The organism is Vibrio sp. T9, assembly GCF_003123985.1.
Classification (GTDB): Bacteria; Pseudomonadota; Gammaproteobacteria; order Enterobacterales; family Vibrionaceae; genus Vibrio; species Vibrio diabolicus.
The window spans coordinates 229495-344837 of the sequence record NZ_NIGY01000006.1 but is presented as its reverse complement, the minus strand read 5'-3'; the positions used below and the strand labels follow the sequence as shown (position 1 = coordinate 344837).

Here is a 115343-nt window from a genome sequence, read left to right as displayed (position 1 = left end):
ATTGCACCCAAAGCGTGCTCTTACTCCCATTTGTTTTGTTCTGTTTATTTTTCATCTCGCTCGCCATAGCTTCAATATGCAACGTGGTTTATTTTGAACGACGTTTTTAATAAATGTATAGAGAATAATGGGCTTTAACATCGTTTCCAGTGGAAGCTACCTGCCAACGAATCAATGGTCAGATCGAGAGATGGATCGCTTCCTAAAATTGGCGCCTGGGACCTGCCGAAATAAATTCGACGTTGAATATCGTCATGTAGCCAATACAAAAGAGACCGCTATTTACATGGCGGTGCAGGCGATAGAGCAGTGTTTAGGAAACATATATACCTTGGGCTCCATTGATCTCCTTATCTACGCCAGCGGCACTCACCACCAGTCTCTGCCCTACGACGCCTCAGCGGTTCTCGCCGCGTTAGACGCTCCAACATGGCTAGAAAGTTTTGATTTGAACAGCACCTGTTTATCATTTCTTTCTGCGCTTGATCTTGCTCAGAGTCTATTCTTCGCAAAACGATACCGTCGGATTCTCATTGTCACCAGCGAACTCGCTACTGGCATCACACTGAATCGAAATTTTACACTCAAACCAGAAGTTGCAACTCTATTCGCAGACGGTGCCGCCGCATTTTTGCTCGAAGAACACAACGATGATGGATTGCTCACCAGTCACTTTGAAACGCATCATACCGGGTATTCATTTTGTCAAATTAAGGGCGGAGGTAGTCATATCAATCCGCATACCTCCGAGCATCAAGCCTATTTAAAAAGTTGCCAGTTTGAGATGGAGGGCAAAGCACTCTTTAAACATGTGCGTAAAGCCTTACCAGCGTTTCTAAAAAAAGGGGTTGACGCCTCTCCGGTAACACTCGGCGATATTGATTATTTTCTTCCTCATCAAGCCAGCGCGCATGGATTAAAAAAACTGCCTTCACTCACCGGGCTACCAACAGAGAAAACCGTTAATCACTTTTCGACTTTGGGAAACCAAGTCGCCGCCTCACTCCCAATTAACTTACACTGGCTGCGTAATCAGCCAGAAGCCGCAGGAAAACATGTGTTATTAGCAGGCACCGCCGCAGGGTTGTCACTAGGGATGGGAGTGCTAAAACTATGAAGATATTGGTCACTGGTGGCAGCGGGATGTTGGGTAGCGCAATTCTAAGAATGTTTCACCAGCAGCATGAACTGCATTTTACAGCACGAAATACAGTCATCGCTAAACAACTCGCCGAGCAATTCGATGTTATCCCACATATAGTCGATTTAAGAGACCACTCAGCAGTTCATGCGGTATGCCAAGGTATGGATGCAATCATCCATTGTGCTGCTCTCTCAAGCCCATGGGGAAAGTGGCAGGCGTTTTATCAAGCCAATGTAGATGCCACCAAAAACCTCGTCAATGCGGCTAATACGCATCAAATCTCGCGTTTTATCCATATTTCCTCCACCAGCGTCTACTTTGACCATCAAGACCGTTGGAATATTCGAGAAACCGACGCCATTGCTTCACACTGGTGTAATGATTACGCACACACCAAATACCTATCTGAACTTGAAGCCATAAAAGGCCAAAGCAAAGCGATCATTTTAAGACCGCGTGGCATTTTTGGTCCCAACGATCGCGCGATTATCCCAAGAGTGCTTAAGGCGATAAAAAACAACACTCTGCTTCTGCCATCGGGTAGAAACCCAGTGGTTGATCTAACTTATGTCGACAACGTTGCCCATGCGGCGATGCTCGCTTGCACTCAGGCAGACCGGCTTCAGCATGGTGATGTCTTCAATATTTCCAACAACGAACCAATGCCAATTGAGACTGTTCTACAAGCTTTATGTGTGGGGTTGAACCTAAAAGTAACGTTACAATCATTACCATACGGTGTGGTATCACCATTATTAAAGCTCAGTGAGCAAATACGAAGGCGCTTACCACATCAGCCAGAGCCAAGGCTCACTTCATACAGCGCAGGATTGTTTAACTATCATCAAACTCTGGATATCAGCAAGGCGATAAAAAACCTGAATTACCAACCGCTTTTTTCAATTCAAGAAGGAATACAGCAGTATGCAAACTGGTCTAAAAATAAAAATCTTTGAGGCTGGACACTGCGTACACCCAGGCTTTGTTGTCAAACCAGGCTCTGGTATCAAGCCTAGAGCATTTCCTGCAGCCGTTGCGTTAATTCAGCACCCGACACAAGGCAACATCCTGTTTGATACGGGATATCACGAGCACTTTTTTAGCGCGACTCGTCCCTTCCCTGAACGCTTTTATGCTTGGACAACACCTTGCCGCTATCAACAAGAACATGGGATTGTTGCGCAGTTAGCAAAAGAAAATCTCAAACCTCATGATATTGAGCATTTAGTGCTCTCCCACTTCCATGCCGATCACATTGCTGCCGTGTCTGAGTTTTCCCACTCTCAATTGCATTGCCAACAAAAAGGGGTGGATGCAATTACTAAAAGTGGTCGAATTGGAGGCGTAAGAAAAGGCTACCTAAAAGCTCTACTCCCTCCACAGCTTGAATCTAACTTCATCATTCATGGTGATTTTTCTGTGCCAATCAGCCAAATTCTTCCTCAGTGCCAAGGGGTTAACTTGCTCTGTAAAGACATGTTCGACGATGGACTTATTTATATGGTTAGCTTGCCAGGCCATGCAGCTGGCCAAGTGGGCTTGCTGGTTAAAAGAGACCAAAGTTGGCTGTTCTTACTCGCCGATGCATGCTGGTTAATCGAGAGCTTGAGTGAAAATATCGATCAGCATTGGCTGGCGAACATGCTTTGCGATGATACAAAAGCCTATAAAAACACCCTCTCCGAGTTGAGAAGTTGCTACCAACAAACCCACCACGTTGTTCGCTTCGTACCTTCACATTGTCAGGAAACTATCCAGCAGCTAATCAAAGAAGGATGGATGAAGTGAGAACGCTTATCTCAGAATTCTGGCGAACCCGCTACCGCCCTTTCGGCTCAAGGGAACAAGTCGAAACGTGGCAGCAACATCATTTAACGCAACATCTGGATTGGGTATGCCGTCATTCACCGTATTACCGCTCTTTTAAAGGTGCACCACTCAGTGATTTCCCTATCATGAATAAGCAAACTATGATGGAGAACCTCTCAGAGTTAAATACGAAGGGCTTAGATGCTGAACAGTTAATGCAGCAGGCACTCAAAGCAGAGCAGTCACGCAACTTTGCCGCTTCGAAAGTTGGTGATGTTACGGTTGGGCTTTCTTCGGGCACATCAGGCATGCGCGGGCTGTTTCTTGCTGACAAGCAGGAAACACAACTGTGGGCCTGCAATATATTGGCTCGCCTTTTGCCCAACCTATGGCAAAAGCACCGAATTGCACTAGCCTTGCGAGCCAACAGCCCACTGTATAAATCCGTCGCGAAAGGGCCTGTCACATTCTTTTATGCCGATTTAACCAAACCTTACCAAGAATGGATAAAAGAGCTAGATGAGTTCCAACCCACGCTTTTGGTTGGTAGTGCGCAAGCTCTTCAGCTCTGCGCCCAGTTCAGCGGTCAATTGGGTCAACCCGCAATTCAACCACAGCGGATCATTTCTGGGGCAGAGGTTCTAACCGAGAGTGACCGTCACTATATTTCTCAACGGTTCGACAGCGAACTCCATGAAGTCTATCAATGTACTGAAGGTTTTCTTGCATGTACTGATCAGCATGGACAAATGCGCTGGAATCAAGATGTTGTTTACATCGAAAAACATTGGCTGAATACCGAACGTACTCATTACAGCCCAATCATTACCGATTTTCGTCGTAAAACTCAGCCAATTATTCGTTATCAGCTCGACGATATTATTGAGAATAAACAGGATAATGGCGTATTTGAACCTCTTGGCGCAATTGCCGGACGATGTGGTGATAGCCTCACGCTAAACTCAAACCACGTCCCAGTGACGGTGTTACCAGATCTCATCTACCGCGCTATAACACTATCTGCCCAAGGTCGCGTGGATTACCGAATCACCCAAACAGGGTCACAAACCATTCAAATTGAAGCGGATGTTCACCACCATAGGGTTATACATCAAGCCTTGATAAAGTTGTTTGACCAATTACGGCTTGATCCTGTCAGATTTAGTTACCGCCCTGCGCCTATTTGGACGCCAATGAATAAACAACGACGTGTGGTGAACATATGCGGGTCTTAATCACCGGAGCCCGAGCACCAGTTGCACTAGAGTGGGCAACCATGTGTATGCATCATGGCCATGAAGTAATTCTCACCGATTCGCTAAAAAAGCCTCTGGGATCATTTTTGCGAGGCATCGAGTCTTATATACCCACCGCTTCACCTCGATTTGCGTTTCCCACCTATCAACAGCAGATCCTAAAAATCATTACTCAGATGCGTATTGATATGATGATACCCACTTGTGAAGAAGTGTATTACTTGGCTCATGTTGCTAAACAATGTCCAGAAGTAGATTTTTTTCTTCCCGATGTGGCGCTGCTCAATGCCCTACACAACAAGTTGACCGTCTTTGAACAACTTAAAGGCTTGCCAGAAATTACACTTCCAAAAACTCGTTTGGTCGCTGATAAAAGTGAGATTGAAATTAATAAGAGAACCGTTCTAAAGCCAGTTTACTCTCGGTTTGGCGGGCAAGTAATAAGAGATGTGACAACTCAGTCTATTTCTGCCGCCACGATATCACCCCTTTTTCCTTGGGTTCAGCAACAAAAAATCCATGGGACTCCGGTGTGTAACTATGCGATTTTTGAACATGGTGACCTTAAAGCACACCAATCTTATGTGCCGAAATACTGTGTAAACGGCTCGGCCGCCAGTGCTTTTCAGCCGCTCTCATGCGAACGACTAGATACATTTATCGCCGCTTTTGGTAAACGTCATACTTATCATGGGCAAGTGTCGTTTGACTTCATCAAATCACAAGATGAACTCTACGTGATTGAATGTAACCCAAGAGCCACCAGTGGTTTGCACCTACTCTCGTCTCGATGCAATCAACTGCTTCCTTATATGGAGTTTACCAGTCCTTCCAAGCAGCGATTGCATCATTTAGGGCCAATAACACTCATCGCTGAAGGTGGATTATCCCTGTTTAAGGCTCGAACTTGGCAAGATTGGTGGTCTGGAGTGAATGTAATGCAACAGCATAACTTGCCGGTCGGGAGCCAAATCCGGAGTGTGTTTGAATTACTCCGGTTAGCTAGGCAAAACAAGGCAAAATGGAGCGCCGCTTCTACCGTTGATATTGAGTGGAATGGAGAGGCGTTGAGATCATGACGCTTTCCTCTCAAGAATGGCATAAAACCTTTATCACTCTTATGCAGTCGAATCCTATTAATGAATGCACAGCAAGCTTTGGTTGCTACTATATCGATGATGTTGCTATTCCCTACTCCGTAACACCAAAAATACCAAACAACTGTTATGCCGTGTCCCCTATGACACTGCTTAGTGGCTACGCCGAAGAAGAGCTTCACAAAGTCAAAAATGTGGCTGTTCGATGGGTATGTAAGCTACTTATTAATATGACTAAACCAATCTTATCATTGGCTGGATTGGATCAAGTCCAAACGCTCAACAATCAGTGCTTGTCCACCAATATGTATAGCGAACAATGGGAATCCTTAAATCTAGATGAGCTGCGCCGCGTGGCACTCGATCAATACCCCACCTTTCCCTTGGTGCTTCGCTCCCTCAACCAACTTCAGCACTCACACTTAATTCAGCGATTAGAACAGCAACAATGGCAAAGCTTGGTAACACGACAAGTGTATTTACTTGAGGATTGGCAAGCATTCAGCTTCAACCGAGATTTAACGAAAGACTTCAAGCTGTTTAATGATAAAGATTGGCAGTTTAAGCCACTGGCTACTGATGAAGAGTTTCAGCGCGCCAAAGTGTTATATGACATGCTTTACCTTGATAAATACAGCCGGAATAACATCCAGTTTTCAACCCAATATTTAAAGCAGGCTAGCCAGAATAACTTAGTGCATTTAGTGGGACTATTTTATCAAGACGAGATGCTGGCTACGTTAGGCATAGTAGAAATTGATAATGACATGACTTGCCCAATTTTTGGCTACGATACCAATAAGCCACAGAGTTTTGCGCTGTATAGAAGAATATCTGCTTATACCATCCGCCACGCAATGATATGCCAGCGTCGCTTTAATATGAGCTCAGGGGCTCCAGCTTTTAAACGCAACCGAAAAGCCCAGCCAGAAATTGAATTTAGCTATGTTTATATTGCGCACTTACCTTGGTACAAACGCGTAATTTGGCAAAGCTTGTGCTGGCTCACTCAGCACTTTTATCGCCCTTTGTTGATGCGTTTTCAGCTATAAAACGACATCGATAACCAAGCAAACCTGCTTGCACACAATCTGGATCGATAAAAAAGCCTGCGACGTTCGCAGGCTTTTGTAATGGAGCTGTGTGAGGTAACCGTTTTTTACGGTGTGTAGTATGTTGCTGCGCCAGGGCCTACTGGTAAACCAAATACGAATACCCATAGGTAGAACAGCACACTCCAACCTACAATGAAGCAGATTGAGTAAGGTAGCATGGTCGCGATCAGCGTACCGATACCTAAGTTCTTCATGTAACGAGTTGCTACGGCAAGAATCAAACCAAAGTAGCTCATCATTGGAGTAATAATGTTTGTCGTCGAGTCACCAATTCGGTAAGCAGCCTGAATCGTTTCCGGTGCATAACCAACAAGCATCAACATAGGAACAAAAATCGGTGCCGTCACTGCCCACTGTGCCGATGCCGAACCAATCATTAGGTTGATAAAGCCACACATGAGGATGAAGGCAAAGAACAACATTGGGCCAGTTAAGCCAATTTCTTGCAAGAAGCTAGCGCCAGCAACTGCGAATACCTGACCGAAGTTAGTCCATTTAAAGAAAGCAACGAACTGAGCAGCAAAGAAAACTAATACAATGTACATGCCCATAGAAGACATCGATTTCGCCATTGCATCAATTACATCGCGATCCGTCTTCATCGTGCCAACAACTTTACCAAACACAAAGCCTGGGATAGCAAAGAACACAAAGATGAATGCCACGATACTTTTCAGGAATGGAGAACCTGCAATTGTACCTGCATCAGAACGTAAGATGCCGTCAGCTGGAACAACCGTCCAAGCAAGCAACGCGGAAACAACCAGTACAGCAACACCTGCTAGTTTTAGACCTTTCTTCTCAATGTCTGTTAAGCCGCCCATTTTGTCGTTCGACAAATCTTCTGAGGCTTCTTCTTCACTGTATTTGCCAAGCTTTGGCTCAACAATTTTTTCAGTAACAAACGCACCAGTGATTGCAATGAAGAACGTCGAAACAAACATGAAGTACCAGTTAACTTCTGGACCAACAGTGTAAGTTGGGTCAATCATTTGCGCTGCTGTTTCAGTAATACCTGACAGTAGCGGGTCAACCGTACCGATAAGTAGGTTTGCTGAATAACCACCAGATACACCAGCGAATGCCGCAGCAAGGCCTGCAAGTGGGTGACGACCTAGAGAATGGAACAGCATTGCTGCCAGTGGAATAAGTACCACATACCCCAGCTCTGATGCCGTATTTGAAATGATACCAGCGAAAACAACAGTCACTGTTACCATGCGTTGAGATGCGCCCATGACCAAGCCACGCATAGCTGCAGATAGCAAACCAGAGTACTCGGCAATAGCAACACCCAACATCGCAACCAAAACCGTGCCTAAAGGCGCAAAGCCAACAAAGTTTTTCACTAAATTGGTAACGATAAGTTCGAGTCCATCAGCGTTAAGTAAGCTGACGACATGAATCATGCCATCTGCGGCACGACCTTTTGCGCCCTCAGGACGAGGGTCTACAACGGAAACTTCGAAGTATCCTGCAATGCCCGACATCACCAGAATGGCTAAACAGAAAATGGCAAATAGTGTGATCGGGTGAGGTAATAAGTTCCCCAAATATTCGACAGTATCCAAAAAGCGCGTAAACAGCGGCTTCTTAGGCGAGTTTTGTTTAATTGAATCAGATGAACTCATCTGTTCCCTCCTTGTTTTTATTCCTGTGCAAATGTGACAAAAATGTCAAAAAAGCGAGCGAAGGGTACTTGAGTAGAAGGTTAAAGAAAAGCCCTAAATGTTACAAACTGTGACCATTAGAGAGTTTTATAACCAATAATAAACAAAAATGTAGATATTTCATCCATATAAAACAGTTAAGTCAAAATTATCAATTAAACAAAACCATAAGCCAGAAATATGCAGAACGATTACTTCTGCACTGCTTTAAACCTCGGATTCGCCTTACAAATGACATATAGACGCCCTCTTCGTTTTACGACCTGGCAATCCGGATGACGACTTTTTGCACTTTTTAATGATTTTACTACCTTCATGATTTATTCCTTTTCGCTCTTAAATTGACCAAAACGACGGTTGAAGTTCGCAATACGACCTTCTGTTTGAACCACTCGCTGTTTACCGGTGTAGTACGGATGGGATGCTGACGACACATCTAACGTAAAGTAAGGGTAGGTTTTGCCATCTTTCCATTCGATGGTTCTCTCTGTTTTCAACGTAGAACCAACAACGAAGTATTCATCTACGCTGGTGTCGTGGAACACCACTGGACGATATTCAGGGTGGATTCCTGGTTTCATAATACTTTTCCTCTTAATTAAAATGTTATGTTATAACATTTTAATTAATAATCATTATCAACAAGAAAAGCAAGAGAAATTTGTGATACTTTTCATCTCAATGAATTCTTAAAGATGTCCACCATGTATTCCATTGAACCCATCGGCGTCATTGAGACACCGTACAAAGAAAAGTTTGCAGTACCGCGCCAGCCTCGCTTAGTACCAACAGCGAAAGCACGCGTAAAACTGTTAGGCGCAGCGAATAGCCCTGAAGCAGTGCGTGGGCTAGAACAGTTCTCTCACGTTTGGCTGTTATTTTTGTTTGATCAAAATCTGGAAGCAGGTTGGAAGCCAACCGTCCGTCCACCACGACTGGGCGGCAATGAACGAATAGGTGTCTTTGCCTCACGCTCGACTTTCCGCCCAAACGGAATCGGAATGTCAGCCGTTGAAGTGAAAGGAGTCACTAAGCAAGGCGATCAAATCTATCTTGATCTAGGCAGTGTTGATCTCGTGGATGGCACACCGATTGTGGACATTAAGCCCTATATCCCCTATTCGGACTCTATTCCAGAAGCACAAGGCGGATACGCAGACCAAGAACCAGAAAAGTCACAAGTCAACTTTTCTGCTCAAGCATTAGCAACGATAGAAAATCGATCCGATACTGACTATGTAAGATCAGTCATTGAACAAGTTCTGGCCCAAGATCCTCGTCCTGCATACAAGAAAAACAAGCCGGACGACAAAGAATATGCGGTAAATTTGTTCGACTTGAACGTAAAGTTCACAGCAACAAGCAACTTAATAACGGTTACCGCTATTGAAAGCTTTTGACAAACGCAATTGGCTGATATTATAGGCGGCTAATAAATTTCCCTTTCGGGAACTCCTATACTCCAGCTTATTCAAGCTTGAGTATCTAACTTAAATAAACGGATAAATTTAATGCGTACCAGTAATTATCTTCTTTCTACTCTGAAGGAGACTCCAAACGACGCAGAAGTAGTGAGCCACCAGCTCATGCTACGTGCAGGTATGATCCGTAAGCTGGCTTCAGGTCTATACACCTGGCTACCTACTGGTCTACGTGTACTGCGTAAAGTCGAAAACATCGTTCGTCAAGAAATCGACAATGCAGGTGCAGTCGAAACTTTGATGCCCGTTGTTCAGCCGTTTGAACTATGGGAAGAGACAGGCCGCAGCGAAAAGATGGGTCCTGAGCTACTTCGCTTTACTGACCGTCATGTTCGTCCGTTTGTACTTAGCCCAACCGCTGAAGAAGTGATCACTAGCCTTGTTCGCAATGAAGTGAGCTCTTACAAACAGCTTCCGCTAAACCTGTACCAAATCCAAACCAAATTCCGTGACGAACGTCGTCCACGCTTCGGTGTAATGCGTTCACGTGAATTCTCAATGATGGATGCGTACAGCTTTGACATTGATAAAGACGGCCTACAAAAGTCATACGACGCAATGCACGATGCTTACTGCAAAGCATTCGATCGCATGGGCCTGGATTACCGTCCTGTACTAGCAGATAGCGGTGCTATCGGTGGTAGCGGCTCTCAAGAGTTCCACGTACTGGCTGAAAGTGGCGAAGACATCATCGCATTCTCTAGCGAGTCAGATTACGCGGCAAATATTGAAAAAGCAGAAGCACTAGCTCCAGCCTCTGAAGCAGCGGCACCAACGCAAGAAATGACGTTGGTAGATACGCCAAACGCAAAAACAATCGCTGAATTGGTTGAACAGTTCGAGCTGCCAATTGAAAAAACAGTGAAAACTTTGTTTGTGAAAGCGTCTGACGAAGTTGATGCACCAATCATCGCGCTTATCATTCGTGGCGATCATGAGCTGAACGAAGTGAAAGCAGAGAACCTTCCTCAAGTTGCAGCTCCACTAGAGATGGCATCTGAAGAAGAAATTCGTGAGCTTATCGGTGCTGGTCCTGGTTCACTAGGCCCTGTTGGTCTTAAACTGCCGTTCATCGTTGACCGCAGCGTAGCAGTAATGAGTGATTTCGGTGCGGGTGCGAACATCGATGGCAAACACTACTTCGGCATTAACTGGGGTCGTGACGCAGAGCTTGGTCAAGTTGAAGACCTACGCAACGTGGTTGAAGGCGATCCAAGCCCATGTGGTAAAGGCATTATCCAGCTTAAGCGTGGTATCGAAGTTGGCCATATCTTCCAACTAGGTAACGCTTACTCCGCAGCGATGAACTGTGGTGTACTGGGTCCTGATGGTAAGAACGTCATCCTAGAAATGGGTTGTTACGGTATCGGTATCACTCGCGTCGTAGCGGCTGCTATTGAACAAAACCACGACAAATACGGCATCATCTGGCCAGATGCAATCGCACCATTCCAGGTAGCGATCGTTCCAATGAACATGCACAAGTCAGAAGAAGTGAAAGAAGCCGCTGAGAAATTGTACGCTGAGCTAACGGCAATGGGCATCGAAGTGCTATTTGACGACCGTAAAGAACGCCCAGGCGTAATGTTCTCTGACATGGAGCTTATTGGTGTACCGCATACAATTATTATCGGTGATCGCTCAATGAAAGAAGGCAACTTCGAATACAAGAACCGTGCTACTGGTGAGAAAACGCCAGTCGCAATGACTGATATTATCGAGCACGTAAAGGCTCAACTAAATTAAGCGCTCGACGGTTCTCATTTGAAGTAATTTCAAAATAATTAGAAAGGGTTGGCTTCGGTCAGCCCTTTTTTATTACTGGGCAACCTTACTACTCCCCTTTAGATCTATTCACTTTGTTAATCTTTGGTTCAGCTTCTTGCTATTAAACTGATTTCATCATCTAAAGGAGGTCAGTTATGGATTTAAAAAGTCTTCTAAACCAAGCACTCAAATCAGACTTACTCAAGCAAGGGGCTGATGCGTTAGGTAAACAAACTAACAACATCAAATCCTCATCAAACTCAAGTAGCCTGAAAACGCTAGGAGCAGGTGCCGTTGGCGGAGGCCTTATCGGTATGCTGATGGGCTCGAAGAAAAGTAAAAAAATGACCAAGAAAATAGGCTCGGGCGCATTAAAAGTCGGTGGCGCTGCTGCGCTTGGAGCATTAGCCTACAAAGTTTATAACGACTGGCAAGCCAAACAGTCCGGTCAAGGTGTTCATGAGACCTTTGACCCCGATGACAGCAAACACAGTGTACTAATTTTAAAAGCAATGATTGGAGCCGCAAAAGCCGATGGCCATGTCGATGAAGAGGAAATGGCCCGCATCGAGCAAGCCCTCGCGGATATGGGCGCAGATGAGCACGTACGTCAACTCGTTCAGCAAGAACTAAACAAACCGCTCGATCCTGCTGAAATTGCTAATCAGGCGACCTCTCCTCAACAAGCGTCAGAAATTTATCTCGCGTCTTTGATTGTTGCTGATGAGCAAAATTTCATGGAAAAAGCGTATTTGCAAGAACTGGCAAAACAGCTTCAGCTTTCACCAGAAGTTACTCAGCAGTTAGAAGTACAAATGCAGTGATTAAATCTCGCTCAAGCAACTCCTCAACTTGAGCCAAAACAACTCTGCACTTTGAGTTTCAAATCTGCTGTGTGTATATTGAGATAAGTTATCATTTAGTGGAAAGAAAACATGCAAGTATACGGCTGTTGTGAACTGGTTCGTGAGCTTTATGCTCAAATTGGTAGTGGCGATCAAGCTTACATTCCTCAGGCAATTTCATGTGCTGTTAAAGCGCTGAACGATGTTGCGGCGGATGAGTCTCTGCCTAAAGAAGTGCGTGAAAAAGCGGCATTTGCTGCGGCAAACCTACTGATTTCAGATTTTGAGGATAAGTAATGAATCTAGCGAACTTTGAATCCATGGATCCTGTCATGCTGATGAGCATTGTAAATATGAAGCTACGCGACGACTTCGGTGGTGACTTAGATAAACTGGCGGCTTTCTTCGATATCGATCGCGCGGCACTAGAAGCAAAACTGGCTTCTGCTGGTTTTGACTTTCTTCCAGAAGCAGGACAATTCCGTTAACCCGCAGCAATCCCCGCGGGTAACTGAAACGGGGAATAACCAACATTAAAAAGGGCTTGATGATCACTCATCAAGCCCTTCTCTTTTGTCCAATAGACGTTTCGATTAGCCGAATGAAGCCCAGATGACCGTAGCCACAAGAATTGGACATACAAACTTCACATACGCTGGCCATAACTTACCAAACCAACCTTGCGTAAACTCCGGGCAACCTTGCTCAAGCTCTTTGATTTTTGAGTTGCGATTCCATACCCAACCACCAAATAAGCAGAATAAGAGCGCAGCGGTTGGTTGTAGATACTGAGTAGCAACCGTCGCGACCATACCAAACAGAGCGCCAAAGTTATAAACAATCACCACACTGAACAAGGCGATGAGACCACCTAAAACCCAGCTCGTTGCGCTACGCTTGGTGTTGAAACGCTCACTCACTAACGCCACTGGACACTCTAACATTGAAATGGAAGACGTTAGCGCCGCAATCGTCAGCAATAAGAAGAACACAATAGAGAACAATTGACCAAGCAAACCTAAGCTATCAAACATCAATGGCAATACGGTAAATACCAACGTATCAGAGCTTAATAGAGAGCCATCTTCAGCATAGATTTGAACGCCTTTTTGCATCGCAACAAACATCGCTGGCATCACCACTAACCCTGCAATGAAAGCAACGGCAGTATCTACCATGGTCACGTTCATCGCCATCTTTGGTAGGTTCTCTTTCTTACTCAAGTAAGAGCCATAAATCAGCATTGAACAGCCACCGATCGTAAGCGAGAAGAAGCCCTGCCCCATTGCAGCAAGAATCAACTTGCGGTCCCATACCTTTTCGAAATCCGGTACCAAGTAATGCTTTAGCCCTTCCATTGCACCGTTTTGCGTCATGATGTAAGCAAACAGCAGGGCAAACAGAACAAACAATGCTGGCATCAAGCGTGTTGACCACTTCTCAATACCTTGTTTTACTCCACCTTGTACGATAAGAATTGTTAGCACATAAAAAGTAATAGTTCCGAACAAGTTACGTTCAACGCTAAAGCCCTTTAGCCATTGAGTTGCAGCTTCTAACCCCATTAGATCTGTGATTGCACCCAGTAAAAAGCAGATCAACCAACCACCGACAATAGAGTAAAACGCTAAAACAGCGCTTGGTACGCTTAAACCAATCCAGCCCACAATACCGCCGAGCTTTTTACCTACCGGATGATTGGTAAGCGAGCGCATACTATCCACCGGGTTGGCTTGACCATGACGACCAATCGCCATTTCAACCACCAGCATAGGAAATGCGACGATAAGAATCATCACCAAATAAACCAACAGGAAAGCACCGCCGCCATTACTGGCAGCTTGGGTTGGAAAGCCCCAAATATTGCCAAGGCCAACTGCGGCACCTGCGGCTGCTAAGATGAATCCGAGACGAGAGCCAAAATGCTCACGAGGCTGAGAAGAGGTTTGCTGTGTCATACTACTCACACAAAATATCATTGAACTAGCTAACTAGTACACTATAGCAATATTCACTATTCAACAAGATCACTCCGGTTAAATACTCGGCAGTTGAAACAATTCACAGTCATTCAGCTTGTAAATTTTAACGTACATCTCACATTCATCATTCTAAGACCTGGCGACTTTTGTCTTTTTCACACGCCTAGAATTTGTGATTCTCCCATCGTGAAGTGAGCCGAAAAATAATGAGCTTTGGTGTAAGGAACGAATAGTTCCTCGTGATACTGTGTCGAAAAGCAGAATATTGTGCTTCGCTTTTTCCCCCTTATGTCTATTTATCAGCTAGTTATTACTCTGTTCTCATTTATATCCATGACTCAAGGAGAGGAAAATGAAGGTCACTCTACTTCACGGAGCGATGGTTGCAGCACTCAGCGTCAGCTACCAAGCTCAAGCCTATAACTGCCAAAGCTTACCCGACTGGGACAGCACTGCGACTTATACATCGGGCACTTTAGTAAAAACGCAAGGAGCCGCTTACGAGGCCGCGTATTGGACGCAAGGCAATGACCCTGTTACCAATTCAGGGGCTTGGGAGGCATGGAAAGCGTTAGGGCAATGTGATGGTGGAAGCAACAATCTAGAGCCAACAGTGTCATTCTCCTCTCCAACAAACAACGCACAAATTCCCGAAGGCAGTGCGATCACCTTGCTAGCCAACGCAGCCGACGAAGATGGCCAAATCGCACAAGTTGAGTTTGTTGCAGGCAACCAAACGGTTGCTGTGGTAACTCAAGCACCATTCGAAGCATCTTGGACCGCTATTGAAGGTGTCTCGCAATTGACCGCGATTGCGACCGATAATGAGGGAGCCGTTACCACCACGACGATTTCTATCCAAGTTCAACCACAAGTCGAGTTGCCACCACCTAGTATTTCACTGACAAGCCCATCGGGAACGGAAGCGCTTAACGTGGGTGGGAACCTCACGGTGGCCGCTCAAGTTGATGATATTGATGGTGTGGTCACACAAGTTGAGTTCTTCGTGAACAATCAATCCGTCGCAATTGATACCAGCGTACCTTACGAATATCAATGGACCGCGAGTGCTGGTACACATTCGTTTAAAGCACAAGCGACTGATGACACAAACCTCGCAACCATGAGCCAAGAAGTAACGCTTGTTGTTAGTAATTCAGAAACAGGGACGGGCGGATGTGCAGATGCAGCGCCTTACGCGGCGGGCACGATTTATCAAGTTGGCGACCTAGTTTCTCACCTCAACCAAAAATATCGTTGTGACGTTGCGGGTTGGTGTTCCTCGGATGCGACATGGGCTTACGAACCAGGTGAAGGGCTATACTGGCAAGATGCTTGGAGTGGCCTAGGTGCTTGTTCGACGCCACCGCAAGTTACCATTACGGCACCAACGGATGGACAAGTCGTGCTCGCTGGCAGCAATAACGAAATCACGGCTAACGCAAGCGATGCTGATGGCACAGTCACGCAAGTTGAGTTTTTTGCGAACAACACCAGCTTAGGGGTCACCACTCAAGCACCATATTCCGTTACTTGGAACGCCACACTTATTGGCGCTAACCAGCTTAAAGCCGTCGCAACCGATAATGATAACAACACGTCAGAGTCCTTGGTTGGTGTGGAAGTCAGCGATAAAGATTTGGTCGTCTCACTGACTTCACCAAGTAGCGGTCAAACCGTCGGCTTAGGCAAAAACCTCGCATTAAGTGCCGATGCAACGTCTTTAACCTCAGGCATTAAACACGTTGATTTCATGATCAACGGCTCTATTGTTGCAACCGATACCACGGCACCTTACACAGCCAACTGGACACCAACTGCACTTGGTAACTTTACAGTTAGCGCCCAAGCTGTGGATTTGTCAGGAAGCAATGCATTGTCTGACGCAGCAGCAATAACGGTGGTTGAGCAAGCAGAGAAACGTCATAAACTCATCGGTTACTGGCACAATTTTGTAAATGGGGCTGGCTGTCCAATTCGTCTAGCGGATATGGCTGATGCGTGGGATGTGATTGATATTGCCTTTGCCGAAAATGACCGCAACAGTGATGGTACCGTGCACTTTAATCTATATTCAGGCGATATTTACAGCGATTGTCCAGCGCTCGACCCAGCACAGTTCAAACAAGACATGGCAGCGCTTCAAGCTAAAGGTAAAAAGTTTGTTCTCTCTCTTGGTGGCGCAGAAGGCACGATTACGCTGAATACCGATCAAGACGAAGCCAACTTTGTCTCTAGCCTAACAGGTCTTATCGCTGAGTGGGGCTTTGATGGTCTTGATGTGGATTTAGAGAGTGGATCTAACTTGGTTCATGGCTCGCAAATTCAAGCTCGCCTTGGTCGTGCTTTGCTTCAAATAGAGCAAAACATGGGTGGCGATATGTACCTAACCATGGCACCTGAGCATCCTTATGTTCAAGGCGGCTATGTGGCTTACAGCGGTATTTGGGGAGCTTACATTCCTGTGATTAATGAGACACGCAGCACGCTCGACCTGCTTCACGTCCAGCTATATAACAACGGTGGTTTGCCAAACCCATATATGCCAGGCAGTGCACCAGAAGGCTCTGTGGATATGATGGTAGCGCAATCTAAAATGCTTATCGAAGGCTTTGAATTGGCCGACGGCACTCAGTTTGCACCACTACGTGATGTTCAAGTCGCAATCGGCTTACCTTCAGGTCCTAGCTCAGCAAATTCAGGGCAGGCTCCGACACAGAATATTATCAGCGCACTAGATTGTTTAACCAAAGGCACTTCATGTGGCACCGTTAAACCAGCGTTCATTTACCCGAATTATGCAGGGGTAATGACGTGGTCTATCAACTGGGATCAGCATGATGGTTTTAACTTCTCAAAACCTGTCGGCGATAAACTCACTCAGATGAACGCGCAGTAAGTTGTTAATGAGCAAACGAATAACATCGTCTTGCTTTCATTACTTGTTCAAGTATGTAAAAACGAAAAGAGAGCACAATAGTGCTCTCTTTCTTTATCGCATCAAGTTTTTTACTTTTAAAGGGTAATTAAATCGTAAATACTCGGTAATCTTTTAGCTCAGGGATTTTCTTCAACAAATCGTCTTCTTGCCCTGCCATGTCATCCAACGAGTCGCACAAGTCTTCTGCTTGTTGCTCTACCTCTTTCGAATGCTCAGCTAAACGCTCTTCTACTTTCGCGCTGAGTTCAGCCATACTCTCCGATAATGCAGTGAGGTTTATTCCCCCCTCTTCCTTCATTTTTTTCGATAAAGCATCCAACGAACTCGCTAAAAACTCTTTATTGAAGATCTCTTGTGCTTTTGCAAAGTCTTCAGTCCACCCTTGTGTCATGGACTCAAAGCTTTCCGCTGGTAGAATGAAATCACCATCTTTGTAGTAACGTGATTCAACATCAGCGAAAAAGTCCTGTACTGCGACTTTGACGTTATCAAACGCGCCAGGTGCGTCTAGGCTTTCCGCGACATCATCGATGATGTCATTTGCAAGCGCTAAACCATCACTCGCCAACTGCTTTGCTTGTGGAATATACGCGTTCATTTTTTCGCGATAGTCTTCAATTGCCGCTTTTTGGTCGGCATTGAGTTCAATTAGCTCACCTTTGATGAATAGGTTGTTATCCTCATCCACGACAGCTTTATCACCTGTCGTTTGGCGAATTTCCAAGCTTTGCCCATCCATACGGACTTCATTATTGATGTCCACACGACACTGCGCTGCATAACCAGTAGCACTGACCATCAGCAATGAGAGTGTAAAAAGCTTTTTCATGTCATTCTCTTTTATTTAACATTACTCGTGTTAAACATAACACTGAGTGATACATGAGATGTCAGCAAACCGTCACGACTTCGTAACAAGTTGTTTTTTCTCCTATTTTTACATCAATCTCATCGCCTTCTTCTTTCCCGAATAACGCTCGACCAAGAGGAGATTTTGCTGTTAAGACAAAGACTTCCTGAGCCTGATATTTAACAGTCAGACCACCAGAACAAGGGCCTACAAAGAAGTGCTTTTCAAGCAAATTCTCATCTGCGAGAACGACGTAAGCACCTACACCAACAGGTGCGCCTTTAAAGTCGCGAGTCACTAGAGCGCGATATTGACGCAGCTCGTCTTCACTCTCTTGGATTCGCATGGCTTGTCCATGAGCAAGATACGCGGCTTCAAGTGCTAACGTATCGTACTTATGCTCGGGAACAGTTTCTTCATCTGTCGCGGCATCAATGGCTCGCTGAGCAGATGCATGGGCCACTTGAAGTTTTTCTTCCAGATGTTGGATGATAATTTGGACTAAGTCAGCTTTGTTCATACTTTTAGGACGCGCGTTTGGCACTCAGGGTGTGTTAATGTACCTAAGTTTACCATCAAAGAAAGGTTTCCCTATTATGCAAAGCGACTCGCTGCATCAAACACTTCAATCCGTATTTGGTTTTGACTCATTACGCCAAGGTCAACAACCTGTTATTGAAGCGGTTATGAATGGTTACTCTGCTGCGGCCATCTTTCCTACAGGTTCGGGTAAGTCTCTCTGTTACCAATTGCCAGCAACCGTATTGCCCAATCTTACGTTGGTGATCTCGCCGTTGTTGGCGCTAATGAAAGATCAGCTGAACTTTTTGCAAAGTAAAGGGATCCCGGCCGCTTCTATCGATAGCAGTCAAAGCAGAGAAGAGTCACAACGCGTCATTGCAGGGGTAAAAAATGGACAGATCAAAATATTGATGATTTCTGTTGAGCGCCTAAAGAACGAGCGTTTTCGTGAGTTCATTCGCCAAGTACCGATCTCTTTGATGGTGGTTGATGAAGCGCACTGTATTTCAGAATGGGGACATAACTTTCGCCCTGATTATCTCAAGCTACCGCAATATCAACGTGAACTGAACATCCCACAATCTTTGCTTCTCACCGCAACGGCAACGCCCGCAGTTATTGAAGACATGCAACAAAAGTTCGATATTGCCAGTGAACATATCACCGTTACAGGCTTCTACCGATCCAATCTGGATATCTCGGTGCTCCCGTGCGAGGAAGCAACGAAACAAGAAAAGCTAAGTGAGATCATCGCCTCTTCACCTAAGCTTCCAACTATCGTATACGTGACACAACAGCAGACAGCAGAGCAAGTAGCAAAATCACTAATCCATATTGGCATTAATGCTCACGCGTACCATGCTGGTATGAAAAGCGACATCCGTGAACAAATCCAACAGCAGTTCATGGATAGCCAAATTGACTGTATTGTTGCAACGATTGCATTTGGTATGGGGGTCGATAAATCTGATATCCGCCGCGTCATTCACTTCGACTTACCCAAATCGATCGAGAACTACGCACAAGAGATTGGACGTGCAGGCAGGGACGGGCAACGTTCTGAGTGCATTCTGCTGGGCAATACGTCCGGCTTAACGGTGTTGGAGAACTTTGTCTATGGTGACACACCTGAACTAACCTCGATTAACTATGTAGTCGAGCAAGCGAAAGAACATGCTCCACAATGGGAGGTAGTGCCACTGCGTTTATCGCGTGAAAGTAATATCCGCCAATTGCCACTCAAAACCTTGTTGGTTTATTTGGAGCTACATCAACTCATTGAAGCAAAATACAGTTACTTTGCGGAATATCGCTTTAAGTTTTTGCACGATCAGCAATTTATTGTGAATCAATTTCAAGGCGAGCGACGTCAATTCGTGGAGGCTATTTTCTCCTGTTCGCAAAAAGCAAAAGTGTGGTGCCAAGTTGACCTAGAAGCGTTATGGATGAACTATCAATCGGAACGCAACCGAGTTGTCGCAGCCCTCGACTATTTTCACCAGAATGGTTGGATAGAGCTAGAGAGCAAACAACTGACCGACGTGTACTCTGTTTTGCCAACCACACAGAGTTCTGATGTTTTAATCCAACAACTGTATGAACTGTTCCAATCCAAAGAAAGCAAAGATATCGAAAGAATTCACACCATGCTGCGCTTGTTCCAGTCAGAGCACTGTTTGAGCTCACAATTGGCGAACTACTTTGCTGATCACAATGCACCAGAGCAATGTGGTCACTGCTCCGTGTGTCGTGGTCAAGTCGCTTCGTTCCCAACACCACAAAATGAGGATATTGAGCCACCTCAAGTAGCAATGTGGGTGCAGGAATTTATTCAGCTCTCCCCTTCAACTATCAGCAATGATGCTGTCGCCCGCTTCTTGTGTGGCATTAGTACCCCTTTAATTAGCCAGCTAAAAGCTTCAAAACTGGCGGGTTATGGTGCGATGGCCAGCACAAGCTTTGAGCAAGTATTAGATCAGGTAGAAGCAGTAAGAGCCTAGAAAAAGCTCAATTGACGCGCTTGGTTCTCGGGCTTGAGCATCACGTTCAAGCCTAAAAGGCGTATTTCTCGTCCGTTTTGGCGCTTAAGAATATCTCTTAACAAGATCTTGAAGTCCTCAAGCTCTAATTGCGGATGGATATGCTCAATTGTTGTCAGTTGAAAGTCGGCAAATTTAACTTTAATACCTTGTTTAATAATCGATTTATCTGGGCTTGCACGCTCTAAGCGTTTCTCGAGTTCAGGATAAAGTTTATCCTCGATCACTTGCCAACATTCATCATAGCTCGAGATATTCTGGCTAAATGTCCGTTCCACACCGACGGATTTCCTCTCTCGCTCAACGACGACCTCTCGATTATCAATTCCATGGCTACGCTGCCATAAAGAGGCTCCCTGACGACCAAACTGTCTCAGCAATTCACGATAGTCGCTGTTTTTAATATCCTCACATCGATAAAAGCCCGCTTGGTGTAGCTTCTCAAGACTCACCTTCCCAACACCAGGAATGTTTTCCAGCGGAAGTGTATCGATAACATCCTGAACCTTATCTGGCGGGATAACAAACTGACCGTTGGGTTTATTCATATCAGAGGCGACTTTGGCAAGAAACTTAATCGGTGCAATGCCCGCCGATGCCGTCAGTCCAAGCTCATTCCAAATGTCGCGTCGAATAGACTCTGCGATCAACGTTGCGGAGCCACGACAAGCTGTCGAGTCCGTGACATCGAGGTATGCTTCATCTAATGATAGAGGTTCAATGATAGGCGTATAACGCTCAAAAATAGCACGAATCTGCTGAGAGACTTGTTTGTACACGTGCATTCGACCGGGAACGACTAGTAAATGGGGGCAGAGTTGTAATGCACGCGCCGTTGACATTGCACTACGAACGCCATATTTGCGCGCCTCATAATTACAGGTGCTAATCACGCCACGCTGTTTTTCATGACCGCCAACGGCGAGTGCAATGCCACGGTAACTAGGATTATCTCTCATCTCAACGGCAGCATAAAAACAATCCATATCGACGTGAATGATTTTTCTGATTCGGTCTGACATAGCCATTAAACACTGTTCAAAAACACAGTATAAATTAAATCTGCCTTGATAGAAATGAGAGTTTGTAAACGTGCTTTAATCTCGTAACATCACATCAAGCTGATCGACCAACTCTGCCCAGTCTGCGTCTTCTTCAATGGCTTGTTTGAGAAATGTGGCTTGCGAACTTGTCCAAAAGCTGGCTTCATGCAGAGGGGCTGAAGCTCTTTTGTGCCGATGTTCGTTAATAAAGTCCTTTATCTCTTGAGGAGAGCTGCCGAGGCCTAGTTGTTGAAACAATTCAGCCATACCGTGTTGATGCATTTCCATATTTCCTCCTAAGTTGACGCGCTTTAGTTTGAGTATATAACCAAATAACAGTTAAGTACGGTGATTAAAGGGAAATGACTTGGCTGTGAAGTCTGCACCGACTTAAGCTTCCGGTCATCCTAGATTAAACGTAGCAAGCAAAGTATAAACTCTCAGAGAAGTAGAGCGAGAAATATAAAAAAACCCAGCTTTGGCTGGGTTATTTTGTATTACTATTTGGATGATCGATACTTAAGCAATTCGATCTTTTTCCCATGCAGCCAATTTCTCAGCTCGCGCCGCTTCACGTGCTTCACGTTTCTTACGCGCGTCACATGGTTCTGGACAGTTACATACTTTCTCAATACCTACTGCACCAAGACCGCCACAGCTACCCTTCACCACTTTCTTCTGGAAGATGTAGCCAACAGCCATCGCTGCGATTACCGCAACAAAAACCGCAAACGTAATTAGAAATGTACTCATAAGAACATGCTCACTTCTGTTGTTATTTCTTCATGAACGGCTTGTATGCTTCCGAAGCCAGCTCTTTAAAACCATTTTCCGTCTTCACAATCATGAAAACAGGAATATTATTTTCGTTCGCAATTGCCATGCCTTTGTCTTCACCTAGCACCATAAGACCAGTTGCAAGACCATCAGCAGTCATCGACGATTTATCTAATACCGTTACAGACACCACTTTATGATGAATAGGTTTGCCTGTTCTTGGATTAATAATATGAGAGTATCTCACACCATTACTCTCAAAGTAATTACGATAGTCACCACTTGTTGCAATTGCCATGTCCCCTGGCTCAATAATTTCTTGAATTGAGCGCTCATCAATAGTCGGCTTTTCAATCGCAATGCGCCAAGGCACGCCTTCACGATTCACGCCTTTGAGGCGCATTTCGCCGCCCACTTCTACCATGAAGTTATGAACCCCTTCAGATTGAAGGTAGTCAGCAACCACGTCAACCCCCCAACCTTTAGCAATAGTTGATAAATCGACATACAAGTTAGGAATATCTTTGGACAATTTATTGCCATCAATAGATAGATGATGAATGCCAGTATTGGCTTTGCGTGCCGCTAGCTCTTCATCTGTAGGAACGACATCAGGGCGAGCTTCTGGGCCAAAGCCCCACAGGTTAACTAAAGGACCGACTGTCACATCCAATGCGCCTAAAGTAAGACCGTTGAGACGAATCGCTTCTTTGACTACGGTTGCTGTTTGTGTCGATACAGTAAATGGCTCACTCGTTTGATGCTGGTTAAAGCGACTTAATTCTGAATCATCACGGTAAGTCGACATTTGATCATTAACCTCTTCCAGTAAGCGATCAATTTCCGTCTGCATCGCTTTTGGCGTAGGAATACCATCTTGCTCGATATACTTGATGTTATAAGAAGTCCCCATGGTAGGGCCACTTAGATGAATTTGATCTGCTGGCTGCTCACAGCCAGCCAAAATCAATAGAGAAGCGAATGCAACAAGCCACGTTTTCACTTGTTAACTCCCAATGTTGTTGAATTGATATGGGGAATGGGACCGATTACTTAAATCCAATTACCTATATCAACTGTTGAATATTATTTTTACTTCTACAAAAAATAATGGCTAGCTCTTAGAGAGCTAGCCATAGATTCAATCACTTGGAGGGATTAACCACCGAAGTCATCTAGTAGGATGTTTTCATCCTCTACACCTAGATCTTTTAGCATGCCGATAACAGCCGCATTCATCATAGGTGGACCACACATGTAGTATTCACAGTCTTCTGGCGCTTCGTGATCACGTAGATAGTTCTCGTAAAGAACGTTGTGAATAAAGCCAGTGTAACCATCCCAGTTATCTTCTGGAAGTGGATCAGACAGTGCACAGTGCCATACGAAGTTATCATTCTCAGCTTGTAGCATATCGAAGTCTTCTACGTAGAACATTTCACGCTTAGAACGTGCGCCGTACCAGAAAGACATCTTACGCTTAGAGTGCAGACGCTTAAGTTGGTCGAAGATGTGTGAGCGCATTGGAGCCATACCAGCACCACCACCAACGAATACCATTTCTGCATCTGTATCTTTCGCAAAGAACTCACCAAATGGACCAGAAATAGTACACTTGTCGCCTTCTTTTAGAGACCAAATGTACGAAGACATGATGCCTGGTGGTACGTCTGGGTTGTTCGGCGGCGGAGTCGCGATACGAACGTTAAGCATGATGATACCGTGCTCTTCTGGGTAGTTAGCCATTGAGTATGCACGGATTGTCTCTTCGTTAACTTTAGACTCGTAACGGAAAAGGTTGAACTTCTCCCAGTCTTCACGGTATTCCTCAGGAATATCGTAGTCTGCGTATTTCACGTGGTGAGCAGGTGCTTCAATCTGGATGTAACCACCAGCACGGAAAGGTACTGATTCGCCATCTGGAATTTGTAGCTTAAGCTCTTTGATGAATGTCGCTTTGTTATCGTTAGAGATAACGGTACATTCCCACTTCTTAACGCCGAAGATTTCTTCAGGAAGCTCGATGTCCATGTCAGTTTTCATAGCAACCTGACACGCTAGACGCTCACCTTCACGCGCTTCACCTTTAGTAATATGGTCAAGCTCGGTTGGTAGGATGTCGCCGCCACCTGATTTAACTTTTACGCGACACTGACCACATGAGCCACCGCCACCACAAGCAGAAGATACGAATACGCCAGCACCGGCTAGAGCACTCAGTAGCTTACCACCTGGTTGTGTAACGATCGCCAGAGAAGGGTCATCGTTCACAGAAATTGTAATGTCACCTGTTGGTACAAGCTTAGACTTAGCGAAAAGAATCACTAGTACTAGTGCAAGTACGATCAGAGTAAACATCACTACACCAAGAATAATGTCCATTGACTATTCCTTAATTGTTGCGGTTTACCCGACTTACAGTTGAACACCAGAGAAAGACATAAAGCCTAACGCCATAAGACCTACAGTGATAAATGTGATACCAAGACCACGTAGACCTGGAGGTACGTCAGAGTACTTCATCTTCTCACGGATACCTGCAAGAGCAACGATTGCTAGCATCCAGCCCACACCAGAGCCGAAACCGTAAACGATAGATTCAGCAAAGTTGTAGTCACGTTGTACCATGAAAGATACACCACCGAAGATTGCACAGTTTACTGTGATCAGCGGTAGGAAGATGCCTAGCGCGTTGTACAAAGGTGGGAAGAAACGGTCTAGAACCATCTCTAGAATCTGTACAAGTGCTGCAATTACACCGATAAAGGTGATGAAGTTTAGGAAGCTAAGGTCCACGCCCTCAACTAACGCGTTCTCTCTCAGAACTAGGTTGTATACTAGGTTGTTCACAGGAACAGCGATAGTCAGTACTACCACAACTGCAACACCTAGGCCGAAAGAGGTCTTAACCTTCTTAGATACGGCAAGGAAAGTACACATACCTAGGAAGAAAGACAGAGCCATGTTTTCGATGAAAATCGATTTAACTAACAGACTAATGTAATGTTCCATGACGTCCTTACTCCTTCGCTTCTACTTGTTCTGGTTTCAGAATACGGATTACCCAGATAAGGAAGCCGATTAGGAAGAATGCTGATGGTGCTAGTAGCATTAGGCCGTTAGGCTGGTACCAACCACCGTTGCTCACTAGAGGTAGAACTTCTAGGCCAAATAGTTTGCCTGAGCCAAATAGCTCACGGAAGAAACCTACAGTGATAAGAACGAAGCCGTAACCTAGACCGTTACCAATACCGTCAATAAGAGATGGTACTGGTGCAGACTTCATTGCGAATGCTTCAGCACGACCCATTACGATACAGTTAGTGATAATCAGACCAACGAATACAGAGAGCTGTTTAGAGATATCGTATAGGTAAGCTTTTAGCACCTGGTCTACCACGATTACTAGCGATGCGATAATTGCCATCTGAACGATGATACGCACACTGTTAGGAATGTGGTTACGGATCAATGAAACAGAGAAGTTAGACAACGCAGTTACAAATGTTACCGCTAGCGTCATTACAAAAGCTGTTTCTAGTTTAGTTGTTACTGCAAGAGCAGAACATACACCAAGAACTTGTAGCGCGATTGGGTTGTTATCCAATACTGGCGCTAGAATGCTCTTTTTAACGTTTTGTGCACTAGACATTAGTTAAGTTCTCCGTCACGAACTTTTGCTAGGAAAGGACCAAAGCCCTTGTCACCTAACCAGAAGTCAAATGTGTGTTGAACACCATTACTAGTGAGCGTTGCTCCTGATAGGCCATCAACACCGTGCTCAGAACCTTGCGGTGCGCCGCCTTTCACGACCTTAATCGCTGGCTGATGATCTTCATTGTACAATTTCTTGCCAATGAATTGATCACGCCATGAAGGGTTCTCTACTTCACCACCAAGTCCAGGAGTTTCACCTTGCTCGTAGTAAGTAATAGCAGACACAGTGTTACCATCAGTTTCAACGGCTACAAAGGCATACATCATCGACCATAGTCCTTTACCGTGCATAGGCAAGATAACTTTTTGGACTTCATCTTGGTCTTTTACTAAGTACACCACTGCTGTATTCGCACGACGACGGATATCAGCGACGTCTTCTTCTGGTGTCAATGCGATTGAACGTTCTGCATCTTTTGATGCTTCACGCTGATCGTACGTAGATGCATTACCCTCAGTAAAGTTACCTGTTTCAAGGTCTACCAGACGAGGTTCGATGTACTCAGCAAATAGCTCTGGTACTTTCTTACCGTTCGCGTCAATGCCTGCAACTTCAACGATCTTTGATTGCTTATCTAGGACAGCGTTAGCTTTTTGCTTATCACGCAGACCTACTGCTGCTGTTGATACGATGATTGAACAAACAAGGCTCAACCCGATAACAACACCCAGCGTCTTTTTAATGCTGTCGTTATTACTTGCCATAGCGTGCTAGTCTCCGCTTGATGTTCTTCTCAATCACTACATGGTCGAACAGAGGTGCGAATAGGTTCGCGAATAGAATCGCCAGCATCATACCTTCTGGGTACGCCGGGTTAACTACACGGATCATCACACACATTGCACCAATCAGGATGCCGTACCACCATTTACCTTTGTTAGTAAATGACGCTGATACTGGGTCCGTTGCCATGAAGAACATACCGAATGCAAAACCACCTAGAACTAGGTGCCAGTGCCATGGCATGTTGAACATTGGGTTAGTGTCAGAACCGATCACGTTAAACAGAGTCGATACTGCAATCATACCGATCATTACGCCCGCAATGATGCGCCATGAAGCGATTCGCATGTAAACGATCATCGCTGCACCGATCATTAGAGCTAGAGTCGATACTTCACCAATAGAGCCAGGGATGTTACCGATGAAAGCGTCCATCCAAGTGATAGGAGAACCAGTTACTGTGTTAACTAGAGCACCGTTACCACCTTGAGCCCATTGGCTAAGAGCAGTTGCACCAGAGAAGCCGTCAGCTGCAGTCCATACTACGTCACCCGAGATTTGCGCTGGGTAAGCGAAGAATAGGAATGCACGACCTGCAAGTGCAGGGTTAAGGAAGTTACGACCTGTACCACCGAAGATCTCTTTCGCAACAACAACACCAAATGTGATACCTAGTGCCGCTTGCCATAGAGGTAGCGTTGGTGGAACGATAAGTGCGAACAAGATAGAAGTAACAAAGAAGCCTTCGTTTACTTCGTGCTTACGCACCATACAGAAAAGCACTTCCCAGAAACCACCAACAAGGAATACTGTTGCGTAGATAGGTAGGAAGTAGGTCGCACCTAGTAGCATCTTACTGCCAACCCCTGCATCAGCGGCAATCGTTCCGCCCAGCATTTCAGTTAGCCAGTAGTGCCAGTTACCAGAGATAACTGTCGCTAGTTGATCACCAGCGTACATGTGGTTAAGCGCTGCAATAGCTTGGCCACCCGCGTTGTACATACCCCAGAACATTGCTGGGAATACCGCAAACCAAACCATGATCATGATACGTTTTAGGTCAACGCTATCACGAACGTGCGAGCTTTTATTTGTTACGATACCTGGAGTGTAAAAAACTGTTGCTACAGCTTCGTACAGGGCAAACCATTTTTCGTGTTTACCACCAGGCTCAAAATGATGCTCGATGTCTTCAAGAAACTTTTTAAGAGCCATGAAAATTACCCTTCCTTCTCGATAGTATCTAGGCATTCACGAAGTAACGTACCGTACTCGTACTTACCTGGACATACAAAGGTACACAATGCTAGATCTTCTTCATCCAGTTCAAGCGCACCCAGTGCTTGAGCACTGTCTGTATCACCTGCACATAGATCACGAAGCAGCAGAGTAGGCTCCATATCTAGAGGCATTACGCGTTCGTAGTTGCCAATTGGAACCATTGAACGATCACTACCATTGGTCGTCGTTGTCATATTGAACAACTGACCTTTGAATACGTGACCAAGGAAAGAGCGAGTTACCGAGAACTTATTCTTACCAGGCATTGCCCAGCCAAATAGTTCTTTCTCACGGCCTTCACGTAATACAGAAACCTGTTGATGGTAACGGCCAAGGTATGCGTGTGGACCAGTTGCATGTGTACCTGTCAGTACAGAACCAGAAATCACACGAACTTCGCCAGGCATCAGCTCGTTATCTGTTAGGTCATCTAAGCTTGCACCGATTACGGTACGAACTAGACGAGGGTTATTCACAACTGGACCAGCTAGAGACACAACACGATCTGTGTATAGCTCACCAGTTAGGAACAGCTTACCGAACGCGATAACGTCTTGGTAGTTGATGCTCCATGCCACATTTTCTGCATTCACTGGGTATAGGAAATGCATGTGGGTGCCAGCAAGACCTGCTGGGTGAGGGCCATCGAAGACGTGTTCTTCTACGTTAGACTGTGAAGAGCGTGGCAAACTAGTGCCAGATTTACATACGTAAACCTTGCCTTCTGTCAGGGCTGAAAGAATGTCTAGACCAGCAATGAATGCTTCTTGTTGCTCATTAATGATCAACTCAGGCTTAGCTGCTAATGGATTAGTATCCATTGCAGTTACGAAAATAGCCTTAGTAGAAGACTCGATTGCAGGAACCTTGCTAAACGGACGAGTACGTAAAGCGGTCCATAGGCCAGAGTCAACCAACTGAGTCTTGATCACTTCACGATCTAGACCTGAAAGTTGAGCGGCTTCGAACTTATCAAATGTCACCTGCTCTTCACCTGCCACTTCAATCACTACAGATTGAAGGACACGTTTAGCGCCACGGTTAACTTCGATCACTTTACCGGCTGCTGGTGCAGTAAATTTCACGCCAGGGTTCTTTTTATCTTCAAAAAGAACTTGCGCTTTTTTCACTTCATCACCAACGCGGACATGCATTGTAGGACGCATGCCAACGTACTCTTCGCCAAGCAAGGCGACTTTTTTGATGGTCTTACCATCATTAATCACCTGGGATGGAGTTCCTGCGATAGGAAGATCCAAGCCCTTCTTTATTGTAATCATACGCACTTGCACTACTTTTATCGGGAAAAAGATTCTTTTGATTGCGTAACTTTTAGACACGACATCAGTGTCCGGTTTTGATGTTGTTTTAAACATCAAAATCGCAACATCCTATTAAAAATCTCGTCACAAGGAATACGCGAGATTTATCAGGTGCCGTAGTCTAGCATTTTTTAGGAACTTGATGCCATGACCAATCATTAGAATAGAGGGGTTATTTCGGTAGAATCAGGTCTAAAAGGTCAAAGAATAGTCATAACTTTGACCGATCGCACAAATGCCATATTCCATACATATCTTATGGAAAAGTCATATTCATCGCCTGAAATATCCTGCAATTTCCATTCATTTGTTGAAACACTGTTAACACATTTTTTAACCAGAATTTGTGCCACATCAATGCCCCTAAAGAATGTAAAACGAAAAAAGATGGCCTTAGCCACCTTTTCTCTGCACCTTTATATTTTGCGTCTTTAGTGACCGCCACCCATACACATAGGGCTATCAGGAGCGCCATCTTGTTCACGCTTCCACTCTTCATCAGTGTATGTATGAATAGCTAGTGCATGAATGTGGTTATCTAACTCATCTGCCAAAATTTGATGAACTTGGCGATGGCGTCCAATCAAACGCTGTCCCGCGAACGAATCACTCACAACAATCACTTTGAAGTGACTCTCCGAGCCTGGTGGCACATTATGCATGTAGCTCTCATTAATCACTTTGAGATAGCTTGGTTGCAGCTCACTGTGTAGTTTCTTCTCTATGATTTCTTGGATCATATTCGTTCCTCATTGATGCGAATTCCATAAGTATATACCTAAGTAAAGCAGACGTGTATCACTCAAACATCACTCTCATTATTGATGCATTTTACGTTCAACTGATTTCAAAGCGCTTGACGCCATGAACATGCCTAGAGAGCGACCACCACTGAACACGTAAAATTTGACAGCTTTTTGTATCTCGACACGTCATCATTTGCGACAATAACACTTAATTTCTAAATCAACTTACATTTAGCTATGAAAACCGAACTGAATCTTCACGAGCGAAGCTTAACACTTCATCGTTTCCCAAAACGCAGCAATGAAACTCTACAAGCGTGGGATGCCGGTGATGAGTATCTTATTAATCATGTTGAAGAACTTGCTTTGCCAAACAATCAAAACATCCTCGTGATTAATGACAGCTTTGGTGCCCTCTCCTGCTGGTTTTCAGAAAAGCACCATGTAACGCTAATGAGTGATTCATTCATTTCTCATAAAGGTGTGCAGCAGAACCTTGAGCAAAACCAGTGCAATAAGGTAGCGTTTGCAACCACGATGGACCCCGTACCTTCCAATACTGAACTCGTATTGCTGCAACTGCCAAAAAGTAACCGTCACCTCGTTTGGATACTCAGTCAGTTAAGAAAAGCACTGCCTGCATCCTGCCCCGTCATTGCAGTTAATAAAGCGAAAGACATTCATACTTCAACGCTAAAACTGTTTGAAAAATATTTGGGTGAGACAAAAACATCTCTGGCCTGGAAAAAGCACCGATTGGTATTTGCTCAAGCAACGGTTGAACCAACAATTGAAGTAAGTCCTTTCACGACTTGGCGCGTTGATGGCGAAGATATCGAACTCAAGAACATGCCAAATGTCTATTCAGGAGAAAGCTTAGATTTAGGTGCGCGTTTTATGCTGCAGCACCTACCTCAAGACCCATTGATAGATAATGTTATCGATCTCGGTTGCGGTAATGGCGTTCTGTCTGTGAAGTTTGGTCAGCTGAATCCGAATGCTCGATTAACATGTGTTGATGAAAGCTTTATGGCGCTTGAGTCCGCGAAGCAGAACCTGCTAGATAACCTTGGTGAAAATAGAGACATACAGTGTGTTGCAAACAATTGTTTGGACGGTTTTAAACACAACAGCTGCTCTATGATTATGTGTAACCCACCCTTTCATCAACAGCAGGCCATCACCGATCATATTGCTTGGCAAATGTTCTGTGATGCAAAGCAAGTATTAAGTGAAGGTGGTAAGTTACTGGTGATTGGAAATCGTCATCTTGGTTACGACGCAAAACTAAAACGGCTGTTTGGCGATAAGAATGTGAAACTTATCGCTTCCAACAATAAGTTTGTGATTTTACAGGCCACAAAAAATCCTGCTAAATTAAGCGCAAAATAAGCTTTAGCAAAATAGTTAAAAGGAATAATAAAATGAGAAAATTGGTACTTGCGGCTTCGGTTGCGTTGCTTGCTGCGTGTTCAGCGCCTCAACAGCCTCAGCTGAATTTGATGCCAGAAAGCACACTGAGCACCAATCCAATTGTTCAAGGCAAGACTTACAGTTTGACCAGCAAAGATGTACGTGCAGCGCAGTACGTGGCGTTGGTGGATAACGGCCGTTCGAACATTCTTCCTCTTCATGCTAAACAGAATTTACGTATTGCGTTAGAAGAAGCATTAGAGAAGCAGTTTTCATCTCAAGGCTTCCATGCCGATCTAAACAGCAACAATGCAATTGAATTAAACGTTCAAGAAGCATTAGTTAACGTAAAACATTCGGTGATGGAAAATGAGATGGATGCGAAAGTCGTGCTTGAAATCACCGCAGAAACACCAGAAGGTAAACTGGTCAAAACTTACACAGGCACTGCGAAGCGTTCTGGCACATTGAGTGCGTCTGATGCCGACATTGAGCAAACACTGAATGATGTAGTGACATTAACACTTAAAGAAATTGCCAATGATCCTGAGCTTCGTCAATACATGCAGGAGCGTTTCTAATGTTACGCAAGGCAATTCTTTCTCTCGCGCTACTCAGCTGCAGCGTTTGGGCTGGACCAAAAGTGGCGTTTGAAACAACGTTAGGTTCATTTACTGTCGAACTGAATGAAGATAAAGCGCCGATTACGGTAGCGAACTTCCTGAAATATGTAGAAGACGGTAGCTATGAAGGCACTATTTTTCACCGCGTTATTCCAGGCTTTATGGCGCAAGGTGGTGGCTTTAACCAAGATATGCAAATGGTGAAGACTTACGCTCCAATCAAAAACGAGGGTAATAACGGTTTAAATAACGACCGTGCGACGATTGCAATGGCACGCACCAACGCGCCTGACTCTGCTACTCGTCAGTTTTTTATCAATTTAGTCGACAATGATTTTCTAAACTACGGCGCTCGTCCACCGGGTTATGCGGTATTTGGCGAGGTCACGGAAGGATTCGACATTATCCAAAAAATGGCAAAACAGCCAACTACGACGACTCGCGGTATGCGTGATGTTCCCGAGACTCAAATCGTCATCACTAAAGCAACACTACTTAAATAGCCAAAACGATAAGCCCTTTGAATAATCGAAGGGCTTTCTCTTTCAACGGCTTCATTTTATTGGATTGATTTATGTCTTCATTACCTTCCATCACTTGGTTGGAAACGGTAAAAAGTTACCTCGATAAACGACTCATGTGGGTTTTCATGTTGGGCTGCTCTAGCGGCTTTCCGTGGGTACTTATCGGTTCAAATATGTCTGGCTGGCTAAAAGACGCTGGTTTGACCCTATCCGCAATAGGCTACTTTGGTAGTGTCTTTGCGGTTTATGCAATTAACTTTCTCTGGGCGCCACTCGTAGACCGGGTGAAGCTACCAGTGCTCTATCGACTACTTGGACAAAGGCGTAGCTGGATTTTCTTCTGTCAAAGTATAGTACTCGTCGCGACGGTATTTATTGCGGGCGTGAATCCAGCAGAGAACTTGGTGTTTGCGTCTCTACTCGCCTTGTGTATTGCAACAGCATCAGCCACACAAGACATCGCGATAGATGCTTTTCGTATTGATACTTTCCCAAAATCAGAAGAATCTAAGCTGCCACAAGCTTCTGCAATGGCGGTCATTGGCTGGTGGACAGGTTATTCACTACCGGGTTATTTAGCGTTTGTTAATGCTGATAGCGTCGGTTGGAATGGCGTGTATTACGGGATGGCGGTGATAGTCGGCATTCTAATGGTCTTTACGATTTTAGTCGGTGAACCGAAGACTCAACGCGAACAACTTCAGTCTGCCGCTGAACAACGCCACAAAGAAGTGGTTGGTTCAAAAGTCGTGGCTTGGTTTACTGTGACTGTTGTAGAACCTTTCCTTGACTTCTTTAATCGCAATGGCGTCCGTGTCGCGATTACTCTTTTGCTGTTCGTTTTCCTATTCAAAATTGGCGAAGCGTTTTTGGGCAGGATGTCGATCGCGTTCTATAAAGATATTGGTTTTAGTAACGAACAAATTGGTTATTACTCCAAACTGATCGGATGGGGAGCCACTATCTTCTTTACCTTTGTCGGAAGCATGTTCAACGTCAGGTTTGGTATTGTACGTGGATTAATGATCGGCGGTATTGCTATGTCTGCCAGCAACTTGATGTTTGCTTGGATTGCGTCGGTAGGCCCAAACGAGCACTTGTACTTAGCCACGATTATTGTCGATAACTTTACGACTGCTTTCTCAACTGTCGCTTTTGTTTCATTTTTGACGATTCTAACCGGACAAGCATTCTCGGCAACTCAGTATGCGTTGCTTGCCTCTTTGGGGAACTTCGGACGAACGACTCTTGCTTCTTTCAGTGGAGAACTGGTGGACTACCTCAATGACTGGAGCACGTTCTTTGTGCTTACCGCTGTTATGGTCGTGCCAAGCTTGATTATGTTGTACTCGCTACGACATTACTTTGATGCTTTATTAGAAAAAGCACGTCACAAGCACTAAGAAGCGCATCAAAAAACCACCGAATTCGGTGGTTTTTGTTTTGCGAGATATGAGATAAGAGGTCTATGGGTATAGCCCTTTACCAAACATATTAAATATACGTGCCACACCTTGAGTAAAGATCATCGGCTCGGTCAATACGGTTAAACACAAGCAGTCTTCTCCGACCTTAGTGTAAGGGCTGTGCTTCACTGATGCGTCTCTAATCATCAAATCGCCCTCTTCATATTGGCCATCCTCGTCACTAAACCCACCATGTAGGATCAATGTAGATTCTAAGCCTTTGTGCGTATGTTGAGGAATTTGCACATCTTCCCCGATGTACATTAAGCTAACACGAGCATCTTCCCCTAGATCAATCTGAGCACTGAAAACCTTGCCTCCGTAACTTCTCCATGACCCTACAAGGTCAGAGAAACGCGCTAAGGTTTTGGGAAGCTCAAAGCTCTTTCCTGCAACATTCACTGCGGCAGGATCTCGTATAACGATGTTATCTGTCGCTGGCTCCGCATTGATAATATCATTGAACATATCGTCGAATTCAGGGACATATTCAGAGGGGATGTCGCTCACGATATTCGCTTGGCTGGCTTCGACATGGTTCACATAAGCTCGGCACTTGGTGCATGTTTCTAAATGGGTTGCGACCACAAGACCAGAAACTGCATCAATGCTTCCCGAAGCGTATGCTTCTAACAAGCTGTTATCTGGGTGTTTGTTCATAGTTGCTCCGTATGCATTGAATGCCTTAGCTTTTCTACTGCAAGCCTCAGCCTGGATTTTACGGTACCGAGGGGTATATCAAATAATTCAGCGACCTGCTGATGAGGTAGCTCTTCAAGATACACCGCTTGTAAAACGTCTCTCTGATTTTTCGGTAAAATATCTAAAAATTTAACCACCTGTTCTTTCAACATGTCTTGCTCTGGTGAATAGTGATCAACAAGATCTGGTGGATAATATTCTGACGGCCAAATGTCATCAGAATGAATGTGCAACTCCTTACCTTTCTGCTTTCTTAACAGATCAAAGCATAGGTTTCGGATTATGGTGTATATCCAAGTCGATAACGCGCTCTTTTCCCCATCATAGAGGTGCGCTTTCTGCCAAACTGTCGCCATGGTCTCTTGCACCATCTCCATAGCAACTTGCTCATTACCAACATGTTTGTAAGCGAATTGCTTCAGCTTGGGTGCGTAAAAACGGAATACAAAAGCGAACGCGTCTTTATCTCGAGCCTTCACTTTGTCCATGTAATCGTTCCAATCACTGCGCCCCAGTTTTTTTGGGCTATCACTCATCATAATCGGCCTTAATTTTAGGGAGGAGTCATCTCCTCCCATTCGTCCTAATCGGTCACGTCATCAACCAACAAGTTGAAGCCACCGTTGTTCCCATCGTCAATGGCAACCACCTGATACACAACACCATTCATCACATTGACAGGTGCTGAATCAATAGCAACCGTACTTGGATCGCCTGCCACTGTCACGGTTACATAATAGGTACCTTCAGCGACATATAATCCCTGAACACTATCTTTGTACGCAAAATTAGCAATAGTTGGATCACTTCCATCTATTCCAGCGCTTGTAGTGAGATAAATATCCACCATTTCCGCTACGGGATTCGCCGCCGCATGTGTCACATTCAGCGTCGCGCTAGTTGCCACTGCACGTCTCATGTCTTCAACAACTAGAGGTTCGATATCAATCGCTGGGCTAACAACACCGACCGCGTAAACACTGTAATCCATTCCGCCCGCAACCATTAATCCGTCAACATCGATAATAGGATTGGTTGTTGTGCCATCCACGTAAACGTCAATATCGTAAGCGCCAGCATCTAGATCCAAATAACCACGAATCTCTTTGAACGCTAAGTCGGCAAAAGGACCGAAGGCCGCCCCGTTAACGTTGACATCGACGATTGGCGCTCCATCGACAAGATGTCCAACTCTTACTTCTGCTTGGCTGCCCATATCCTCGATTATAGAAGATCCTGAACCATCCAATACCAACAGCTTAACCGGTGACGTGCTATTTGAATCTCCGGTACTGATAGCGGCAATCGTCAAGTTTGAATTAGCAGCAAGAGATACTGTGCCCGAGTCAAAAGCAACGCTATCCCCAAAAGCAAGTCGAACTTGGTACTCACCAGCGGGGATGTTCAATACGTCTGTAGATGCTTTGTATGCAAGATTCATAAGCGGTGTCGCGCTAGCAAGATCAGCCCCGGGCTCGGTGACGTAGAGATCAACGGCAGGAACGCCAGACGCTGCATGAACAACTTGAACATCTAAACTATTGGCATCAGCCATTGAATCGGCGCTGCGAGTCACAACTAAAGGTTCTACTGGGTTTGGCGAACCATCGGCATCACCAACAACGAACACGTTGTAATTGAGGTCTGAATCAAGGTCTAGTTCTGTTTTAGGTATTACGGTCGCGGTTTCATCGCCTGGAAGTTGAACATCAACTTGAATGGAGTTCATGCCCTCACGTAACTTCATGTAACCAGAACCCATACCATAATCAACACCTGTCAATGATGATTTATCGTTTATCCACACATTTGCAAGCGGCGCATCAGAAGACGCATGTACTGCTTGCAAATTGGAATACTCGATGGTGTCGCTGTCGGAGCCACACGCCGCCAGTCCTAATGCCGCCACCATAGTTAGCGCAGCTCTGCTAAATCCTTTCATATCCTTGCCTCTTTGTTAGTCGGGGCTTCTATGGCTTCTGTCAGAAATTGCAACGCAGGAATGCAGTTCTCTGCGCCAACGAGCTGTTCGAACAGATTGCAGTCTAAGGGAAGTAATTCAAGCCAGCGCTGGGTCACCCAAGCTGAGTCATCGTAAAAACGATGCTGGTAGAGGTTTCCAAGTTGAGGAAACTCTTCATAAACATGGGATAACTGCTGGCTTAAATAGAAGAAATCTGGTGAGTTGTCTGGATGTTGCCAATTGTCTAACCATTCGACCTCTGCATGGCGTAAGCCGTCCGCATCTGCACGAACTCGTTTGACAACAAAGCGTTTCTCACCAGCGACTGTAATACCAAGAAGACCATCACTGAGTGTTTCAAAATCAACGATCCTGACCAAAGTTCCGATAGATGAAACATTTCCCACGTCTTTAGGGTCACCTTCACTACCTACTAGGCAAACTCCAAAACCCACATTTTGTAGGCTGCATTCCTTTACCATTCGCTTATATCGTGGCTCAAAAATGCGCAGATTCATTTTACCTTCAGGGAGTACAACTGAAGTGAGTGGGAATAACATGACTTCTTTCATTCAAACGTCCTCTTTGATTCACCGATACATACGAATCCCTTATCACTCCGATCACTAACGATTTATGTTGGTTAATCGACTGGCTTAAAAAGTCATAAAACCGCTTACGCAAACGATCCAAATCACATATTTATTGCAATTAAATGCAACAAATAAAAAGTTCCGTAAATAAAGATAATTTCGTGACGCAACTCACCAAAAACGTTCAATTTTGCACCCTTTATCACTTTCATTTGGGATTTTTATCGCTATTATTCCCGCCAATTGGAAAGCGCAGCACAGATTGCGTGTTCTGAATCATTACAAACATAGAGAGTCCCCTTATGCGTAAATCACTTTTAGCTCTTAGCCTTCTAGCGGCTACTTCAGCTCCAGTTATGGCGGCAGATTACTCTGACGGCGATATCCACAAAAACGATTACAAGTGGATGCAATTTAACCTAATGGGTGCATTTGACGAACTTCCAGGTGAGTCTTCGCACGACTACCTAGAAATGGAATTCGGCGGCCGCTCTGGTATCTTCGATCTATACGGCTACGTTGATATCTTCAACCTAACTTCAGATAAAGGCAGCGATAAAGCAGGAGATCCTAAGATCTTCATGAAATTTGCACCACGTATGTCTCTAGATGCAGTAACTGGTAAAGATCTATCTTTCGGTCCAGTACAAGAGCTATATGTAGCAACGCTTATTGAGTGGGATGGCACAGATTACAAAACTAATGCATTCTCAGTAAACAACCAAAAAATTGGTATTGGTTCTGACGTAATGGTTCCTTGGTTTGGTAAAGTTGGTGTTAACCTATACGGTACTTACAACGGCAACAAAAAGGATTGGAACGGTTTCCAAATCTCGACTAACTGGTTCAAACCATTCTACTTCTTCGAGAACGGTTCATTCATTTCTTACCAAGGCTACATCGATTACCAATTCGGTATGGATGATGATGCAGGTAACAAGTTTGGTTCAACCGCGTCAAACGGTGGTGCAATGTTCAACGGTATCTACTGGCACTCAGACCGCTTCGCAGTGGGTTACGGTCTAAAAGGCTACAAAGACGTGTACGGTATCAAAGATACTGATGGGTTTAAGTCAACTGGCTTTGGCCACTACCTAGCTGTAACTTACAAGTTCTAATTGAACCACTAAGTTTGCTCAAAAATGGCGCCTTTCGGCGCCATTTTTATTTGCTTTCCTTTTTTCCCTCATTATCCTTGCAGCAAACCTTTTTAATGAGAGCGTTTGGTGAATATCCTTATCCTCGGTCCAGGTGCGGTGGGCTCACTCTGGGCAACAAAATTTCAGCTTGCCGGACACAATGTTTCATTGTGGGGAAGAAGTTCAGAGAGACAACAATCACTTCAGTTGGATGACACACCTGCAACCGTATTCAGTAATCAAGATATTTCCTCCGTAAATAAAGCGGATCTCATTTTGATCACGGTAAAAGTTTGGCAAGTGGAAGACGCCATTCAGCCTTTACTGCCTCATATCAACGCTGACACGATTATCATGCTGATGCACAATGGTATGGGTACCGCCTCTGGCGTGGAGAAGGCTCTGCCAAACAATCCGATAGTGCTCGCCACAACGACGCACGGCGCATACAAACCAGATAACCAACACGTACTGCATACCGGTCACGGAACAACGCAAGTGGGTGGTTATAATGACAAAGGAATGCAGTGCGCTTTTCTGCAAGATGTTATGCATCATGCTCTTCCAGAGGCCATTTGGAATCAACACATCCAATCTGCGTTATGGACTAAGTTAGCGATCAACTGCGCGATTAACCCACTGACTGCGATTCTCCAGTGTAAGAATGGTGAGCTTGCGAAGCCCGAGTTTAAGATACAACTCGAAAGCATCACTCAAGAACTGGTTGAAGTAATGAGTAAAGAAGGTATTGCTATCGAGTTTCGCTCTCTTTTCGATACGGTAATGCAAGTGGTGAACGCCACAGCTGAGAACTATTCTTCAATGAGACAAGACGTATTCCATCAGCGTCGAACGGAAATTGATTTTATAACCGGATACTTGTTAAAGGCTGCCGAGAAACATCACATCAATACGCCTGAGAATTTAAAACTTTACCAACGCATCAAACAAATAGAACAAAGCTGGACAGAACAATGAGTAAGAAAATCTTAGTGCCAATCGCTCCGGGCACCGAAGAAATGGAAGCCGTCACCGTTATCGACATGATGGTTCGCGCGGGTTATGACGTTACGGTAGCGAGTGCTGCTTTTGATGGCTCATTGACGATGAAAGCTTCTCGCGGAGTCACATTAACAGCCGATTGTAAGCTGGTCGATATCGCTGATGATGAGTTTGACGCCATAGCGCTTTCTGGTGGTGTTGGTGGTGCAGAAATTTTTCGTGATAGCACGGTGATGATAGAAATCCTTAAGCAGCACATCTACGAGGGAAAGTTGGTCGCTGCTATCTGCGCAGCACCGGCGTTGGTATTGCAACACCATGATCTTTTCCCACAATCACTGATGACCTGTCACCCGAGCTTTCAGTCACATATCCCGGAAGAGAAGTGGCGCAGCAAACGCGTGACCTTTGATATCAACCACAACCTGATCACCAGTCAAGGTCCGGGCACTGCTTTAGAGTTCGCAATGGAAGTAATCATTCAACTCTCAGGTAAAAAACACGCATGGTCAGTTGCTGAACCAATGATCCCTCTGCCTACTCTGCATTACCATAAGCTTGGTGAAGAATAATGTTTGACGTAAATGCTGTACGTGAGCAATTTCCCGCTCTAAATCAATCCGTCAACGATACGCCCTTAGTGTATCTAGATAGCGCAGCGACAACGCAAAAACCGCAATGTGTAATTGATGTCATCAGTCATTACTACAGTGCGCAAAATGCCAATGTTCACCGTGGCAGTCATAGTTTAACGGCTAATGCCACCAGCCAATTTGAAGCGGCACGAGAACGAGTGGCAAACTTTATTGGTGCAAACAGCTCTAAAGAAATCATTTGGACGCGAGGCGCGACCGAAGCACTTAACTTAATTGCACAAACTTACGCCCGCAGCACGTTACAACCGGGTGATGAGATCTTGATTAGCGAGATGGAGCACCACGCTAACATCGTGCCTTGGCAAATCGTGGCAGAGCAAACGGGCGCCAAAGTCATAAAAGTTCCAATGACATCAGATTGCCAGTTCGACATCAGCGCATTTAAGGTGCTTCTGTCTGACCGCTGTAAAATTGTTGCTTGTGCGCAAATCACCAACGTCACGGGCACACGACAACCTATCGAAAAAATCACTGAACTAGCGCACAGCGTTGGCGCGGTTGTTGTGATTGATGGCGCTCAAGGCATCGTCCATGAGCAGCTTGATTTATCGGTATCAGATATCGATTTTTACGTTTTCTCAGGTCACAAACTTTATGCGCCAGCAGGTATTGGCGTTTTATACGGCAAGCTTGAACTTTTGGAAGCCATGCCACCATGGCACGGCGGTGGTAAAATGGTTGAACGCGTTTCGTTCGAGAAAACGACGTTTTCTGCACTTCCTGGTAAATTTGAAGCGGGCACACCAAACGTTGCGGGCGCGATTGCTCTAGCGAAAGCCATTGAGTGGTACCAAGGTTTTGACCATCACGAAGTAGAGGATCATCTCCATGTGCTTCAGGATAAGGCCTACCAAGCACTAAGCGCGTTGGATGACATTCATATTCTAGGCTACCAACCGAACGCCTCTGTACTGACGTTCGTCATGGACGGCGTTCATCACCAAGACATGGCGACGCTGCTCGATCAACAAGGCATTGCGGTACGAGCAGGACACCACTGCGCTCACCCATTGATGGATGCGCTAAACGTTAAAGGCACGGTACGCGTTTCTTTTGGTATTTATAACACGGCTGAAGATGTGGATAGACTCATCGCCGCCGTAGAAAAAGCCGTCGACATGCTATAACGCCAACGGTTTGATTTGGAGTAACCAACAAGGTTACTCCATCTGCCTATCCAGAGTCGCCACGCAATTTCTGCCATTTCTTTTCGCAGCATAAAGCGCTTTATCTGCATGCGCATACAAACGTTTGGTGGTTTCATTTCTGCCTATTTCCACCACGCCTACACTCACCGTGACCGGAATTTCAATCTTTTCAAATTCGAACTGACAATTTTGAATGTGGGAACGTACTTCCTCTCCTACCTCTTTCGCCGCCGACAGAGAAGTTTCTGGCAAAATAATCGCAAACTCCTCCCCTCCGACTCTTGCAAAAATTTCGTCTTTGACGAGTAAGTGAGAAACCAAATCAGCTAACGTCTCTAAGACATAATCCCCCGCATCATGACCACGTTTATCATTGATGACTTTAAAAAAATCTAAATCAAATAATAACAACGCGGAGTGATAATCCGGAGCTTGGGATTTAATAACTTCTTCTGTGAGCTTTTCGAAAAAGACACGTCGATTGTAGATGTTGGTAAGAGCATCAATTTGGCTTTGATGGCGAAGAAGGGTTTCAACTCGGTGGCGATTGGAGATGTTACGTGTAAGAATAAGGACAACGCGACGACCTCGGTATTTTATAGCGAGTGGGCAGATCTTGCCTTCGTAGTATAGGTCGCCTCTTGGCCCACTGTTAGCATCTATTCCCTGAATGCTGTCGGCGCACATCTTGTACTCGATCGTCACAATACTGTCTTGTTTCAGTGACCGATTTATCTGTTCGATAAACCAGTCAGCTTTATCTTTCTCAAGTACGCTGTGCAGCGTCTCACCTATCAAATTACTTCCATCGTGATAGGCTTTTTTATCTGTTCCTCCAAAAACATCAATATAGATACCATCTTCACTCAGAATAAAAGTGGGGTCTGGCATTCCGGATAACACGTCTTGCGCATGTTCCAAGGTGAATTGCATATAGGGAGGTTCCTAGCATTTGTATCTAAGTAACCCAATCGCTTCCAAGTGTGTTTCCACATTGGGGAATAGGAGCGAATGGGGCATATGTCTATTATCTAATATAGACAAATTTTAAATACAATTGAGTTTATAAAAACCAAGTGGGCAATATAATGAACCAGGATCAATAGAATGGTTAATTAGCGCTAAAATAGTCGACCATTTGCATATTTTTTACCCATATGCAAAAGATGTCTCAACTCAGATACAAAAAACGCCAAACAGCTAGGCTATTCGGCGTTTTTTAAGAATTGGGAAAATGACTCGTTACACGGCGGTTTGCTTAATCTGCTCTACAATAGCTTTCAAACCATTACCACGTGACGGGCTTAAATGGGAGACAAGCCCCAGTTGTTCAAAATAAGCATCAATATCAAATGCTTGAATTTGATCGGCCGTTTTACCGTCATAAGCTGCCATTACCAAGGCAATCAACCCACGGACGATACGCGCATCAGAGTCCGCACAAAAATGCCAAACGCCATCTTGCTCTTGGCTCACTAACCACACCAAGCTTTCACAACCCGAAACGGTAACTTGTTCTGATTTCAGCTCTTCTGGCATTTGTGGCAGCTTTTTACCCCACTGAATAACCTGACGGTAACGATCTTCCCAGCCTTTAAATTGCTGCATAGTCGCTACAATGTCTTCGCTGGTGATATCTGTACCAAATGGAGAAACGGGAAAATCTGTCATGATGCGCTCTTCTTCTAGTTTACTTCTTATATTTTGAAATCAACTTCTCAACGATTCGCGATACCGCGACAAAGCCAAACGTTGCAGTTACAACAGTCGCCGCACCAAAACCGCTAGCACAATCCATACGTTTTGGGCCTTCCGCTGTCGACTTCACACCACACACAGAACCGTCTGCTTGAGGATACTTCAGCTGCTCGGTTGAAAACACGCAATCAATACCAAACTTACGAGCCGGATTCTTAGGGAAGTTATGATGACGACGCAAGGTGTCTTTGATTTTCTTCGCTAGAGGATCTTGGATCGTTTTCGTTAAATCAGCGACCATGATCTGCGTTGGGTCAACCTGACCACCAGCACCACCAGTGGTGATCACTTTGATCTTGTTGCTGCGGCAATACGCCAACAAAGACGCTTTCGCTTTTACGCTGTCAATGGCATCCAACACGTAATCAAACTCTTTGCTTAAGTACTCATGTTGATTGTCTGGCGTGATGAAATCATCAATCAGGTTGACTTTACACTCTGGGTTGATCAATTTGACACGCTCGGCCATCACTTCAATTTTGCTTTGGCCAACGGTGCCCGTCATCGCATGAATTTGGCGGTTAATGTTCGTGACACAAACATCGTCCATATCAATCAGAGTTAGCTCACCGATCCCCGTACGAGCCAGCGCTTCCACCGCCCATGAACCTACGCCACCAATACCAATCACACAAACGTGTGCAGCGCGAAGAATGTCCACTTCGCTGTTGCCATAAAGACGACGAGTGCCGCCAAAGCGTTGATTGTAGCTGTCAGATGCTGGGGTATCGAGTTCACGCATATTGAAGTCCAGATGATCGATAGAAAAACAAAGAGTGCGATTTATACGCACTCTTTGATGAAATGTCTAGATAAGAGAGTGTTCCTCTCTCTTGGACGACTATTGTAGCTTTTCTGGCGGTAAAGCCCAAGGCGCTTGAGTTGGTGAGTTTTCTAACCCAAGTTTCCACACTCGACCAAAATGCTTGTAGTGCCCTGCTTCCGTTCCTGCTCTCGCACCAATGCCATGATACAGATCCAAATGGTTTTGTTTTACCGCACCACCAGTGTCTAAAACGATCAGCATTCGCAGTTGATGCGCACCGCTCCACGTACCATCGGCATTCAACAGCGGCACTTCCGCCAAGATTGGCGTACCCATTGGTAAGATAGAACGGTCACCCGCGACGGCGGCCATTGGCAACAACGGAATACCAGCCGAGCCTGTTACTGGCGCTTCTGCTTTTGGCGCAAAGAAAACGTAAGAAGGGTTTTGCTCCAACAACTCGCGCACTGTCGCATCGTCGTTGTCCATCACCCACTCTTTAATCGCTTTGAGAGACATTTTTTCACGCGGCACTTCACCACGTTCAATCAAAATTCGGCCAATGCTGACGTAAGCTTTGTTGTTTTTACCCGCGTACGCAAAGTACTCCAACGTATCATCATCTTCAAAATGCACATAGCCACTGCCCTGCACTTCCATCATAAATGGGTCGATACGATTAGGCGCGTAACCTAGCACCAAACCTTGTCCATCTAGTGCTCCATTGTAGATCTCCGCGCGAGTCGGACAATCTGATGAGCAGTTTGGCTTGCCATAAACTGGGTACTTAAAAATGTCGTTTGGTGTATGACGCAGTTCCATCACGGGAGAGAAGTATCCGGTAAACAACACATTACCTTTTTTATCACCACCACCCAATTGCGCGGCTTGAATGCCAAACGCACTTAACGCACTGGTATCTCCGCTCTGTTGCGCCCACTCACTTAATCGTTGATATAGCGGTTGGTACATCTTCGCCATGGATGGTGACTTTATCACCACTTGCTCAGCTTGCTTGTTAAATTCAGTAAAATCGCGTGGTTTGTTAGACTCAACCACATCCACTTGATTGAGGAGCTGAGGAAACTCACCATCAAGATATTGCTGAGCACGTTCATTTTGTTGAGCACAGCCAAAAAGTAGGCTCAAAGAGATAATAGGAAGGAGTTTTTTTAACACGTGTCTTTTCCGTAAAAGAGAATAGCAAAAGGATGGCAAACAAATGCATACGGTGCAATTGAAAAGCAACGACAAAATGTTTCAACGCTAAGCCAATCCGTTCACTCGTTGTGAATTCATTCAGTTAATGCAACATGATAGCAGCGGAAGAATTACGGAATTGTCCGGATTATGTTTGGAAGTAAAATTTACTGATTGAGAGATGAAGTTGTGATCATCCATGTGACTAACAGACGCAAGGGCTTTCAGCTTAAAAGATAATGATAAAAACGACTATCTTACCGCAATCCTTGCTCGCCCCTCTAAACGGAATACAGGTAGATAATGAGCATTGGCATCCAGCTTCATTTCTGCATGCTGCTTACCCACAAAATTGAAGTGCCGCTCATTTGAACCCACTCGATATGAAAACGAATCCCCATCGAATTCAAAACTGGTCGCCACTGTCGAACCATTTACGGTAACACCGCGCTCACTCAACACAAATTCTTCACGAGCATAAGGCGCAACATCTTGCTCAACCCAGCGACCATAAATTGTCGATTTAGGAATGGGCGGATTAATGGTTCGAGTAATCAAATCACTATACAGCATGCACACGACAACGGTTCCAACTATCGCTATAAGCATGAGAGAACGCTCTAGCCACTTACGAAGCATTGATTTAGATGACGTTTTTGACAGATTTGAAGCAGTGATCGCAGCATTCTTATTAACAGCAGAAGACATGAGGTTCACGTATTGAGAAAAGACGCGCTCATTGTAACTCTCCCCTTCAACGGGACCAAGAACCTACCTCAATATGTTTGTGCTTTATTCCAAAATTTCACCTTGCCATCAAATGAATAAAAAGGCATTATTTTAACATAATTAAACAAAGGAATGGCTGTGGTGAAAATTCGTAGTACTGCTCTCGTAAAAGGATTCCGTCAATCAACACCTTATGTCAATGCTCACCGCGGAAAAACCATGGTGATCATGCTGGGCGGAGAAGCCGTCGCACACAAAAATTTTGGCAACATTATTAATGATATCGCACTCATGCACAGCCTCGGAATCAAAGTCGTGGTGGTGTATGGTGCACGTCCTCAAATTAATCAGCTGCTAGAAAAACAAGACCTCACTACGCCTTACCACAAAAATATCCGCATTACGGATGAATCGGCTTTATCTGTTGTTATGCAAGCTGCCGGACAACTTCAGCTTGCGATTACTGCGCGCCTATCAATGAGCCTCAACAATACTCCGATGGCAGGTACCCAGCTCAATGTCGTTAGCGGAAACTACATCATTGCTCAACCACTCGGCGTTGATGATGGTGTGGACTATTGCCATAGTGGACGTATTCGCCGCATTGACACCGATGCTATCAACCGCACTCTTGATCAAGGCTCTATTGTGCTACTTGGGCCCATTGCGAGCTCCGTGACTGGCGAGTGTTTTAACTTACTTTCTGAAGAAGTCGCGACGCAACTGGCGATCAAGTTGGGCGCAGACAAACTGATTGGTTTCTGTTCAGAACAAGGTGTCATTGATGACAACGGCAATGCTGTCGCCGAGTTGTTGCCAATAGAGGCGGAACATGTCATCAAGACGCTCTCTGAAAATACGTCTCCTGACCTAGATTACAACACTGGGACACTACGCTTTCTTAAAGGCTCTATTGCCGCTTGTCGTGCCGGAGTGCCTCGTAGCCACTTGATCAGCTATAAAGTGGATGGAGCCTTAATTCAGGAGTTGTTCTCTTTCGACGGTATCGGAACCCAAGTTGTTATGGCGAGCGCTGAGCAAGTGAGGCAAGCCAATATTGACGATATTGGCGGTATCTTAGACCTCATTCGTCCTCTAGAAGAACAAGGCGTACTCGTTCGTCGCTCTCGAGAGCAGCTAGAACAAGAGATTGGAAAATTTACCATCATCGAAAAAGACGGCTTGATTATTGGCTGTGCTGCCCTTTATCCATACCCAGAAGAGCGTAAAGCTGAGATGGCTTGCGTAGCGATTCACCCTGACTATCGTGATGGAAACCGAGGTTTGTTACTGCTCAACTACATGAAACATCGTTCTAAATCCGAAACCATTGATCAGATTTTTGTCCTCACGACACACAGTCTGCATTGGTTCAGAGAGCAAGGTTTTTACGAAGTCAGTGTCGACTATTTGCCCGGAGCCAAACAAGGGCTATATAACTTCCAGCGTAAGTCAAAAATCTTAGCGCTAGATTTGTAGCTTAACCTTAAATCAGGAAGAGAAATTTAAGGTTCCGCTATACCAACACCTCAAGGTGCGGGATTCAGCTCATTGACGCTCAATCCCACACATCAAGTTTGTTTTGGAGTAAAGCCTCACATAAACCCTGCTTCGAGCTAGTGAGTCATCATGTAAACACCAACTTAGAAATGCGCAAACCATTGCTTAATTTTCGTTCCAATTTTATCTTTTAAATATACATTTGGTTGGCTATACTCTGCTCGCTAGTGATTGGTTTTTAACCAATACGAATGGATCTAGGTGATGTAATGTAGCCTTCACCCTAAAATACTGGGCAATTGAAAAACTAGTTAGCTCCGTATTGCACACCAAGGACAGTTGTTAATCTGACTTTAAATAAGCCGAGACGAGCACTGTTATGAGAACAATCATTTGTAATTCGCTTCAAAGCTTCTGGGATATGGCTGACAATCAGTTTTTAGAAGGCCTAGACGTCCACTGTGTTTTCCCCGTAAATGACGCTGTCCGAGATTTTATTCTTGCTTATCAACAGCAATACAAAATACGCAGCGTGTCTTTTACCAATGCGTTTGCAAAACATGCATAAAAGAAGACCGAGCCATAAGCTCGGTCTTCTTTTACGTACGTAATCAATTCAAAACAAAATCATAGCCAACAAAGATACAAAAATAGTGACTACGATAAAGATTAAAATAGTCCAGTACACTACCCCAATACTTATGAACCACTTTGGGCAAACTCTACGAATATCTGTTAGCTCTCTTTTTTTGGCCAACTTAGGAAATGCAACTGCGGCAACAAGGGCTAATCCATGTATTAAGGCCCCAAAGTGACATCCAGAAACTAAAGCAAGCTCAATATCTGTATAATGCTCACTAGTGTACGCATAGCGCTTTACTTTTTGCGGCGTGATAACAATAAGCAAAATACCTACTATCAGGTACCAAAAAACTAACAAAGCACCTGCAACAAAAAATGTAATAAAAGAAACTTCTAATAACTGCAAACTTCACCGACCTTCTATTCCAGCTCTCAAGTAATAGACATCCAAACCACCATTGAGGCTAAAGTGATCATAGCTAGCAGCAATAAAACGCTTATATAAATACGGCAAAGTCCGATGAATAGACCGGAGCAAACTTGATGAACATCAGCAAAGCCCCTTCTCTTCGCCAAAGTTGGTAAAGCGACCGCCACAACTAAGCCTACACCATGAATTACAGCACCAAAGTGAAAACCTGAGACTAAAGCTAACTCTACTTCTGAATAATGTTTCGGATTAAAAGCAAACCGCTTCACCTTTGGTGGTATAAAAAATATAAAAATTGCTCCGATAATAACGAACCATAAAAACGCGCCTCCTCCGGCGATAAAGAAGGTTAGAAAAGACGAGTCGAGCAAACTCATATTCAGTTGCCTTTGATATGCGAATGAGAAAGGAGAAATATACCTTTAAGGAAGAATATTACTCAATAGCAATCCATTTTTTCATGAAAACGAAATGGCGGATATAAGACCCGCCACAAAGAATCATCTTCGAAAATGTCACAATCACAAGTAAAAATTAATTCGTAAGCCGCTGTACTAATCCACTCGCGCGAGCCGTTTTCACCTTAATGCCTCGCTTCAGAACGTTGAGTTCGGCGTAAAGAGCTAAACGCTTTTTCGCGCGGGTAATGCCTGTGTAAATCAACTCACGAGTTAATATAGGGCTAAAGTCTGGTGGCAAAATCATCAGGGTGTAATCAAATTCACTGCCTTGCGATTTATGGATGGTCATGGCGTAAGCCGTTTCATGTTCAGGCACTCGGCTTGGCAAGACCGATTTCACACTGCCGTCAGGTAACTCGAAAAAGACTTTCAAACGCGGTTCTTCTTCACTGTCATCGAGCATGCAAATACCGATATCACCGTTATACAAACCTAGACCATGATCATTACGCGTAACCATGACAGGTCTGCCGTGATACCAAATTTCATCCTGAACTTGAATTAACTTGCGCGCCGCGAGCGATTTCTCGATGCGTTGGTTTAGCCCAGCCACACCAAAATCACCTTCACGGATCGCGCACAGCAGTCGGCATTGGTTGAAGGTATCTAACACCGCTTTGGCTTTGTGCGTTAGCGACTCTGGCTCTCCGGTTTTAGGATCGATTTCCTGTTGTCCAATGCGTTTGAGGTAACGACCGTATTCCTGCACCAACGTCTGCATCATTTGGTTGTAATGTTGACTACTTAGCGCGAAATGTTCGATATCGGAAAAGTCACGCGCCCAGACGTTATCTACGCTCGCAGCAGAACCAGAGTTAACCGCTTTTGCCAACTGACCAATGCCTGAGCGAGCGTCAAATCGGTAGCTCTTTTGCAGCATACATAAACTATCAGCAATGCTAGATGCACTGTTACCTGTATGGGCTAAAGTATCGAAACCCGTCAGTTTTGCGATGGCTGACGCCTGCTCTTTGCCATAACCCAATGCATGGAACGAACAGATATCACCCAACACTGCCCCTGCTTCAACTGAGGCAAGTTGGTCTTTATCACCTAGCAAAATCAGCCGCGCATGTTTCGGTAAGGCATCGACCACTTTGTACATCATTGGCAAATCGACCATCGACGCTTCGTCGATAACCAAAATATCCAAATGCAGTGGATTTTGTTTGTTGTGACGAAATTCTGCGCTATTAGGAATCGCGCCCAGCAATCGATGCAAGGTGCTCGATTCAGTCGGAATTTTGGCTTTTAGCTCCGGAGAAACTGGCAGTTCTTGCACTGCTTTACCAATGGACTCGGTTAATCGCGCCGCCGCTTTCCCCGTCGGGGCCACCAGCTTGATGGTTAGATTTTTCTCGTGCGTCGCCTGTTCAATCAAAGCAGCAAGCAATTTGGTTACTGTCGTCGTTTTACCCGTACCTGGGCCACCAGAAATCACAGCAAATCGACGAGTTAACGCAACCGCCGCCGCGACTTTTTGCCAGTTCACACAAGCTGAAAGTGGCACCAGCTCATCCAGTTGCTGCAAATCCTGAACCTTGCGCGCATTGCTAAGCACGGAATCAATGGCGTACCAATCCAACGATTCGCTTGCGACCACATCAAGGTGGTCACACACCAATTGTTGACGCAACACTTGGTTGCTGCTTCCCGCTTCTACTGCTTTGCCTAACGCGTTAAACAGAGAATGGTATTGGCGTGCAAACAAATGGTTGAGCAACTCGGATAATCGCGAAAACTCTTGCGCTTGCAAGTTAACTGCGGCGCCCAACTGATTAAGCTTTTCCGCCAGTGTCACTTCATAATGCCAATAGCGGTGCAGATACAGACGCTCACCATCGAACATCAGCGGCAAGGCTTCTCCTTGCGCGCCAACCACGCTGGAATTTTGTAATACTTCAATCCAGTCTATGCCTTGCAACTGTGTGTTGAGCGCCAATGCCGACTCACCAAACAGCCCTAGCTTACTGGCTAAATCCGTAGATTGCCCTTGTGCATCGAACAGAGACAGACAGATATGTCCTTTGCCAAGCTCACTACTGACAACACCCGCGATAAACGCCAATGCTTGGTTGTCAGGCTGTTCATCATTAGTTTGAGAATCAATAAAGCAGGCGAATTGGTAGTCGAGCTGACGAAGCGCGCCTTTGTGCGCCAAGCGTTCCAACACTACCAATAGGCTATCTTGGTCAGAATGAAGATTGTGATTTGTCGTCATTAAAGTAGCTCCATCTGCCCGGCTTGAGTTGAGCGCGTTTCAAGTACTTGACCATCAATCAAACGATCCATCTCTTGTAAGAACTCTAAGGTTGGTTTCGCGGCAAAAATGCCGTGGTCACTCTGCCCATCCATGCCGCGCAAGAACAAGTAATACACGCCACCGAAGTGCTGCTCATATTGATAATTCGCCAATCGGCTGCGTAGGAAACGATGCAGTGCTAACGCATAAATCTGATACTGCAAATCGTAGCGGTGATCCGCCATGGCCGATTTCAGAGCCTCACCATGGTAGTGCGTCACATCATCGCCAAGATGATTCGATTTCCAGTCAAGCACGTAGTATTTACCTTGATGTTCAAACACCAAGTCGATAAAACCTTTGAGCATGCCTTGCACGGTTTGGAAACCTAAATCCCCCGCTTTCGCCGACAACGGATCGTGACGTTGAATGACTCGGTTTAACGCCGGTGCAGACAACACTTCAATCGGCAACAAAAATTCCATCTCCACCAAACGTTGCGACGGTGCTTTTTGATTCAGCAGCAAAGACTTACCATCCAACGGCGTTGCGAGTACGGTATCAATCAATTGTTGTAAAATGGGCAACCACTCTTCATCGAGCTGTTCGCTTTCCATCAAACCAAGGATGATTTGTGTATTCTCTTCAGTAGTGGCTGGCTGAGTAAATTCAATTTCCTCAAACAAGCTGTGCAGGAACGTACCCGGACGCGCACCACGAGGGAAGGTAAAAATAGAGCGCTCTGGCTCCACCAAATCCGCTTCGTCTTGCTCTTCAGATGAGTCGATATCAAAACCCGTAATCTCAATCGTGGCATCATGCTCGGCGTGATGAGAGCCTTGCTTGACCAAGCCAGAATAACTGGTGATGCGCCAGTTTCTGTCGATAGGGTTTTGCAGTTCTTTCGCGCTAAGATCGTGTATTTCTTCTTGTGGCGCTACGTACTTCTCTTCGAGTTGCTGCGGCGGTTCGGCCACAACGACACAATCAAGCTCGTCTTGTTGCTTTGTTAAACCTTGGTGCAAATCGTTGATGCCACCTTCTTGACCATTTTGAATCAAATAGCCAATCGCACTGCGGTGTACACCAGTTGGCTCTTTGGTCGAACGGCCATTGCGCAAAGGTGAGGCACCGATAAAACACGCATACACAGCACGCGTTAGTGCCACGTATATCAAGCGTAAGTCTTCCGCCAAACGCTCTTTATCCGCTTGCTTCATGGACGCATCGTTGCCAGTGATATCCAGTACCGTGCGGTCATTGGCTGCATCGTAATATTTGGCTTCACTGGCTTCTCGATAGCTGAACACAAACGGCAGAAATACGAGGTCATACTCCAAGCCTTTTGATTTGTGAATAGTTACGATCTGCACTAAGTTACGTTCCGATTCTAAACGTTGGATTTGGTCATCACTACCACCCAAACCGTTTTCCGCATCACTGATAGACTGAGCGAGCCAACGCAGCAGACCGTGGTCGCTATCCAGTTCATTACTGGCTTGTTGAAGCAGTTCACCGATGTGCATTAAATCGGTAAGTACTCGCTCACCATTCTCACCCTGTGAACTCGCACCTTCTTCTAGTAATCGCTCGGCAATATGGCGTTTGCTGATCACCGCGCGTAACATCGGCAGCACACCACGCTGAACCCAAAGTTTGCGATATTCTTTGAATTCGTTTACGGCATTTTCCCACACCACTTCATCGTTATTAAGCGCATCCAAACTTGCTGCATCGAGGGCAAACAGCTCAGAGGCAAGACTTGCACGCAGCGCACGGTCATTTTCTGGAGTCAGCACCGCTTGCAGCAAACGCTGTAGATCCTGCGCCACCGAACTGGTAAACACACTGTCTCGGTTAGACAGGTACACACTGGCAATGCCTTGGTCTGCTAGCGCTTGTTTGATCATTCGACCTTCACTACCTGTTCGAACCAACACCGCGATATCGCCCGCTTGAACCGCTTTCTGTTTTTCGCCATTCACCAGACACGCTTGCCCCTGTTGAGCCTGCGTCAAAATAGTTTGGATTTGGCTTGCGGTCGCCTCTGCCATTCGAGTCAAATACTCGACTTTTGGTAGCGGTTTATCGTCCGCTTCTTGCAACCAATAAGTCAGCGCGGGTTGCGTTTGGCCACCCATAGTCCAAATGCGTTTTTCGGCATTGGGACTGTACTTAACGGGTAAGAACGGAATATCCGAATCATAGATAAATGGACTGTCTGGCAAAGCAAATACTTGGTTTACCGCCTGCACCATATCGGCACTTGAACGCCAGTTGGTTCCTAACGTGTAGTGGGCACTTACTTGGTTACGCGCTTTGATGTAAGTGAAAATGTCTGCGCCACGAAAGCCATAAATCGCCTGCTTGGGGTCACCGATCATAAACAAACCACATTCCGGGGTGTTCAGATAAATACGGCTGAAAATACTGTATTGAAGCGGGTCAGTATCTTGGAACTCGTCAATCATTGCGACAGGGTACAAAGTACGAATACGCGCCGCTAAAAGCTCGCTTTCGTCCGTATCGATAGAAGCAGAAAGTTGCGTCAGCAAATCATCGAAAGAGAGCCACTGTTTTTGATTTTTCGCATTGGCCAGCATCACACGACAATGCTCAATCGCATGCGCAAGCAGTGGCGCTTTTAAGCTGATTGGATTGGCAAGAAATGTTTCAATGGCTTCAAATACCGCATGCTGCGGCGCACTGCCTTTCGGTGTTTTTTCCAACAAGACGTTTTGCGCGAATTTCTCCAGCTTGTCTGGATAATCGTAACCTGTGGTTTCCGTTGCCGCCCAAGCATTCACCGCCTCCAACCACGTCGGCAGAGACTTTTTGGTGTAGCTGCGTTTGTTAATATCTGAATCTGAAATCAGCGTGAAGAAGTCATCTTGGCTTTCTCGCCACTGTGCTTTTAATTCATCAATTTTTTTCAGATTTTCAGTATGAAGATCAGCCAAACTGCCTTTCATTGCAGGAACAGAAAGGCTTAACGGCGCACCGGTTAAGTAATTGCTGATGTCAGACAACAACGCAGATGGAGAGCTCCATAGCTGGCGAATTTCCCCAGCCAAGGTAAATGGTAACGGGTAGAAATTGCGACGCCAGTAATCGGCTACAACTTGCGCTTTTAGGTGACTTTCATCGGTCACAAACTCGTTGTTAAATCGGCTGCCAGATTCAAACGCATTTTGCGTTAGCATACGTTGGCAAAAACCGTGAATGGTGTAGACCGCCGCCTCGTCCATCTGACGCTCTGCCTGCAATAAAATTTCTGCGGCTTGCTTGTGATCGTCAAACTCATTAAGCAAAGGTTGGATCACCGGGTCGGAACTCTGTCCACGCGCAAACGCGATTCGCGCATCATGGATTCTTGCCCTGATACGATCGCGCAATTCCGCAGTTGCCGCTTCGGTAAAGGTTACAACCAGAATTTGGTCGACCGTAAGCGGTACGCGATGTCGAGTTTCCGCGCTGCCATGACCAAGCAAAAGACGCAGATATAAACCTGCAATAGTGAAGGTTTTACCTGTACCTGCTGATGCCTCGATTAACCTCGTACCATGCAGAGGAAACGTCATCGGTTCTAGTGGCGTTGGTTGAGGTTGCTCTGTGCGGTCTAACGTATGTAGAGGACACTCTGCACCTGACATTTGATCCATAACGCTGAATCTCTCCGGATTATTTACTAGGACGTATCACCTAATAAATGTGATCTATAGTTAAAAATTCTATTAATATGTTTAACAAGTTGGATAATTTAGAGCTTTGTGAGATCTTTCTCACGGTTATCCATAAGACGTACCGTTAGTATGCGCCCCACGAGATAAGCCAAACCTTTTTGGCGGCACAACTCAAATGAATTAAACAAAAGTATCATGGTCCCTCTGACCTTGTGGCCGTACAGCGAACGCCCTACAAAAAATAATGATTTTCTGGCGGCCACCCTACTCTTCCTTATCTTTATCCAACTATCTTTATTACGCTTTTACGTCATCGGCGTCTTGAACCGCTAAGCGCGCACCTTGCAGAACTAATGCTGTCAGCAAGCGAACCTCTGAGGCCAACTCATCATTCCAAGCAGGCCAAATTCGAGAGATGTACGCGTTATTGCCTTCGCCCGGGCTCATGAAGCCATCATTGAATGCGTCAGCCATTTTCTTCAAAGATTTCTCTTCGTCATCGACCCACTGACCGCGGCTAAAGCCCGCTTCAACACAAGCCAACGCCGTTTTCGGGAAATAAGGCAAAGGCTTAGTCATACCCTCGAAGAACAAGCGAACTAATTCAGTCAGTAGCTGTTTGGCATACTGAGCATCGGCAATTTCTGGGTAGATCAAATGCAGCGCGCCTTCTTTACGATCGTAGCCAATCAGATGGGTTTTCTTAGCATGACCCGACGCCGACATAGCAAGATGATCGATCCACGCAGCAAGGTAATCCTGCGATCGAATCTTACCGCTTCGATAGCGAATCAAACCGGATTGGTAGCATTGAGTTAGCCAACCAGTCAGGCGAACGTTTTTCTCTTCGCCTTCATTTCGCTCAAACAAGGAATCAAACGTCAGGTCGATTTCCAGATCGTCTTGAGGCGCACCAGATAAAAACGCCAGTTTGTCCACCAGCTCTTCCGCCTGAACTCGGTTGGTTTCAAATTCGATATCACCAAACGCTCCCACCGGAAGTTTGCCTTGCGCGCGCTGTTGACTCATAAAGTGTTTAAGCACTTCTGCTTTTTTCTCTGGCTGTATCAATGTCGTTTCAAGCAAGGTTTCTAGCAGCTCATCACGCATTTGATAGCTTTCCAAACCACCTAAAACAAAGGGTTCGTCGTCTTCCATCACCGGCAGTGGCGGTTCAAAGATTACTTTTAAACGACGATTGAAAAAGTACTGCACAGGTAAGCGCCAGAAACGTTGCAACTCGACTAAGTCGAGCTCAAGTGGGAACGTCGCTCCTAACAGATAGTCGTCTAATGCCCGATTAAAATCACGACGAACATAGCCTTGCGATTGACTACTTTGAGTCAATGCCGCTGGAATCCACTCTTTCGCGTAGCTGGCGTGCATGCCTTGGAACGCACTTGGGCTAAACGGCACCATGGCGTGGGTATTCACCAACGCATTTAATAAGTTGTCGCCAGACTCATCAACGGGCAACGCTTCATCACCACTTAAACAATAGTTTTGGTGACAGTATTCCATCAGCTCAGAAACCAGTACCGAAGGCACTCGCTCGGTGTTGTCTTGGATTGAACGGCCAACATAACTGATGTAGAGCGTTTGCTGTGCAGACAACATCGCTTCGAGGAATAGGTAACGGTCATCATCTCGGCGCGAACGGTCGCCCGGTTTGGTTCTTCCTGTCATCAAGTCAAAGCCTTCTGGCGGCATGGAGCGTGGGTACACGCCGTCATTCATCCCCAGTAGACAAACGGTTCTAAACGGAATAGACCGCATCGGCATCAAGGTACAGAAGTTCACTTGACCAGCAAGGAAGCGCTGGCTGACTCGTGTGCCAGATAATTTGTTTTGAAGGTACTGGCTGATGATCGACGGCGATAACGCATCATCAAATGCGGCATCAGCCAATTGCTCTTTGAGTTGGCTGAGCGTATCGCGAATGGATTTGAGCGCCATTTCGCCTTCTAACTCAACTGAGAAGAAGTCATCCAGCAGTGAAACCAAAGTCTCTCGCCAACCATCGATAGTTTGAACATGAGAAAGTTTGCTTCGATAAGTGCTAATTTGTTGGATAAAGTGTGCCAACTTGCCCGCAAGCTCTGCGCCCATGCCTTGCACTTCGTTGTACGGAGACAAACTGCCTTGCTCGGTTTCAAACAAACCTGCGGATTCTGGCATCGCGTAGCCAAGCAACATGCGTTGAATACCAAATTGCCATGTGTTTTGACGGGTTTCCGGCAGTTCAAATTCGCGTCCGGTATTGGCATCCAACCCCCAGCGAATTCCCGATTCTTCAACCCATTGTTTGGCTTGTAAGAAATCATCTTCGCTGAGTTCAAAACGCTTTAATATCGCCGGAGTTTCCAGAAGTTCGAGCAGTTCTGATGCCAAACAGCGCGTATTGGGTAAGTTCACCAACTGCATAAATGCAGCCAGAATTGGGCTCTCTTGATCGGCAGTTCGGTCAGAAATCGAATATGGAATAAAACGCTCACCCGGCGCGTTACCAAAGACCGCCTGAATCGCAGGGCTGTAAGCGTTGATGTCCGCGACCATCACGATAATATCGCGCGGTTTTAACGTTGGGTCAGCATCGAACATCGCCAACAGTTGATCATGCAGCACTTCCACTTCACGCATCGGGCTGTGACAAGCGTGTAGGCTCAGTGATTTATCACCCAAGCTAACCACTTGTTTGTGATGACTGTTTTCAATCTGTTGGTCATCTTGATGTTCTTCAAGATTGAGAATATCCGCTTGCAATTGATGGAGCAGACTGTCGCGCTCAACATCAACAAAGGCTTCAATTTCATGAGATTCCAGCTGAGACAACAGATACATATTGTCGCGCCCGAGTTTACCCATGGATGCCAACAGACTGTTTCCGACCACATCGGTGTGCAGCTCATCGATCACATTATCTTCCAGTGATCCTTTCAGTTGCTCAGTTTCACCTTGCACTTCCGAGTGATCGTCCTGCCACACAACATGCTGACGATGTTTCGCCGCCAAACGAGCCAGATATTTGCGATCTCGAACTTCACCCCAGTAATAACGACAAGGGTTGGTGAACATCAGATGCACGTCGATGTGTTCACCAATTGCTTTTAGCGCATCCATATAGCGAGGCGGCAACGAAGAAATACCAAAAACAAACAAACGCTTGGGTAAATGGTCAAAATTGCAGTTAAAACTCGCTAATGTGTCGATAAAGTGCTCATAAAGGTTGGCACGGTGATAAGGAGACTGTCCTAATGACACAGTGTGATCGTACAACGCTTGCCACAGGATCGGCTGCCACGGATGCTCATCTTCCAGCTCTGGCACACTCTGCCCAGCTTCCCAACTTGCGATCCATTCCGGACGATACACCAAGTAACCATCGAAAATATCGGCAATTTTCTCAGCCAGCTGATACAGCTTAGAGTGGTCACTGTCATCTTTGAGGTACTGCGCTAACGGCGAAAACACCTCTTGGTTGAGAAGCCCCGGAAGCAGATGCATCAACTTCCACGTCATCGCTTCTTTGTTAAACGCACTGCGTTTTGGCACGTCTGGCAACACCTGCGTAAACATTTCCCAAATGAAGGTAGCAGGGAGCGGAAAATCAATGTTCGCGGCAACACCAAACTCTTTGGCCAATTCCATTTTTAGCCACTGAGACATGCCCGGACTTTGAACCAGAATTTGTTCTTTTTCGAACGGGTTTTCTAGCGGACTGATTCGAATCAGTTCGACAAGGAGTGATTTAAGAACGTCAACTTGGTTGGAGTGATAAACAGTAAACAAATTGGGAATACCGAGCGCCGATTGAAACTGTTAGCTAGCTTAGCACAGCCCCATTTAAACCCGCAGTGATCTCGCGTTCGGAAAAAACAAAAGGTTATATATCACTCAAATAGAGTATGAATCTTCTTAATTTTCACATGTCAATCAAGTCTGACACTTCCATACAAAACGTGACATTCGTCGCAACTATTCCATAATAAAAAACACTGTTTTATACTCCCACTACCCATAATTTATAAACAAACAAAAAGTATGTTTCGCAAACTGTCTTCCAACAGCGCTTGGCTGATTGCTTTTTTTGCTTGCTTTGCTGTGTATCTGTCGATCGCTTGTTATCCTTTTGTGTTGTCTAACAATCAGAATGAACCGCTAACCTTGTTGCAAGGTTACTATTTGGTTTCGACTCAATATGGCTGGCTGGGCTTGATCGCTCTTCCATTTATGTTGTTGAGTTTATTGCTCTCTTTTCTACCGACTAGAGCATTCAAAGGCATCGTGGTCGCTATAGCGATCTGTCTATTGATCATGTTTAAAGTCGATATCCTCGTTTTTCAGCAATACAAACTTCACATCAACGCCCTATTAATCCGTATGTTTTTCGAAGGAGGTGGTGATGTCTTCGATATTTCGTGGATGAGTTGGCTTATCTTCGTCAGTGAAGTTGCCGTTCTGGTGATCGGGCTCGCCTGTACCGTTTGGGTAAGTAATAAACTGGCACAAAGCCGAGCTAAGTTCGTTTTGATCAGCGTCTGGTTTGCTGTATTGCTCAGCACACAGATGATTCATGCGTACAAAAACGCGCTTTACGACGATGAAGTCAGTCAGTTTGCGAATAACTGGCCACTTTACTACCCGCTGACGGCTCGTAAATTTATTTACAAACACGACCTAGTGGATGAGAACATTGCATCGAAGAACCGCGTAGAGTTAACCAACATTGAACGTAGCTCACTCAACTACCCGCTTGCGCCCATTCAAGTGCAAAGCAAAGAGAAACAGCCCAATGTTTTGTTTATCTTGGTTGACGCGTGGCGCTACAGTGATGCGACGCCGGAAGTCATGCCAAATGTCAGTAAGTTCGCCGAAAAGACAGTGAATTTCACACAACATATGAGCGGCGGCAACTCAACTCAAGCGGGTATTTTCAGCCTGTTTTACAGCTTGCCAGCGACCTACTGGGAAAGCTTTTACGCAAGCCAACGCTCTCCTGTTTTTATGGATACGCTGCAAGCAGAAGGCTACCGCATGGGCATTTTTGGCTCAGCACCGCTCACCAGCCCGCCACTTTCTCGCACGGTATTCAAAAAAGTGTCGGACTTGACTCTGAGACAAACTGGAGAAACGGCCGTCGAGCGCGATCAGCAGATCACAGACAAGTTCATCGAGTTTCAAAAACAGGACAGCGACAAACCGTACTTTGGTTTTCTGTTCTACGATGCCGCCCACGGTACAGTATTTCCCGAACCTGAATTTGCGAAATTCAAACCATACTGGGAACGCGTTGACCACATTTTGCTCAACAACGATTTTGACGCTTCGCTTTACCACAATCGATACAAGAACTCGTTGTACTACATCGATAGCTTGATTGGTGATGTGCTGAAAAACGTCGACTTAGACAACACCATTGTGGTGATTTCATCTGATCATGGTGAAGAGTTTAACGACCATAAGATGAACTATTGGGGCCACACGGGTAACTACAGTGACGTTCAAGTACATGTTCCTCTTTACGTGTACATGCCAAATCGTCAACCAGAGCAAATTGATTACCGCACGACCCATTTTGACGTCGTGCCAACCATGATGAATACGCTGTTTGACGTTCAAGGCACAACGAGTTCATACAGTGTTGGTCATAACTTGTTTGATAGCTCTGCCCCTCGCGATTGGTATATTGCTGGCAGCTACTACAACTATGCATTGGTCGGCAAAGAACTGATGCTTGTGGTCAATCCTGGCGGGCACTCTCAGCAACTGAATCGCCAGTTAAAAGTCGAGAAAGAACAGAAAGTTCCTGTCGATATCATTCGTCATTCTCTGGATGAGATGTCGCGATTTTACAAAAAAGGCTAGCGCCAACATCGACGCCGATTGAAATAAAAAAGCCTCTTGGTTGTAAGACCAAGAGGCTTTTTCCTATCTGCTATTTAAGCGTGATGAGCGTGCATCAAGCGTGGCTGAATCAATAAGTTGTTGATGTATTGTAAAGCCACATAAGAGACAACAAATGTTGCCACAATCAACTCAAGACCAGCTAAGCCTCGCACTTGTTGAACATAGTGCGCAGCCAATCCTTGCAACTCCATCCAATTCGCCATTTTAAACAGCGCCGTCGCACCGATCACCATCGGGAAAGTGAACGCCGCATAGCCTGGGCTAAATGGCAGTCTAAGCAATTTAAAGAATGCGAGGTAAATGATGGCCGTCATCAATACCGCGATACCAAATAGCATAGCGATGATCACTGGTGATGGTGTCGCAGTGACCGTTAAGTACCCTGCCAATGATAGACTTGCTGGCGCTGCCATGATTGCCATTGTTGGTTTCGCTGCATCCGGAATTTCATGGGTAAACATGAAACGGTAAATCATCATCGGCAACATGATCGCGTACGCCACCATACCAAACATCAATGCACCTTGTGCCACTGGTGCTAACATCGGGTTGCCAGAGAAAGACACATCCGCAACGATGATACCCACTGGCGGTACAAACCAACTTGGAACCATGTGGTGTAATTCAAAATCTTTGGCGCGATGGTAAACAAAGCTCACCAAGAACACGATGTGCAGAACCACCGCAATCAACCAAAGCACATCACCACCCAATGGGTAAAAATGGCCGAGAGAGTTCGATACCACCATAGTCCCCATCGCAAATGTCGGAACCACGCTGCCCACAACCGGATGAGCAAGATCTTGTCTCAATAGATGATTATGTAGCAAAAACTTGGTTGCCAATATAGCCAATAATATGCTCGCGATACCCGCGCTAATCCACTGTCCGTAGCCATGTAATTCGGCGAAGTTCTCCCAACTCCAGCCTAAGCTTGCAATACCAAGAGCCAAACCCGCCATCGGAGTTGGTGCTCCCATTACTTTTGCTTTTGTTCTTTGAATCATGATGACCTCAACCAGACTCACTCTTGATGGAGCGTATAATACGCTTGCACTTCGTTCCGATATATCTAATTATTTAAAACAAACGTTCAAAATTACTTAACGGTGGGGTATGGCAAGTCACATTTCTCTTAAACAACTGAAAGTGTTTACGACGATCACGCAGCACAAAACGCTCACAGCAGCTTCTGATAGTCTCTTTTTATCAAAAGCCGCTGTGAGCATGGCACTCTCAGAATTAGAAAAGCAGATCGGCCATCACTTGTTTGATCGTGTTAATAACCGACTAATTTTGAACCAAGAAGGTCAAAAACTGCTGCCACTGGCGGATGAATTACTCAACCGAGCCAAGGACATCGAGAGCATTTTCGATGGTGACCAAGCGCTATCGGGCCAACTTCGCATTGGTGCCAGTGACACCATTGGCAACCAAGTCGCGCCCTATTTGCTTAGCGAATTTCGTCAGCAAACGAACCATCGTTCTCAAAGCCTGTTTATTTCTAACTCTGCACAAATCTGCGACATGCTGACCGATTACGAGTTAGACATCGCCCTAATTGAAGGCAAAACACTTCACCCTGAATTGCAGTCCACCCAGTTTAGCGAAGATGAAATGTGCGTGATTTGCGCGCCAGATTACCCAGCCGCGCACGAAGGGCCAGTAAATTTAACCGAGCTAGAAAACAGCGAATGGATATTGCGAGAGGCGGGGTCTGGTTCACGCGAATTTTTTATGCGCGTTGTCGCGCCGCGCTTGGAACATTGGCATGAAGCTTTTCAGCTCAATACCACCGAAGCGTTGATCAACTCAGTATCTGCTGGGCTGGGCTTAGGTTGCTTGTCACGTTTGTCTGCAGAACCTGCTATTCGTGACGGCCGCGTAAAACTGCTCGACATGCCTTTAGATATGAAACGTCGCTTCTGGCTACTGGTTCACAAAGAGAAATACCAAAGCCCACTACTCAGAACGTTTATCGAATTTTGCCAAGATTGGGAACGACCAAATAACCTTTATCTAGAGAATACGCCCTCCAAGTGAAACGGAGATAGTTTAAATGCTGGTCAGTTAGTTGTACGTGTCTCTCATTCTTAGGCTTGTCGCTAGACTTAACTGGTCAAAAACTGTATAAAAAGCCAGTATCAATACACCAAGTTAGGGGACCAACCATGGCTGTAATCGTCAAGTACGTGGTAGAACGCAATGGAGAAGAGAAAATGACTTTTACCTCTAAAGCGGAAGCTGACGCATACGATAAAATGCTAGACATGGCAGACGAACTATTCACGCTGCTAGGTAAAAGTGAACTTCTAGAAGACGAAGGTAAGCAAGAAGATCTTGCGATGTACCTCGCTCAAAACAAAGAAGAAGTGCTTTACGCACTGGGTGCAAAACGCAAACCGGCACCAAAGAAAGCAAAAAAGCTTGAATCTGTAGAAGAAGATAAGCAAGAAGACGCTGCATAAGCCTCTCATTTGTTAAAGAAACGCCGCATCATGTGGCGTTTTTTGTATCTGAAGGCACACATCATCATGGAAAGATCGCCCTTTCTTTCGAGCACAGATACGACAAATCGCCTTCTTTCATTTCAACAAACACCTGCTAATTGACCACCTCACAACCACATTTCTCATCAGACAGACATATCTCCCAAAAGACAAAAGGTATCCATCTACAGACTTTATCTATTTCCCCTCTTTAAACTCCCTAGCACTCTCATTATGATGGCTGACAACTTAATTATTTCTTGTCAGTGAACAGACGAGACACAAGACTCAACACATGGAGATCAACTATGGCTTTCTTTTCTCTAGCCTTTGGTACAGCGACTAAAAACCGCGATGGCAAAATCATTGAAGCGTTTTTTCCAAACCCAGTTCTTAACCCAAATGAAGAGCTTGTTAACGCACTAGCAGCAGTAGCAGGTTACGAACAAGGCAACCAAGCTATCGAGATCTCTGCAGCACAAAGCGCAGAACTTGCGGCGGCTTTCGAAGCAAGCGGCGATGCAGCAAACGCATCTTTCGCAACCAAAGCAGCAGAATCAGCACAGCCGCTTGTACTGGTTATTCTAGCTACAGATGAACAGCCACAATCTGTTGCTGAAGGCTTCCTAAAACTTCAACTTATCTCTAACCGTCTAGTTAAGCCACACGGTACAGTACTGGATGGCATCTTCGGTCTACTACACAACATCGCATGGACTAACGAAGGCCCAATCGACCTACCTGAGCTGGCTGAGCGTCAAATCGAAGCTCGCCTAGCTGGCCGTACGCTAAGCGTAGATTGCGTAGACAAGTTCCCTAAAATGGTGGACTACGTGGTACCAACTGGTGTTCGTATCGCAGACACTTCTCGCGTACGTCTTGGCGCACACGTTGGCGAAGGCACAACTGTTATGCACGAAGGCTTCATCAACTTCAACGCGGGTACTACTGGCGTGAGCATGGTTGAAGGCCGTATCTCTGCGGGTGTGGTTGTTGGTAACGGTTCAGACATCGGTGGCGGTGCATCTATCATGGGTACACTATCTGGCGGCGGTAAAGTGGTGGTTTCCATCGGTGAAAACTCTCTACTAGGCGCAAACGCAGGTCTTGGGTTCCCAATGGGTGACCGTTGTACTATCGAATCAGGTCTGTACGTAACCGCTGGCTCTAAAGTACTCATGCTAGATTCTGAAGGTCAAGAAGTCGAAGTGGTTAAGGCTCGCGATCTTGCTGGTGTTTCTGACCTACTGTTCCGTCGTAACTCTGTAACAGGTCAAATCGAGTGTCTTGCAAACAAGAGCGCAGTTGAACTGAACAGCGAATTGCATAAAAACAACTAATAAATAGTTAAGAAAAATCCCCCAGCAGGAAACTGTTGGGGGATTTTTTAGCTTACAGCAAAATGCGTGATTACTGATTTAAAAAGCTGACTGCTTTATCTGGGAAATCAGTAAACAAACCATCCACCTTCACTTGGTTGTAGTACACATCCATCATGCCTTCAAAGCTGTCCGTGTACGCAGGAATACGTCCTGGATCGGCACGGAACGTGTATGGATGCACTTGCAAGCCAGCGTCTTTTGCAGCCATCATCAACGGCTTAATGATGATGTTGTCTTTGGTTGACTTATCATCCACCAGCATCGGCTTCCAAGGTCCAATTCCTTCCGCGTAACTCGCTACTTTCTTCATTCCGTCGGCTTCGAACATCCAGTCATAACTGTATGGTGTTGCCTTGTCGCCTTTGTACACCATAGTTTCGTTCCAGTCCGTGTAAGCCATAAGCTGAACGAGCTTTAAGTCCATGCCCATTGCAGGCATGAGTTCACTGTTGATGCGTTGAAGTTCATTCGCATCAAAACACTGAAGGTAGACTTTGTCGTCTTGAGAGCCGTAACCGTACTGCTTCAAGACTTTAAGTACTGCTTTAGAAATGTCCTTACCTTCATGACGATGGAACCAAGGCGCTTTAATTTCTGGGTAAATACCGATGTCATAACCCAGCGTTTTGTTTAAGCCTTGGATCAGCTCAATCTCTTCAGCAAACGTCGGCACGGTGAAATCAGATTTCCACATAGGGAATCGGGTTGGATAGCCCGCTATTTTGTTGCCTTTGTCATCGATATTAAAGCCTTCAGTTACTCGCAAGGATTTGATTTCCGCCAAAGTGAAATCAATCGCGTAATAACGACCATCTTTACGTGCACGATCAGGAAAACGCTCCGCAACATCCGTTACGCGATCGAGATAATGGTCATGCAACACGACCAACTGGTCGTCTTTCGTCATTACCACATCTTGCTCTATGTAGTCAGGTTTCATTGCGTAAGCAAGCGCTTTGGCTTCTAGCGTGTGTTCAGGCAAGTAACCCGATGCGCCACGGTGTGCAATTACAAGTGGTTTTGCAATCGCACCAGCTGAGAGGCTAAGTGCTAAAAAAGTAAGACATACTGACTTTGTTTTCATTGTTATTTCCTTGATAAAGCGAAGAGGCAGTATTCCACTGCCTCTTTAAATAAATATTACGCTAGCGCTTCCTTTTCGCGCTCTTTTTGCTCGTGGTGCGCACGCTCACCTAAGAAGGCGTACATCAAACACACAATAGAAGTAATACAAGAACCAACCAAGATGATAAAGCCACCATCCCAGCCAAAGTGGTCTACCGTGTAGCCCAGAATCGCGTTTGCGGCAACTGCCCCACCTAAGTATCCAAATAAACCAGTAAGACCAGCAGCAGTACCAGCGGCTTTCTTCGGAGCGAGCTCAAGTGCGTACAAGCCAATCAGCATAACCGGACCATAGATTAGGAAGCCAATTGCAATCAGCGCCATCATGTCCACCATTGGGTTACCAGCAGGGTTAAACCAGTAAACCATCACTGCAACGGTCACTAGCACCATAAATAAGATGCCAGCAGGTGCACGACGACCTTTGAACAATTTGTCTGAAATCCAACCACACAATAACGTGCCTGGAATGCCGGCCCATTCGTATAAGAAGTAAGCCCATGACGATTTATCTACCGAGAAATCCTTCGCTTCTTTTAGATAAACTGGTGCCCAATCCAGTACGCCGTAACGAATTAGATAAACAAATGCGTTTGCAATTGCAATCGACCAAAGCAGCTTGTTGTTGAATACATACTTAAAGAAGATTTCCTTGGCTGTCATTTCTTGTTCGTGCGACTTGTCATAGTCATCAGGATAATCGTCTTTATACTCTTCGATCGGTGGCAAACCACAAGATTGAGGCGTATCGCGAACCGTCATCCAAACAAACACAGCAACCAACGTGGCGAAAAATGCAGGAACATAAAATGCAGTGCGCCAATCATCGTTAAATGCCCACAGGCCAAGAATAAATAGTGGACCAATCAAACCGCCACCCACGTTGTGTGCCACGTTCCAAACCGAAACGATCTCACCACGCTCTTTACGTGACCACCAGTGCACCATGGTTCGTCCACATGCGGGCCACCCCATGCCTTGGAACCAACCGTTCAAGAAAAGCAAAATGAACATCGCAGTGACGCTGCCAGTCGCCCATGGCATAAAGCCAAAGCAAAACATCACTAATGCAGACATCAGTAGGCCGCCACTAAGGAAATAGCGAGGGTTGGAGCGGTCTGAAACGCTGCCCATTAGAAACTTAGAGAGACCATATGCAATGGAAACTGCTGCCAAGGCGACACCTAAGTCTCCGCGGCTAAAGCCTTGCTCGATAAGATAAGGCATCGCCAAACTGAAGTTTTTACGAACTAGATAGTAACCGGCGTAGCCAACAAAGATACCGATAAAGAGTTGCCAACGGAGGCGAGAGTAGGTGCTATCGATGCTGCCAGGGGACAGACGATCAATGTGCGCCTTAGGTTTGAATATTCCAAACATAGGAACCTCATTATTTTGTATGCGATGGTAAAAACACAAAAGGAGCGAACGAAACAAAATAAATCTTCGTTCGAAAGTTCATGAATTGTATGGAGTTAGGATTTTATTTCTGTGACAAATGTTGCACATGGATTAAATATAAGTAAATACAGTAAATTATATGAGCATTAATTAGATCATCGTTCAACTTTACTCAAGATTCGTTAATATTAAACTGATGTTCAAACCTCTCACTTGAGCATTCCAATTCGAAACCTTTGAAACAAAGGCTCGAATTAGAACATAAACTAACCGTAAAAAGGGCGATTTACGCCTGCCCTACTCGCTCCGAACCAACTAATAACTAAAAAGCTGAAAAACGATCACGTTTAGCATCAAACGAAATAAAAAAACCAATTTTTATTTGAATACAAGCCGAAGCAATGATTCACAAACACAAGACATTAACAGCGTTTATTCTCTTCTCAACTCATCCTATTGGTATCAATGGGATGACGATTTTTTCTAAAAGTCCAAACATGACAGCGTATTTTTTTATATCACTGCTAGCCCTTGATACATTTGACATTTTCCTACTCCTTTAGGGTTAACTGCTACACAAGTTCTGTGCAATAAGTCTCCAAGCACGTGGCAGCTTCACAAAACTCCTCTTACCAGTTGTGCATTCTTTTTCACATCGGTAATTTGAGCGCTCTCAACACTGGCCTCGTGACAAATAAATTATTTTCGTTGTGTTCTTTTCCGGTTAAAAGATGCGCCATTTAACAAAAACGAAGACTTTGATTAACAAATTTATGCTCAAACGCTCATTTTTAACGCTCGTTTGTTTTCGAAAACGTTTATATATGCACAATAGTACCGTGCTAGACAGGCAAAAATGATCAAAGGACTTTTAACATGACAACGAACAAACACCCCTCTCTGCTCGGAGAATGTTTGGCCGAGTTTATCGGTACAGGACTACTTATCTTCTTCGGCGTAGGCTGTGTCGCAGCCTTGGTTCTAACAGGCGCATCATTTGGACAATGGGAAATCAGTATTGTATGGGGCCTAGGTGTCGCCATCGCTATTTACTGTACTGCCGGCGTTTCAGGCGCGCACATCAACCCAGCGGTAACCATCGCACTCGCTATGTTCCATGGTTTTGATAAGGCGAAAGTGATGCCATACATCATCGCCCAAATGCTTGGCGCATTCTGCTCTGCTGCGTTGGTTTACAGCTTATACAGCAACCTTTTCACCGACTACGAAATCGCACATAACTTCGTCCGCAGTAGCCAAGATGCACTAGCAACCGCTGGTATCTTCTCAACCTATCCACATGCTTCCCTCTCTTTCTTTGGCGCTTTTGCTGTGGAATTCGTTATCACTGCCGTGCTGATGTTTGCGATTTTGGCTTTGGGCGATGAAAATAACGGCGCTGCACGAGGTGCAATGAACCCGCTGTTAATCGGTATTTTGATTGCCGTGATCGGTGGTTCTCTTGGTCCACTAACTGGCTTCGCGATGAACCCTGCGCGCGACTTTGGACCGAAACTGTTCGCTTACTTCGCAGGCTGGGATTACGCTCTGACAGGTGCTAAAGACATTCCTTACTTTATCGTGCCTTTACTTGCTCCGATTGCAGGTGCGTGCTTTGGTGGTTGGTTGTATCCAAAAGCGATTGCGGCTTACCTTCCACAACAAGGCCACGGCTGTACAATTCCAAACCAATGTGAGACGGAAGAAGAAACAGAAGAAGCTAGAGCTTAAAACTGACGCACTCGAACATTTACTAAAATATAAATAACGAAACAAAAGGATTCTTACCATGACTGAGCAAAAATACATTGTTGCCCTAGACCAAGGTACGACAAGCTCTCGCGCAGTAATTCTTGATCATGACGCGAACATCGTAAGCGTCGCACAGCGCGAATTTACTCAGATTTATCCAGAGGCAGGTTGGGTAGAACATGACCCAATGGAAATCTGGGCAACACAAAGCTCTACGTTGGTAGAAGCTCTAGCTAAGTCTGGCATCCGTAGCGACCAATTGGCGGCTATCGGTATTACTAACCAGCGTGAAACTACTATCGTCTGGAATAAAGAAACAGGCAAACCCGTTTACAATGCGATCGTATGGCAATGTCGCCGTACTGCTGACATCTGTGAAGATTTAAAAGCGCGTGGTCTAGAAAACTACGTACGTGACAACACAGGTTTGGTGCTTGACCCTTACTTCTCTGGCACTAAAGTGAAATGGATTCTGGACAATGTTGAAGGCGCGCGCGAAGACGCAGAAGCAGGCAAGCTGTTGTTCGGTACCGTCGATACTTGGTTAGTTTGGAAGATGACTCAAGGCCGCGTTCACGTGACCGACTACACCAACGCATCGCGTACCATGCTGTTTAACATCAACGATCTATGTTGGGATCAGAAAATGTTAGATGAACTTGGTATCCCAGCATCTATGATGCCAGAAGTGAAACGCTCATCGGAAGTTTACGGTAAGACCAACATTGGTGGTAAAGGCGGTACTCGTATTCCTATTTCTGGTATTGCGGGTGACCAACAAGCTGCGCTTTATGGCCAAATGTGTGTTGAAGCGGGTCAGGCGAAAAACACTTACGGCACGGGTTGTTTCTTGCTAATGAATACGGGCCAAGAAAAAGTCACTTCGACGCACGGCCTACTGACAACTTTGGCTTGTGGTCCTAAAGGTGAGCCTGCTTATGCACTTGAAGGTGCCGTATTCATGGGTGGTGCTTCTATCCAATGGCTACGCGATGAATTAAAAATCCTAAACGGTGCAGAAGACTCTGAATACTTCGCAACCAAAGTGGATACCTCAAACGGCGTTTATGTCGTGCCTGCCTTTACTGGTTTAGGCGCACCATACTGGGATGCCTACGCACGTGGCACGATTGTCGGCCTTACTCGCGGTGTGAACTCAAACCACATTATCCGTGCGACTTTGGAAGGCATCGCTTACCAAACTCGTGACGTACTGGATGCGATGCAAGCCGACTCAGGTATTAAACTTGCGAATCTTCGCGTCGATGGCGGTGCGGTAGCGAACAACTTCCTAATGCAGTTCCAATCCGATGTATTGAATACAGAAGTACACCGCCCTCAAGTAACAGAAGTGACGGCTCTTGGTGCAGCCTACCTTGCAGGCCTTGCCGTGGGTTACTGGGACAGCATTGACGAGTTGCAGAATAAAGCGGTGCTTGATCGCACGTTTGAGCCGCACGATGATGAAGAAAAGCGCAATCGTCGTTACAAGGGTTGGAAACGCGCAGTGAAATGTGCGCAAACCTGGTCTGAGCTTCACGACGAAGAAGATTAATCTCACCTCCATACGAAAAAAGAGCGCCATTTGTGCGCTCTTTTTGCGCTTTGCCCCTGATTCCTGAACTCGCTTACTTCTCACAACGCGCAAATTCGAGCACAATAGAGCTTCGAATTTGAAGCATTGGCCGTTACCAATGCACAAGGGAGTGGTAAGTGAAGCAAATACCTCGACACCAACAGATTGTTGAGTTGGTGAAAAAACAAGGCTATGTCAGCACGGATGAGTTGGTAGAAAGATTCAATGTCAGCCCACAAACCATCCGACGCGATCTTAATGAACTCGCCGACGACAACAAAATTCGTCGTTATCACGGTGGTGCAACCATCCCTCTCAGTTCTGAAAACACATCTTACAACACGCGTAAAGCGCTCAACTTCAATGAAAAAGATGTCATTGCAGACGAGGTGGTCAAGCACATTCCTGATGGCGCGACTCTATTTATTGATATCGGCACCACACCAGAAGCGGTTGCGCGAGCGCTCAATAAAAACCATAAACAGCTACGCGTGGTTACCAACAATATCAACGTGGCAACCATTCTCTTCCCCAACCCAGAGATCAAAGTCATCTTAGCAGGCGGTGAAGTTCGAAGTCGCGATGGCGGCATTGTTGGAGAAGCCACTCTCGACTTCGTTAAACAGTTCCGTCTCGACTTTGGCATTCTTGGCATCAGTGGTATCGACTTTGATGGCTCGCTATTAGACTTTGATTACCACGAAGTCAGGGTCAAACAAGCGATCATCGACAACAGCCGCAGTGTATTTCTTGCCGTCGACCACACCAAGTTCGGGCGCAATGCCATGGTGAAGCTAGGCAATATCGCTCAGCTCAACATGATCTTTACCAACAAGCAGCCACCAGAAGAAATCTTGTCGATTTTAAAAGAAGCTTCAATTCCACTTGAAGTCGTTGAAGCGAACGAGACAAACTTCGAAAACGAGTAGTTTCAATCATTAATTTGCCTCTCAAATGACCTCTGTCTTAATTAGGCAGAGGTTTTTTTGTGCCTAAATCACACAAAACGCTCACAAACGAAAATAATAGATGATCACAAACGAAACCTAAGCTAGGATTAGATCATGTTCCAAAATGCTCGTTCGCTCACCAAGAGGTCAAATTTATGAGTATACAAAAAAATGCTTCCACTACTAGCTCATCCACTACCTTAGACTTGATCGTAATTGGTGGCGGCATTAACGGGGCTGGTATTGCGGCAGACGCAGCTGGCCGCGGTTTGAGTGTTGGCTTATACGAAGCAAGTGACTTCGCGTCCGCTACTTCTTCGGCAAGTTCTAAACTGATCCACGGCGGTTTACGCTATCTTGAACACTACGAGTTTCGTTTGGTTTCGGAAGCGCTCGCAGAACGTGAAGTTATTCTTCGCAAAGCGCCTCACGTTGCCCTACCAATGCGTTTCCGTTTGCCTCATCGCCCATTCCTACGTCCAGCTTGGATGATTCGCTGTGGCCTATTCCTTTACGATAACTTGGGTAAACGTACGACTCTACCAGGCAGCAAAACCGTTAACTTAGCGAAATCGGGCTTGCTAAAACCAGAAATGAAAACCGGTTTCGAATACTCTGACTGTTGGGTTGATGACGCTCGTTTAGTATTACTTAACGTTCTGGCTGCTCGCGAAAACCATGCAGAAGTGCGTAACTACTGCCGCGTAGAAAAAGCACACCGTGAAGGTGGTATCTGGCATGTCACAATTCATGACGTGATGACAGACCAACGTTTCGAACGCAAAGCAAAAGCACTAGTAAACGCAGCTGGCCCTTGGGTAAAACAGTTCTTTGATGATGGATTAGAGCAAGCCTCTCCTCGTAACATTCGCTTAATCAAAGGCTCGCACATCGTTGTTCCTCGTATCCACAACGAACCGCAAGCCTACATTCTTCAAAACAAAGACAACCGCATCGTATTTATGATTCCTTACTTAGATAAGTTCTCAATCATTGGTACAACAGATGTGGAATACAAAGGTGACCCACGCGAAGTGGCAATCTCAGATGACGAAGTCGATTACCTCATCGACATCGTAAACCAACACTTTGTCCACCAGCTGACTCGCGAAGATGTGGTTTGGACATACAGCGGTGTTCGTCCTTTATGTGACGATGAATCTGACTCTCCGCAAGCGATCACACGAGACTACACGCTAGAGCTCGATGCGGAATACGACCATGCACCTCTGCTTTCTGTCTTTGGTGGTAAGCTGACGACCTACCGTAAACTGGGTGAAGCGGCAATGAAAAAGCTGGCTCCTTTCCTACCAGAGATGGGAAGCGACTGGACGGCAAATCAAACCCTACCTGGTGGTAACTTCAGCTGTAGTCGTGAACAATTAGCTAAACAAATTCATGCTAAATACGCTTGGGCGCCAGAAGCATTGATTCTTCGTTACGTAACACAATTTGGTACCCAAACTTGGAACTTAATGGAAGGCACAGCAAGCGAAGCTGACCTTGGACACGCGTTCTCATCGCAAGCCGGCGGTGTTTACCAACGTGAGATCGACTACTTAATGAACCATGAAATGGCAATGACCGATAAAGACATTTTGTGGCGTCGTACCAAACTTGGTCTGTACATGAACGATGAAGAAAAGCAGGCTTTATCGGACTATTTAAAAGAAAAGCTACAACAGAAAGTGGTTAATCTTTCTCAAGTTGGCTAACTGCTCCTCCCCTCCCCACTAGAAAGCCTGCCTCGCTGCAGGCTTTTTTATTTTGCTGTTTTTACACCACACTTTGGCTTGCTTCACTTGATTACAAATAAGAGCAACTATTCATAGACATTTAGCGTTAAATGCAATCATACTCATTTAAATAATTATCCCTGAATAACTTCATGGCGCTGGGTTCAGAACGTTATCACTGATGCACTTCCCGGAAAAAATGCAGTGGAAGAACAGGCTCTTTCCGAGTTATTTGGGGAAAGGCTCAGACAAGGAAAAGAAAATGGGTTTTATGATTGAACATTGGGATTTTTCAACCCCAGAAGCAACTCAGCAATCCACAACGGCGGAGCAGATTCAAGCCAAACATTGGTACCATTGTGAACGGCTGCATCCCGATATTCGTGGCTGGCTAGAGCAAAACCAAGTACCACGTGCCACTGTTGATCACCTGTTAGCCGACGAGAGCCGACCGTCTTTCCACCCTTTGGATGACGAGAACTTCATGTTGATTTTACGAGGCGTCAATATGAATGGCGATGCTTCACCAGAAGACATGCTCAGTATTCGAATTCTCTATTTTCAAGGCGCACTGATTTCAACACGTAAGATCCCATCGCGTGCCATCATGGAAATTCGTCAAGCATTGGCGGAACACAAAGGTCCGAAAAGCCTTGCTGGTTTACTTCATCAGATTATTGAAGGATTAAATAGCAAAATAGACGTTTACCTCGATACGATTGAAGAGACGTTAAACCAGTTTGATGTGAATGATGAATCGACGTACAAGCATATGGCGACTCAAAAAGCGCTTATCTCCATCAAACGTTTTATTCGCCCTCAGCAATATGCTATTCGTGATCTCGTTGAATCAGAGTCCGAGTTGGTGGCTTTAAGGCCCCATCAATATCGCTTCGCCCACAATAATATTACGCGCATAAATGAAACACTTGAGTTTTATCTTGGAGAAGTCGCTCTCTTTCAAGAAGAAATCAAACATCATCGTGACGAGAAAACTAATAAAAACAGTTATCTATTTACCTTGGTGGCGACTATTTTCTTGCCAACCAGCTTCCTAACAGGTTTGCTTGGCATCAACATTGGCGGTATGCCAGGCGTGGAATCCGCCATGGCGTTCACCTGGTTCTGTATCGCTTTAATTATCATCTTTGCTCTAGAGTGGTGGCTATTCAAACGTTTGGGGTTTACGAATAAAACGGACGACGAAGACGAATAAGCACTAATCCTATAAAGAACAACAATCAAAGAAAAGAGGAGCGTGCGGCTCCTCTTTCTCTACTCACATTAGAGCCCTATCCGGGATGACCATCAACGCGAGGGGTAATAAGCATCACGCCAAAGCGCCAAACAAACAGGCCAAATGCGACAATCCACAATCCGCCACTGATATTAATCCACAGCATCATATTGGCAGGATCAAATATCACGGCAAAACTGCGAACCAAAGCTGCCGCGGTAATCGCCGCAAACGCAAGGCTCATGTTCGGACCTTTGTAGATCATTCGACCAGTATGTCCCATCGTCACGCGTGCGATCATCGCTAAAATCAAGCCGCCTAATGCACCTATCGCAAACAGGTGAATCAGGTTATGGTTGGCAAATGCATCTCCCCAAGTGCCTCGCAAAATTAAGCTTAGTGGTAAACACAAATACGCAGCATGCAGCGACCACACTAAAGGCTCGCTCAGGGTTAACCAAGGTTTCCAGCGAACAAAACGCACCAACTGAGCAACTCCTGCAAACAGCATCAACGGATTACCTAGTTCTGCAAACGTCACAGGGAAAAAGCTAAGCACAAATAGCATTACCAACGGCAAGTTCGCTAACCATTCTAACCAAGCCAGTGGTTGCGCTTTTTCGAAATTAAATCGACGCGCAGTAAAGAATGGAATCACACGTCCGCCCATGACCGACAATAACAGCGTAAACCACCACAACATCGCCTGCCATACAGCAGAAGAGCTAAACGGCGGCATACCTTTTATTGTTGCGTAGCTTGCAAAGTTCGCAAAAATGGCCAAAAGAAACAGCGGCACAAAAAACAGATTACGCCAACCTTTAGCTCGATAAACACGAATGCCTACCTCATACGCAACAAACAGTAAAAATACCGCTTCAATGCTGCTGGTTAACCATAACGGCGCTGGCGTCCAAAGCAATATTCGGGGCGCGAGCCATAAGCCAAATAAGACCAAAAGCGTGTAATGCTTGGTGCCATTAATGCCAGTCCAGTTTTGTACCGCAGTCAGTACAAAACCAACCACAATCGCCATCGAAAAGCCGAACAACATTTCATGAACGTGCCACCATAATGCAGGTACAGTTAATGCGTTTGGCTGTCCGCTCTGGAACATCCACACCCACAACGCGATCGCAACAATGGCGTAAATCGACCCAAACAGAAAAAACGGCCGAAAGCCTAATCGCAGCCATGCGGGGATTTTTTCTTCCACTTTTTTATCGGTGATATTCAGCATTATCTTGCCCTCAAGCGTCTCTCGATGCTGGTTAACTCAACTACAATATTGATGCTACCATAAACATATATAAAAAATACATGTTAAGAGTTAAGATTATACTTAAGAGGTAAAGTTGTGCTTCAGAGACGGGTTAGGTATAAACGGTGAGAGACACAACCATCAGTTAAGGGATGCAACGAAGATGTACATATTTGGCTATGGCAGTTTGATTAATTCTGCGTCACGTAAGTTAACCGGACAAACGGGAGAAGCCATTCCCGTCATTGCTCATGGACTGGTGCGCTACTGGGGAAAAATTGATGACAGCTACACTCTGTCTCCTCTGGTTGTAAACCAAGGCGATGGGCAGGTCAACGGCGTTTTACTCGAAGTGAATGAAAAGGCTCTCGCAGAATTCGATCGCCGTGAGCGTGGTTATCATCGTATTCAAATTCAGCCAGAACAAATAGAAACGGACGCGAACTTTAACCAAGAACATAGCATCTGGGTTTACGTAAAAGACGAGCCATTACCACCGTGCGTAAAAAGCCCAATCATGCAAAGCTATGTCGATACCGTGCTAGCAGGTTGCTTGGAAGTATCTCATGCGTTTGCAGAGCATTTTGTGCGTCACACCATTGGCTGGCAACACGCAAAAGAAAATGACCGCCATCAACCCAAATACGGCAACCTTGCAGGCGTGCAAGAGCATCATTACGAGTTGATTGACAATCTAATCAAAAAAGGAGCCTAACGGCTCCTTTTTAGTATCTATGTTTTGCTTATGCGAGCTTAAAACTTGTAATCAACGCCAACGTACAGGCTGTCAAAATCAAATTCAAGATCGCCACCACCTTCAACATCGATGGTTACTGTAGAAGCACGGTAGCCACCAGAAACAACCAAACCTGAAGCAAATTCATAACCCACTTCAGCACCATAGTTAAAGCCAGCATCGCTACCATCAGTCTTACCAGTGAAACCAGAAAGGTTTGATTTTGCCTCTAAATCAACCCCAGTTACACCTAGACCAACAACAGCACCAACATAAAAACCAGTGCCAGAGAATTGGTACTTAGGTTTAGCATTAAGGTTGAATGAATAACCTTCAACAGTAGCTTCTAACCAATTACCCGCGCCCGATGCTTTTTCTTCGAAGCTACCGTAGTAAATGTACTCACCTTCTAAAGCCAATTTGAAGTTTTCTGAATATTGCAGCTCTTTACCTACCGCAATACCCAAACCTGTAGCTGAAGAGCTGTAAGAGTGACCTTCAACTTCAAGATCAGAGTTAAGAATATCTGCGCCAACATACCAGTTACCTTTTGCTTGAACTGACGCTGAAGCAACCACTGCACCTAAAGCCAATAATGGCAATACTTTTTTCATTATAATTTCCTATGTTTTTCATACTGTTAAACAGTTTTTAAAAGCGCGGAGATTATAAATAGAGTTGAATATATTCCTATTGATTTATTTATAAAATGAGACACAAAACATAAACACGAACAATAAAACGTTTGCTTGATTAAACTCTAAACAATTCTCACCCCAGTCGGCATCGCTCTTTCTGGCGTTAGCAACACACTTTCGGATTCATCATCCGTTTCTGCGCACAACAACATACATTCTGAGGTTTCGCCGCGCATTTTGGCTTTGGCAAGATTACACAACACGACCACTTGTTTGCCCATCAACTCTTCCTCGGTGTAATAAGGTACTAAGCTGGTTACGGTTTGCAGTGTTTTTTCACCAATATCAATTTGCACAATGTACAGCTTGTCTGCATTTTGATGACGAGCCACTTCAATGATTTTTCCGGTACGAATTTCCAGTTTGGCAAAATCAGAGTAAGCGATAGTTTCCATAATTAAAACCTCAGTAAAGTTTTACTAAAAAGATAACGTTTACACTATCAGTAAGCTTAATAAATACAAGTGGTAAAGATCTCATTTCCGAAAGCAAATCCCCTATCAAATTGCACTTATTACACAATGGGTGTTTAATACTTCCAGTCAAAATTTTTAGCCACTAAAGGTTCTATATGGCAACGATCAAGGATGTCGCGAAAGAAGCCGGTGTTTCGGTCGCAACGGTTTCTCGCGTGATCAACAAGTCCCCAAAAGCCAGTCAATCATCGGTAGAGTCGGTCACCAAAGCAATGAGCAAATTGGGCTACAGACCCAATGCCGCAGCTCGCGCACTGGTGAGTCAAAGCACAAATACCATGGGTGTGTTGGTGAGTGATGTGTCCGATCCTTTCTTCGGCACGTTGGTCAAATCCGTCGATAATGTCGCGCGCGAAAATGGCAAACATATCTTGATTGGCAACGGTTACCATAATCCAGAAGATGAGCGTCAAGCCCTAGAATTGCTGATCAACAGCCGTTGCGATGCAATAGTCATCCACTCGAAAGGCTTATCTGATGAGGAGCTAATTGGCTATGCCCAAGAAGTGAAAGGTATGGTGCTTATCAATCGACATATCCCAGAGCTTGCTGAGCGCTGTATTTCCCTTGATAACCGCAAGGGGGCATTCCTCGCGACAGAATATTTGATTCGTCACGGGCATCGCAAAATTGCTTGCATTGCCTCATCCCACGATATCGAAGATACCGATGAGCGATTGCAAGGTTACCAAGCAGCATTGAAAGAACATGGTATTGAACTCTCCAAAAGCTACATCGAATACGGTGAACCCAACAGTGATGGTGGCGAAGTTGCGATGACCAACCTGTTAACCAAATCTTTGGAGATTACTGGAGTGGTGGCCTACAACGACTACATGGCCGCTGGCGCACTCGCAGCATTAGATCAAAATGGCATTGACGTACCAAATAAGGTATCTATGGTCGGGTTCGATGATGGCTTAATCGCCCGCTTTGTTCACCCTAGCTTGACTACTATTCGCTACCCAATCGAGATGATGGCAGAACGAGCCGCCCGTTTGGCTTTGGCGCTATCTCGTGACGAAAAAATTGAAGACGAAACCATTATTTTTAGCCCAACTTTAGTACGAAGAAATTCTGTTGAGCGTTGTTGATGGTGGATAACCTGTAAATTGAAAACGAAAGCCCGCTCAGGTTATTGAGCGGGCTTTTTCTTTGAGCACTTGTCGAGACGATATGGATTCTAGCTCAAGGCTTCGTTCGGTTTTGCAGACTTCACGTCAACGCCTTCCGCAAACTCACCACGCTGTAATTTTTCTCGTAAAATCGCGTGTTGGTCTTCGGTAAATGTGTAGCGAGACATAATGAAAATGCGCACTAGAGCTCCCAATGCCGGTAGCAACGCAATACAGAAGAACATACCACTGAGCGCGGTTTCCGTTTGCGCCGCATTTGGTACATAGCCAATCATCGTCAAGATAACCCCCGTTAAGCCGCCCGCTACTGCAACAGAGAGTTTGCCTGTAAAGGTCTGTCCCGAGAACGTGATCGCCGCGGTACGTTTGCCGCTGTGGTAGTAAGAGTACTCTACTGTGTCTGCAATCATGGCCGAGATAAGAGGGTTGGTCATCATAAAGATGCCTGTAATCACCGCTAACCACGCCATCACGACCGTTGGATTATCATAGCCAGTAAAATAGAACCCAATGCGAGCGATGATCTCTAAAACGCACAGCGCAATAAAGATGTCACGTTTTTTGAAACGCTTTGTCAGCACAGGCGTAGCTAAACACGCAATCGCACTTACCAAAGTGATGGTACCAATCAGAGAGACTAAACCTGCGTCACCCATGTTGTATGTGAAGAAGAAAATGTATAAGCCATTCACCAGATTGAAGAACACATTCATGAAAAACGCTGCCAGAATAAAAAACAACGGCTTGTTTTTACGAACGGCTTGAAAGGTTTGTTTTAGCGTGACTTTTTCACAGCTCTTCGTCGAGATGCGTTCTTTGGTGTTATAAAAACCGTTCAGCATGAAGAACAAACCCGCGATCATCAACACAATCACAGCTGGTAAGTAACCCTGATCTGCTCGGCCATCAGCGAAGTAAGCGCTCAGTTTCGGGAACACAACCAAAGTTGCACCAATACCTGCATTCACCCCTAACATGGCACAAGTTGCCGCTTTTGCTCGCTCTTGTGGTTCATCCGTCATAACAGAAGACATAGACCAAAACGGCACATCAGAAATAGTGTAAAGCGTACCCCAAAGAATGTAAGTGATACCGGCATACATCACTTTTGTCGATGTATCAGCATCGATGTTATAGAAAGCGGCAACCGTGACCAGAACAATCAGAACCGGCGTAAACAGCATGTAAGGGCGGAATTTACCAAAGCGAGAGTCCAACGTGTCCATGTATCCGGCAATGAGCGGATCGTTCACCGCATCCCACACACGAGCAATCAAAAAAATCGTACTCGCCGCAATTGGAGAAATGCCCAAAATATCGGTATAGAAATAAAGAATAAAAGAGCCAACTAGACCAAAGCTAAAGCACTGGCCGACCCCATAGCCGAAGTAAGACATCAGCTCCTTATTAGTGAGTTTGTTTTGTAGAGTAGTCATTGTTCACGTCTCAATTGATTTTATTGTAAATAAGAAACCGACCCATTTCTCAGAGTCGGCTCACAGGCAATTAATCCACTTCCGCGAGTGTTTTGATCAATTGCACTTCGCTTGCGTCATACGGCTGTCCTTGCTCATCAAGCAGATCGTGGAACCATTGACTCGCATAGTTTGCATCGCTACGTTTTATCTCTGGCCAAGGCAGATGCGTTTGTGTTTTTCCTTTCACTAATCCCCACTGGTAGCAGCCAATGTTTTTCTGTTTAAAGACCGGAAGCTGTTCGTGCATGTACGATTGCGCATGACGAGCAAGCCACTCAGTACACATCATTGGTCGGTTGTAGCTTTCTACAATTTCAACGGCTTTATGGAACAGATCGAGTGGTAAGTAAGCGTGGAAAGTAATGATGTCCGACAGCTCCATCGCTTTGCGATCGGTTGGGTGTTCATAAATCGGCAGGTTTCGGTCAAGAATGCTTGGCGCATGCCAAGCGCCGACGGTGAGAGGCTGAGTTGGGTTTTCTTCACGTGCCCACTCAAACGCTTGTTCCATCAGCTCATGACTAAAGGTTTCCATTTCTTCGTCGTAAGCAATCTCACCCGTGGTGGTGAAAATCATGCGGTTGGTTGGCTCGTTATAGAGATCCCAAATAACGATTCGAGGGTCATTTTTGTAGGTAGAGATGATGTCGCGAATATACGCTTCGACCTCACCCCACATAGATTTGTCCATCACCACATTGCGACCAGGACTTGCTGCTGCTTGGCTGTTGTGCAAATCCGGTACGGGCGCTTTTTGTTCACCAAGATAAGGATGGTCGCCCGAGAAACCGCAGTCATCCATCGGCGTGAGCATCACTTTGATTTGATTGCGTTCGCAAATATCCAGAAAGCGCTCAATTCGCGCATGTAAACCATCGCGATCCGCTTGCCAAACTATAAATGGTAAGTTGGTACGTAAAGTGTTGTAACCCACATCATGCGCCCAAGCTAACTCTTGTTCCATCACCTCAGGTGCAAAAGATTCCGCTTGCCACATCTCATTCCAGTTAACCGCTGTGCGCGGTAAATAGTTAAAGCCACGTAGCCAGCCATGCTCTTTTTGCCATTGCCACGCTTTCTCTTCCGACCATCTTTTCATCTTACTCACCTTAAAACTAAATTATTAACTAATAATATTAGCTAATATATTAATTAATAATTTAATGACTAGGTAGTCAAAGAATAAACGTGGTTAAAATCACAGCTTTTAAGTTGCTCTGACTTACTTTTGTGATCTTTATCTTTAAAGGATGATCCGAACTTAATCTTTAGCTAATATCTTTAGCTAACGAAATTAAGTAAAAGAACAGAATGGCTAAAAAAATCACCATGAGTGACATTGCGGCGGCGGCTGGCGTCTCTCAGTCGACCGTATCGCTGGTATTGAATGGCTCAACTTCCGTAAAAATCGCGGAAGCGACCAAACGTAAAGTGCTCGAAACCGCAGAATCACTTGGCTACAAAAACAAAAAGGTTGCCCATGCTTTGGGACGCCCTAAAAAGATCGCATTGGTGATCAACGGCTTAACCAGTTATGACCCATTTATCGATGCCATCAATGCAGCGAGAGAAGAAGCGTGGTCGAACGACTACATATTGGTGACGTTCAATTACAGCCATGATGAAGTGTTGGCAAGCAAGATTGAGTCGGAGATCAACGGCGGTGATTACGCAGGCTTGGTTTACGCATCCAGTATGACGCGAGAGTTGGAGCAGCAACGCGTCACAACTTCCTTACCGACTGTACTGCTGAACTGCACCAACGAAGAACACACCGAAACGCCAAGTATTTTGCCGGCCGATATGATTGGAGCTTACAAAGCAGTTTCACACCTCACGACGCAAGGCTATCGTCGCATTGCCATGCTGTCTGGTGAAAGTTGGATGCTAGCCAGTAAGCAACGTGCCGATGGTTATCGTCAGGCTCTCATTGATGCAGACATCATTCCTAACTCAGAGTATTTAGTCGATGCAAACTGGTCGCTAAAAAAAGCGCACCAGCAAACACTGGCACTACTGAATATGGAGCAGCCGCCAGAAGCGATTTTCTGTGGCAGCGACTATATGGCAATGGGGTGCTACCAAGCGATAGCAGAGTTGGGGTTGAAGATTCCTCACGATGTTGCCGTTGTCGGTTACGATAATCAGCAAATCGCCTCTGAAAGCTTTCCAGCATTAACGTCGGTTGAACTGCCCTACTCAGACATGGGTAAACTCGCAATCGAATCGTTGATGGCACTGATTGAAGGGCAACCGTTGCTTTCTAACAAACGCAAAGTAGAGGGTGAGCTCATCGTTCGAACCTCTTCGACAAAAACAAAAAAGGTGGGCATCTAGCCCACCATAACACCCAAAGTCGTTGGAGTTGCAGCATCGCTGCCGCTGCAAGTTCAAAGGGTAGAAGTGCTATCTAAAATTCAAACTGATAAGTAGTTTGATGCTGATAGCAATCCCCAGAGCTCAACACCCCATTGTTGAGTCCCCATTCTGGTTTGTTTGGCCCGTCTGGAAAGTACTGCGTTTCCAATGCTAGGCCGTCATAGCGTTCGTAAGTTTTACTTGCACCTGGCGTACCGGCTAAGAAATTACCTGAATAAAACTGGATGGCAGGCTTGGTGGTTTTCACCTTCATCACCACATCTTCTTTTGGTGCAATTAAAACCGCAGTGACAGACACGCCATCGATCACTTCAGGCGTGAATACAAAGGCGTGATCGTAGCCACCAGCGATTTTCTGATCTTGCTCTGCAAGAAATTCTTGGCCAATCGATTTTGGCTCGGTGAAGTCGAAACTGGTACCCGAAACTGGCTTTTGTTCACCGGAAGGAATTAACCCCGCATCCGTTGGCAAGTAATGCCCAGCATTGAGCTGTAAAGTATGATCCAAACTTTTCGCGCGGCTCGCCTCACCAGCCAAGTTAAAGTAGGCGTGATTGGTTAAATTCACTGGCGATGTTTTGTCGGTCTTAGCATCATAGGAGATAGCTAGTTCATTCTCGTCAGTGAGCGTGTACGTCACCTTCACATCGAGGTTTCCCGGATAGCCTTGGTCACCGTCCGGGGAGCGAAGTGAAAAAGTGACCTGTTGATCATTTTGCTCTTCAACCTTCCAGCGGCGTTTATCAAACCCTTCCAGCCCACCGTGCAGTGAGTTTTCACCGTTATTGATACCAAGTTGATACTTCTCTCCGTCTATCTCAAACTGCCCTTTCGCAATTCGGTTAGCAAAGCGGCCAACAATGGAACCGAAGTAAGCGTCTTGCTTCATGTGTTCAGCCATATTTGGTGAGCGCAACAACACTTCACGGTTTTCACCATTTACCGGTAATGTGCAACTCAACCACGTCGCACCGATATCCATAAACGACGCTGTCATACCATTCGCGTTGGTCAAATGAATCAGAGTCGCAGTTTGGCCATCAAACGACGGCGTTTGCGCCATCGCTTGTTCTAGTTGTTGAAAATAGGCTTTCATCATCATTCCTTACAGCACTTCAACCAAACCCGCACCATTTTTGGCTTGGCAAACATAAATCGACTCTTTTAAGCCCGTAGCCGCTTGGTACTTCGCTTCAACTTCCGCTTTCACGTCATCAACCAGTGCTGGCGGTACAAGTGCCACGATGCAACCACCAAAGCCACCGCCAGTCATGCGCACGCCGCCTTGATCGCCAATCACCTCTTTGACTATCTCCACCAGTGTATCGATTTCTTTTACCGTGATTTCGAAATCATCGCGCATCGATGCATGAGACTCGGCCATCAGGTCACCCATGCGCTTCATGTCGTGTGCTCGTAGCGCTTGCGCCGCTTCCACAGTACGATCATTTTCTGTGATGACGTGACGTGCACGCTTGGCCACCATTTCATCCAGCTCAGCGACTTTCTCGTTGAACTGCTCCATCGTCACATCACGCAAAGCTTTCACACCGAAAATGCGCGCCGCTTCTTCACATTGCTGACGACGAGTGTTGTATTCACTGTCGACCAAACCACGTTTTTTATTCGAGTTGATGATCACGACGGCCATGTCTTCTGGCATAGAGACCGCTTCTGTTTCAAGGCTACGGCAATCTAATAGCATCGCATGATTTTCACGCCCTTCCGATGAAATCATTTGATCCATGATGCCGCAGTTGCAACCGACGAATTCGTTCTCTGCTTGCTGACCGTTTAACGCAATTTCGGCTTGGCTGATCTCAAGATTGAACAACACTTTAAACGTTTGACCGATCACCACTTCCAATGCCGCCGATGAGCTCAAACCCGCGCCTTGAGGTACGTTGCCGCTGACTGAAATATCCGCCCCAGTAAACTGGTAGCCACGCGCCATAAGACACTTCACCACGCCGCGAATGTAGTTCGCCCACATTTTGTCTTGCTGGAAGGTAATGGCTTGCGTGATATCGAATTCGTCCATTGCGTTACCGTAATCGACCGACACCACACGCACGATATTGTCTTCACGCTTTGCCGCCGCCACGACCGTTTGGTAGTTAATGGCACACGGTAGGACAAAACCATCGTTGTAATCGGTGTGCTCACCAATCAAGTTCACACGACCAGGCGCTTGAATAATATGGCTAGGTGCGTAGCCCAACACTTGCTCAAATGACGCTTTCACATTTTGGATAAGTTCAGACATAGGGACGTTCTCTTAAAATAGTAATTTGTGTGGGATAGCGCGTTGAGCCTAACTTTCTATCTGTAAAGTCGCGCTATCCCGTTATTCGTAATCAGTCCAATTTAAAGACTTAGCATTCTTTGTAGTGGACATCACTCACATCACGCAGACGCTGCGCCGCTTGCTCTGCGGTAAGGTCACGTTGGCTTTCTGCCAGCATTTCGTAGCCCACCATGAACTTACGAACCGTGGCACTGCGCAGCAGTGGCGGATAAAAAAGTGCATGAAGCTGCCAATGGTCGATGTCTGTGCCTTGGTCAAAAAACGGCGCGTGGTGCCAGCCCATTGAATATGGGAATGAGCATTGGAATAAATTGTCGTAACGGCTGGTCAGCTTCTTGATCGCTCGCGCTAAATCGTCTCGTTGCTCATCGCTGAGTTCGCTCATGCGACGAATGTGCGTTTTCGGCAGCAACATGGTTTCGAACGGCCAAGCAGCCCAGTAAGGCACCACCGCCAGCCAATGTTCGGTTTCCACCACAATGCGTGAGCCGTCTTTGAGTTCCGCTTGCACGTAATCCACCAGCAAGTTGCTGCCATGTTCTTGGTAGTAGGCTTTTAGGTTGTGCTCTTTGCGCTCGATTTCATTTGGTAAGAAGCTGTTCGCCCAGATTTGACCGTGCGGATGAGGCTGAGAACAGCCCATGGTTTCACCTTTGTTTTCGAACGCCTGAACCCAAACGAACTCTTTGCCGAGCTCTTCAATTTGCTCATTCCATGTATCAATCACGCCGCGAATTTTATCCACTGGTAGTTCCGGTAAGGTTTTGCTGTGATCTGGCGAGAAGCAAATCACTCGGCTCAAACCACGCACGCCTTGCGTTTTGAATAGCGGGTTGTTTGACTCCGGTGCATCTGGTGAATCCACCATCAGCGCAGCAAAATCGTTATTGAACACATAGGTGCCTTGGTAGTCTGGATTAACATCGCCAGAGATACGTTCGTTGGTTGGACAAAGGAAACATTTACCGTCATAGCTTGGTAGCTCATCCAATGCGGGCTTTTCATCTGCGCCGCTCCAAGGGCGTTTTGCACGGTGAGGTGAAACCAAAATCCATTGCCCAGTCAGAGGGTTGTAACGGCGGTGTGGATGATCCACTGGGTTAAATTCGACATTCGACATGTTACTTACTCAACTCTTTAAAATTCTTCAAACTCAGCTTCCCAAAACCGTGAGAAGCGCAGATGGCAACGCGGCGACTGCAATTACTCCGGGGAATAGCCACTAGGGTTATTTGACTGCCAGTTCCACGTATCGGCGGTCATTTCAGCTACCGTGCGTGTTGCTTTCCAACCTAGTTCACGCTCGGCTTTTTCCGTGCTTGCCCAACATTCAGCAATATCCCCAGGACGACGCGGGCATAACTCGTAAGGCACTGGTTTACCGCAAGCGGTCGCGAACGCATCCACCATCTCAAGTACGCTCGAGCCTTTACCTGTACCTAAGTTGTAAATGTGCAAACCCGATTTCTCACCCACCGATTTCAAAGCCGCAATATGGCCGTCGGCCAGATCCATCACATGGATGTAATCACGTACGCCAGTGCCGTCAGGGGTTGGATAGTCGCTACCGAATACCGCGAGTTTTTCTCGGCGGCCAACAGCGACTTGGGCGATAAATGGCATCAGGTTATTGGGAATGCCTTGTGGGTCTTCCCCCATGCTGCCCGATGGGTGCGCGCCAACTGGGTTGAAGTAACGCAGTAAGGTGATGCTCCAGTCGTTTTCAGCATGGAACAGATCGCTTAAGCATTGCTCCACCATATATTTGCTGCGTCCGTATGGGTTGGTGGTTGCGCCTGTTGGTGAATCTTCCGTAATCGGCACTATTTCAGGGTCACCGTAAACCGTTGCCGATGAACTGAATACGATGCTTTTCACGCCCGCTTTACGCATGCTGCGCGCTAACACCAATGAGCCATTGACGTTGTTGTCGTAGTACTCAAGTGGTTTTGCCACCGATTCGCCAACCGCTTTGAGGCCAGCAAAGTGGATCACGGCTTGGATGTCGTGCTGCGCGAATACCGTATCCAAAAAGGCTTCGTCACGGATGTCACCTTGGTGGAACTCAGGCTGTTTGCCAGTCAGCGCTTCAATACGGTTTAACACTTCCAGTTTGGCGTTACACAAGTTATCAACGATGATAGGTTCCATTCCCGCTTCAATCATCTGAACGCAAGTGTGACTACCGATGTATCCCATACCACCTGTGACAAGAACTTTCACTTTTTGCTTCTCCACGTTTGCTGCTTTCTGTTCACACCTCACTCTGATGCGCTAAAAGCCAATCTCCATTGCATCGAATCGGTACGCCCATTTCTTAACTGGCTAAAAGTCTAGCAACCAATATCGATCCAGATCCGTGATCGAATTCAAATTGTGTAAACGTTTCCACAAAATTACACAAAAGCCTTATTTTAGATGCAGGATTTAGTTAAATTAAACCAGGAAGATGATGAGCAGTTAAGATGAGTCGAACAGATACCGCTCTCTTTCGTGGATCGCACGATTTTACTAAAAGTTTGTGCATCCCTAAGTAGCTGTTTACAATAGCCAGATTATTGAGTTCTCACTTGGACTGTGAGCAATGCCAACGGGAAATGTACATGGCAACACTAAAAGATATCGCCACTGAAGCGGGCGTCTCACTTGCAACTGTATCGCGAGTTTTGAATGACGATCCGACGTTGAGCGTTAAAGAAGAAACCAAACGCCGCATTTTAGAAATCGCAGAAAAGCTGGAGTACCGCACCAGCAGTTCGAAGAAAGCCACCAAAGAAGCCAAGCAAAAACATCACTTTTTGGCCTTGTACAATTACAAACAAGAAGCAGAAGTGAATGACCCGTACTACTTGTCGATTCGTCATGGGATTGAAACTCAGTGCGACAAACTCGGCATTACACTAACCAATTGCTACAACAGCGAAATTGATGTTGAAACGCAAAAGATCACCGGTGTCCTTTTAGTCGGGAAAGTCGACCAAAAGGTGGTCAATAAGTTACCTAAACGCCTAGTCGATAGTATCTGTTACATCGACTTTTCAGATCCAACTAGTCCTTACGATTGCGTTGATATCGACCTTGTAAGAATCAGCAAGCAAGTGGTTGATTTCTTTCTACAACAAGGCTACGAGCGCATTGGATTTATTGGTGGACAAGACGAACCCAACACCGCAGACATTCGTGAAAATGCGTTTGTGGACTACGGCAGTCTAAAAGGTGTGGTTTCTGAAGACGACATTTATCGTGGCGATTTCTCTAGCTTGTCCGGTTATGACTTAGCGAAAGAGATGCTGGCCAAAGGCGATTTCCCAAAAGCGATGTTCATTGCTTCGGACTCCATTGCGATCGGTGTGTTACGAGCAGTGCATGAGTTTGGTTTAAACATTCCTGATGATATTGCGCTGATCAGCGTGAACGACATTCCTACCGCGCGCTTTACCTTCCCACCTCTATCTACCGTTCGTATTCATTCTGAAATGATGGGGATTCAAGGCGTGAACTTGTTAGTAGAAAAATACCGTGACGGACGCGCACTGCCCCTTCAAGTGTACGTTCCAAGCAAGCTCAAGCTACGCGGCACAACTCGATAAAAATACCCTCAAAACTGTTCAAATAAAGCACTGAATTTTCAGTGCTTTTTTATTTCTTCTTTTATTTTCTACCGAATTTTTACTGTTTTTACTTTCCAAAACAATCTAGATCTCATTCCTTTACGCTGATCACATCTTGCTCAACATTGGTCATTTAAAACGTGACCAAGTTAAAGTAAAGCGTTTTCACTAATTTATTTTAGTAAAACTTTTACTAATATCTTTCTCAGATTATTCATAAGCATTTTTCACAATACATCGGCCGTTGTTTTTGCACTGATGTTGAGCCGCGATGAAACCAATCCGGACTCCAACATAAGCGCACCAAGCCGAGGGGAGATCAAAACGTGAACAATTGGGAAAACTTCCAACACTTACACGAGAATCGTATGGCACCGCGTGCGTACTTTTTCTCCTACGACTCTGTTCAGAGCGCACAAACCTTTCAACGTGAACTGAGTCGCCGCTTTATGTTGCTCAGCGGCCAATGGACATTCCGTTATTTCACCAACCCAATGTTGGTACCTGATGCGTTTTACTCACAAACAATGAACGACTGGGGACACATTACCGTCCCAAACATGTGGCAAATGGAAGGCCACGGCGATCTGCAATACACCGATGAAGGCTTCCCATTCCCGATCGACGTCCCGTTTGTACCAACCGACAACCCAACCGGCGCTTATCAACGCACATTTACACTTGGTCCACAGTGGGATAACCAACAAACCATCATCAAGTTCGATGGCGTGGAAACCTACTTTGAAGTGTACGTAAACGGCGAGTACGTCGGCTTTAGCAAAGGCAGCCGTCTTACTGCGGAGTTCGACATTTCCAAGTTCGTCCAACAAGGCGAAAACTTACTCTCTGTACGCGTGATGCAGTGGGCCGATTCCACTTACATTGAAGACCAAGACATGTGGTGGACGGCGGGGATCTTCCGTGATGTTTACCTAATCGGAAAAGAGAACATTCACGTCCAAGACCTAACAATTCGCACCGATTTCGCCGACGATTACCTAAGTGCGACGCTCAGTGCTCAAATAGAATTGGAAAACCTTTCCACCGCTATCGCGTCTGGCTATACGCTGGAATACGCGCTGCATGACAAAGGCACTGTCGTAGCCAGTGGTCAATGCGATTCACTGACTATCCAAAACCACCACTCAACAAGCTTTGCGATTGATATGGTGAGCCCAACGCATTGGACGGCTGAAAACCCTTACCTTTACCACTTGTTCATCACCTTAAAAGATCACCAAGGCAACGTAGTGGAAGTGATCCCACAACGCGTGGGTTTCCGTGATATCAAGGTGCGCGATGGCCTGTTCTACATCAACAACCAATACGTGATGCTGCATGGTGTCAACCGTCATGACAACGATCATCTAAAAGGTCGCGCAGTGGGCATGGACCGCGTGGAAAAAGATCTGATTTTGATGAAGCAACACAACATCAACTCGGTTCGCACCGCACACTACCCGAACGACCCACGCTTCTACGAGTTATGTGATATTTACGGCCTGTTTGTGATGGCAGAAACCGATGTGGAAACCCACGGCTTTGCCAACGTTGGCGACCTGAGCCGTATCACCAATGATCCAGCATGGGAAGCGGTGTTTGTTGATCGCGCAGTGCGTCATGTTCATGCGCAAAAGAACCACCCTTCTATCATCATGTGGTCACTCGGTAACGAATCGGGTTATGGCTGTAACATCCGTGCGATGTATGCAGCGACCAAAGCAATTGATGACACCCGTTTGGTTCACTACGAAGAAGACCGCGATGCTGAAGTGGTGGATGTGATTTCCACTATGTACTCACGCGCTCAACTGATGAATTACTTTGGCGAGCACCCACACGAGAAACCACGCATCATCTGCGAATACGCCCACGCGATGGGTAACGGGCCGGGTGGTCTAACCGAATACCAAAACGTGTTCTATGCGCACGACCACATTCAAGGTCACTACGTTTGGGAATGGTGTGATCACGGCATTCTAGCGCGTGATGAATACGGCCAAGAGTTCTACAAATACGGCGGCGATTACGGTGACTACCCAAACAACTACAACTTCTGTATGGATGGTCTGATTTACCCAGATCAAACCCCGGGCCCAGGCTTGAAAGAGTACAAACAAGTCATCGCACCGGTGAAAATCCGCGCCGTCGAAGGTTGCCATGATCGCTTCATCGTTGAGAACAAATTGTGGTTCACCAGCCTCGATGATTACACCATTACTGCTGACGTGCGTGCCGAAGGTGAAACCCTGCATAGCGTGCGATTCAAAGTCGAAGCTTTGGTCGCCAACAGCGAACGTGAAGTGACCATCGACTTGCCAGAATTGGATGAGCGCGAAGCCTTTGTTAACTTCACCGTACGCAAAGACAGTCGCACGCTTTACAGCGAAGCCAACCATGAAATTGCGGTGTATCAGTTCCAACTGAAAGACAGCACCGCGACGTTGCCTGCGCTGGTCAACCACAATATTCAACCCTTGGTGCTTGAAGAAAGCCGCTTAGAGCACGTGATCACAGGTCATAACTTCACGCTTACTTTCTCGAAAGTAAATGGCAAGCTGACTTCTTGGCGCGTAAATGACGAAGAGATCATTCAATCTGAGCCGAGACTGAACTTCTTCAAACCGATGATTGATAACCACAAACAAGAGTATGAAGGTTTGTGGCACCCAGCTCATCTGCAAATCATGCAGGAGCACTTCCGTACTCTTGCGGTGGAAGCAACCAATGATTCCGTCTTAATTACGACCACCAGCATCATTGCGCCGCCGGTCTTTGATTTTGGCATGCGTTGTACCTATCGCTATCAAATCAATGCTCAAGGCCATTTGAACGTGGAACTGAGCGGCGAACGTTACGGCGACTACCCTCACGTGATTCCGGTCATTGGCTTGGATTTGGGCATTAACGGCAGCTTTGACCAAGTGAGTTACTACGGTCGTGGCCCAGAAGAAAACTACCAAGACAGTCGCCAAGCTAACCTCATTGATGTTTACCACAGCACCGTAGAAGACATGTTCGAAAACTACCCGTTCCCGCAAAACAACGGCAACCGCCAACACGTGCGCTGGGCCTCACTCACCAACCGTCATGGCACAGGGTTATTGGTGAAACCTCAGCAAGAAATCAACTTCAGCGCGTGGTTCTACACCAACCAAAATCTGCATGAAGCGCAACATACGATCGAGCTAGAAAAGAGTGGCTACATCACCCTTAACCTTGACCATCAAGTGATGGGGTTGGGCTCGAACTCATGGGGCAGCGAAGTGCTCGACTCTTACCGCGTGTACATGGACGAGTTCCGTTACGGTTTGACGCTGATGCCACTGCAAGCAGGCGATTGCAACGCACACGTGATGGCAAACCATGATTTCGACAACGCGTTTTTCACTCAAACCAATACTCAATCAGTCAACGAGGCGTAACCCATGATCGTGTTAGACAGCTTAGAGCAATTCAAACAAGTATATCGCAACGGTCGTAAATGGAACCGCTGTGTGGAAGCCATTGGCAACATCGGCAACATCGGCAACATCAAGGATGGCGTGATGCACTCGATTGGCGATTCACTGGTTTACATGGTTGAAGATGGCATCGCGAAACAAACCGAAATGTTCATCGGTAACCGTCGTTACTTCGATGTGCATTACTACCTCGAAGGCCGAGAAACCGTTGAGTTCGCGGATAAAACCGCGTTGACACTAGAACAAGCTTATCGTGATGAAACCGACCGCGAATTTTTTTCTGGTCAGGGTGAAACACGCGAGCTTTGCGAAGGCCAAGTGGCGATTTTTGAAAACAGTGAAGCGTACCGCTTCCACGGAGAAAACCGCGTAAGAAAAGTGGTGCTCAAAGTGACCATCGAAGATGGCTACTTCCTAAATAAATAAAACAAGAGAAGGGCTGTGGTCACAGCATTACAAGCCCTTCCTCCCTACAATTCCAACGTGATTCACCGGAGATAGAACATGTCTGAATCCAAACGTAATACGATAGGTAAATTCGGGTTGTTATCCCTCACCTTTGCCGCAGTATTTAGCTTTAATAACGTAATCAATAACAACATCGAGATCGGTCTAGCTTCTGCGCCAATGTTCTTTCTGGCGACCATTTTTTATTTCATCCCTTTCTGTTTGATCATCGCAGAATTCGTATCTCTGAATAAAGATTCTGAGGCGGGGGTCTACGCATGGGTAAAAAGCTCACTCGGCGGTCGCTGGGCGTTTATCTCTGCCTACACTTACTGGTTCGTTAACCTATTCTTCTTCACGTCCTTGCTGCCGCGTGTTATCGCTTATGCGTCTTACGCGTTCTTGGGCTATGAATACATTCTGACGCCATTCACCACTACCGTGCTCAGTATGATTTTGTTTGCGTTTGCGACCTACGTATCGACGAACGGCGCGAAAATGTTGGGGCCAATTACGTCGGTGACCTCCTCCCTCATGCTGCTACTGACAATGTCGTACATTTTACTGGCTGGCGCAGCGTTGATCGGCGGCGTAGAACCAGCTGACCCAATTACTGTAGAAGCGATGATCCCTGATTTCAGCTGGGCATTTTTAGGCATTACTACATGGATCTTTATGGCGGCAGGCGGTGCGGAATCGGTCGCGGTTTACGTAAACGATGTGAAAGGCGGCTCGAAATCGTTCGTTAAAGTCATCATCATCGCAGGTATCTTTATCGGTGTGCTTTACTCAGTTGCGTCTGTTTTGATTAACGTATTTGTTCCTAGCGAAACCCTAAAATACACGGGCGGATCGGTTCAAGTATTTGAAGGTTTGGCTGCGTACTTTGGTTTGCCAGAAATATTGATGAACCGCTTCGTAGGCTTGGTATCCTTCACCGCTATGTTTGGCTCTCTACTGATGTGGACAGCAACGCCAGTGAAAATCTTCTTCTCTGAGATTCCAGAAGGCATTTTTGGTAAGAAAACCGTAGAGCTAAACGAAAACGGCGTGCCAGCTCGCGCAGCTTGGTATCAGTTCCTTATCGTTATCCCATTGATGATCATCCCAACATTAGGTTCTAACACCGCTCAAGATCTGATGAACACCGTAATCAACATGACGGCAGCCGCCTCGATGCTGCCACCACTGTTCATCATGTTGGCATACCTGAATCTCCGCTTGAAACTGGATCACGTCGAACGTGATTTCAAAATGGGCTCACGCAAAATGGGCATCGCTACCGTATCGGTACTGATCGCTATCTTTACGGTTGGTTTCTTAGCATCGACCTTCCCTACTGGGGCCGACATCATGACCATCATTTTCTACAACGTTGGCGGTATCGTGATTTTCCTTGGCTTTGCTTGGTGGAAGTACAGCCAATACGAAAAATCATTGAATCAGGAAGAGCGTATAAAAGAAGCCGCGCCAGCTTCGCAAGCGGTATAACACAGACTCTCAATGACAAACATTCTGGGCACCCTTTGGTGCCCTTTGTTATATGTGAGAGGTGATGGTCGAAGAAACCAACTCGCGTAGCCAAATGCCTTTGTCTTCATTGTTTCGGCTGGAATGCCACAGCATGGCAATATCAAAATCCGCAACGGCGATCGGCGGCTTAACAGTAATGAGATCGTCCGAAAAGCCCTCCGCCAACGCCATTTTTTCTGGCACGATGGCAATGAGATCGCGCTTTTTCAATAAATGCCGAATGGTGAGAAAGTTGCGCGACGCCACGGTGACTTTACGGCTCAAGCTATGTTCTGCGAGCTTTTGGTCTACTTGTGTCTTTAAGCTCCCATCGGGACTTACCAGAGCTTGCTCTATGTTCGCGAACGCTTCCAGAGATAGCTGTGTTTCCCCTTTCAATACCTGTTTATCACACATACACACGTGTTTTTCCGTGTACAAGTACAAGCTCTCAAAGTTGTCATCCAACACTGGCATGCTGCCAATAATGACATCGAGCTTTTCGTGCTCAGTTAATGCCACGTAGTTGCTACGATTGACGTTAATAAAACTGATCTGCGCCTCTGGTGCGCGCTGACGTATTTCGTCATAAAGCCGAGGAGCAAAAATAAACTCGGCATAATCCGTTAACCCAATGCGACATACACCCGCGTAATTTTCAGGTTGGAAGGCAGACTTAGTGAGCAAGTCTTTGGCGATAGAGTCCAGCAAATGATGCACGGTTGGCGCGATGTGGTGAGCGTGCTCGGTGGGCTCCATCTTGTGTCCTTTTCGCTCAAAAAGCGGGTCGTCAAACAACAACCTTAAACGAGATAAACTATGACTCATCGCCGACTGGCTAACGTAACTTTTCTCTGCCGCGACGCTAACGCTTCGATAGCGATACAAGTAGGAAAACGTCACCAATAAGTTCAAGTCAATGTTGCGCCACTGAATGTCCTCTTTCACCTCAACACCCTCATCCCATTTCATTCATAAATGAAATTAAATCTATCAATTTGAGTCATTTTAGAGCATCCGATAAATTAGCAGCAATGCTTTTTAGATAAACAGGCTCGACATGTTCACCATCTTCAAAACTTTTTTCTGGCTGGGTTGGTTCAGCTTCGGCGGCCCTGCGGCTCATATTGGTTATTTTCGCCAAACCTTTGTTGAGAAACTGAAATGGCTTGATGACAGCGAGTACGCACAAATCGTCGCGCTCAGTCAGTTTTTGCCGGGACCCGGCTCAAGCCAAGTCGGCTTTGCTTTAGGTTATAAACGCGGCGGTTTAGGTGGCGCATGCGCAGCATTTGTCGGATTCACGCTTCCTTCGGTGATCATCATGTTGGCGCTGGCGATAGTGAGCAGCCAAATCACCGACACCGCAGTGTTCCAAAACATCGTTCACGGCCTAAAACTGCTCGCTGTCGTCGTCGTGGCGGATGCGGCTTGGGGCATGTACAAAAACTTCTGCCAAAGCAAACTGACCGCGGGTTTGTGCGTCGCTACTGCAATTGCGTTGCTGGTGGCACCAAGCATCATGACGCAAATGTTCGTGTTGATCGCAGCAGGTTTTGTCGGTACGCGATATCTGAAGAAAGACTCCGCGCCATCAGCCGAGCCGTTTAAACCGTCTATCGCGCCATTGGCTCTATTTGCGGTGCTTTTACTCGGCTTACCATTAGTAGCTCATTCATTGCCTTTGCTTGGGCTGTTTAGTGATTTTTTCCAAGCTGGTAGCTTAGTGTTTGGTGGTGGTCATGTGGTGCTGCCGCTTCTGCAAAACATTGTTGGCGACCAGCTCAGCCAAGATGCATTTTTAACAGGCTACGCCGCTGCACAAGCTGTACCAGGGCCAATGTTCACCTTTGCGACTTTTATTGGTTATGAGCTTTCGGATACGCCAATTTTAGGTGCGCTGATCGCAACGCTTGGCGTATTCCTCCCAGGGTTTCTTTTACTGCTTGGCGTTCTTAAGAACTGGCAAGCACTGGCAGGCAAACCGCTGGTCTCCGGCGCCATCAACGGTGTCAATGCCTCGGTAGTAGGGTTGCTACTCGCGGCACTTTACCAGCCAGTATTTAGCAGCGCAGTTGTTGCTCCCATCGACATGGCGTTAGTGGTTGCGGGTTTCTATCTACACAAAAAGCTCAACCTTTCGGTGCTATGGATGATCGTGTTTTTTGTGGCAGCAGGCCTTGTCACGGGCATGATGTAAAAATCTTAAACGACAAACTCTTAGCGGGCACTTAAATACAAGTGCCCGTTTTCTCAACTAAGCTTAATGACATTGGAAGGATAGAGATGACGGATCGTCGATGGAACAAGACAACAATTACCAGATCAACGTAAGTTGGCAGCAAAAAGCAGCGACTTGGCTCCAGTCTGTGAAGAACGAGTTATTGATCGATAAGATTTTCTACACCTATTGCTTTATCTCGACTGCTGTCATTTATCTTTGTTCTTTATATCTCGATTTCCCTATTGATTACTCTTTTACCACTTACCTTGAAACGCTCATGCAAGCTTTGTATGTCACAGGTTTAAGCTGGTGTATCTATTATTATTTCTATCTCATACTGCGCAAAGAAAAACAGCCAGCAAAGCGCTTCATACGAAAACTGAAACATCTTATTTTTCCACTGCACCGCCCTGTATCAGTGTTTGTTTCGATGATGGCACTTAACCTGATTTTCTCTAACCACACGTTTTTGAAATCGCTTATTCCAATCATAAATCCTTTTAAATGGGATCTAACCTTTGCGAATATTGATACGCTGTTGCACTTCGGCGTTGCACCTTGGGAATTGACCCATGCATTATTCTCCAATGCTTGGGCCTCACTGGCGCTAAACGTTGCCTACAACGCATGGTTTTTTTGTATGTGGGGGATACTCATCTTTTTCCTTATCTACAAAAAATACCCGTTGGTAAGGCAACAATTTTTACTCACGTTCGCATTGTCTTGGATGATTCTTGGTGTCTTCTTCGCCACGTTACTCTCTTCAGCAGGTCCTTGCTACGTGGAGCTTATCACTGGAGATGAACAGTTTGTTCCTCTGATGAAAACGCTCGAAGCCCAAAGCCAATATCTTACCAATGTGGACGCTGGGCAATTGTGGGCATTGCCTACACAGCAATATCTTTGGGATGAGTACATCGCGAATGCCAATGGTATTGGTTCTGGTATTTCGGCAATGCCAAGTTTGCACGTCTCCATTGCTGTTTTGATGGCGCTATCAATTTATAGACTCAACAAAACCATCGGCTACTTTGCTTACGCTTTCGCAGTCATCATTCAAATCGGTTCGGTACATTTAGCGTGGCATTATGCGATTGATGGCTACCTCGCAACACTCTTGACGGTGATGCTATGGAAGATAGTTGGTTGGGCTTTGCGGCGCTATGCTTCTTACCCTGAAAGAAGCGAATGAACGGCTAATTGAACAAACACCTTTGCAACGGACTACTCTCCATAAATGAAAAAGTCCCCAAAAATGAAAAAGCCACTCCATCTTGCTGAGTGGCTTTATTTTTAAATAGACAGTGAAGTTATTGGAGAAGCGCGGTAGAGGTATCCCCTCGCTCTCTTACCATTGCTAATGCTCGCTCTAAGTTTTTATTTGCCAGTTCATAGTAGGCCGGATTCTTATCAATAGCCTGTTGTAGATAAGGAATCGCCTCACCTGGTTTGCCTTGAAGGATCAAGAAGTAACCAACATTGTTGAGTGCTTCCGGCTCTGTCATGTGTCGACTAAAAATACTCAGCGCTTGTCGTGGTTGATCTTTTGCCAGTGCAATGAGACCCAGGTTATTGATTCCCTTTTCATCCCCCGGCTTAATGCTCAGCGCAGCTTGAGTAAAGTGCGCCGCTTTTGAATAAGCTTTTTCCATGTAGTAGGAATAGCCTAGGCTGACTAAAGCATTGACGTTTCTTGAATCAATATCCAACGCTTTTCTAATTAATGCCTGCGCAATATCGTGGTCGCCACGAATGTCGTAAAGTACACCTAGACCAGAGTAAGCAGAAACCGGTGATTTATCATCATAGCGATACGTTGCAACGCTCTCAGCTGTAATATTGTCTTTGGTGATAATAGGATCGCCATCCATACGAATTTGGTCAGCATTCAAAGCGCGGATGTAGTAACTCTTCCCGACGTCCTTTTCGCCACGTTTCGTATACAGAGTGCCAAGTTCTGTGAGGGAACCAATGTGATCAGGGTTCTCTGCTAAAGATGCTCGAAATGATTTATCCGCAAGTTCTGAATTCTCTCTTGCCAAATGGATACGCCCCACGGTGTATAACGTTTTGTCTTTATGGACCGCATTCGGGAAAGAGAGCGAGCGAATGTATTCATACAACGCTAAGTCGACATTTTTATTGCTTAATGCAATATCCCCTCGAGAGATTGCCTCCTCCTCTGTTTTTGGAGGTTCATCATTGGTGAGTGACTCAACGGGCTTACCTGAGTACAGCGTTGAATCGAAGTCTGATGACTGTTCAGTTGTTGAACATGCGGTAAGCACCAACAACGAGATGATGACGTATTTCTTAATCCACATAACGATCCCTATTTTGCTTTTTAATTAGAAAATGCCTCAGCCAATGAAATTAACGCAGGTCCAATAGCCACGATGAAAAAACATGGCCAAATAAACAGCACCATTGGAAACATCATTTTGACTGGGATTTTTGCAGCAATTTCTTCTGCTGCTTGTTGACGCTTATCCCTATAGTCTTCGGTATACTCACGCAAGGAGTTGACTAAGCTCCCACCTATTCGAGAGGCGTGGCTAAGCATGCTCACCAGCCCCATCAATTCTTCTAACCCTGTCCTTAATACTAGCTCCCTTAAGGCTTCAGGCATTGGTTTACCCGCTTTAATTTTGTTGCACACCGTGTCGATTTCATCGGCAAGCTCTGGGTGAGAGATAACTAGCTCATCTGCAACGCGACGCAAAGCCGCATTAAAGCCAAGCCCTGATTCGGTACAAACCACCAGCAAATCGAGCATGTCGGGCACACCTGCACGAATCGCTTGCTGACGCTTGTTGACCATTCGGCGCAAAATAAAATCAGGAATCAGAAGCCCAATAAATACGGATAACGCCATGTAGGTGTACAGATATTTAGATTCCGGAATCGAGAAATACACCAGTGCTGCCACCATCACACCTAGTATTGTTGTGACCGATTTAATGGCATAAAACATCGACAATGCATTGCTTTCATGAAACCCAGCATGCATCAGTTTATTGCGTGTCGTTTGGCGCTCTTTTTCACTGGTTGGCGAAGTTAAAGGCGCTAACGACTCCAATGTGTCAGCCATTTTTTTGTTGTGGTGAGAGACTTCCTTTTTATCACCAGACAGTTCGGCTAACTTTCTTTTAATTGGCGAGTTGACCCCGATAATTATCGAGCCCAGCGTCATCACCACTAACACGGTGGTGATGAGGATCAACCCCATGAGTAACGTCTCTTGGCCGACAGCAAAACCGTTTAACCATCTTTGAATGCTTTCCATAGCTACACCTCAATATTGACGATTTTACGAATCCACAGCGTCCCGATAAATAAGGCCACCATCCCACCAATCACCATTTTGATCCCCATTGGGTGCGTATGAAGCAGCTCAATATACTCAGGCCGAACGAGTGAAATGATGACGTACAACCCAAAAGGCGCTAATACTAATACCCATGCCGACATTCGAGATTCCGCAGAAATGGTTTTGATTTTTCGAGCGAGTTTGAAACGAGCACGTAGGATATGAGAGAGCTTTTCAATGTTTTCGACTAAGTTACCACCCGTTTCTTTTTGCAGTAACACCGCACTCGAGAAAGCAAGCATGGATACCGTAGGGGTTCTTTCCGACATTTGCATAATCGCCAAGCGGAGGTCATAACCATAGTTGAGTAAGTTAAAGGTATTCATGAACTCAGGGCCAAGCGGCGCACTGACCTCTCTGCCTACTTCCCCAAACGCTTGTGTAATTGGCTGACCGGCCTGTAGTACTCGCTTAATGATATCTAGCGCCTCTGGTAGTTGCTCTTCGAACTTCATTAAACGATCTGCAATTCTTTTCTGTAGGTAGAAGTAAACCGACACCCAACAAGCGACAGCAACACCGGCACAGAGGTACCAAACTTGCCCGAATAAGAACAGAAATAGCCCAACCGCAACCCCACCGAGGAAGGTGAGAAAAATAAACCGACTGAACCCCATGTGTATCCCAGCCAATTCCAACTTCTTCTTAAAGTTATCGAATAGGCTGAACCTCACAAGCCATCGCTCTAATGGAGAAAGGTTTTTGAGCGAGTTTTCCCTTAGTAGAGAAATACTCTCTTGATCGATGTGTTTATGGCTTTCGTGTATCCGCTTAATTAACTGCTTATGCTTAACCTTTTTACCCGCAGAAGGCAGAATTAACGCCTGGCTAATAAAGAATACGGACAAAAAAAGCAGCACAAGAAAAAGGGGGAATTGACTATCCATAGCAATCTCCTAACGGGCTTTTTCATTGAATATTTCAAATGGTACGTCTAAGCCTCGTTTTACTAATTGGTCATGACAGCTTGGTACAATCCCTGTTGCCATGTAATCACCTAACACATTACCTTCTTGATCGACCCCTCTTCTTTGGAAGGTGAAGATCTCCGACATGGTGATAACGTCGCCTTCCATGCCATTGATTTCTTGTACGCTGACCATGCGGCGTTTACCGTCTTCTTGGCGATCCATTTGCACGACAATATTGATGGCGGAGGCAATCTGCGCTCTCAAGTTTTTGGTCGACACGTTCCAACCCGCCATCGAGAACATATTCTCAATACGGCTCAACGCATCCCTTGGTGTGTTCGCGTGAATGGTGGCCAGCGACCCATCATGACCCGTGTTCATTGCCGATAACATATCCACCGCTTCTGAGCCACGAACCTCACCAACCACTATCCGGTCAGGACGCATACGTAGCGAGTTTTTCACTAAATCACGCTGAGATATTTCGCCTTTACCCTCGATGTTAGAAGGACGTGTTTCTAAGCGAATAATATGTGGTTGTTGGAGTTGTAACTCTGCCGAATCCTCAATGGTCACAATACGTTGATCACTTGGAATGAAGCCCGACAAAATATTCAGCGTGGTTGTTTTACCAGAGCCTGTACCACCAGAAATAAGGATATTCATTTCCCCCACAACCGCAGCATTGAGAAACTTCGCCATCTCTGGAGACAACGAACCAAGCTCTAATAGGTTATCCATATTCAAACGTTCAACTGCAAAACGTCGAATAGAAACGGAAGGGCCATCAATGGCAAGAGGAGGAATAATCGCATTGAAACGCGAACCGTCTTTGAGTCGAGCATCCACCATTGGTGATGCTTCATCGATTCTTCGTCCAACCTGGCTAACAATGCGGTCAATGATGTTGCGCAGATGGCGCTCATCTAAGAAGGTATGTGGCGTTTTCTCGAGCTTACCAAAACGTTCGACAAAGATATTTTTCGGACCATTGACCAAGATATCTGAGATCGTTGGGTCTTCAAGCAGCGGTTCCAGCGGCCCTAGACCAAACACTTCATCTTCAATTTGATGGATTACGCGATTGCGAGCTTCAGAGCTCAACGGGTGTGTTTGATCTTCAGCAATGAGCTGAACGACCGCTTCGCGTAACTCCTCTTTCGCGCGATCTTCTTGCAAGTGCGATAGAAGCCCGAGATCCAAGGTATCCAGTAGCTTTTTGTGATAGTAGTGTTTGATCGAGAGATCTTGTTCTAGCTGTTTTTTCTGCTCCTCGATCGCTTTCATCTTGGCTTCAACAGGCGATAAAGCCCTTTGCTCATCTGACGTATCTTCGTCAGATTTTGCCAACTCGACATTCACAACTTTGGATTCTTTTGTTTCATCTACGGAATTGAAAGAACTCCCGACGCCTTTCCGTTTGAAAAACATAACTCCCCCTTACTAAGAAAATAGTTTTTTGATCCAACTTTGATTCTCTTTGGTCGGACTTTCTAATAAGTGCGATATTTCAGCCAAAGAAGCTTTCAGCGCACTATTTTTCTTAGATTGAACAATTGGGTTACCCAAATTAGCGCTCTCGATAGCAATAGCAAAATTATTAGGTACTAAATGTATCGCATGTCCACTAACTGCATTTTCAATGTCTTTCAAAGATATTGTTGATTTCTTTTCAAAACGATTAACAATCAGTTCAACCTGATGACTACTTAAACCATAGTCTAATTCTAAAGAACGTATATAGCTGACAGCATGCTTAACCGAAGTAACATTCTGCTGCATAATTAAAAAGATATGCGTAGCCGGAGAAACAATTTGTTGATAAACATGCTCAACACCATGAGACAAATCCACAATAATATGTGAGTAAAACTGTCTCAGAATAGGTAATAACTTACTGACTTGAACTGCGTGTTTATGATTATCCTTGGTATCATTTTGGTTAAAACATAAATAATTCAAACCTGAAGGATGTTGATATACGAGACCTTCTAGTGATAACTCATCCAAATCATTAACAGAATCAATCACATCATTAATGTTGTATTTTGGCTTACAGTTTAAATAATCGGCCGCATCACTGAACTGCATATCTAAGTCAATGAGCAATACTTTACTCTTCGCGTAACTTGACAGTTCTATCGCGGTGTTGATCGCCAGTGTTGTTGCACCCGAACCACCTTTTGTATTGATAAATAAAGTTAAATCGCCCATTTGTTTATTGGCAATCTTTTCATCCGCGGTCGATTTTAATAGCGGATAAAGCTCACCAAGATCAACAGAACGCGACAAATAGTCTGTTGCGCCAAGCCTCAATGCCATTTTGAGAGATGCCGTATCGTTTTCATCACCAAAGACAATCAAAGCGGTGTGATTATGCTGTAAGCTACTGTCACTAGAGTACACATGAGCCACTTTCTGCGCCCAACTTTCACCGGTTTCAATATAAATAAGATCGGGAATTTGCTTATTTTTAACAAAGTCTAAATTAAAAGACTCTAGCTCTATCCAATCAATATTTAGATTGACACATTCGGATAATTCATCAGCAATATGAATTTTAAAGTTTGACGTAGAATAAACTATCCAAACAATCAAGTTAGTTTTTAAACTTTTATATGTTTCTTCATTTATTTTAACTGGTTTCAACATAAAGCTACTCCATTAGCAATCCGTAATGACATTGGTCCCTTCGGGTCTAAGTATTCCTAAACTCTCTGCAGGCAATATAGTTTCAAAAGCTGGAGTACTCCCTACTGCATTAATTAAAGCAGCTAAAACAAAAAACTGAAAAGTATAATTTACCGCTCTTGCTCGAACATATTTAATTTGAGAAAACTGCGCATTTAATACGTCATTAGACGCTGGAGGGGTAGAAAGAAAGCCTGATACATCAACACTTGCACCAGCTTCATCAAGATAATCTATCTGTAAATTACTCGCAGAAAAGCCTGATGGATAGAGATCTGATACAGCTGGTAAGTTAGGAATGTCATCCCTATCAGCGATATAGCACACGGTAGCAAGCCTCGCAGCTCTTCGTGTTACCTCATTGACCATTTGCACCGAAAAGAAATAGATCGCAAACTCGATGATCAAAAACAGGACTAATATAACGGCCAAAGCGATTACCGAGAACTCAAGCTGAGTCACTCCTTTTTGTTTCGTTATCAATCGTTTCATGGGCCTGTCCTCATAGACGTGGTTGCCCCAATGCTAAATTGCAAAGAAGTGCTCGAAAAAGGTAAAGTCGAGAATATCGGCACGTAATTGTAAGTCGCCGATAGAGTGACCACCTTATTGGTACTCGTTGGTTGGGTAATGACAATATCGTCCACACTGATATGGTCTATCACAGGTGTAGTAGAGGCAATTGGGCTTCCATACACAACGACATTCTTGATACTGGTTTCGTCAGCAATTGACTCAAAGTTCAACGTGCCGTACGTATCAACGACCGCATACCTTGCCCCATTCTGCAGCGCTTTATTGACCTCGGTATACTGAATAAAAGCTCGGCTCACATCGATCACTAAAACGGTGAGCATCAATAGCACTGGCAAGGCGAGAATAAACTCTATGATTGCCAGCCCTTGTTGACTGCAAATATTTGGCCTTTGATGCTTTCTATTTGAATACAACATATCAAGAGGCCCCGCTAAACGGATCTTTGTATAGCTGGATACGGTAGAAGCCTTTATCTGTCGGATCCGTGCCAGTCGAACCGTTATTAATTAAACAATCATAAAGAAATTGCCCAAATACTGATGATTGACCTGAGTTACTGACTTTTTGTAGTAAAAAGAAGCAACCAAAGCCCAAAACATCAAAATCAGACTTACCTGTAGAAGCCGTACAATCTACGATAGGGATACGCAAAATACGGCGTCCGTTCAGACCACCATCACCGGTATAACTACTGCCATCACAAGCACCACCGCTTTCACAAGAGCTTAGCTCCTGACGATAGTTGGCGTAATACAGGTCACCTGCGTACTCCGCATCGGTCTCAGCCAAAACATCGGGCTCTCTCACGTATTTGTCTGGTAAAACCGTTCCGTCATTTTTAATCGGTCCCGAAAAGTCGTTGAGCCTCACATTCAGTCCCTGTGCAACTGGACCTGCACTATTACCTGGTTTAGTCGTAACGGTATCGCCAATTGAGGCGCAACCGTTGTAAGCACCAGACAATGCATCACGAACTAAGGCTGCACCACTATTACCCGTTCCTTGCCCAAAATCGAGTAACTGAAAGTTCCCGGGCCCCATATCGGTGTTATTCTGATCCCCGACTTTCAGCTCATGTACTAGAGAAGGATCCATATCTACATTAGGGTCGTAACCCGGTGGACGATACCCCCATGCATCACTCACATCACCGGCAGGGTCACCACACATGGCGATTGGCGTTAAATTACACGTATATGCAATAGCCGCACTTCGCCCCGCAACCGCACTCGCAGAGACCTCTTTATCAATCCCAAACAAACCACTCAAATACTGCGTTAGGCTAATATCGGTGACCGCTACGCGGACATAAATATCGTACTCCCCCAATGGCGGGGTAAAACTTGCTGCACTTACAAACGTCTGCATATCATGCGAGAATGTCACTGCTGTATTACTGTCACTAAACGTCAGCTCAGAATTTCCAGGCTCGGTTGATATTCCACTAAGCGTTGTTCTCACTGCTGTTTCAGCCTGATTCACATCCTCTGTCTTATCGGCAACGACAGCACCTGCAAGGGCCGCAGTATCGACCGCATTCTGTAAACGTGTTTTATTAAGAACTTGGTGGTTTAAATCAATACCAAACGCCGCAACGCCTAGCAGAATCAACAAAACCAAGCTTATCAACACTAAGGTAATCCCTTTCTGGGTTCGCCTTGGTGCTATATGCATATTCCTTCGCATAGCCCCTCCTAAGTGAACATATCACTTACTCATCTTTGGCTACCCCGTTGTTGTTATATACCTCTAAGCTAACTTGTGTACGCTCACCACTACCTTCCGGTAAATAACCCAAATTCTCATACCACGCTTCTGGATTAAGAGTTTGTTCAGCGCGCAACTGGCTAACCGAGATACCAAGCTCGGGGTCATTCGCACAGCCAAACAAGCCGAATGATGTGAAACAAATGGTCATTATCATTATGCTTTTCATCTTGCTCTCCCACTTATAGACTGTGCCCAAACTTGCCCTCAGAGCCACCTTCTGACGAACCGTATTGAATAAAGTTGTTGTTAGTATCTTCTTCGCTGATGTCGTTTAGCTGGTATCTATCGAAATCCAACTCAGCACCTTTACCAAGCAAATAGAACTCCACATCGTTCGGAGCCACAAAGCCATCCGTTGGCAGTGTGATTCGACGTCGATCGATTGGGGTTGCTAATCGAGGGGTGACCAGAATGACAAGTTCTGTTTCCCCTGAGGTAAATTCTTCACTCTTGAACAAGCGTCCCAAAACAGGTAAATCACTCGCTCCAGGTATGCCATCCGCGACATTACGGGCGTTTTCACTCAATAAGCCTGCAATACCAATGGTTTGGCCATCAGCCAGCTCAATCGTGGTGCCAGCACTTCGTTTAGTGATTGGCGGAATAAAGAACGTGGCATTCACTTCGTTTGGATTAAACGTCAGCACACCTGAGTTGGAGATTTCACTCACATTGACGTTCAATTTGAGGTTGATTCTCTTATCACTCAAAATAAACGGAACGAAGTCGAGTTGAACACCGTACTCTTTATAATCGATGGTAATACCATCTTCATTTGGTACTGGAATTGGGAATTCACCACCAGCGACAAACTCGGCTTGCGTACCACTTAATGCGGTAAGGCTAGGCTCTGCTAACACTTTCGCCACGCCATTTTGTTTCGCCACATCAAGCGCGAAGGTAAACAAGGTATTACTGTCGATAAACGACCCAAGAAAACCGAAATCTTCGACTGTTGGAACGTTCAAAATCGGTCCAATTCCATCAATACCGCCACCAGCAGTCGTACCACCCCAGGTAAAGTCTCCACTTCTTTGGAAAAAGTGGAAGTTTGAGTCAAAGCGTCTTACTAGTGTGCGCTGCACTTCGGCAACGGTCACTTCTAGCGTCACCTGTTGAGCCCCGCCAATAGAAAGTAGATTGATCACCATGCTGTCATCATCTTTAGAGCTGTCATCTTCTTCATCTGCCGCTTCACCCAAAGCGAAGGTTTCAGCAATTTTGACCGCAGTGTCCATGTTTTGCTGACTGCTGACCAAGCCTCTAAGTACCACTTTTTCTTGCGCACTGTGCACTTCGATATTTTCATCCGGCAAGAACTGATAAAGCTTCGACTTAAGCGTGTTTAGATCATGCGTGACTTCCACGTTAAACTGCTCAATTAACCGGCCTCGGCGATCCCACACCGACACATTCGTGGTACCTAACTTCTTACCAATAAGAAACAGCTCGTTCGATCTGAGCACTAAAATATCCAAGACTTCTGGATCCCCTAACGTCACTTTCTTCGCTTGGCCGGATATCATCAATTGGGTTGATTGGTGATGCGCAACGGTCACGATTTTTCCTGACTGCACCGTGGCTGCGTTAACAGACAAGCTGACAAAAAGTAACTGGCTAACGAGTAATATTATTGTTTTCATAATTCACCTAATTGCTGACTCGGACACTGGATGCCTGAGATCCCTTAATAATGGTCACACTAGGTCGTGGCGTGTATTTTCTTGCTACAACAGGTTTATCCACTTCATGAGGGTTGCGTAGAGCAAGTTGAATGTCGCCTTTGCTGTTCGCCGATAGGAGCTTTTCTGCCTCTTTCGGTGTTACTTCTAAAGTCACCGCACGCACAATAACGGGTTTGTTATCATTGGTTTTGGCTGTTTGGTCGACCGCAAGAACGTTGATGTTTTTAAGCACCGTTTTTGTTGTGGCATTTTTACCTTGTCCATAACTCACGGTATTCAATACATCGACCTTATTGCCCGGTAACAAGAACCCAGCCACACCGATAACGTCATTGACACGAATGGTGATTGCTCGTTTGTTTTCAGGAATTAAAGCAGCAAGTGTCGCGCCCTCACCGGGCAATGCAAGACGATTCGAGTTAACCAGCTCGCCCGCATAAATGGTATTGGCAACAATTCTTCCCAATGCCTGTTCTTGTACTTTTAGCGTTTCATCGTCTATCCAATCCACTTCCATGAGCTTAGTAGACAAATGTTTCTCAGATAGAATGGTCCCTGGCTCTAGTTCCATGGCGGCAACTAAAACTGGGTGTCTTTCGACCTCTTCTAACTCGACAGTTGGTTGGTTTCTGCCATCCATCCATTGTTTAGCGATCAGCACGGCGGCAAGGCCGAAAACAATGGAGAGCAACAGCAACATGATGACTTGAGTCCGACTCATAATTTAGATCTCCCTATTCATCCACTGTGAAGTACAGTCCCCAGGCACGGGTTAAAATGTCTGATGAGACGACCTTCTCTTTCCCTTCGAACACCAAAATATCGCGGCTAATACCGAGTAAGTCTTTTGGTAAACAAGGGTAGTTGGCGACATCATTGTCGCGATGTAACTGACTTAACGTATCGAAAAACTCAGGCACAAGCGTCATTTGGTAATCTTTAGCAAGCGAAACCCAAAGCGCTTGATAATCTGTCAAACCAAGCGGTGTAAACTCGATCTTGTAACCCAAACGACGTAAAAAAGCGGGGTCTGCAATTTTGCTTGGTGCAAAGTTGGAGGAGAATGCCAGAGTGAGCATAAACGGCACCGTGACTTGTTGACCATTTGGCAAAGCTAGGTGGTCAAATAAGTACTCCATTGGAACGATCCATCTGTTTAGCAGGGCATCAACAGGCATTGACTGACGACCAAGGTCATCAATCACCAAGATTCCGTTGTTAGCCATCATTTGCAGTGGCGCAATCCATACACGATTATGCTCGCTGTGGTTTACCTCAAGCATATCCAATGTCAGCTCACCGCCCACTTGAATGTTTGGTCTTTCACAAAGAACCCAGCGTTTGTCGTAATGCGTTTCCAACTTAACGAAAACCTGAGAATGGGAGTTGTCTAAACGACGGTGATGATGCTCTGAGAACACTTTGATGATGTTGCCATCGGCATATACGGCATAAGGAATGAATACCGAAGTGTTCATTGCATTGAGCACTCTTGATGCGACGTAGCTTTTACCGGTACCCGCATGACCATACAGCAACAAAGCCCGCCCCGAGTTAATGGCTGGTCCTAAAACGGGTATCAAATGATCCGAACCAAACACGTCAGACAGCGCTCGCTCAACATCATTGCGATTAATAGGATGCTTGCGAAGATCTTGTCCCTCAACAACCGTCCAATATTCTTCCAAAGAGACGGGAACAGGACCGATATACGGATCTTTTCTATACGCAATGTCTGCTTCTGCAAGCCCAAGCTCAGTTAAACTGTAGCGTACGTTGGAATACGATGTACTCAACTTGTCTGATGCTGGCTGATAAACTTCTACCCAACTTCGCTTTCTTAACTGCGCCAAAGCAAGCTCGACAATATTCGAAACAATACAAAGCCGTTGCGTTAATTCGATTAAGTCACATTTGGGATAGGCAGACAGATGTTTCAACACTAGGTTTTCAACAACTGAAGACGGCACGCCAAGACCCTCGACAGACGAAGGCACCTTTGGTGGATTTATTTGTGGCACGAGTTTTTCCCAATACACAGAGCCCATCACACTTCCCCTCTTGAAGTTGCCTAGTCAACTGATGCTGCATGCCATTTTTTATTATTATTTAATGGGTGTAGGAGAAATAAGCTAATCCAATTACGATTATCGGCGCGAAAGGAATGACTAACGGCTTATTAGACCTAAAGCCTGGTGTTACTTTTTCTAAGCAATACCCTTTTATCTGGTGTGATAGAGCAACACTAGTCGATGACACGTGTAACATTAGATAAAAAATGCCCACGATGCCTCCAGCAAGTATTATTCCAGTAGACGCTTCCCCAAGGTTACTCAGACCCAGCCATGCCCCTATGACGGCGAGCAACTTAACGTCTCCTCCAGCCATTACTTTGAACAGATACAGCGCGAAACACACTGCAAACGCAACCAACCCACCATATAAATGATCCAAGCCACTTGTTGCTGGGTTGTAAATTACGTTTGCAGTAACAGCAACCAAAAGCATAAGCACCGCTTTGTTTGGTATTCTGTGTTTCTGAGCGTCTGATACTCCAATCGCAATAAGCAATGACCAAATAACTAACTCGCTAACCATTACGAGCTGCTGATACGACCAGCTACTGAAGTAAACTTGTTAGACAAAGTCGTCCAGAAGCCTGAAGTCAAGAACGCTGTAACAATTAATGCCGCACCTAGAATGTACTCTAAAAGTGTTAGCCCCTCTTCATCTTCCATGAAGTCCTTGATTAGATTGCGAAAGTTATCCATATGATTATCCCCTTTAACGTATCTCGCTATTAATGATACAGGTCTCATGTGCACCTGAATCATGCTTAAACATTAGTCACCGAGAATTAGGGGGGTTAGGACTTTTTTGCCAAAGGTTGGTACTTTCTTGCCTACCTGCTCTTCAGAATCAAAATGTATCAATAACGAGACACATCACCACCAACTATGTGACACCTTTCACACTTGCAGTATGACTATATAAGCCTAAGCTTAATAAACGAAAGGGTGAGGTCTGAAGCTCAAGGAATGAGGCTCGACTGACCTCAATACATACTAACGTTGGTGTAGTACGTACTGAGCGGGATTCATATGGATAGACTGACCAAAGCTTATTGGATTGGAGAGACTCTTTGCTCGCTGCCGGAATCACTTCGCTGTGAGTTTGATAAGAGCTTTGAGATTATGGACTGTAGCAAAGATATTTCTGTGCTTAGCGATAAAGAACACAGCTATTTCTTCTACTACATGACTTGCGATCATCGAGAGCACCTGAAAGGCGTCATCACGCTCTGTGAAAATCTCGACAAAAAACTGATCGTTATACATCCAACCGATATCGAGCCTCACTTACCGCCAAAGCATATTTGTGCGGAATATTATACGTTGAATGAAATCACCCTCCCGATTTGGCTATCACAGATAAAATTGAAATACTTTTTGCACAGCAAGGTCGACGAAGAACAAATTTCGGTCGATAAACTCTTTTCTCGAAGCGGAAAGTCGAATTTTTCTGACGTGGTTCATTACATCGCCAATAACGTACATAAAGACCTACGGGAAGAGGAAGCAGCTGCGCTTTGTCACTACTCACCGAACTACTTTTCCAAAGTATTCCATCGCAAAGTTGGTATGTGCTTTCGTGATTATGTCACTGCGAAACGCATTTCATTAGCAAAGAAAATGCTCGTTGAAAATGAATCCATGAAAATTGCCTATATTGCTTATCAATGTGGATACCGAGATGTCTCTTACTTTTCTCGAATTTTTAAGAAAAAAACAGGCCTGTCCCCAGCGAATTATCGGCAACAGTTTTAGGCGCTATTAGTACCGACTTTAGGGGTAACTAACGCTATCCTCCCCACATATTTCATCAAAATGCATTCCCGTGTCGTTATTTAACATGCTAAAGTTAACAATGCGTTAACAATTATAAATACAACGAGAAGACATGGAGTCACTAAAAATGAATCAGCCGAATCTAAACAGCGCTGCTGGTTGCGCTCTCCCACCACCAAATGAAATGATTCTCAAATGGGCTCAAGAGCGCCCAAATGAGGTCTACCTAAAGCAAATTATTAACCGACAATTTGTTGAATACACGTTCGCTGATGTTGCCGATCAAGCCTTAAAACTCGTCAGTGCACTACGCAACCTCGGAGTACAGCCTGGCGACAAAGTGGCGTTAGTGTCTAAAAACTGTGCAGAGTGGTTTATTTGCGATCTTGCGATGATGCTTGGCGATTATGTCAGTGTGCCAATCTTTCCTACCGCGGGCGCGGACACCATCGAATACTGTGTGACTCATAGTGAGAGTAAAGCGCTCATTGGCGGAAAACTCGATGATCCTAAAGCAACCCAGCAAGTCATTGATGCAATGCCGGAGCTCATTAGTATCGCGCTCCCCTACGATACCGCGCCAAAATGTCAGTATGAATATCAAGCGCTCATTGCTGATGCAATGCCAAGTGAAGAGCGTCCACAGCACTACGACGATAAGCTAATGTCTTTGGTGTATACCTCAGGTACGTCAGGATTACCGAAAGGTGCAATGCTGACCTACGGAGCGTTTAACTGGTCCGTACAACAACTGATAAACCATATCGGTATTCAAGAAAATGATCGTCTATTTTCTTACTTACCTTTGGCTCATATTACAGAGCGCGTCTACATTTTTGGTTCATCCATCATGGGTGGTGTACCAACAGCATTTCCAGAATCATTGGATACCTTTATCGAAGATGTAAAAATGCACCGCCCGACTCTGTTTATCTCAGTCCCGCGATTATGGACGCTATTCCAACAACGCATTCAAGACAAACTTCCACAGAAGAAGCTCAACATTCTATTGAAAATCCCATTCGTCAATTCTCTGATCAAGAAAAAGCTCGCAGAAGGATTGGGGTTGGATCAGGCTCGAGTATTAGGCTGTGGCTCTGCCCCGGTATCACCAGCACTGCTGGAATGGTACCACTCTGTAGGACTCAATATTACTGAAGCTTGGGGCATGACAGAATCATTTGCCTATAGCACGCTCAACTACCCATTTAGAGCTGACAAAATTGGTAGTGTCGGTAATGCTGGACCAGGTATTGAGTTAAAAATCGCTGACGATGATGAAATCATGGTGCGTGGCAAAGGGCTATTTTCTGGCTACTACAAAAATGACATTGCCACCCAAGAGTCTTTTGATTCAGAGGGCTGGCTACACACAGGCGATATCGGCTCTATCGACTCAGATGGTTACCTAACCATTCAAGGCCGTAAAAAAGATAACTTTAAAACCGCCAAAGGTAAGTTTGTCTCTCCAGTTCCTATCGAGAAAAAACTTTTCGAATACAGTCGCGTAGAGATGATGTGTCTAATCGGTTTAGGGCTACCAGCCCCGATTCTTTTAGTTGTGCCACATGATTTTCCTAACTTTGATCGAGAGCGGTACGCACGAACCACCCGCAAAGTCATTGCAAAAATGAATCAAGAACTCGCCTCTCATGAGCAAATCAAAGGCGTATTAATGATTAAAGAGCCTTGGAGCATTGAAAATGGCGTATTGACGCCAACACTCAAAATTAAACGTCATGTGCTTGAGCAAAAGTATCATGAAATTGGTCACAACTGGCCGAAAGGTGAATTGGTTGTGTGGGAAGAAGACTTATAGCCTTGTCTGCACTCCTCAATATCATTGGGGAGTGCAGTTTAATTCTGAGCTTGAATCAAACTCATAAACTACTCTCTCCAAAACGGCTTCCTCACTTCACTATTAATCTCCTTTTCATCTAATCCTATATCGTCCCAAAGATGTTCTGGTAACTCTCTCAAGTGACGACGTGTCTTGTAGTTTCTTCTCCAACTAGCAAGTTTAGAATAAATTAACTGTAATCCGGTCTGATGGTCAGCTGATAAAGTGCGCTCACAAGTGTGTGTCATGTTTTCCATGTAACCAACTCCTATAACAATGTTGACCACTTAATAATCAGCGACTAGGCTGATATCCTCAAACGATAGAATCTGCCATTGAGTTAAGGAAAACTAATGTGAAAGATCGAATGCCCCCCTTACAGGGCTTGTATTACTTCTTCGTTGCAGCAAAGGAAGGAAGCTTTAAAACAGCGGCAAAAGAATTGTTTGTTACGCCAGCTGCCATTAGTCAGCAAATTCGTCATCTTGAAGAGTTTTTAGGAACGGACTTATTTGTTCGCCAGCACAGAAAAATCGTGCTCACACCTGAGGGAGAGCTGCTGTTTACTCAGGCAGAAAGAGGGTTTGCTCATTTGCAGCAAGGGGTGAGATCAGTTAATCAAGATCCTAATCCTAACCACCTTTCGATATCAACACTCCCCTCTTTCGCTCACCATTGGTTAGTCCCGAAAATTACGGCTTTTCGTCAGCGTCACCCTGATATCGCCTTACTATTAGAACCAACCAATGATTTGGTGTCTTTTCAAGATAGTCAGATCGATTTGTGTGTCCGTTACGGTTTAGGAAAATACCCTAATTTAGAATCACAATGGCTAATGGATGAAGCTTTTTATCCTGCCTGTCACCCGGTATATCAGAAAGAGCACGGCATCTATCGCATTGAAGATTTAAGCAAAGCAGAGCTCATCGAAGACGTTTGGCCAGATCTGGACTGGAACATGTGGTTAGCGAGACTTGGTCATTCAGCGGCAAAGCCTGCTTTAAAATACAGTGGCTCACACTTAGTGTTAGAAGCGGCGTTATCACTACAAGGCGTAGCGCTCGTCAAACACAGTTTAGCTCATCAATATTTCCGTTCAGGCAAACTGGTCCGAATTGGTGATATAGCCATTAAACCCAAATTTGCGTATTACCTGTGCGCTCCAAAAGGCTACTTAAAGCGACCTAAAGCCCAATTGTTTGCACAATGGTTGAGAGAAGAAATAGAAACATTTGAAAAGTCAGTGATACCAGATTTTAAAACCATCGACCTCAATGTTAGTAATACTGGCTCAGCTTCAGAATAGTCGGTAAACAACACCAAAGACGTATATCAGCGAAACAAAAACGCGCTGTGTATAAGCGGTTAGATACAAAAAGCCCCGCACTAGGCGGGGCTTTCAAGTTATAGAGTTAACTTAAGAATTACTTCTTAGCGTTACGCTCTTTAACGTCAGCAATTACTTGCTCAGCAACGTTTGCTGGACATGGTGCGTAGTGTGAGAACTCCATAGAGAACTGACCACGACCAGAAGTCATTGTACGTAGAGTACCGATGTAACCAAACATTTCTGATAGAGGTACATCACCCTTGATACGTACGCCAGTAGACGCAGCTTGTTGGTCTTTGATCATACCACGACGACGGTTAAGGTCACCGATTACGTCACCAACGTGATCTTCTGGAGTGAACACGTCAACTTTCATGATTGGTTCAAGAAGTTGCGCGCCAGCTTTAGGCATAGACTGACGGAATGCGCCTTTAGCAGCGATTTCGTAAGCGATAGCTGAAGAGTCAACTGCGTGGAAACCACCGTCGAATAGTTCAACTTCAACGTCTAGAGTTGGGAAGCCAGCTAGAACACCGTGCTCCATCATTGACGCAAAGCCTTTCTCAACTGCAGGCCAGAATTCTTTAGGTACGTTACCACCAACAACTGTTGATTTGAACGTGAAGCCAGAGTTTGGCTCACCTGGTTTGATGCGGTAATCGATCTTACCGAACTGACCAGAACCACCAGACTGTTTCTTGTGCGTGTAGCTATCTTCGATTGCTTGAGTGATAGTTTCACGGTAAGCAACCTGTGGAGCACCAACTTCTAGCTCAACGCCGTAAGTACGCTTAAGGATATCTACCTTGATGTCTAGGTGAAGTTCACCCATACCTTTCAGGATAGTTTCGCCTGAATCTTCATCAGTCTCAACTTGGAATGATGGATCTTCTGCAACCATTTTACCGATCGCGATACCCATCTTCTCAGAACCGCCTTTATCTTTAGGCTTAACTGCGATAGAGATTACTGGATCTGGGAAGATCATTGGCTCAAGAGTACATTCGTGCTTAGGATCACATAGAGTGTGACCAGTTTGAACGTTCTTCATACCAACTACAGCGATGATGTCACCAGCTTGTGCTGAATCGATCTCGTTACGCTCGTCTGCGTGCATCTCAACCATACGGCCGATACGCTCTGTTTTACCAGTTGCAGAGTTAAGTACTGTGTCACCTTTCTTCATCTTACCAGAGTAGATGCGGATAAAGGTTAGAGCACCAAAACGGTCGTCCATGATCTTAAATGCAAGTGCACGTAGTGGCTCGTCTGCAGATACAGTCGCAACTTCACCAGTTGGCTCACCAGTCTCTGAATCAGTTAGAGGCTGAGGATCAACTTCTGTTGGAGATGGTAGGTAATCAATTA

104 protein-coding genes (1 of these 104 running past the window's edge) are annotated in these 115343 nt (G+C 45.5%); 44 read left to right on the top strand and 60 right to left on the bottom strand.

From position 1 onward, the window contains the following. Positions 1 to 127 precede the first annotated feature (127 nt). Genes CBX98_RS14565 through CBX98_RS14540 form a run of 6 tightly spaced genes read left to right on the top strand, consistent with a single transcriptional unit; the run spans position 128 to position 6358 of the window. A complete protein-coding gene (locus tag CBX98_RS14565; RefSeq protein ID WP_172605970.1) occupies positions 128 to 1117 on the top strand; it encodes a ketoacyl-ACP synthase III in 990 nt (329 codons plus the stop codon). Continuing rightward, on the top strand, positions 1114 to 2100 hold the full coding sequence (locus CBX98_RS14560) for an NAD(P)-dependent oxidoreductase (protein ID WP_109169605.1): 987 nt from the start codon (positions 1114 to 1116) through the stop codon (positions 2098 to 2100). The genes CBX98_RS14565 and CBX98_RS14560 overlap by 4 nt, the downstream gene beginning before the upstream one ends. Continuing rightward, positions 2069 to 2932 carry an MBL fold metallo-hydrolase gene (locus CBX98_RS14555; protein WP_109169604.1) on the top strand — a complete coding sequence of 288 codons (864 nt, stop codon included), beginning with the start codon at positions 2069 to 2071 and terminating at the stop codon, positions 2930 to 2932. Before CBX98_RS14560 ends, CBX98_RS14555 begins: the two co-directional genes overlap by 32 nt. Next, positions 2920 to 4188, top strand: coding sequence for a F390 synthetase-related protein (locus tag CBX98_RS14550; protein WP_172605969.1), 1269 nt, complete (start codon positions 2920 to 2922; stop codon positions 4186 to 4188). The genes CBX98_RS14555 and CBX98_RS14550 overlap by 13 nt, the downstream gene beginning before the upstream one ends. Continuing rightward, a complete protein-coding gene (locus CBX98_RS14545; protein WP_109169602.1) occupies positions 4176 to 5288 on the top strand; it encodes an ATP-grasp domain-containing protein in 1113 nt (370 codons plus the stop codon). Before CBX98_RS14550 ends, CBX98_RS14545 begins: the two co-directional genes overlap by 13 nt. Then, complete coding sequence (locus tag CBX98_RS14540; protein WP_109169600.1) at positions 5285 to 6358, top strand: hypothetical protein; 1074 nt, start codon at positions 5285 to 5287, stop codon at positions 6356 to 6358. Before CBX98_RS14545 ends, CBX98_RS14540 begins: the two co-directional genes overlap by 4 nt. A 107-nt stretch (positions 6359 to 6465) precedes the next feature. Here the strand turns inward: CBX98_RS14540 and CBX98_RS14535 are convergent, their stop codons facing one another. The 3 genes from CBX98_RS14535 to CBX98_RS14525 form a co-directional block, all read right to left on the bottom strand. Further along, on the bottom strand, positions 6466 to 8052 hold the full coding sequence (locus tag CBX98_RS14535; protein WP_006742541.1) for an AbgT family transporter: 1587 nt from the start codon (positions 8050 to 8052) through the stop codon (positions 6466 to 6468). A 230-nt stretch (positions 8053 to 8282) separates the two neighbouring features. After that, positions 8283 to 8408, bottom strand: a complete 126-nt coding sequence (gene ykgO, locus CBX98_RS14530) for a type B 50S ribosomal protein L36 (protein ID WP_074191703.1) — start codon at positions 8406 to 8408, stop codon at positions 8283 to 8285. Between the two features lie 3 nt (positions 8409 to 8411). Then, a complete protein-coding gene (locus tag CBX98_RS14525; protein ID WP_012841491.1) occupies positions 8412 to 8672 on the bottom strand; it encodes a type B 50S ribosomal protein L31 in 261 nt (86 codons plus the stop codon). A gap of 123 nt (positions 8673 to 8795) precedes the next feature. Between CBX98_RS14525 and tsaA the strand changes: the two genes are divergently transcribed. From tsaA to CBX98_RS14500, 5 genes are all read left to right on the top strand, one after another. Beyond that, a complete protein-coding gene (gene tsaA, locus CBX98_RS14520; protein WP_109169598.1) occupies positions 8796 to 9491 on the top strand; it encodes a tRNA (N6-threonylcarbamoyladenosine(37)-N6)-methyltransferase TrmO in 696 nt (231 codons plus the stop codon). Between the two features lie 111 nt (positions 9492 to 9602). After that, the gene (locus CBX98_RS14515; protein WP_109169596.1) at positions 9603 to 11318 is read left to right on the top strand and encodes a proline--tRNA ligase; all 1716 of its coding nucleotides are present in this window, start codon (positions 9603 to 9605) and stop codon (positions 11316 to 11318) included. A gap of 176 nt (positions 11319 to 11494) precedes the next feature. Then, entirely contained in the window at positions 11495 to 12163 is a 669-nt protein-coding gene (locus CBX98_RS14510) for a tellurite resistance TerB family protein (protein WP_046874978.1), read from the top strand. Positions 12164 to 12274: 111 nt separating this feature from the next. Further along, positions 12275 to 12481: a YaeP family protein gene (locus CBX98_RS14505; RefSeq protein WP_005391765.1), complete on the top strand. Its 207-nt coding sequence runs from the start codon at positions 12275 to 12277 to the stop codon at positions 12479 to 12481. Next, positions 12481 to 12672 (top strand): DUF4250 domain-containing protein, encoded by a 192-nt coding sequence (locus tag CBX98_RS14500; RefSeq protein ID WP_109169594.1) that lies wholly within the window; start codon positions 12481 to 12483, stop codon positions 12670 to 12672. The genes CBX98_RS14505 and CBX98_RS14500 overlap by 1 nt, the downstream gene beginning before the upstream one ends. 105 nt (positions 12673 to 12777) lie before the next feature. Here the strand turns inward: CBX98_RS14500 and CBX98_RS14495 are convergent, their stop codons facing one another. Further along, complete coding sequence (locus CBX98_RS14495; protein ID WP_012841489.1) at positions 12778 to 14142, bottom strand: sodium-dependent transporter; 1365 nt, start codon at positions 14140 to 14142, stop codon at positions 12778 to 12780. A gap of 376 nt (positions 14143 to 14518) precedes the next feature. Between CBX98_RS14495 and CBX98_RS14490 the strand changes: the two genes are divergently transcribed. Continuing rightward, the gene (locus tag CBX98_RS14490; protein ID WP_109169592.1) at positions 14519 to 17065 is read left to right on the top strand and encodes an Ig-like domain-containing protein; all 2547 of its coding nucleotides are present in this window, start codon (positions 14519 to 14521) and stop codon (positions 17063 to 17065) included. Positions 17066 to 17192: 127 nt separating this feature from the next. Here CBX98_RS14490 and CBX98_RS14485 read toward each other — a convergent pair whose 3' ends face one another. After that, complete coding sequence (locus CBX98_RS14485; RefSeq protein WP_005385316.1) at positions 17193 to 17936, bottom strand: YggN family protein; 744 nt, start codon at positions 17934 to 17936, stop codon at positions 17193 to 17195. Positions 17937 to 17997: 61 nt separating this feature from the next. Continuing rightward, a complete protein-coding gene (locus CBX98_RS14480) occupies positions 17998 to 18477 on the bottom strand; it encodes a GreA/GreB family elongation factor (protein ID WP_109169655.1) in 480 nt (159 codons plus the stop codon). Between the two features lie 76 nt (positions 18478 to 18553). Between CBX98_RS14480 and CBX98_RS14475 the strand changes: the two genes are divergently transcribed. Next, on the top strand, positions 18554 to 20479 hold the full coding sequence (locus CBX98_RS14475) for a RecQ family ATP-dependent DNA helicase (protein WP_172605973.1): 1926 nt from the start codon (positions 18554 to 18556) through the stop codon (positions 20477 to 20479). Here CBX98_RS14475 and dinB read toward each other — a convergent pair. From dinB to bolA, 11 genes are all read right to left on the bottom strand, one after another. Further along, positions 20476 to 21504, bottom strand: a complete 1029-nt coding sequence (gene dinB, locus CBX98_RS14470; RefSeq protein ID WP_242446588.1) for a DNA polymerase IV — start codon at positions 21502 to 21504, stop codon at positions 20476 to 20478. The two genes, CBX98_RS14475 and dinB, sit on opposite strands and share 4 nt — an antisense overlap. A gap of 111 nt (positions 21505 to 21615) precedes the next feature. Then, positions 21616 to 21849: a DUF2789 domain-containing protein gene (locus CBX98_RS14465; RefSeq protein ID WP_012841486.1), complete on the bottom strand. Its 234-nt coding sequence runs from the start codon at positions 21847 to 21849 to the stop codon at positions 21616 to 21618. Between the two features lie 231 nt (positions 21850 to 22080). Then, entirely contained in the window at positions 22081 to 22314 is a 234-nt protein-coding gene (gene nqrM / locus CBX98_RS14460; RefSeq protein ID WP_005436655.1) for a (Na+)-NQR maturation NqrM, read from the bottom strand. Positions 22315 to 22336: 22 nt separating this feature from the next. Further along, a complete protein-coding gene (locus CBX98_RS14455) occupies positions 22337 to 23341 on the bottom strand; it encodes an FAD:protein FMN transferase (protein ID WP_065645499.1) in 1005 nt (334 codons plus the stop codon). Positions 23342 to 23496: 155 nt separating this feature from the next. Further along, entirely contained in the window at positions 23497 to 24720 is a 1224-nt protein-coding gene (nqrF, locus tag CBX98_RS14450) for an NADH:ubiquinone reductase (Na(+)-transporting) subunit F (RefSeq protein ID WP_005380271.1), read from the bottom strand. Positions 24721 to 24753: 33 nt separating this feature from the next. Next, positions 24754 to 25350, bottom strand: a complete 597-nt coding sequence (gene nqrE / locus CBX98_RS14445) for an NADH:ubiquinone reductase (Na(+)-transporting) subunit E (RefSeq protein WP_005380270.1) — start codon at positions 25348 to 25350, stop codon at positions 24754 to 24756. Positions 25351 to 25357: 7 nt separating this feature from the next. Then, entirely contained in the window at positions 25358 to 25990 is a 633-nt protein-coding gene (locus CBX98_RS14440) for an NADH:ubiquinone reductase (Na(+)-transporting) subunit D (RefSeq protein WP_005380269.1), read from the bottom strand. Continuing rightward, entirely contained in the window at positions 25990 to 26760 is a 771-nt protein-coding gene (locus tag CBX98_RS14435; RefSeq protein WP_006742550.1) for a Na(+)-translocating NADH-quinone reductase subunit C, read from the bottom strand. The genes CBX98_RS14440 and CBX98_RS14435 overlap by 1 nt, the downstream gene beginning before the upstream one ends. Then, positions 26750 to 27994, bottom strand: coding sequence for an NADH:ubiquinone reductase (Na(+)-transporting) subunit B (locus CBX98_RS14430; protein WP_006742551.1), 1245 nt, complete (start codon positions 27992 to 27994; stop codon positions 26750 to 26752). Before CBX98_RS14430 ends, CBX98_RS14435 begins: the two co-directional genes overlap by 11 nt. Positions 27995 to 27999: 5 nt before the next feature. Continuing rightward, on the bottom strand, positions 28000 to 29340 hold the full coding sequence (locus tag CBX98_RS14425; RefSeq protein WP_041853022.1) for a Na(+)-translocating NADH-quinone reductase subunit A: 1341 nt from the start codon (positions 29338 to 29340) through the stop codon (positions 28000 to 28002). A 473-nt stretch (positions 29341 to 29813) separates the two neighbouring features. After that, entirely contained in the window at positions 29814 to 30122 is a 309-nt protein-coding gene (gene bolA, locus CBX98_RS14415; RefSeq protein ID WP_005380262.1) for a transcriptional regulator BolA, read from the bottom strand. Between the two features lie 243 nt (positions 30123 to 30365). Between bolA and CBX98_RS14410 the strand changes: the two genes are divergently transcribed. From CBX98_RS14410 to CBX98_RS14395, 4 genes are all read left to right on the top strand, one after another. Beyond that, positions 30366 to 31520 (top strand): methyltransferase, encoded by a 1155-nt coding sequence (locus CBX98_RS14410; RefSeq protein ID WP_109169588.1) that lies wholly within the window; start codon positions 30366 to 30368, stop codon positions 31518 to 31520. A 32-nt stretch (positions 31521 to 31552) separates the two neighbouring features. Next, on the top strand, positions 31553 to 32122 hold the full coding sequence (locus tag CBX98_RS14405) for a YajG family lipoprotein (protein WP_012841484.1): 570 nt from the start codon (positions 31553 to 31555) through the stop codon (positions 32120 to 32122). Then, entirely contained in the window at positions 32122 to 32667 is a 546-nt protein-coding gene (locus tag CBX98_RS14400; protein ID WP_053809811.1) for a peptidylprolyl isomerase, read from the top strand. The genes CBX98_RS14405 and CBX98_RS14400 overlap by 1 nt, the downstream gene beginning before the upstream one ends. 71 nt (positions 32668 to 32738) lie before the next feature. Next, positions 32739 to 34091 (top strand): MFS transporter, encoded by a 1353-nt coding sequence (locus CBX98_RS14395; protein WP_006742554.1) that lies wholly within the window; start codon positions 32739 to 32741, stop codon positions 34089 to 34091. A 63-nt stretch (positions 34092 to 34154) separates the two neighbouring features. Here CBX98_RS14395 and CBX98_RS14390 read toward each other — a convergent pair whose 3' ends face one another. The 4 genes from CBX98_RS14390 to CBX98_RS14375 are packed head-to-tail and all read right to left on the bottom strand — an operon-like array spanning position 34155 to position 37391. Beyond that, on the bottom strand, positions 34155 to 34814 hold the full coding sequence (locus tag CBX98_RS14390) for a ChrR family anti-sigma-E factor (RefSeq protein ID WP_109169586.1): 660 nt from the start codon (positions 34812 to 34814) through the stop codon (positions 34155 to 34157). Continuing rightward, positions 34811 to 35395, bottom strand: coding sequence for an RNA polymerase sigma factor (locus CBX98_RS14385; RefSeq protein WP_005380255.1), 585 nt, complete (start codon positions 35393 to 35395; stop codon positions 34811 to 34813). Before CBX98_RS14385 ends, CBX98_RS14390 begins: the two co-directional genes overlap by 4 nt. A 44-nt stretch (positions 35396 to 35439) precedes the next feature. Beyond that, positions 35440 to 36798 carry a DUF4397 domain-containing protein gene (locus CBX98_RS14380; protein ID WP_109169584.1) on the bottom strand — a complete coding sequence of 453 codons (1359 nt, stop codon included), beginning with the start codon at positions 36796 to 36798 and terminating at the stop codon, positions 35440 to 35442. Beyond that, complete coding sequence (locus CBX98_RS14375; RefSeq protein ID WP_005380253.1) at positions 36795 to 37391, bottom strand: LON peptidase substrate-binding domain-containing protein; 597 nt, start codon at positions 37389 to 37391, stop codon at positions 36795 to 36797. Before CBX98_RS14375 ends, CBX98_RS14380 begins: the two co-directional genes overlap by 4 nt. 323 nt (positions 37392 to 37714) lie before the next feature. Here CBX98_RS14375 and CBX98_RS14365 point away from each other — a divergent pair, with 323 nt between their 5' ends. From CBX98_RS14365 to csdA, 4 genes are all read left to right on the top strand, one after another. Further along, on the top strand, positions 37715 to 38530 hold the full coding sequence (locus CBX98_RS14365) for an outer membrane protein OmpK (protein ID WP_109169582.1): 816 nt from the start codon (positions 37715 to 37717) through the stop codon (positions 38528 to 38530). A gap of 108 nt (positions 38531 to 38638) precedes the next feature. Further along, entirely contained in the window at positions 38639 to 39529 is an 891-nt protein-coding gene (panE, locus tag CBX98_RS14360; RefSeq protein ID WP_109169580.1) for a 2-dehydropantoate 2-reductase, read from the top strand. Continuing rightward, positions 39526 to 40125 carry a DJ-1 family glyoxalase III gene (locus tag CBX98_RS14355; protein WP_006742560.1) on the top strand — a complete coding sequence of 200 codons (600 nt, stop codon included), beginning with the start codon at positions 39526 to 39528 and terminating at the stop codon, positions 40123 to 40125. Before panE ends, CBX98_RS14355 begins: the two co-directional genes overlap by 4 nt. Further along, positions 40125 to 41336, top strand: coding sequence for a cysteine desulfurase CsdA (gene csdA, locus CBX98_RS14350; protein ID WP_109169578.1), 1212 nt, complete (start codon positions 40125 to 40127; stop codon positions 41334 to 41336). Before CBX98_RS14355 ends, csdA begins: the two co-directional genes overlap by 1 nt. A gap of 33 nt (positions 41337 to 41369) precedes the next feature. Here csdA and CBX98_RS14345 read toward each other — a convergent pair whose 3' ends face one another. From CBX98_RS14345 to CBX98_RS14320, 5 genes are all read right to left on the bottom strand, one after another. Beyond that, positions 41370 to 42290: a GGDEF domain-containing protein gene (locus tag CBX98_RS14345; RefSeq protein WP_046874992.1), complete on the bottom strand. Its 921-nt coding sequence runs from the start codon at positions 42288 to 42290 to the stop codon at positions 41370 to 41372. A 309-nt stretch (positions 42291 to 42599) separates the two neighbouring features. Beyond that, positions 42600 to 43028: a cysteine desulfurase sulfur acceptor subunit CsdE gene (csdE, locus tag CBX98_RS14340; protein ID WP_109169576.1), complete on the bottom strand. Its 429-nt coding sequence runs from the start codon at positions 43026 to 43028 to the stop codon at positions 42600 to 42602. A 19-nt stretch (positions 43029 to 43047) separates the two neighbouring features. After that, complete coding sequence (gene tcdA, locus CBX98_RS14335) at positions 43048 to 43857, bottom strand: tRNA cyclic N6-threonylcarbamoyladenosine(37) synthase TcdA (protein WP_005380241.1); 810 nt, start codon at positions 43855 to 43857, stop codon at positions 43048 to 43050. Between the two features lie 99 nt (positions 43858 to 43956). Continuing rightward, complete coding sequence (gene mltA / locus CBX98_RS14330; protein WP_109169574.1) at positions 43957 to 45060, bottom strand: murein transglycosylase A; 1104 nt, start codon at positions 45058 to 45060, stop codon at positions 43957 to 43959. A 273-nt stretch (positions 45061 to 45333) separates the two neighbouring features. After that, a complete protein-coding gene (locus CBX98_RS14320; protein ID WP_005380234.1) occupies positions 45334 to 45789 on the bottom strand; it encodes a DUF2850 domain-containing protein in 456 nt (151 codons plus the stop codon). 162 nt (positions 45790 to 45951) lie between these two features. Here CBX98_RS14320 and argA point away from each other — a divergent pair, with 162 nt between their 5' ends. Further along, the gene (gene argA, locus CBX98_RS14315; RefSeq protein WP_012841478.1) at positions 45952 to 47289 is read left to right on the top strand and encodes an amino-acid N-acetyltransferase; all 1338 of its coding nucleotides are present in this window, start codon (positions 45952 to 45954) and stop codon (positions 47287 to 47289) included. Between the two features lie 400 nt (positions 47290 to 47689). Further along, complete coding sequence (locus tag CBX98_RS14310; RefSeq protein WP_074191720.1) at positions 47690 to 47878, top strand: hypothetical protein; 189 nt, start codon at positions 47690 to 47692, stop codon at positions 47876 to 47878. Positions 47879 to 47926: 48 nt separating this feature from the next. Here CBX98_RS14310 and CBX98_RS14305 read toward each other — a convergent pair whose 3' ends face one another. The 5 genes from CBX98_RS14305 to recC all read right to left on the bottom strand — a co-directional run bounded on the left by CBX98_RS14305 (position 47927) and on the right by recC (position 58497). Next, entirely contained in the window at positions 47927 to 48298 is a 372-nt protein-coding gene (locus CBX98_RS14305; protein WP_109169570.1) for a hypothetical protein, read from the bottom strand. Between the two features lie 26 nt (positions 48299 to 48324). Then, entirely contained in the window at positions 48325 to 48699 is a 375-nt protein-coding gene (locus CBX98_RS14300; RefSeq protein WP_109169568.1) for a hypothetical protein, read from the bottom strand. A 157-nt stretch (positions 48700 to 48856) separates the two neighbouring features. After that, complete coding sequence (gene recD / locus CBX98_RS14295; RefSeq protein ID WP_109169566.1) at positions 48857 to 51004, bottom strand: exodeoxyribonuclease V subunit alpha; 2148 nt, start codon at positions 51002 to 51004, stop codon at positions 48857 to 48859. Continuing rightward, positions 51004 to 54678: an exodeoxyribonuclease V subunit beta gene (gene recB, locus CBX98_RS14290; protein WP_172605972.1), complete on the bottom strand. Its 3675-nt coding sequence runs from the start codon at positions 54676 to 54678 to the stop codon at positions 51004 to 51006. Before recB ends, recD begins: the two co-directional genes overlap by 1 nt. Before the next feature lie 327 nt (positions 54679 to 55005). Further along, a complete protein-coding gene (gene recC, locus CBX98_RS14280) occupies positions 55006 to 58497 on the bottom strand; it encodes an exodeoxyribonuclease V subunit gamma (protein ID WP_109169563.1) in 3492 nt (1163 codons plus the stop codon). Between the two features lie 252 nt (positions 58498 to 58749). Here recC and CBX98_RS14275 point away from each other — a divergent pair, with 252 nt between their 5' ends. Beyond that, positions 58750 to 60573, top strand: a complete 1824-nt coding sequence (locus tag CBX98_RS14275) for a DUF3413 domain-containing protein (protein WP_109169561.1) — start codon at positions 58750 to 58752, stop codon at positions 60571 to 60573. A 74-nt stretch (positions 60574 to 60647) separates the two neighbouring features. Here CBX98_RS14275 and CBX98_RS14270 read toward each other — a convergent pair whose 3' ends face one another. Beyond that, positions 60648 to 61622 (bottom strand): TDT family transporter, encoded by a 975-nt coding sequence (locus CBX98_RS14270; protein WP_046875000.1) that lies wholly within the window; start codon positions 61620 to 61622, stop codon positions 60648 to 60650. Positions 61623 to 61731: 109 nt separating this feature from the next. Between CBX98_RS14270 and CBX98_RS14265 the strand changes: the two genes are divergently transcribed. The 3 genes from CBX98_RS14265 (at position 61732) to dapD (ending at position 64444) form a co-directional block, all read left to right on the top strand. Then, entirely contained in the window at positions 61732 to 62658 is a 927-nt protein-coding gene (locus CBX98_RS14265; protein ID WP_046875001.1) for a LysR substrate-binding domain-containing protein, read from the top strand. A 128-nt stretch (positions 62659 to 62786) separates the two neighbouring features. Then, positions 62787 to 63083 carry a YebG family protein gene (locus CBX98_RS14260; protein ID WP_041852896.1) on the top strand — a complete coding sequence of 99 codons (297 nt, stop codon included), beginning with the start codon at positions 62787 to 62789 and terminating at the stop codon, positions 63081 to 63083. Positions 63084 to 63412: 329 nt separating this feature from the next. Further along, a complete protein-coding gene (gene dapD / locus CBX98_RS14255) occupies positions 63413 to 64444 on the top strand; it encodes a 2,3,4,5-tetrahydropyridine-2,6-dicarboxylate N-succinyltransferase (RefSeq protein ID WP_109169559.1) in 1032 nt (343 codons plus the stop codon). A gap of 70 nt (positions 64445 to 64514) precedes the next feature. Here the strand turns inward: dapD and glpQ are convergent, their stop codons facing one another. Together glpQ and glpT are read right to left on the bottom strand one after the other, a co-directional pair. Then, positions 64515 to 65570: a glycerophosphodiester phosphodiesterase gene (gene glpQ, locus CBX98_RS14250; RefSeq protein WP_109169557.1), complete on the bottom strand. Its 1056-nt coding sequence runs from the start codon at positions 65568 to 65570 to the stop codon at positions 64515 to 64517. Positions 65571 to 65626: 56 nt separating this feature from the next. Continuing rightward, positions 65627 to 66991, bottom strand: coding sequence for a glycerol-3-phosphate transporter (glpT, locus tag CBX98_RS14245; protein ID WP_006742417.1), 1365 nt, complete (start codon positions 66989 to 66991; stop codon positions 65627 to 65629). 897 nt (positions 66992 to 67888) lie between these two features. Between glpT and CBX98_RS14235 the strand changes: the two genes are divergently transcribed. The 5 genes from CBX98_RS14235 to CBX98_RS14215 all read left to right on the top strand — a co-directional run bounded on the left by CBX98_RS14235 (position 67889) and on the right by CBX98_RS14215 (position 74242). Then, complete coding sequence (locus CBX98_RS14235) at positions 67889 to 68743, top strand: MIP/aquaporin family protein (protein WP_006742416.1); 855 nt, start codon at positions 67889 to 67891, stop codon at positions 68741 to 68743. 58 nt (positions 68744 to 68801) lie between these two features. Beyond that, positions 68802 to 70319, top strand: coding sequence for a glycerol kinase GlpK (gene glpK / locus CBX98_RS14230; protein ID WP_006742415.1), 1518 nt, complete (start codon positions 68802 to 68804; stop codon positions 70317 to 70319). 158 nt (positions 70320 to 70477) lie between these two features. Continuing rightward, positions 70478 to 71269 (top strand): DeoR/GlpR family transcriptional regulator, encoded by a 792-nt coding sequence (locus tag CBX98_RS14225; RefSeq protein ID WP_006742414.1) that lies wholly within the window; start codon positions 70478 to 70480, stop codon positions 71267 to 71269. Between the two features lie 176 nt (positions 71270 to 71445). Then, positions 71446 to 73005, top strand: coding sequence for a glycerol-3-phosphate dehydrogenase (glpD, locus tag CBX98_RS14220; RefSeq protein WP_109169553.1), 1560 nt, complete (start codon positions 71446 to 71448; stop codon positions 73003 to 73005). A 283-nt stretch (positions 73006 to 73288) separates the two neighbouring features. Continuing rightward, positions 73289 to 74242 carry a CorA family divalent cation transporter gene (locus CBX98_RS14215; RefSeq protein WP_109169551.1) on the top strand — a complete coding sequence of 318 codons (954 nt, stop codon included), beginning with the start codon at positions 73289 to 73291 and terminating at the stop codon, positions 74240 to 74242. Positions 74243 to 74318: 76 nt separating this feature from the next. On the opposite strand, the gene CBX98_RS14210 is transcribed toward CBX98_RS14215, so the two are convergent. Then, positions 74319 to 75503: an NnrS family protein gene (locus CBX98_RS14210; RefSeq protein ID WP_109169550.1), complete on the bottom strand. Its 1185-nt coding sequence runs from the start codon at positions 75501 to 75503 to the stop codon at positions 74319 to 74321. A gap of 184 nt (positions 75504 to 75687) precedes the next feature. Between CBX98_RS14210 and CBX98_RS14205 the strand changes: the two genes are divergently transcribed. Then, the gene (locus tag CBX98_RS14205; protein WP_109169548.1) at positions 75688 to 76239 is read left to right on the top strand and encodes a gamma-glutamylcyclotransferase family protein; all 552 of its coding nucleotides are present in this window, start codon (positions 75688 to 75690) and stop codon (positions 76237 to 76239) included. A gap of 38 nt (positions 76240 to 76277) precedes the next feature. Here CBX98_RS14205 and CBX98_RS14200 read toward each other — a convergent pair whose 3' ends face one another. After that, entirely contained in the window at positions 76278 to 76874 is a 597-nt protein-coding gene (locus CBX98_RS14200) for an outer membrane beta-barrel protein (protein WP_012841470.1), read from the bottom strand. Positions 76875 to 77020: 146 nt separating this feature from the next. Beyond that, on the bottom strand, positions 77021 to 77353 hold the full coding sequence (locus CBX98_RS14195; protein WP_005494151.1) for a tRNA-binding protein: 333 nt from the start codon (positions 77351 to 77353) through the stop codon (positions 77021 to 77023). A 176-nt stretch (positions 77354 to 77529) separates the two neighbouring features. Here CBX98_RS14195 and CBX98_RS14190 point away from each other — a divergent pair, with 176 nt between their 5' ends. Then, on the top strand, positions 77530 to 78528 hold the full coding sequence (locus CBX98_RS14190; protein WP_017447736.1) for a substrate-binding domain-containing protein: 999 nt from the start codon (positions 77530 to 77532) through the stop codon (positions 78526 to 78528). A gap of 89 nt (positions 78529 to 78617) precedes the next feature. On the opposite strand, the gene CBX98_RS14185 is transcribed toward CBX98_RS14190, so the two are convergent. Together CBX98_RS14185 and CBX98_RS14180 are read right to left on the bottom strand one after the other, a co-directional pair. Next, positions 78618 to 80006, bottom strand: a complete 1389-nt coding sequence (locus CBX98_RS14185) for an MFS transporter (RefSeq protein ID WP_109169546.1) — start codon at positions 80004 to 80006, stop codon at positions 78618 to 78620. A gap of 70 nt (positions 80007 to 80076) precedes the next feature. After that, entirely contained in the window at positions 80077 to 81147 is a 1071-nt protein-coding gene (locus CBX98_RS14180) for a cellulase family glycosylhydrolase (RefSeq protein ID WP_017447735.1), read from the bottom strand. Positions 81148 to 81359: 212 nt separating this feature from the next. Here CBX98_RS14180 and CBX98_RS14175 point away from each other — a divergent pair, with 212 nt between their 5' ends. Next, complete coding sequence (locus CBX98_RS14175) at positions 81360 to 82385, top strand: LacI family DNA-binding transcriptional regulator (RefSeq protein ID WP_109169544.1); 1026 nt, start codon at positions 81360 to 81362, stop codon at positions 82383 to 82385. A 73-nt stretch (positions 82386 to 82458) separates the two neighbouring features. Here CBX98_RS14175 and galM read toward each other — a convergent pair whose 3' ends face one another. The 4 genes from galM to galE form a co-directional block, all read right to left on the bottom strand. Then, positions 82459 to 83523 carry a galactose-1-epimerase gene (galM, locus tag CBX98_RS14170; protein ID WP_172605968.1) on the bottom strand — a complete coding sequence of 355 codons (1065 nt, stop codon included), beginning with the start codon at positions 83521 to 83523 and terminating at the stop codon, positions 82459 to 82461. Positions 83524 to 83532: 9 nt separating this feature from the next. Continuing rightward, a complete protein-coding gene (gene galK, locus CBX98_RS14165; RefSeq protein WP_109169542.1) occupies positions 83533 to 84693 on the bottom strand; it encodes a galactokinase in 1161 nt (386 codons plus the stop codon). Between the two features lie 109 nt (positions 84694 to 84802). Beyond that, positions 84803 to 85855: a UDP-glucose--hexose-1-phosphate uridylyltransferase gene (locus tag CBX98_RS14160; protein WP_109169540.1), complete on the bottom strand. Its 1053-nt coding sequence runs from the start codon at positions 85853 to 85855 to the stop codon at positions 84803 to 84805. Positions 85856 to 85938: 83 nt separating this feature from the next. Beyond that, positions 85939 to 86958 (bottom strand): UDP-glucose 4-epimerase GalE, encoded by a 1020-nt coding sequence (gene galE / locus CBX98_RS14155; RefSeq protein WP_109169649.1) that lies wholly within the window; start codon positions 86956 to 86958, stop codon positions 85939 to 85941. Positions 86959 to 87338: 380 nt separating this feature from the next. Here galE and ebgR point away from each other — a divergent pair, with 380 nt between their 5' ends. The 4 genes from ebgR to CBX98_RS14130 all read left to right on the top strand — a co-directional run bounded on the left by ebgR (position 87339) and on the right by CBX98_RS14130 (position 93748). Continuing rightward, complete coding sequence (ebgR, locus tag CBX98_RS14145; RefSeq protein WP_109169536.1) at positions 87339 to 88325, top strand: transcriptional regulator EbgR; 987 nt, start codon at positions 87339 to 87341, stop codon at positions 88323 to 88325. Between the two features lie 347 nt (positions 88326 to 88672). Beyond that, entirely contained in the window at positions 88673 to 91771 is a 3099-nt protein-coding gene (gene ebgA / locus CBX98_RS14140; protein WP_109169534.1) for a beta-galactosidase subunit alpha, read from the top strand. Between the two features lie 3 nt (positions 91772 to 91774). Then, positions 91775 to 92236, top strand: coding sequence for a beta-galactosidase subunit beta (locus CBX98_RS14135; RefSeq protein WP_109169532.1), 462 nt, complete (start codon positions 91775 to 91777; stop codon positions 92234 to 92236). A gap of 78 nt (positions 92237 to 92314) precedes the next feature. Continuing rightward, positions 92315 to 93748 carry an amino acid permease gene (locus tag CBX98_RS14130; RefSeq protein WP_005456559.1) on the top strand — a complete coding sequence of 478 codons (1434 nt, stop codon included), beginning with the start codon at positions 92315 to 92317 and terminating at the stop codon, positions 93746 to 93748. A 48-nt stretch (positions 93749 to 93796) separates the two neighbouring features. Here CBX98_RS14130 and CBX98_RS14125 read toward each other — a convergent pair whose 3' ends face one another. Then, positions 93797 to 94741, bottom strand: coding sequence for a LysR family transcriptional regulator (locus CBX98_RS14125; protein ID WP_172605967.1), 945 nt, complete (start codon positions 94739 to 94741; stop codon positions 93797 to 93799). Between the two features lie 88 nt (positions 94742 to 94829). Here CBX98_RS14125 and chrA point away from each other — a divergent pair, with 88 nt between their 5' ends. Together chrA and CBX98_RS14115 are read left to right on the top strand one after the other, a co-directional pair. Beyond that, positions 94830 to 95969, top strand: coding sequence for a chromate efflux transporter (gene chrA, locus CBX98_RS14120; protein WP_109169530.1), 1140 nt, complete (start codon positions 94830 to 94832; stop codon positions 95967 to 95969). Between the two features lie 100 nt (positions 95970 to 96069). Continuing rightward, positions 96070 to 97185, top strand: a complete 1116-nt coding sequence (locus CBX98_RS14115) for a phosphatase PAP2 family protein (RefSeq protein ID WP_109169528.1) — start codon at positions 96070 to 96072, stop codon at positions 97183 to 97185. Between the two features lie 118 nt (positions 97186 to 97303). Here the strand turns inward: CBX98_RS14115 and CBX98_RS14110 are convergent, their stop codons facing one another. From CBX98_RS14110 to CBX98_RS14045, 14 genes are all read right to left on the bottom strand, one after another. Next, on the bottom strand, positions 97304 to 98317 hold the full coding sequence (locus CBX98_RS14110; RefSeq protein ID WP_006742396.1) for a tetratricopeptide repeat protein: 1014 nt from the start codon (positions 98315 to 98317) through the stop codon (positions 97304 to 97306). 20 nt (positions 98318 to 98337) lie between these two features. Further along, positions 98338 to 99279, bottom strand: coding sequence for a type II secretion system F family protein (locus CBX98_RS14105; RefSeq protein ID WP_109169526.1), 942 nt, complete (start codon positions 99277 to 99279; stop codon positions 98338 to 98340). A gap of 2 nt (positions 99280 to 99281) precedes the next feature. Next, a complete protein-coding gene (locus CBX98_RS14100) occupies positions 99282 to 100250 on the bottom strand; it encodes a type II secretion system F family protein (protein WP_006742394.1) in 969 nt (322 codons plus the stop codon). Positions 100251 to 100259: 9 nt separating this feature from the next. After that, entirely contained in the window at positions 100260 to 101705 is a 1446-nt protein-coding gene (locus tag CBX98_RS14095) for a CpaF family protein (protein WP_006742393.1), read from the bottom strand. 12 nt (positions 101706 to 101717) lie between these two features. Then, positions 101718 to 102926 (bottom strand): AAA family ATPase, encoded by a 1209-nt coding sequence (locus CBX98_RS14090; RefSeq protein ID WP_006742392.1) that lies wholly within the window; start codon positions 102924 to 102926, stop codon positions 101718 to 101720. Between the two features lie 12 nt (positions 102927 to 102938). After that, the gene (locus CBX98_RS14085; RefSeq protein ID WP_041852895.1) at positions 102939 to 103457 is read right to left on the bottom strand and encodes a TadE family protein; all 519 of its coding nucleotides are present in this window, start codon (positions 103455 to 103457) and stop codon (positions 102939 to 102941) included. Then, positions 103454 to 103918 carry a TadE family protein gene (locus tag CBX98_RS14080; protein ID WP_012841464.1) on the bottom strand — a complete coding sequence of 155 codons (465 nt, stop codon included), beginning with the start codon at positions 103916 to 103918 and terminating at the stop codon, positions 103454 to 103456. Before CBX98_RS14080 ends, CBX98_RS14085 begins: the two co-directional genes overlap by 4 nt. 1 nt (position 103919) lies before the next feature. Then, positions 103920 to 105188: a pilus assembly protein TadG-related protein gene (locus CBX98_RS14075; protein ID WP_109169524.1), complete on the bottom strand. Its 1269-nt coding sequence runs from the start codon at positions 105186 to 105188 to the stop codon at positions 103920 to 103922. A 25-nt stretch (positions 105189 to 105213) separates the two neighbouring features. Continuing rightward, positions 105214 to 105438 (bottom strand): hypothetical protein, encoded by a 225-nt coding sequence (locus CBX98_RS14070; protein ID WP_012841463.1) that lies wholly within the window; start codon positions 105436 to 105438, stop codon positions 105214 to 105216. A gap of 13 nt (positions 105439 to 105451) precedes the next feature. Beyond that, entirely contained in the window at positions 105452 to 106915 is a 1464-nt protein-coding gene (locus tag CBX98_RS14065) for a type II and III secretion system protein family protein (protein ID WP_109169522.1), read from the bottom strand. 7 nt (positions 106916 to 106922) lie between these two features. Then, on the bottom strand, positions 106923 to 107678 hold the full coding sequence (gene cpaB, locus CBX98_RS14060) for a Flp pilus assembly protein CpaB (protein WP_006742389.1): 756 nt from the start codon (positions 107676 to 107678) through the stop codon (positions 106923 to 106925). A 13-nt stretch (positions 107679 to 107691) separates the two neighbouring features. Next, entirely contained in the window at positions 107692 to 109005 is a 1314-nt protein-coding gene (locus CBX98_RS14055; protein WP_006742388.1) for a hypothetical protein, read from the bottom strand. Between the two features lie 61 nt (positions 109006 to 109066). Then, entirely contained in the window at positions 109067 to 109555 is a 489-nt protein-coding gene (locus CBX98_RS14050) for an A24 family peptidase (protein ID WP_041852894.1), read from the bottom strand. Beyond that, complete coding sequence (locus tag CBX98_RS14045; protein ID WP_031781043.1) at positions 109555 to 109728, bottom strand: hypothetical protein; 174 nt, start codon at positions 109726 to 109728, stop codon at positions 109555 to 109557. Before CBX98_RS14045 ends, CBX98_RS14050 begins: the two co-directional genes overlap by 1 nt. A gap of 330 nt (positions 109729 to 110058) precedes the next feature. On the opposite strand from CBX98_RS14045, the gene CBX98_RS14040 reads away from it, so the two are divergent. Both CBX98_RS14040 and CBX98_RS14035 read left to right on the top strand, forming a co-directional pair. Continuing rightward, positions 110059 to 110784: a helix-turn-helix domain-containing protein gene (locus CBX98_RS14040; protein WP_006742387.1), complete on the top strand. Its 726-nt coding sequence runs from the start codon at positions 110059 to 110061 to the stop codon at positions 110782 to 110784. A gap of 148 nt (positions 110785 to 110932) precedes the next feature. Then, positions 110933 to 112624 carry an AMP-binding protein gene (locus CBX98_RS14035; protein ID WP_012841461.1) on the top strand — a complete coding sequence of 564 codons (1692 nt, stop codon included), beginning with the start codon at positions 110933 to 110935 and terminating at the stop codon, positions 112622 to 112624. 68 nt (positions 112625 to 112692) lie between these two features. Here the strand turns inward: CBX98_RS14035 and CBX98_RS14030 are convergent, their stop codons facing one another. Continuing rightward, a complete protein-coding gene (locus tag CBX98_RS14030) occupies positions 112693 to 112902 on the bottom strand; it encodes a DUF1127 domain-containing protein (RefSeq protein WP_047008935.1) in 210 nt (69 codons plus the stop codon). A 98-nt stretch (positions 112903 to 113000) separates the two neighbouring features. Between CBX98_RS14030 and CBX98_RS14025 the strand changes: the two genes are divergently transcribed. Beyond that, positions 113001 to 113951 (top strand): LysR substrate-binding domain-containing protein, encoded by a 951-nt coding sequence (locus tag CBX98_RS14025; RefSeq protein WP_109169520.1) that lies wholly within the window; start codon positions 113001 to 113003, stop codon positions 113949 to 113951. 118 nt (positions 113952 to 114069) lie between these two features. Here CBX98_RS14025 and fusA read toward each other — a convergent pair whose 3' ends face one another. Next, on the bottom strand, positions 114070 to 115343 hold the 3' portion of the coding sequence (fusA, locus tag CBX98_RS14020; protein WP_012841459.1) for an elongation factor G. Its footprint extends 817 nt past the window's final position; only the last 1274 of its 2091 coding nucleotides appear in the window; the start codon falls outside the window, past its right edge; the stop codon is at positions 114070 to 114072.

What these genes read in the sequence shown, in the direction of transcription:
- CBX98_RS14565 (WP_172605970.1), top strand. Translation starts at nt 128, where the DNA reads ATGGGCTTTAACATCGTTTCCAGTGGAAGCTACCTGCCAACGAATCAA.
- CBX98_RS14560 (WP_109169605.1), top strand. Translation starts at nt 1,114, where the DNA reads ATGAAGATATTGGTCACTGGTGGCAGCGGGATGTTGGGTAGCGCAATT.
- CBX98_RS14555 (WP_109169604.1), top strand. Translation starts at nt 2,069, where the DNA reads ATGCAAACTGGTCTAAAAATAAAAATCTTTGAGGCTGGACACTGCGTA.
- CBX98_RS14550 (WP_172605969.1), top strand. Translation starts at nt 2,920, where the DNA reads ATGGATGAAGTGAGAACGCTTATCTCAGAATTCTGGCGAACCCGCTAC.
- CBX98_RS14545 (WP_109169602.1), top strand. Translation starts at nt 4,176, where the DNA reads ATGCGGGTCTTAATCACCGGAGCCCGAGCACCAGTTGCACTAGAGTGG.
- CBX98_RS14540 (WP_109169600.1), top strand. Translation starts at nt 5,285, where the DNA reads ATGACGCTTTCCTCTCAAGAATGGCATAAAACCTTTATCACTCTTATG.
- CBX98_RS14535 (WP_006742541.1), bottom strand. Translation starts at nt 8,052, where the DNA reads ATGAGTTCATCTGATTCAATTAAACAAAACTCGCCTAAGAAGCCGCTG.
- ykgO (WP_074191703.1), bottom strand. Translation starts at nt 8,408, where the DNA reads ATGAAGGTAGTAAAATCATTAAAAAGTGCAAAAAGTCGTCATCCGGAT.
- CBX98_RS14525 (WP_012841491.1), bottom strand. Translation starts at nt 8,672, where the DNA reads ATGAAACCAGGAATCCACCCTGAATATCGTCCAGTGGTGTTCCACGAC.
- tsaA (WP_109169598.1), top strand. Translation starts at nt 8,796, where the DNA reads ATGTATTCCATTGAACCCATCGGCGTCATTGAGACACCGTACAAAGAA.
- CBX98_RS14515 (WP_109169596.1), top strand. Translation starts at nt 9,603, where the DNA reads ATGCGTACCAGTAATTATCTTCTTTCTACTCTGAAGGAGACTCCAAAC.
- CBX98_RS14510 (WP_046874978.1), top strand. Translation starts at nt 11,495, where the DNA reads ATGGATTTAAAAAGTCTTCTAAACCAAGCACTCAAATCAGACTTACTC.
- CBX98_RS14505 (WP_005391765.1), top strand. Translation starts at nt 12,275, where the DNA reads ATGCAAGTATACGGCTGTTGTGAACTGGTTCGTGAGCTTTATGCTCAA.
- CBX98_RS14500 (WP_109169594.1), top strand. Translation starts at nt 12,481, where the DNA reads ATGAATCTAGCGAACTTTGAATCCATGGATCCTGTCATGCTGATGAGC.
- CBX98_RS14495 (WP_012841489.1), bottom strand. Translation starts at nt 14,142, where the DNA reads ATGACACAGCAAACCTCTTCTCAGCCTCGTGAGCATTTTGGCTCTCGT.
- CBX98_RS14490 (WP_109169592.1), top strand. Translation starts at nt 14,519, where the DNA reads ATGAAGGTCACTCTACTTCACGGAGCGATGGTTGCAGCACTCAGCGTC.
- CBX98_RS14485 (WP_005385316.1), bottom strand. Translation starts at nt 17,936, where the DNA reads ATGAAAAAGCTTTTTACACTCTCATTGCTGATGGTCAGTGCTACTGGT.
- CBX98_RS14480 (WP_109169655.1), bottom strand. Translation starts at nt 18,477, where the DNA reads ATGAACAAAGCTGACTTAGTCCAAATTATCATCCAACATCTGGAAGAA.
- CBX98_RS14475 (WP_172605973.1), top strand. Translation starts at nt 18,554, where the DNA reads ATGCAAAGCGACTCGCTGCATCAAACACTTCAATCCGTATTTGGTTTT.
- dinB (WP_242446588.1), bottom strand. Translation starts at nt 21,504, where the DNA reads ATGGATTGTTTTTATGCTGCCGTTGAGATGAGAGATAATCCTAGTTAC.
- CBX98_RS14465 (WP_012841486.1), bottom strand. Translation starts at nt 21,849, where the DNA reads ATGGAAATGCATCAACACGGTATGGCTGAATTGTTTCAACAACTAGGC.
- nqrM (WP_005436655.1), bottom strand. Translation starts at nt 22,314, where the DNA reads ATGAGTACATTTCTAATTACGTTTGCGGTTTTTGTTGCGGTAATCGCA.
- nqrF (WP_005380271.1), bottom strand. Translation starts at nt 24,720, where the DNA reads ATGGACATTATTCTTGGTGTAGTGATGTTTACTCTGATCGTACTTGCA.
- nqrE (WP_005380270.1), bottom strand. Translation starts at nt 25,350, where the DNA reads ATGGAACATTACATTAGTCTGTTAGTTAAATCGATTTTCATCGAAAAC.
- CBX98_RS14440 (WP_005380269.1), bottom strand. Translation starts at nt 25,990, where the DNA reads ATGTCTAGTGCACAAAACGTTAAAAAGAGCATTCTAGCGCCAGTATTG.
- CBX98_RS14435 (WP_006742550.1), bottom strand. Translation starts at nt 26,760, where the DNA reads ATGGCAAGTAATAACGACAGCATTAAAAAGACGCTGGGTGTTGTTATC.
- CBX98_RS14430 (WP_006742551.1), bottom strand. Translation starts at nt 27,994, where the DNA reads ATGGCTCTTAAAAAGTTTCTTGAAGACATCGAGCATCATTTTGAGCCT.
- CBX98_RS14425 (WP_041853022.1), bottom strand. Translation starts at nt 29,340, where the DNA reads ATGATTACAATAAAGAAGGGCTTGGATCTTCCTATCGCAGGAACTCCA.
- bolA (WP_005380262.1), bottom strand. Translation starts at nt 30,122, where the DNA reads ATGATCCAAGAAATCATAGAGAAGAAACTACACAGTGAGCTGCAACCA.
- CBX98_RS14410 (WP_109169588.1), top strand. Translation starts at nt 30,366, where the DNA reads ATGAAAACCGAACTGAATCTTCACGAGCGAAGCTTAACACTTCATCGT.
- CBX98_RS14405 (WP_012841484.1), top strand. Translation starts at nt 31,553, where the DNA reads ATGAGAAAATTGGTACTTGCGGCTTCGGTTGCGTTGCTTGCTGCGTGT.
- CBX98_RS14400 (WP_053809811.1), top strand. Translation starts at nt 32,122, where the DNA reads ATGTTACGCAAGGCAATTCTTTCTCTCGCGCTACTCAGCTGCAGCGTT.
- CBX98_RS14395 (WP_006742554.1), top strand. Translation starts at nt 32,739, where the DNA reads ATGTCTTCATTACCTTCCATCACTTGGTTGGAAACGGTAAAAAGTTAC.
- CBX98_RS14390 (WP_109169586.1), bottom strand. Translation starts at nt 34,814, where the DNA reads ATGAACAAACACCCAGATAACAGCTTGTTAGAAGCATACGCTTCGGGA.
- CBX98_RS14385 (WP_005380255.1), bottom strand. Translation starts at nt 35,395, where the DNA reads ATGATGAGTGATAGCCCAAAAAAACTGGGGCGCAGTGATTGGAACGAT.
- CBX98_RS14380 (WP_109169584.1), bottom strand. Translation starts at nt 36,798, where the DNA reads ATGAAAGGATTTAGCAGAGCTGCGCTAACTATGGTGGCGGCATTAGGA.
- CBX98_RS14375 (WP_005380253.1), bottom strand. Translation starts at nt 37,391, where the DNA reads ATGAAAGAAGTCATGTTATTCCCACTCACTTCAGTTGTACTCCCTGAA.
- CBX98_RS14365 (WP_109169582.1), top strand. Translation starts at nt 37,715, where the DNA reads ATGCGTAAATCACTTTTAGCTCTTAGCCTTCTAGCGGCTACTTCAGCT.
- CBX98_RS14355 (WP_006742560.1), top strand. Translation starts at nt 39,526, where the DNA reads ATGAGTAAGAAAATCTTAGTGCCAATCGCTCCGGGCACCGAAGAAATG.
- csdA (WP_109169578.1), top strand. Translation starts at nt 40,125, where the DNA reads ATGTTTGACGTAAATGCTGTACGTGAGCAATTTCCCGCTCTAAATCAA.
- CBX98_RS14345 (WP_046874992.1), bottom strand. Translation starts at nt 42,290, where the DNA reads ATGCAATTCACCTTGGAACATGCGCAAGACGTGTTATCCGGAATGCCA.
- csdE (WP_109169576.1), bottom strand. Translation starts at nt 43,028, where the DNA reads ATGACAGATTTTCCCGTTTCTCCATTTGGTACAGATATCACCAGCGAA.
- tcdA (WP_005380241.1), bottom strand. Translation starts at nt 43,857, where the DNA reads ATGCGTGAACTCGATACCCCAGCATCTGACAGCTACAATCAACGCTTT.
- CBX98_RS14320 (WP_005380234.1), bottom strand. Translation starts at nt 45,789, where the DNA reads ATGTCTTCTGCTGTTAATAAGAATGCTGCGATCACTGCTTCAAATCTG.
- CBX98_RS14310 (WP_074191720.1), top strand. Translation starts at nt 47,690, where the DNA reads ATGAGAACAATCATTTGTAATTCGCTTCAAAGCTTCTGGGATATGGCT.
- CBX98_RS14300 (WP_109169568.1), bottom strand. Translation starts at nt 48,699, where the DNA reads ATGAGTTTGCTCGACTCGTCTTTTCTAACCTTCTTTATCGCCGGAGGA.
- recD (WP_109169566.1), bottom strand. Translation starts at nt 51,004, where the DNA reads ATGACGACAAATCACAATCTTCATTCTGACCAAGATAGCCTATTGGTA.
- recB (WP_172605972.1), bottom strand. Translation starts at nt 54,678, where the DNA reads ATGTCAGGTGCAGAGTGTCCTCTACATACGTTAGACCGCACAGAGCAA.
- CBX98_RS14275 (WP_109169561.1), top strand. Translation starts at nt 58,750, where the DNA reads ATGTTTCGCAAACTGTCTTCCAACAGCGCTTGGCTGATTGCTTTTTTT.
- CBX98_RS14270 (WP_046875000.1), bottom strand. Translation starts at nt 61,622, where the DNA reads ATGATTCAAAGAACAAAAGCAAAAGTAATGGGAGCACCAACTCCGATG.
- CBX98_RS14265 (WP_046875001.1), top strand. Translation starts at nt 61,732, where the DNA reads ATGGCAAGTCACATTTCTCTTAAACAACTGAAAGTGTTTACGACGATC.
- CBX98_RS14260 (WP_041852896.1), top strand. Translation starts at nt 62,787, where the DNA reads ATGGCTGTAATCGTCAAGTACGTGGTAGAACGCAATGGAGAAGAGAAA.
- dapD (WP_109169559.1), top strand. Translation starts at nt 63,413, where the DNA reads ATGGCTTTCTTTTCTCTAGCCTTTGGTACAGCGACTAAAAACCGCGAT.
- glpQ (WP_109169557.1), bottom strand. Translation starts at nt 65,570, where the DNA reads ATGAAAACAAAGTCAGTATGTCTTACTTTTTTAGCACTTAGCCTCTCA.
- glpT (WP_006742417.1), bottom strand. Translation starts at nt 66,991, where the DNA reads ATGTTTGGAATATTCAAACCTAAGGCGCACATTGATCGTCTGTCCCCT.
- CBX98_RS14235 (WP_006742416.1), top strand. Translation starts at nt 67,889, where the DNA reads ATGACAACGAACAAACACCCCTCTCTGCTCGGAGAATGTTTGGCCGAG.
- glpK (WP_006742415.1), top strand. Translation starts at nt 68,802, where the DNA reads ATGACTGAGCAAAAATACATTGTTGCCCTAGACCAAGGTACGACAAGC.
- glpD (WP_109169553.1), top strand. Translation starts at nt 71,446, where the DNA reads ATGAGTATACAAAAAAATGCTTCCACTACTAGCTCATCCACTACCTTA.
- CBX98_RS14215 (WP_109169551.1), top strand. Translation starts at nt 73,289, where the DNA reads ATGGGTTTTATGATTGAACATTGGGATTTTTCAACCCCAGAAGCAACT.
- CBX98_RS14210 (WP_109169550.1), bottom strand. Translation starts at nt 75,503, where the DNA reads ATGCTGAATATCACCGATAAAAAAGTGGAAGAAAAAATCCCCGCATGG.
- CBX98_RS14205 (WP_109169548.1), top strand. Translation starts at nt 75,688, where the DNA reads ATGTACATATTTGGCTATGGCAGTTTGATTAATTCTGCGTCACGTAAG.
- CBX98_RS14200 (WP_012841470.1), bottom strand. Translation starts at nt 76,874, where the DNA reads ATGAAAAAAGTATTGCCATTATTGGCTTTAGGTGCAGTGGTTGCTTCA.
- CBX98_RS14195 (WP_005494151.1), bottom strand. Translation starts at nt 77,353, where the DNA reads ATGGAAACTATCGCTTACTCTGATTTTGCCAAACTGGAAATTCGTACC.
- CBX98_RS14190 (WP_017447736.1), top strand. Translation starts at nt 77,530, where the DNA reads ATGGCAACGATCAAGGATGTCGCGAAAGAAGCCGGTGTTTCGGTCGCA.
- CBX98_RS14185 (WP_109169546.1), bottom strand. Translation starts at nt 80,006, where the DNA reads ATGACTACTCTACAAAACAAACTCACTAATAAGGAGCTGATGTCTTAC.
- CBX98_RS14180 (WP_017447735.1), bottom strand. Translation starts at nt 81,147, where the DNA reads ATGAAAAGATGGTCGGAAGAGAAAGCGTGGCAATGGCAAAAAGAGCAT.
- CBX98_RS14175 (WP_109169544.1), top strand. Translation starts at nt 81,360, where the DNA reads ATGGCTAAAAAAATCACCATGAGTGACATTGCGGCGGCGGCTGGCGTC.
- galM (WP_172605968.1), bottom strand. Translation starts at nt 83,523, where the DNA reads ATGAAAGCCTATTTTCAACAACTAGAACAAGCGATGGCGCAAACGCCG.
- galK (WP_109169542.1), bottom strand. Translation starts at nt 84,693, where the DNA reads ATGTCTGAACTTATCCAAAATGTGAAAGCGTCATTTGAGCAAGTGTTG.
- CBX98_RS14160 (WP_109169540.1), bottom strand. Translation starts at nt 85,855, where the DNA reads ATGTCGAATGTCGAATTTAACCCAGTGGATCATCCACACCGCCGTTAC.
- ebgR (WP_109169536.1), top strand. Translation starts at nt 87,339, where the DNA reads ATGGCAACACTAAAAGATATCGCCACTGAAGCGGGCGTCTCACTTGCA.
- CBX98_RS14135 (WP_109169532.1), top strand. Translation starts at nt 91,775, where the DNA reads ATGATCGTGTTAGACAGCTTAGAGCAATTCAAACAAGTATATCGCAAC.
- CBX98_RS14130 (WP_005456559.1), top strand. Translation starts at nt 92,315, where the DNA reads ATGTCTGAATCCAAACGTAATACGATAGGTAAATTCGGGTTGTTATCC.
- CBX98_RS14125 (WP_172605967.1), bottom strand. Translation starts at nt 94,741, where the DNA reads ATGAAATGGGATGAGGGTGTTGAGGTGAAAGAGGACATTCAGTGGCGC.
- chrA (WP_109169530.1), top strand. Translation starts at nt 94,830, where the DNA reads ATGTTCACCATCTTCAAAACTTTTTTCTGGCTGGGTTGGTTCAGCTTC.
- CBX98_RS14115 (WP_109169528.1), top strand. Translation starts at nt 96,070, where the DNA reads ATGGAACAAGACAACAATTACCAGATCAACGTAAGTTGGCAGCAAAAA.
- CBX98_RS14110 (WP_006742396.1), bottom strand. Translation starts at nt 98,317, where the DNA reads ATGTGGATTAAGAAATACGTCATCATCTCGTTGTTGGTGCTTACCGCA.
- CBX98_RS14105 (WP_109169526.1), bottom strand. Translation starts at nt 99,279, where the DNA reads ATGGAAAGCATTCAAAGATGGTTAAACGGTTTTGCTGTCGGCCAAGAG.
- CBX98_RS14100 (WP_006742394.1), bottom strand. Translation starts at nt 100,250, where the DNA reads ATGGATAGTCAATTCCCCCTTTTTCTTGTGCTGCTTTTTTTGTCCGTA.
- CBX98_RS14095 (WP_006742393.1), bottom strand. Translation starts at nt 101,705, where the DNA reads ATGTTTTTCAAACGGAAAGGCGTCGGGAGTTCTTTCAATTCCGTAGAT.
- CBX98_RS14090 (WP_006742392.1), bottom strand. Translation starts at nt 102,926, where the DNA reads ATGTTGAAACCAGTTAAAATAAATGAAGAAACATATAAAAGTTTAAAA.
- CBX98_RS14085 (WP_041852895.1), bottom strand. Translation starts at nt 103,457, where the DNA reads ATGAAACGATTGATAACGAAACAAAAAGGAGTGACTCAGCTTGAGTTC.
- CBX98_RS14080 (WP_012841464.1), bottom strand. Translation starts at nt 103,918, where the DNA reads ATGTTGTATTCAAATAGAAAGCATCAAAGGCCAAATATTTGCAGTCAA.
- CBX98_RS14075 (WP_109169524.1), bottom strand. Translation starts at nt 105,188, where the DNA reads ATGCGAAGGAATATGCATATAGCACCAAGGCGAACCCAGAAAGGGATT.
- CBX98_RS14070 (WP_012841463.1), bottom strand. Translation starts at nt 105,438, where the DNA reads ATGAAAAGCATAATGATAATGACCATTTGTTTCACATCATTCGGCTTG.
- CBX98_RS14065 (WP_109169522.1), bottom strand. Translation starts at nt 106,915, where the DNA reads ATGAAAACAATAATATTACTCGTTAGCCAGTTACTTTTTGTCAGCTTG.
- cpaB (WP_006742389.1), bottom strand. Translation starts at nt 107,678, where the DNA reads ATGAGTCGGACTCAAGTCATCATGTTGCTGTTGCTCTCCATTGTTTTC.
- CBX98_RS14055 (WP_006742388.1), bottom strand. Translation starts at nt 109,005, where the DNA reads ATGGGCTCTGTGTATTGGGAAAAACTCGTGCCACAAATAAATCCACCA.
- CBX98_RS14050 (WP_041852894.1), bottom strand. Translation starts at nt 109,555, where the DNA reads ATGGTTAGCGAGTTAGTTATTTGGTCATTGCTTATTGCGATTGGAGTA.
- CBX98_RS14045 (WP_031781043.1), bottom strand. Translation starts at nt 109,728, where the DNA reads ATGGATAACTTTCGCAATCTAATCAAGGACTTCATGGAAGATGAAGAG.
- CBX98_RS14040 (WP_006742387.1), top strand. Translation starts at nt 110,059, where the DNA reads ATGGATAGACTGACCAAAGCTTATTGGATTGGAGAGACTCTTTGCTCG.
- CBX98_RS14035 (WP_012841461.1), top strand. Translation starts at nt 110,933, where the DNA reads ATGAATCAGCCGAATCTAAACAGCGCTGCTGGTTGCGCTCTCCCACCA.
- CBX98_RS14030 (WP_047008935.1), bottom strand. Translation starts at nt 112,902, where the DNA reads ATGGAAAACATGACACACACTTGTGAGCGCACTTTATCAGCTGACCAT.